The organism is Psychrobacter sp. CR212 (assembly GCF_059693765.1).
In genome coordinates this window covers 1-89,022 of the sequence record NZ_JCATIF010000008.1, presented here as the reverse complement: position 1 = coordinate 89,022, position 89,022 = coordinate 1, and the positions used below count along the sequence as shown (strand labels likewise).

Sequence of the window (89,022 nt, the reverse complement as noted above, 5' to 3'; positions counted from 1 at the left end):
GACAGAAAATATTTCGATATCACCTTTAACCTTGATTCAGTTAGGTTACGTGGTACTTATCAAAAGTCACACAAACAGACTCATATCTAACCCCCTTTGCTGACGACAATAGCACGATGGCCCCACCTGATCCCTTCCCGAACTCAGAAGTGAAACATCGTCGCGCCAATGGTAGTGTGGTTCGCCCATGTGAGAGTAGGTCATCGTCAGCTCCTTATACTTAAAAAGAGTCATCCTTAATTGGGTGGCTCTTTTTTTTACCTATAATTTAGTCATCACTATGTGACCTACGCAGCTATTCCTATTTAAAGGAATAGCTCTTTCGAACCTAAAATTGGCATGCAATTTTTTAACGGTTCTCAGGTCATCGTCAGCTCTCTATTTTGATTAGCCCCTTGATACTGACGTATCAAGGGGCTTTTTTATGAAGTATTTCTTTTTTTACAACTATATTTGGTATCATGTTTCTAACTCCGGATTATAATTATTTTAGGTATATTTAATGGCTTCTCTATTGTCTGATCTTGATGAGCTCGTTCTAAAATGTAGAGATCAAAAAGCAACAAGCTATGTAAAAGAGGCAGTTTCTTGCTATAAAGCTGGTGCTTTTAGATCTTCTATTGTTTCTACATGGATTGCAGTATCTTTTGATATTATCGATAAATTAAAAGAGTTAACACTTGCTGGAGACAGAGAGGCGGAAAGACAAATTGATGCTTTTGAAAAAGCTCGAAGAGTTGGAGACATAGCAGCGTCATTAAAGTTTGAAAGAGATATATTGACTATTTGTAGAGATAAGCTTGAAATAATATCTCCCGTTGAGTTTATTGATTTAAATAGGTTGCAAGAGGATCGTAATAGATGTGCGCATCCTTCGATGACAGTAGATAGTGAAGTTTTTAACCCGTCAGCTGAACTAGCGAGAATGCATTTAAGATATGCTGTTGAACATTTGCTTCAACATCCACCAGCTCAAGGAAAATATGCGTTAGAAACTTTAACAGCAGAAGTAAGTTCTGAGTATTTCCCTACTGATATCCAGAAAGCTATAGTAGCTTTCGAAAATAGTCCTTTAAAAAAAGCGAGAGATAGTTTAATCAGAAATTTTACGATAGTACTCTTAAAGAAACTAATAACTGATACTAAGGACTATAAAGAAGTTCGTAGGATATCAACAGCTTTAAATGCTGTAGGAACTATTCATAGGGAAATATACATATCCACTTTATCAGAAAAGCTTTCAAGCATTATTAGAGGATTGGAGAGTAAAAAGCTCGATAAAATAATTCCAGTCATAGCTCATGTTGAAGATAGCTGGTTACATTTTGAAACTGATATCAAGCAAAAAATTGAAACATATGTTGAAGGCTTGCCAAAGGATAAACTTGACGACATAGATATATTTTTATCAATTTCGGATTTAAAGACGGCTGCTGAGAGTAGGTTGCGTAGAGCAACTAGAGATGAATTGAATGGATCCGTCTTTTTTGCAATCCCAATACAAGTTAGTGATCGCATAATTGACCTATATTCAAAGTCAGAGACGTTTGAGCAAGCAAATAATTTTGCTTCAACAGTTATTAGGTATGCGGTTGATTATAACAAAGATCAAATACAGAAATTAATTAAAGCATGTGGAGAAAATGATCAAATTGAATATAGCTTTGAAATTAGATCAGTAATTAATGCTCTAAGGAAAAATAAAAGAATTAATGATGATGAAGTCGATAAACTATTGCTAGATTCAGAATTAAACAAATTTATTAAGCCAAATAATAATGAGGATAAGTAGAGTCTGAAATATTTTTTATTATACTGACATATGAAAATTAATAGTATTTAGAGAGAATGGAAATATTTGATCTTCAATAATCAAAGATTTAATCACTTTTCATCATAAAAAAGCCCATATTAGCGAACGAATACGGGCTTCTACATCTAGTAAAATATTCAAACAAACTAAGCTAACCACTAAGCCCCTTCACCAAACTTACCACTTTGGAAGTCAGTGACCGCTTGCATAATTTCTTGCTGACTGTTCATGACAAAGGGACCGTACTGCACAATCGGCTCGCGTAGTGGGCGACCCGTGATTAAAATCACTTTGGTATCCTCACCACTATCGGCTGCAATAGTCACGCCATCGGCATTGTTATCATTTTTCAAGATAGCCATGTTCTTAGTCGGTACGGTTTCGCCTTCGATTTCTACTTTACCACGATAGACAAAGGCAAACGCATTGTGATCGGCTGGAATCGCTTGGCTAAAGCTAGTCCCTGCGGGTAGATGGATATCCAAATACGTCGGCTCAGTAATGTCGCGGGTGACTGCACCTTCTACGCCATGCGATCTACCTGCGATTACCGTAACGTCTACGCCATCTTCAGTTGTGTATTTAGGCAAGTCCTCACTTTGGAAGTCTTTATACCAAGGGTCATTCATTTTATCTTTGGCAGGTAGATTAAGCCACAGCTGAAAGCCTTCCATCGCGCCGTCTTCTTGTTCCGGTAGCTCTGAATGGATCACACCGCTCGCCGCTGTCATCCACTGCACGCCGCCGTTTTGTAATAACCCTTCATTACCCGCGCTATCACGATGACGCATACGGCCTGTAATCATATAAGTAATGGTTTCAAAGCCGCGATGCGGGTGATTGGGGAACCCTGCGACATAATCATCTGGATTGTCACTTTTGAAGTTATCTAGCATCAAGTACGGATCGAGGCGCTGTTGCAGCTGCTGCGTCAGTACGCGAGTGAGTTTAACACCAGCGCCGTCTTGGGTATCGACTCCAGCAAAAAGCTGCTCGATTTGACGCGATTGGGTCACAATATCTTTTTTACTATTCGCTACAGTATTATTCATTATTCTTTCCTGATTCTTTAATATCTGTTGGTGAGCATTGATTTATTACTCTTAGCTATTTATTTGAGGCCAAGGGGATATATTCCAATAGTATTATATAGTTTAAATTAATAAGTGATAATGATAATTAAGTATTTTTTAATAAATTATCAATACAAAAGTGATTACTATTAAAGAGTTGCCAATAATAAAATCTTACTTACCTACTGAGGTTTAATTGCTAAACTGATGAGCATTAACCAATACCATGCTTAGAATAGAGAACGGATAATATGGCAGTCGATTTAACCAATACTTTAATAGTGGCTATATCAGCGACAGCATTGTTTGACTTAACGGAGTCTGAGAACCACCTTTTACAGCTACTACAGCAGCGCCCTGACGAGGCAGTAAAGGAGTTTCGCGATTATATGGCGAAGCGTGAAGATCAGCCATTAGATAGTGGTGCAGGATATCCATTAATCAAAGCGCTGCTCAATCTAAATAATTACTGTAACGACTGTCTATCAGCGGATTTAACGACCGAGTCGCCACTTGTGGAAGTCGTCATCGTCTCAAAGAGCAGTCCTGATACTGGCATTCAAGTGCTCAATGCCATTCGTGACAACGGTTTGAATATTTCACGTTCCGCCTTTGTATCCGGAAGTCCTGTGGCGCCCTATATCAAAGATTTTAATGTGGATTTGTTTTTGACGACCAACCGTGAGGACGCTCAGCAAGTCGCCGATGCCAACATTTGCGCTTGTGCGATATTGGACGCCACTCCTGTTAACACTTATGAGCTTGATACCGATCAGCTACGCATTGCCTTTGATGGGGATGCAGTATTGTTTGATGACTCAGGTGAGTTACTTTATAAGCAAAAGGGGCTACGAGCTTTTCACGATCGTGAAGTAAAAATGCGTGATTTACCGATTGAAAAAGGCCCTTACGCTGAGCTATTGATCAAACTGTCAAATTTACAGGAACGTTTACCGGCTGGTTTACAGTATTCCCCAATCAAAATTGCGCTTGTGACCGCCCGTAATGCACCTGCTGATTTGCGCGCTATTAAAACGCTGCGAGAATGGGGCGTGAATGTCGATATGGCATTTTTTTTAGGAGGGCTGGAAAAAACAGCAGTGCTTAGGACATTTGCACCGCATATATTCTTTGATGATTCAATCAAGCATATCGATGCAGCACGTCGATTTATACCTACAGCCTTGGTTCCTTATCGTTCGACGTCGTTACTGCACGGTGATAGCTATCTAACTAATGATAAAGATGCAACATTATTGTCATTCAAGCCTGCTGTGCGCCCACTATTTGTAGTAAATCATTGAGCATGTACAGATAAGCGAAATTTAAACAATAGGATGGTATATGAATTGGCAGCAATTGCTCAACTTGATTGTGGCGCGAATAAAGCAGGTTGTTGGTTTATACGCTTTTGTACTCATACCGATGTGGGGTATGTTTTTTTTAAATGAAGTGGCGCTATTTGGACTGTGGAATATCTTTGGGATTGTACCGCGCGCGTTAGATATGGGTAGCATGATAGGGGTATTTGCATCATGGACGATGCATGGCAACTTGTCACACCTAATTGGCAACACAGTAACACTACTACAAATTTTATTTTTATTTGGACTGTTTGAGAAAAACGCTTACCGTACCATTATCAAACTGGTTGTGGCTTCAGGGCTGGTGACATGGGTAATCGGGTCACCATCTTCTATTCATATCGGTGCATCAGGGTTGTGTTTTGCGATGTTTGGTTACATGATAGGCGGTGCATTATTTGCGCGGCGTTGGGGATATTTATTGGCCTGTATTATCATGGGAACAGGTTACTGGCTGACCATCAAGCAAGGACTGATGCCGCAGCCGGGAGTCTCTTTTGCCGCACATTTTGGGGGATTGTGCGCAGGGTTACTGCTGGGGGCAACTTCCAAGCATCACTATACCAGTGTCAGTCGCCATCAATAAGTGCTCAAGGCTGCTGATTTAACCATCTTGTAATGGTGTGGTTTTACTGGTTTGACTGACAAACACTCAAAAACAAAGGATCGTCAGTAGTTAGCGGCCGCCATTGGGTGGTATTTGCCACATATTCTCTCAAGCCAAGCTCACGGTCTTTGGCTACAGGTATCCTATAGTCGGCACGTGCAGGCGCACGGCAATCAATCACTTGTGGCATCTGCTGTACACTCATACGCCGCTCAAACAAATATAAATTGACCAAATATAGACCCTGATCGGCACTGCGCGCACGTTCGTTGTCAACAGCCATAAAGCGCACGGTCTGAGGCTTTAGGTAAGACCAAGGTCGAAACCAAGCGGTATCCTCGATTTTTTTGATGACGGTGACACCCTCTGGCAGCTGAATCACTTGCTGATCGTACCAGTTGTATTCTTGATGAATCTGAAACGCAAAAATACCGATGGCAGCAAACAATGGAATCAGCCACTTGGGCGTACGCTTTCCTGCCAGTTTGCTCAAATGTGTGATAATCAGTGCCAACCCAGCCATACCAAACCCAGCAGCGATGGTCGCAATAAACTCATAAATCATAAAATAAATCCTCAAAGCGGTGGGTCAATGTGTCAGTTGGTTAATTCATCAATCAAGCAGTGATACCATAAAAAATCACCCACAAGCAGCTATGGCTCATGAGTGATGGTCATCTTAACAGATAAAAAAGAAAGTCGGCTTAATGATCAACCGCACCACCTGCACCGCGTGGGTAACGGACACTTTCGACCAACTCTTGAATCTCTCTTGGAGGCGCTTTGGTACCGTAAGAGACTGCAAAGGCAACTGCAAAGTTCAATAGCGCTCCAATCGCGCCGAATGACAGTGGCGAGACACCAAGAATCCAGTATTCAGCCGTATCAGGTAGGTTGGCCGTACCAGCGATAAAGAACCAGCCTTTGTACATAAAGATATAGACCAAGGTGGTAATTAGGCCTGTGAGCATACCGGCAATCGCGCCGACATTATTGATGCGTTTTGAGAAAATACCCATCATCAAGGCAGGGAAGAGCGACGCCCCTGCGATACCAAAGGCCAGTGCCACCACCTGAGCAGCAAAGCCTGGTGGGTTCATACCCAACCATGTGGCGACCACAATCGCGACACCCATCGAGACACGCGCCGCCATCAGCTCGCCTTTATCCGTGATATTGGGGTTAAAGTGACCTTTGATCAAATCATGACTGATGGCTGATGAGATGGCGAGCAGTAGACCTGCGGCGGTTGATAGTGCCGCGGCCAGACCACCTGCTGCGATCAGACCAACCACCCATGGTGGTAGCTGCGCAATCTCTGGGTTTGCCAATACTAAGATATCGTTATTGACATCTAGCTCGTTACCTGCCCAGCCTGCATCAGCAAAACGGCCTTCAGCTTCAAGATCGTGTAAGACGCGAGCGGCGTCAACCGCCGTAGTAGCCGCGCCAACATCACCACCTTCGGTTTCGGCATTGGTTAAAGCCAGCTCCGCTGCGCCAAGGCCACTATCGTTATACATCTGAATGCGACCATCGCCGTTTAGATCGTTATATTTGATTAGACCTGTTTGCTCCCATGTACGCATCCAATCTGGACGTTGGTCATACTCGAGTGCAGGCTCATTCACGCCTTGTGGGTAGATGGTATCAAGTAAGTTCAAACGTGCCATAGAGCCTACCGCAGGCGCAGTGAAGTAGAGCAGGGCAATAAAGACCAATGCCCAACCCGCTGACCAGCGCGCATCGGCCACTTTGGGTACGGTAAAAAAGCGAATGATGACGTGCGGCAAGCCTGCTGTACCAATCATCAATGACAACGTAAACAGCACCATATTTAGCTTATTGGGCACATCAGCGGTATACGAGGCAAAGCCTAAATCTGTCACCACTTGATCAAGTTTGGTCAATAGCGGTAAGCCTGATTCTGTATGAGTTGAGAACATACCAAACCCAGGGATCGGGTTGCCCGTCAATTCAAGCGAGATAAAGACCGCAGGAATGGTATAGGCGATAATTAACACCACATACTGCGCCACCTGCGTATAGGTAATCCCTTTCATACCGCCAAGTACCGCGTAAAAGAACACCACAAATGCTGCAATAATCAAACCTGTGTTGTTCTCGACTTCCAAAAAGCGCGAAAATGCCACGCCAGCACCCGTCATCTGACCGATAACATAGGTGGTTGACGCAATAATCAAACAAGCAACTGCGACCATGGCTGCGGTCTTAGAATAAAAACGGTCCCCAATAAAATCAGGAACCGTAAATTTACCAAACTTGCGCAAGTAAGGTGCCAGTAGCATGGCCAGTAGCACATAGCCACCTGTCCAGCCCATCAAATAAGAAGACGCACCGTAGCCGCCTGCCGCGAGTAGACCTGCCATAGAAATAAATGACGCTGCACTCATCCAGTCTGCGCCTGTTGCCATACCATTGAGTACGGGGTGTACACCGCCACCTGCCACATAAAAATCGCTGGTCGACCCTGCACGCGCCCAAATCGCAATCCCAAAATATAGCGCGAAAGACAGCCCCACAAAGATAATATTAATTACAAATTGACTCATAAGGCTATTCCTCGTCTAGGCCATATTGTTTATCCAACTTATTCATACGCCACGCGTAAAAAAAGATGATGATAATAAAGATCGCAATAGAGCCTTGCTGCGCAAACCAGAAGCCCAGATCAGTACCGCCAATGGCGATGCCCGCCAATAAAGGCCTTAGCAAAATAGCAAAGCCATAGGAACACAGCGCCCAAACGACTAGGCAACCTAAAATCAGCCGCACATTGGCACGCCAATATCCAGAGGGATCATCATGGTTTTTCATAGGACAACTCCTTTTGTCTTACATAAAACAGGGTGAGTGGTTGGCGATAGCCATTCAATGATGATGTGTACCAATACTTTGTTAATAACACCCAATCTGATTGTAGAAGCTATTAACGGTATATAGATTAGATACAAACCAAGCGATCAAATGGCCGATCAAACCAACAGGTGGATAACGCTTGTTATATTTTTAGCACACTTGTGGTGACTAAAAACAGTAGATAGACAAACGATTACAGGTCGTACATGGTCATTATTACGCGTAAGCATGCGGCGATTGGCCAGTCAGTGCTTAACGCTATTGCCATCATCATGAAAAAAAGAGGGAGTGGTGCCGAAGAGAGACAATCCGCTGTCTTTTTTAACTCTTGTCTTCTTGACAAAAGAGAGTATGGCTCGTTCACATGGTGGTTATATCACCATGATGGTTATGGTGGAACGTCATTGGGTAATGATCCAAACGTGTACGCCATAATAGGGTTATATCGATACTATAAGCATCAATCATCTAAACCCTATTGGGAATATATACAAAATCTCAGTAATTCACAATAAGTATATTTCACAAGCTTTTTGTAACAAAATATATATGAATGCAACTACTTAGTATCAAACAGGTAATGTTTTACCCACAGTAAATAAATATCCGATATATGGACAGTTATACGTCAATTTTGTTAAATCCACAACCTTCATGGTGATTTAAAATGCTAAAAAATATGGCTGATTGCTAATATTTTTTATCTCAATAATGATTTTGTCCTCATATGGATTCGAGTATAACGGTAATCGGATATTGTAGGCAAATTATTACTAATATCGTATTTTTAATTGAAATAAAGGTGATATCTACTATTTAATAAAACAAAAGTTAACTATTGCGTATGGATACAAATGAATACGGTTATAAAATGGCAGCAATAAATTGAATGTATAGGTTTTATGGTTCATAGAATAGGTAAAAAAGAGATAAGCTGAACGAAATAGCCGCGCTTTAGTCAAAATACCGCCACTTATCGCTAGACTGTACTTCAGCGATGGCCTTCGTCTTTGTGCAGCGAACAATAACCATCAAGCAGTCATCATGATGTTTTTAAGACAAGGCTCACTGTAGCCAACTCTCAGCAGCGATTGTGCTGATTGTAAAATCAGCTTATAGAACGGAAAACCATCTTTAATCCTGACAGCTGTGTGAAGCCGAAAGACGAGGCCAATCATCATGCTTGGATGGATTAAATTCTATTCTCAGAGAGTTTAGAGTTATAAGTAGTAGGTCAACATAATCTGCTTAAACGAAAAAACCGCTCTTCTCTTTATACAGAGAAGAGCGGTTTTTATTGATCTTTATGATGTTACATCATCTTTTACATGTTTGGATAGTTAGGGCCACCGCCACCTTCTGGGGTTACCCACGTGATGTTCTGTGATGGGTCCTTGATGTCACATGTTTTACAATGCACGCAGTTCTGCGCATTGATGACGAATTTGGCGCCTTCAGCATCTTTGACCACTTCATATACACCCGCTGGACAATACAAGCGTGCAGGCTCCGCATAGAGCGGTAAGTTGATAGAGATAGGCACGGTTGGATCAGTCAGCTTCAGATGCGTTGGTTGATCCTCTGCGTGGTTGGTATTTGAGATGAATACCGATGACAATTTATCAAACACCAGCTTGCCATCAGGCTTGAGATAAGTCGGCTGATAAGCATGGTTGGCGCGCTCTAACTGATCGTAATCTGGTACATTATCATGCAAGGTCAGTGGCATTTTGCCTTTTAATAAGTTGTGCTCGATAAAGGTGAAAGCACCGCCCATAAACAGACCCATGCGGTGGATTGCAGGAGAGAAGTTGCGTGCCTCATAGTTGTCTTGATAGAGCCATGATTCTTTGTACATGGTGCTATAAGCCACTACTTCGTCATGCTGACGCTCTGCCTGTAGCGCCTCAAAGATCGCTTCGGCGGCGAGCATGCCTGACTTCATCGAGGTATGGGTGCCTTTGATTTTTGCGGGGTTCAAGAAACCAGCATCATCACCCACCAACACACCGCCTGGGAATGTGAATTTTGGTAATGAGTTAAGCCCGCCTTTAGTCAACGCTCGGGCACCATAAGAAATACGCTTACCGCCTTCTAGAACACGCTTGATGACAGGATGGGTCTTCAAGCGCTGCATCTCATCAAATGGCGACATGTAAGGGTTGTGATAAGACAGATCCGCCACTAAGCCAAAGCTCACTTGGTTGTTTTCATCGAAGTACAACCACCATCCGCCAGTTGAGCCAGTTTCGGTCAACGGCCAGCCAAGACCGTGCATGACCACGCCTTGCTCATGCTTATCAGGCTCGACTTCCCACAGCTCTTTTAGACCGATACCATAATGCTGAGGATCAGAGTCTTTATCTAGATCAAAACGACTGATTAAGCGTTTGCCCAAGTGACCACGGCTACCTTCGGCAAAAATAGTGTATTTGGCCAGCAGCTCATAGCCAGGCTCAAAGCTTGGCTTGGCTTCGCCGTTGGCAGCCACACCCATATCACCCGTCAACACACCTCTGACCGAACCATCGTCATTGTATAAGATGTCATCGGCAGGGAATCCTGGGAACATCATCACTTCAAGCTCTTCTGCCTGTACAGCCAACCAACGAACCACATTGCCTAATGAGACAATGTAGTTACCGTCATTATGCATTGGGCCTGGAATCAATGAGTGCGGTACTTGAGTTGAACGTGTGGCAGAGTTTAGATAATAAAACCGATCTTCCGTCGCTGGTACGTTAAGCGGTGCGCCTTTGTCTTTCCAGTCTGGAATCAGCTCATTCAAGGCACGTGGTTCGATGACTGCACCTGATAAGGTATGGGCACCAAACTCGGAGCCTTTTTCGACCACACACACCATAAATTCATCGTTACCGGCTTCAATAGCGAGCTGACGTAAACGAATAGCCGCAGAGAGACCTGCAGGTCCACCACCAACAATGATGACATCGAACTCCATGGACTCACGCTCGATCTCAGGTTCCGGCTCTACGACTGGCGCTGCCGTCTCTGTTACTACTGGTGCGTCAGCGTCTACAGTAGTGCTGTCTACAACTGGCGCTTGATTGTCTTGCTCTTGCATACCTACTCCTAAACTTTAGTGGCTTATCTCAGGGCATCATTAGCGTAACAACCGAATAATAGATTTGCGGCGCTAACGTCACTCAGACATATGGCTGCCCGATAAAAATGTGTCATCAATACAAAATCCACTTGACCATTTCAATAAAAAATCGTTACTCATTATAAAAGAAAAGTCCTACAAACACGATACGCATTTATGAGCAACGGTGTTAAGGTTATATTGAAACAATAAGGGTGTTTAGATGATAAAGCTTCATCATACCCGAAACAAAAATTTATAGTAATAATAGATTTGCCAAACTTTGAATACTATATAAAGGATTGTGCGATGAATAATGATAACAATTATACTGATGGGAATAACGGAAATAATTTGGAAGCCCCAGTCAATAAGACCTCTAGTATAAATAATATGAATGCCCTCAGCCAATATCTCAAATCAACCGCTGCCACTCGTGAAGGGCGAGAAATACCGCCGCTTGATAAATGGCATCCAGAAAATATTGCCGATATGGATCTGGTGATAAAAGCAAATGGCGAGTGGTGGCATGAGGGTGGGAAAATGACCAGACAGTCACTCGTCAATCTCTTTGCAACCATCTTGTGGAAAGAAGAGAACGACGGTGTAACCGAATATTTTTTGAAAACTCCTGTGCAAAAAATTCGTATTCAAGTAGAAGATGTGCCATTGCTGATCAATGATGTCGGTATCGTAAAAGAAAATTATATGAGCTGGTTGGAGTTTGTGACCACCACCGGTGACGTGGTGCGCTTGGACGATGAGCATCCCATTAGCTTACAAGCATATCAGCCTGATAATGCCGCAGACCGTATAGATGAGTCGCAAGTACGCCCTTATATGCCAGTAAGAAATGGTCTGAACGCGCTGATTGGACGAAATAGCTTTTATCATTTGACGGAGATTGGTGAACTAACAGAGCATGATGGTAAGACGATGTTGACCTTACAAAGCGGTGGGAAGTCTTATTCTATGACTATGCCAGACCGTTAAACGTTAATACATCAACAGCAGCATTTATAGATTATGACAATAAAATCCATTTCATCAGTGGAGATGTCATAATACAAGAAACGCAGATATCTCTGATTGAGTAGAAATCAGAGATAATATAGAGATGATGATATGTATCTAAAAGTGGCGGTGAAGTAACGATGGCGAGTGCTGCAAATCAGATGACAACAAGTCAAGCAAATATAGAACAAACAAATATTTTGGATAGTCATGTGCTGTCAAAGACTTCTATTAACAATGCTGGCATGAATGCAATGGTTATCGATGCAATCAGCATTGATGATGCCCAACGTGCTCCGATAGGACTATTCGATTCGGGGATTGGCGGCTTATCAGTTTATTTGCATTTGGCTCAGCAGTTACCTGCAGAGCGTTATATATATTATGCAGACACTTTAAATGTCCCTTATGGCAACCGCGAGAGCGATGATATCGAGTCGCTCACGCTAAAAGCCGTTGAATGGCTGCATAAGCAAGGCTGTAAGCTAATTGTGATCGCTTGTAATAGCGCATCAGCTTATGCTCTAGATACAGCGAGACGCTCTTATCCGAATATGCCTATTGTAGGTCTAGTACCAGCGTTAAAGCCTGCGATATTGGCAAGCAACAGCGGTCATGTCGCGGTATTGGCCACTAAGGCGACGCTCAATGGCCGGCTGCTTAATGACGTTATTACCAATTTTGCCAATCCAAATGGTACGGTGGTGACAAAATATTTTGATCCACAACTGGTGCCTTGGGTAGAGGCTGGCATGCCAGTTGAGGATGAGACGGCTCAGCGTCTACGCCAACAGCTACGGGCATTTGCAAATGAAGGAATTGATCATCTCGTGCTCGGCTGTACACATTATCCATTTTTTAAATCTTTTTTATTAGACGAAATTGCGCAGCAGCAGTTGACCATACAGGTGGTTGACTCTGGGCAAGCCATCGCTGAACGAGTCAAGCAACTTTTGAGCGAAAGTAAACTCGCCACGGCTTTTTTGGACAAGACAAGTATTCATAATCTGAATACAATCGATATGACAAATGTCGATATTAGACAGCCATTAACTTTCCATGCGACTAAATATAGTGATAGACTAAGCGCTTTGATTGAACGCTTACTTGGTCAAGAGACTATACTGCAATACTATTCTGAGTAATGGTTAGCAAAGATATTTATGCAAAAACCTTTATTGCAGCATGGATGTGGTTAAAATACGTCGAATGTATTTTCTCAAGACTGTGCGAGTTGATACAAAACAAGATATTTTTGCTCTATTTCGTTTTATTCCCTTTTATGCCGCAATCTAAGCTCAGAGGTAATCGTGCCACATCGCCGCTATCACATTCATGTTATATGTGCTGATAATGATCAATTATTGGTCTTGGACAGCGTAGCGATATTTTTTCAAGTACGGGCGTTTTTGACTTATGACGTGTCTAGCAAGTTGCCAAAAGCTTCGCTATATGGTCGACAATGTATTGATTCTTGTGATTATGCATTGATGATCATTGGAGACAGTTACGGAGCCGTACAAAAGACAGGCGTGAGCCAAATGCATTTGAGTTACCTGAATGCCAAAGCTAAAGCCAAGCCCCTACTGATTTTCATCAAAAATCAATACCAAGAGACGGGTGTCAGTCGCCAATTACAAGAACTGATTAAACTCGTCTCTAGGCAAGACAATCAGATTTATTACTATGATACAGAAGACGATATCGAAGCGTTACTCGTACAAGCCTACTACAGTGCAGTAGCCAGTCATAAAGTGAGAGGTGGCTGGGTGAGAGCGACTGAGGAGATGATTAAATTTAGTCGACAAACGGTCGCCGAAAGACTTGCTGATCTCTTATCTAAGAATACTAATACTAATACCAATACCAATACCAATACCAATACCAATACCAAGAAAGAACGTTCTGTTGATGAGGGTTTTGCGGCTGACAATGTTAGCAAACCAATTGTATTGTCACAAACGTTTGATGTGCAATATAGTGCTCAAGCTTATGAAGGTGGTAACTTGAAGGATGTTACCAGAGAAGTAATATTATCTTGGCAAGAAGTATTAATCACCTTAATGAAAATACCGTCTACATTTTCGAGCTACGGGCTACAAAATGCTATTAATCGTCTGATCTCCCCAAAAGCTGAGATAGATATCAAAAACGATATGCCAAACGTTCACGCTGTCTCACGCTGCCAAATCTCTCAAGATGATCTCAATAACCTACAACGTCAGCTAGTAAGCGCCAACTGGATACAATTGACGACCTACGGTACACGTTTGTCACAAGAGCTTTGGAAGCTTACTTTTCATGCCAGAAGCCTACTAGAAGCTGAAAACGCTCAAACAGATGAGTGACATTAGGTTTTGGCATACGTTCACCTTTTAGCTTTTCATAAAATATGGGCAAAAATACATCTTATGCTCCTGACTACGTTCTGTAATACAAAGCATACGCGGCAATGGTTGTGAATTGACTCAAGACTCGTGATAATAATAGCCATCAGATACAAGAATTTGTGTCAGAATTAAAAATACATAAGACGTACTACACTATACTATTGATCGATTAAGGAGAGTGCATAATGAGCAACGCTAAAAATGACGAGTTATTAAGAGAGCTTGATGGTCTAGAGAAAAACATGCATGACGCTGATCAATTTCATACACTAGAAGAACAAGTGGCAGATATGAAACGTCGCGGCATCGATCCAAGCCAAGCCTACAAAGATTTGGATAGAAAAGCAGAAGACGAAGACTGGGGTGATGCGACTTGGAAAGAAAATGGCAAGTGGGAGCCAAAAACGGCTGCTGATCTAGATGATAACGCTCGTGAAAACTGGGACGGTGACAACGGTAAGCCAAACCCGCCACCCATTGTCTAAATCTTTCTTTAAATATCGATGTGATAGGTGAAGGTCTTCACTAGGCATCAAACCTAAAAAAGCCACGCTAATTATAGCGTGGCTTTTTTAATGATTTACGGTAGGACTATTCGTTACATTATTATGACTCTTCGTCAATGCGAACTAGCTTGATCGTCCCATCGGCACTAGCAACACGGCGATAGCGCGTATTAGTAGAAGTTGAAGGACTTATCGATGGTTGAGAAGAATAGCTATTAGGCGTAGTGGTCTGCTGCTCAATTAGCTGCCCCATACGATCGGCAGGCGCAGGGTTCAAAGGTCGGCTATTTGCTGGCTGAACGTACTGCCCTGGACTTGGTGCTGCATTACCAACGATAGCACGATAGAACTTTTGGCCTGCGCGTCCATCTGCTGGGAAAATGCCACGACTGGTCTGATATTGCTGGATAGCCGTGCGCGTGTTGTCCCCAATGATGCCATCAACACTACCAATATCATAGCCTGCATTTAACAAGGCTTGCTGAATATCTTTTGCTTGTTGACGACTGATACCAGGATCATCTGTTGGCCAAGCAGTGATAAAGTCTGTTTTGCTACTGTCTTCGCGAGTAATCAAATCTGATAAATGGGCGATAGCCAAGGCATAGTTTTCTGAAGCATTATACGAGTAGAACGTATCAAAGTTTTTACCAACCAAAAACGCAGGACCATCGACACCAGCTGGTAGCAATAAACCCGCACTACTCAAGTCATAAGGCAGCGGACTACCGTTAGCCAGCGTTAGACCTTGATTGCGCCAATGGCTGATAGATTTTTTGTCTTTACGGCTAGAAGCCGCCCAAAATCCATCAGGTAGTTTGACTTCATAACCCCAAGGCTCACCCGTGCGATAACCACGTTTGTCCAAGAAGTTTGCAGTAGAGGCAAGTGCATCAGGCACACTATTAACAAGGTCACGACGACCATCGCCGTCACCGTCTACGGCTAGCTCTAAGAAGGTACTAGGCATAAACTGCGTTTGCCCAAACGCACCTGCCCACGATCCCGTCATGTCATTGGGTGCGATATCGCCATTTTGCACAATTTTTAGCGCATTGGCATACTCACCTTGGAAATAGCTTTGACGACGATCAAAACAAGACAACGTCGCCAAAGATTCAAACAAGGGTTTTTTACCTAAGGTTTGACCAAAGTTAGATTCTACGCCCCATACGCCAAGCACATGCTCTGCTTTTACGCCATAGCGCGATTCGATTTGGCGCAGCGTGTCACGCCACTGGCGCTTGGCACGGATACCATCTTCGACACGCTCTTTGTCTACTAGCGCGGATAGATAATCCCAAACGTCTTTTTGAAACTCTGGCTGATAGTTGAGTGACTGAATGACACTAGGATCAGGCTGGCTTGGACGATAGTTGTTAAAGGTATAGCTATTGACACCGCGAAACTTGCTCGAATTTTTTAGCCCATCCAAGCATTGCTGAAATTCACTATTGGACAGATTTGGAGCGGGCGGCTGAGCTGCTTGGGCAGTGCTCGCAAGGCTAATGCCAACTGCAACACTAAGCAATGACAAGGTAGAAAAAGGAGTCAAACGCATGAAAATATCCTATAAACATCAAAGTGATTATTGAGAGAAAAAAGCAAAAGGTAAAAAACGATATTAACGTAGAGTAACCAATCTAAACAGTAAAGAAAAGCTGTCGAAGTACTAAGATTATGAATGGTTACGATAAATTGACGATGGCGTGAGGTTGGGAGAGTATTTTGTTGAGCTAAAAGTTCAAAGTGTCAGACAGCATTTAAATTTCAGAGATTTTTTAGCAAATAGAACCTATCTACTTAGCTAGCAAATTATCCAACTCTTTAATAAAGCCATGAATCCGCGCCGCATTTTTACCCAAATCGCTACCACCAATCCGCGACTTACTACGTATATCGACTAAACGTTCATTCTCGCTATCCGTGACAAGTACGACGATATCGTCTTTAAAACCGAAACAAGCAGTGGTGTCCGTCGCTTCTATAATGCCTTTATCTGCATCAATATTGACCAGCTCCCAGCCCAAGCTTTCAATGGCTTGTGTGCTTGCCGCAATCAATTCAGGTTGCGTTTGGTCATAACGTAATATCTGTAATTCAGGATAACCGATACGCTGTTGCTCTGCGGTCTCGATACCATCGTAAGCGACTGGATTGGGTGCATCAGCGCGTAGTGGGGCAATGGCGACAAATGCAGGTGGGTTCATCAAGTCGGTCGAAATATCATGGATGGGCGGTACGTTTTTGGCGGTATTCATCATGCTTAAAGGGATAGCAATGGCAGTGATAGCAAGCACTGCTGAGATTAACGCGCTACCAATACTCGCCGTGTTTCGTTTAAACAATAGCTGTATGGCTAATAGTATTGATGCCGCAATACCAGCAAATAAAATACCTCAAATTTAAACCCTGTAAACGCATTCGCTAAACCGATCATGCCAAATTGATAAAGTGGCCCTGCAAGCGCGACCAGTAAGACAGCAATCAAACTTATCAGACCAACGAATATTTTCATTGCGCTTCTTCCTTGTGATTGAGTACTAACTCATTGCTGCGCAAACCAATTCTTTGTTGCTTATTTCAATAGCCAAATATGCTCTGTGACTTTTAGATTAGGCATGGAGCCAATAGAGCTAGGCTCGCTTGCTAGCTTACAGATCTGATAGTGACTGCCATAATACTGCTGCACTTGCTCATGATTGATAGAGAACGGCGGCCCATCTTTTTTACTTTGATCGTAATTAAGCGTTATTAGCAATTGTGGCGCATTGTCGCTAACTTTACGTATCTGTTCGCTATAGTCGGGACGCATATCAGCTGGCAGAGCAATCAAAGCTGCTTTATCATATATCGCATCGATAGTACCTAGATCTGTAGAGGTCAAGGCAAAGATATCAGCGGCCCAGAGTGTAATAGTTCGCTGCTCATCACCATCTACCAGCTGACCTTGGTAGCATTTAATATCTGGATTTTCTACATGCTGAGAGACAATAGGTTGGATATTTTGTTCAGCAAAGAATGCTTGTACGGCCGTCTCAACCAACTCAACGCCCACCACATCATACCCTTGTGCCGCGAGCCAAACCATATCGATAGATTTGCCGCAAAGAGGCACAAAGATACGGCTGCCGACTGCTAAATCTAAGTGATCAATATACTCAGTTAATAATGGATTAACAGCTGACTGATTAAATCCGATACGCTTTTCTTGCCAGCGTTTGTGCCAAAATTCGGGATTCATAATTTACGCCTATCTATAGGTATTTGTTGATATCTTTATAATAACGTCTTATTTGAAAATGCTGAACACAATAAAAAGCCAAACACCTATTTTATAAGCATTTGGCTGTTAGCAAGCAGGATTTGTTAATCAATCGTTTAGCTCGTCATATATTGACTAAATTCTTTACGCAATTTAGCAAGCTTTGGTGGTATGGCAAAGTTGCAATAAGCCTGTCCTGGGTTTCTGTTAAAGAAGTCTTGATGCGCCTCTTCTGCGCGGTAAAACTCAACGGCAGGATGTACTTCTGTGACGACATTGACGCCCATGTCACGCAGCTTATTAATGGTGCGATCAACCGTTGGTTTCTGATCTTCCTCGGTATAAAAGACCACGCTGCGATACTGACTGCCAACGTCATTGCCTTGACGATCCATCGTTGTGGGATCATGCGTGGCAAAAAATACGTCGAGGATGACTTCCAACGGGACGGTCGTCTCATCAAATTCGACTTTGATGACTTCGACGTGTCCAGTGTCACCACCGCATACGGCTTCATAATTGGCTGATACTGCATCGCCGCCCATATAGCCTGAAACGACAGACTGTACGCCTTTTACGGATAAAAAGACAGACTCGGTGCACCAAAAGCAGCCACCGCCTAATACGATTGTTTGCATAATTTTTTCCTATTTTTATAAATATAAAATCATCGTTGTTTGCCTAGGTGTTATCTATCAAACAATGTCGTTTAGCTTAGCAGGGCATCTGGTGGCGATAAGTAACAAATAGTAATGTTATAATGGGCTTTTGCTACGTGTGGTATGACCGCAGCGCTAATAAAAACGGTGCGGTTTGCCAATCATTTTATTTGAATAATGAGTGTGACCATGAGCCAGCCAACGCCCGATACTGCCCCAGCCATCCAGCATGATACGCTATTTACCACACCGCTGGACAAAGCGGCGCGTTTTTCTTTTGATGAGCAAGTGGTGGCGTGTTTCCCCGATATGATTCGCCGTAGCGTACCCGGTTATGGTCAGGTATTGGCCATGCTGCCCATATTTGCCCGTCGTCATTGCAAGTATCGTCAGCAGAGCGATAGTGGTCAGCGCGTTAGCCGTGTTTATGACTTGGGCTGCTCGCTTGGTGCCGCCAGTATGACGCTGGCTGGTGAGTTTGATCGGCAAGATTTGCAGATTAAGGCGATTGATATCTCCCCCGCGATGACGTCCGAAGCCACGACGTTATTGAGTGACAATTATCCTGAGCACGATATCGAAGTCATTACTGCAGACATTCGCGACGTTGAGCTTGAGCCATGCGACATGGTGATTTTAAACCTAACGCTACAGTTTTTACCAGCAGCCGATAGAGTCGCAGTATTAGAAAAAATTTATGCGGCCTTGAGCGAAGGCGGCATACTGGTATTAACCGAAAAAACCCATGCCTTTGATGAGCAGTATGATGCGTGGTTGGTTGAGCGTTATTATGATTTTAAACGTGCCAATGGCTATACCGAAATGGAAATCAGTGGCAAACGTAATGCATTAGAAAACGTGCTGATTACGGATACGTTAGATGAGCATCATGCACGGTTAGATCAGGTTGGCTTTAAGCGTCACTTGACGTGGTTTCAGTTTTTAAATTTTGTTTCTATTGTGGCGTTTAGATAATCCTTACTTTTAACACAGTTATTTCTTAATCAATACGGTAATCTGCTTCTATGCTAAACGACACCATCACGCACGCCGAACGCGAACTATATTTAACCCTATTAGAGCTGGCTCAGCAGCAGCCGAGCGCTTATGAATGGCTGACGCGACTGCCAACATGGTTAAATGACATCAAGGACAAAGCTAACTACGCACATGCGCCTGCTTATCAAGCGTCAGTCGCTCGTTTGCCAAATTTGACGGTCAATCACGTCGATCTAAACAGCGATACATTGACGATTGAGGCAAGTCTAAATGAGTCTCAGCATAAACAAACGACAGCGCTATTAAGGCAGCTGATGCCGTGGCGTAAAGGCCCATTTCAGATTGGCGATGATGAATCAGGTATTAAGATTGATACCGAGTGGCATAGTGATTGGAAATGGCAACGTGTTGCGCCGCATTTGAGTAGGCTAGATGGTCGCCGCGTATTAGATGTCGGCGGCGGCTCTGGCTATCACGGTTGGCGTATGGCTGGCGCGGGAGCAGATACCGTCATTATCATTGATCCATCGTGCTTGTTTTACCATCAGTTTATGGCGATTCGTCATTTTGTCGGTAGCGCGGATGCTCATGAGACAGGCCGCTATCGCACGCATTATATCCCTGTCCCACTTGAGGCATTGCCCGAGCATAGCCAGTTGTTTGACACCATATTTAGCATGGGTGTGCTCTATCATCGCCAGTCACCGTTCGAGCATTTACAACAGTTGAAAGGGCAGTTGGTTAAAGGTGGTGAGCTAGTGCTTGAGACGTTAGTTATTGAAGGCGATGCCAATACAGTCCTAGTACCGCACGACCGCTACGCGCAGATGAATAATGTGCATTTTTTACCATCGGTGGCGGCATTAATTGGCTGGCTAGAAAAAGCAGGTTTCTCAGACGTGCGTTGTGTCGATGTCGCCGTCACCTCAACAGAGGAACAACGAAAAACCGAATGGATGACCTACCACTCGTTAGCAGACTTCTTAGATCCTAATGACTCAACTAAGACCATCGAAGGATATCCTGCTCCCATGCGTGCGACTTTGATTGCAAAAAAATAGCGTTGAGTAGAATAACAATACAAGGAAGTAATAATGAAAATGTCAGCTGCTTTAATGATGGCTACGATCGGTTCGCTATCGCTACCTGCTATGGCAGGATACGGCACACCGTCTGAAGGCTGGGGCTTTGTACAAGACGACTGGCAAGTGGTTTGTGATAATACGCGTACTTGCCGAGTAGCAGGCTACTCAAGTGACGCCTCAATAGATAAGCCTGCTTCAGTGCTATTCACCGTATCGCCAAAAGTAGCGCTGCCAAAGGCACAAATTCAGTTGGCATCAAAAGTATCCAAAGATAAGGCTGAGCTGTGGTTAAATAATAAAAACTATGGGACATTGCAGCCCGCTGGAAGTGACGCTGCATTATATGATCTATCTGCTAAGCAAACACAAGCAATTATCGATAAGGCTCGATAAGAAATATTTGGGATTTAATGACGAAAAATGACTGATTATATCAGCCATTTTTTGAAAGCGACTTCCATGACTATTTTAAGGATGAAACCAACAGAGCCTGCGCCAAGAGCCAAAAAGATCCAAAAGGTACCTGCGCGCCCAGCATCAGAGGTTTTAGAGATATCCCACATGATAAAGAATAAGAAAGCGATGAATATCGGCAGTAAGACGTACAAGCCCCAACTGGTGACCGTACTGGCAGCAATAGCAAACATAGCATAATCCTATAGGGTAATAACGCGTCTTCTATGGCGTAAAAGCGTCATAGAAGCGCAATATAAACCATCATTATAACGTGTAAGCGGTTGCGTATAAACGACTGCTCAGTATCGGGCAACAGGAACGCTACAATTGACAAAGTCATTCGCTCATTGATTTTATATTATTTATACCAGATTTATTTTACTAAGCATCAGCAAACGAGCGAACAAAATTTATATTAATGCCAATTATCAATATTAGTTGTCATAACGGTAAGATTTTAGGGCTAATTTTGGCGCAAATGGTGCAATAAAGCGCAAAGATTGTTATATTTACAGATTACTTATCTTTTTGCATTATTTTATCTTTGCAATGTCGGTCGGCACTATAATAAGCAGTTATCGACTGCTCGCATTCGCACCGTTTTTGTTGTTTATTTAATTGAGTTCAAATCCCTATGTCACAAGCCCAAATTGATACGCTTGCATCCCTATTCAATGATGCCATTCAAACCCTACAAGCAGATGGTACGCTACCAAGCGACTGGCAGAATAACAGTCAAATCACGCGTACGAAAGATTTAAGCCACGGTGATTTTGCCAGCAATATCGCACTGACGGCGGCCAAAGCGGCCAAGGCCAATCCGCGTCAACTCGCTGAAAAAATCGTCAGCGCGCTGCCTGAGAATCAAGACATTCGCCAAGTAGAAATCGCCGGTCCTGGGTTTATTAACGTATTTTTAAACTCAGAGGCTAAGTTTTCGGTATTAGACGATATCTTTACCTTACAAGATCGTTTTGGTCTGAGTAATCAGTTTGATGGGCAAAAAGTACAAGTCGAGTTTGTCTCTGCCAATCCGACCTCAAGTCTGCATGTCGGTCACGGACGCGGTGCAGCGTTTGGTATGAGCGTGTCAAACTTGCTAGAAGCCATCGGTTACGACGTCACTCGCGAGTATTATGTCAATGATGCGGGTCGCCAAATGGACATCTTAGCAACCAGTACCTATTTGCGTTATTTAGAATTGAATGGCGAAACGGTCACTTTCCCAGTCAATGCCTATCAAGGCGACTACGTTCGCGATATCGCACAGACATTAAAAACGCAACATGGCGATAGCTACGTACACGAGTTTGCACAAGTTGCCAAGGATGCGCCAGAAGACGCAAAGTTTGAGATCAATGCTGACGGTGAGAAAACCTTAGTGTCTGGTGATAAAGAAGCGCATATTGATGGTTTGATTGCGGGTAGCAAAGCCTTGCTTGGTAACAGCTATGCGCTGTTTTTAAATGCCGCCTTGAGCAGTATTTTGGCCGATATCAAAGACGATTTAAACGACTTTGGTGTGAGCTACGAGTGCTGGTTCAGTGAAAGATCGATTGATAGCGAGATTGAGCCTGTACTGCAAATACTCGATGACAAAGGCTACTTGTACGAAAAAGACGGCAACATCTGGTTCAAATCGACCGATTTTGGTGATGAAAAAGACCGCGTGGTTCGCCGTGCTAATGGTCAGTCGACGTATTTTGCCTCGGATATTGCTTATCATAAAAACAAGTTTGATCGCGGTTTTGACAAAGTGATTAACGTTTGGGGCGCAGATCACCACGGTTATGTCCCACGCGTAAAAGCGGCGCTGCTCGCGTTGGGGATTGATGCTGAACGTCTTGATGTCGTGCTCGTACAGTTTGTGGCGTTGTGGCGCGGCAGTGAAAAAGTACAAATGTCTTCACGCTCAGGTCAGTTCGTTACTTTGCGTGATTTACGTGCAGAAGTCGGCAATGATGCGGCGCGTTTTTACTATGTCGCGCGTAAGCCTGAAGTGCATATTGACTTTGATTTAGAGCTTGCCAAATCACAAAGCAAAGACAATCAAGTGTATTATATTCAGTATGCGCATGCGCGTGTTTGCCGTGTATTAGAAAAACTGGCAACCTACGATTTGGCAGTAGATGATGCTATTGGTTTGGCACATCAAGATTTGCTTAATGCGCCCAATGAAGACGAGTTGATTAAACTGTTAGCTGGTTATCCAGCGACACTATTACGTGCAGCGACTGGCTACGAACCGCATGTCTTGACCAACTATTTAAAAGAGCTTGCTGCGTTGTTCCACGGTTGGTATGACACCAATCGCATTTTGCCTGTGAGTCTCACGTCAGGTGAAACACCAAGCTCAGATGAGATGGCATTGATGCAAGCACGTTTGCGTTTGTCCAAAGCAGTACGGCAGGTCTTGGCGAACGGCCTTGGTCTGCTTGGCTTGTCAGCACCTTCTGCTATGTAGTCATTTTCTAACATGTGACATGAGTATAGACAGCCAATAGCATTAATTCGATGATGACCGTTAAATTCAGTAGGGAGAACGAGATCCATGCTAGCCAAAAAACCGAAAGGCGCAACAGAAAAGCGCAAATCAAGTAGCGTATCGGGCTTATTGTGGATGTTTGTTGGGGCAGTATTGACCCTTATGATCGGGGTATTTATCTACCTTTCACCATTATTCAACTTTAGTCCCGCTGATGGTAGCGCCGAGAACGATCCTGACAGGCAGGTGCAGCCGCGCGTAGATACTGATACCGATAATGGCGATTATGAATTCTACGATATTTTGCCCAATCAAGAGATGGCAACCATTCCTGATGAAGATATCGCTGAGATTGATAACGATCAGATAGGAGATATTGGCGCGTTTGAGCCGGATGTCGTCGTGACCCAGCCGGATAGTACGGCAGCTAATGGTATAGATAATGCTGGTAGCTTTGGTAATGCGGAAAGTCCTACAGGCGAGACCAGTGGCGGTAGTAATACTGCTGCGGGCGACGATATTGTTGTTGTTGAAGAGGACGCAACTTATGATGGCACGCCACCTGCTAACACCAGTAACTCTGCGACCCGTAGCAACAATGCAGGAGCAGGTACGGCAAGTATTCAAGCGGCTAAACCTGCTGCGACCTATATTTTGCAGATCAATAGCTTTAGTGATGCAGATGAAGCAGATCGTCGCCGCGCCCAAGTATTGATGGCAGGCGTGGATGCCAGAGTAGTCAAAAATACGACAGGCAATGGCTTACCTATCTATCAGGTAATCTCGCGTCCGTTAAGTAACCGTCAGGCAGTGACAACAGCACAGCAGCGCCTACAAAATAACGGTATTGACTCTATTATCGTTGAACAGCGTCGTTAGTCCAAGCGCTATATATAATAATCGGTATATATAAGAAGTATTTGTGATCATAAAAAAGCGTCGTCATGACGCTTTTTTTATCTCTTTAATTTATTAAGCACTCTATTATCTTTTCTCCTTAATCAAAATATTCATAAAGAGTATGGTTATGACAGCATCTCCCTCAGCAGTACCGCAAGCAGGTACTATCAAAGCGTTCTTTCAAAAGTATTTTATCGATGCCTTCACGGGCATGGCGTTAGGGCTTTTTGTCACCTTGATTGCAGGTCTGATTATCTCGCAAATCGGTGGTTGGTTGAATTTGCCCGCATTAATCGCCGTGGGTAAGCTTGCGTCAATATTGATGGGGGCGGGCATTGGGGTAGGTATCGCTTATTATCTCAAAGCGCCAACACTCGTGATGCTTAGCTGCCTTGTAGCAGGTATGTTGGGTGCGCATTCTGAAGCACTAATGGCAGGAACGCTATTCATACCGCAAGAGGGTGGCCCTGCGACCTTTGTAGCACTGCCAGGCAACCCAATCGGCGCTTATCTGACGTCTGTATTCGCTTATCGCGCTGGTACGTGGATCGCAGGCAAGACCAAGCTCGATATTTTATTAGTGCCCTTAGTAGTGTGTGGTATCGCGCTATTGGTCTGTGCGCTGCTCAATCCGCCTGTTGTTGCGGCAGTTAATGCGATTGGGCAAGGGATTCACGCGGCAACTGAGCTACAGCCATTGCTGATGGGTATCGTGATTGCAGTCGTCGTTGGTATCTTATTGACGCTACCAACGTCGAGCGCTGCCATTTGTATTGCGATTGGCCTTGGTGGTTTGGCGGGCGGTGCCGCAGTTGTTGGCTGTGCCGCGCATATGATTGGTTTTGCCGTGGCCAGTTTTAAGGATAATGGATTCAGTGGCGTGATATCTCAAGGATTGGGAACCAGCATGCTGCAAATCCCTAATGTGCTAAAAAAACCTATCGTTTTGCTGCCTGCCGTTATTGCGAGCGCGATCGTTGGCCCTATCGCGACTGTCGGATTTGGTTTGGCTTGTACAGCGACAGGGGCGGGCATGGGAACCGCTGGTCTGGTTGGTGTGTTCGGCGTTATTGAAGCATCACAAGAAATCATGAGTACGACCCAATTATGGACAGCGATTGTCCTTCTGATGTTTGTATTGCCTGCAGTGATTGCAGGTTTGGTCGCTTACATCATGCGCCGTATGGGCTGGCTAGTCGCCGGTGATATGAAGCTGCCCTAAAAACGGATAAAAATTTGTATTCGTGACCATACAACAAAAAAGCCCTGCTGTTCAAAAACAGTAGGGCTTTTTTATTTAAGGAGCGTCAGTTAGTTATGGTGCGGTACTTGTTTTATCACTACGCTTGTTATTGCGTCTTGGTTTTAGTTTACGCGATAACTGAGTGATGTCGTTTATAACTTCACTATAATGTGATGGGAATACCCGCTGAATGGCATCAACCATTTTGGCATCATTCCCAATTAAGCAGCGCTGCTGATTGGTTGCAGCGGCATATAAAATAATCCAAGCTGCTTCGCTGGCATCAAATTTCAACAGTTTATTGAAGCTTCTAATGGCTTTATCACCAGTAGGCATACCGACTGTACTGGTACTATCATTGCCACGTGCGCTATTGGCAATATTGGTTTTGATGCCGCCTGGATGGATACAGGTCGCTGATACACCGCATTTCTGAATGTTAAGCTCTTGACGCAAGCTCTCTGTGAAGCCGCGCACCGCAAACTTACTGGCATTATAAGCTGAATATGAGGGCTGAGCGGTCAAACCAAATAGGCTGGATATATTAATAACATGACCATGTTCTTTAAACTGGCGGAGTTGATCGTCCTGATTATCACTCGCCACTTCGCTTTGTTTAACGCTATTTTTGATCAATGGCAAAAACGCTTTGGTGCCATAAACCACGCCCCAAAAATTGATATCCATTACCCATTCAAGCTCTTCAATACTAGCGCCCTCTATCGTCGAAGAGAATGCCACGCCTGCATTGTTAAAGATGAAATTGACTTTACCATGATCGCTCATCACGCTATCCGCCCATGCTTGCATAGCGTCATTGTCTGAGACATCAAGTACAGTCAAGGTGACCTTAACATCATAACCAACCAGCATCTCTTTGGTTCGTGCCAGTTGTTCTGCATTGATGTCTGATAGCGCCACATGACAGCCCATTTTTGCTAAATGAAGCGCAAGCTCGCGTCCCATACCAGATCCTGCGCCAGTGATAGCGGCGACATGGTTTTGGTAATAAGGTGCAATATCATTATCTTGTTCGCTGGGTGTATAAAAGGGCAGGTGCTGGCGTAATGAGGACGCCATCGTGGTTATATTGTTAAGCATAATAAACAGTCCTTTGTATTATTCATGATGGGTATACATCGTTGCTATTTACATTAGCATGATTTGTCATAGGCTTACATGCGATTGATAAACGCTGCTGTCATTTCATTATGCGGTTACTTCTAGAGTGCTAAGGCGCTAAGAATCTGACGGTATCAAGGTTAGTTGCATCATTGAGAAGAGGTTTAGGGGATGAGTAGCCACAAAAAAAGCGTCTGACTCATAGAGCCAGACGCTTTTTTGAATACCTCATTACTAATAATGAGCCATCTAAGTCTCATTATGCATTAAGCAATTTTAGGTATTTTACCTTCATTGATGACTTCTGCATCAACCATCACGGTCTTGGCATTTTCCATAGAAGGTAGCTCATACATGGTCTCAAGCAGGGCGTTTTCTACGATAGAACGTAGACCGCGCGCGCCAGTTTTACGCTCCATAGCTTTTTTGGCGATGGCATCAAGTGCTTCTTGCGTAAAGCTAATCTCAGCACCTTCCATATCGAACAAGTACTTGTACTGTTTGACCAGTGCGTTCTTCGGTTCGGTGAGGATTTGGACTAAGGCTTCTTCATCAAGCTCTTTTAGCGCTGCAAGCACAGGCAGACGACCGATGAGCTCAGGAATCAAACCAAACTTGATCAAATCTTCTGGCTCAACTTCTTGTAGCAAGTCTGAGCTACGACGGCTGTCGTCTTTTGAGCTAACATCCGCGTTAAAGCCGATACCGCCTTTTTCGGTACGTTGCTGAATGACTTTATCCAGTCCAGCAAACGCGCCGCCGACGATGATTAGGATGTTACTGGTATCGACTTGGATCAGCTCTTGCTGTGGATGCTTACGACCACCGTGCGGCGGAATCGCAGCAACGGTGCCTTCGATAAGCTTTAGCAGCGCTTGCTGTACGCCTTCGCCCGATACATCACGGGTAATCGATGGGTTATCACCTTTTTTGCTAATTTTGTCGATTTCATCAATATAGATGATCCCTTGCTCAGCTTTGGCCACATCATAATCAGACGCTTGTAGTAGCTTTTGCACGATGTTCTCAACGTCTTCACCGACATACCCTGCTTCGGTCAAGGTGGTGGCATCGGCCATTGCAAACGGCACATCAAGCAGACGAGCCAAGGTTTGTGCTAGCAAGGTCTTACCAGAACCCGTTGGGCCAATCAGCAAAATGTTACTTTTTGCCAATTCTACCATCGCATCATCAGCGCCGATTTTGGCTTTTTTGCTGTCATTGGCGAGTGTTTGGCTAACTTTTAGACGTTTGTAATGATTGTAGACAGCGACAGACAGTGCTTTTTTGGCAGCATCCTGACCGATGACATATTCGTCAAGCTTGGCACGTAGTTCTTTTGGGGTAGGGAGTTTTTTATTGACCCAAGAGGTATCTACGTCGCTGTCGTCATCGCTGTATTCCGCGCTATCTGCGATTAGATCAGTACATAACTCGATACATTCATTACAGATATTGGCATCGTCAGCGGCAATCAGCTGCTGGACATCGCTTTTGGCTTTACCACAAAACGAACAATGCGGGGTGTTATCTTCTGCCATAAAAGGCGCTCCTAAAGTTTAAAACTGGTTAGTCTATTTGCGACATATCGATGGTTGTATTGGTTGAACGCTCATACCTGCTTACGATCTATCAGGTATGAGCGGCATATTGATTTACCATACAAACAGACTATAACTATTCTTATGATGGCGCACTCTCAATTGAGAGGCATAGCGCTTATGCTTTGATTATAAAGAATCAGGGCGGCGCTCTAATACTTCGTCAACCAAACCGTATTCTTTGGCTTCCTCAGCATCTAACCAAAAATCGCGCTCGACGTCTTTTTCGATTTTTTCGAGTGGCTGACCAGTACGCTCAGATAGGATCTGGTTCAAGCGTGCACGAGTTTTAAGGATTTCACGAGCATTAATCTCGATATCAGTCGCTTGACCTTGCGCGCCGCCTGATGGCTGGTGAATCATCACGCGAGCATTGGCGAGTGAGTAGCGTTTGCCTTTTTGACCCGCGGCCAACAAGAATGAGCCCATGCTATAAGCACCGCCCATACAGATGGTGGATACTTCTGGCTTGATGAAATTCATGGTATCAAAGATCGCCAAGCCTGCACTTACTGAACCGCCTGGTGAATTGATATACAAATGAATGTCTTTGTCAGGGTTTTCAGCTTCTAGAAATAGCAGCTGTGCGACGATTAGATTGGCCATATGGTCTTCGACTTGGCCTGTCAAAAAGATCACACGCTCACGCAATAGGCGTGAAAAAATATCAAACGAGCGTTCACCGCGTGAAGACTGCTCAACCACCATTGGTACTAGCGCCGCTTGGGTGGTTTGTACTTCTTTGTGCGCACTCATCAGCATATCAAAATGTGGGTTAGCAGTGATGCGTTCATAATCTGTCATAGAAAAGTCCTATCGATAAAGGGATAAAATAAAAAACAGTTAAAATGGTTTTATTGTCTGGTATGTTTTGTGCTAATGGGTAGTTTATAGGGGGACTACGTCCACTATTCAAGCCTATAAAACCCGTTTGTGCATAAAATAGGTGAAAAAGTGTGCTTACTCTGTTTTTGTATTTTTTGCATGAATTTAGACGATATTAAAAAGCCGACAGTGAAAAAAGCAAGTGTCTGCTCAAGTACAGTCCGATCAGATGAATACCATAAAGGCGTTGTCTCACACAGATATCATAAAACACAGAGATCGCAAATCGTGTTCTACCTTAGTTTTTAACATAGAATACCTGATTAACCGCCTTGCAATCTACCTATCTTGCGACTCAATTGTGCAAATGTGGGTTGTCAAAAGAATCCTTAAGCGCATTTACTCATAGTTATTCTTATAAGTAGAAAGGGCGGCCTGACATAGTGTGTTAATAGTCCAAGTTTGAATGCTAAAAAATGGTGCATATTAACGAAAAACGCCACAATTTGGTGCAAACCGTTATTTATCTAATGGTTGTCAGCGGTAAAAGGCTGATTAAAAAATAACTAAACCAGCTTTGTCATGTTAGTAAGAAAAAATATACAGTCAAAACCAAAGTAAAATCATTATGTTGGGTCTGGGGGTGGAGTGTATGTAAGAGTGTTTGCATATGAGTTGGCATAATGCTTGTATAGACAGTGAAATTAACTGACTTTTTGGTCAGGAGCCAGATTACTAGATTGTATTTAATGAGTAAAATGAGCAAATGAGTATATAAAATGAGTTGGGCTTCTTCTTTAACATTGAGTTTTGACATTGTTAAGCGCACAGATACTGCCAAAATTGCGGCTGCTACCGCTAAGACGCGGCTATCTCATCGTAAGCACACGGGCGCGCTTATGGTACAGCGTGCCCTATATCCTGAGCCACGTGTGCAGCAAGGCATTTGCCATATATTGATGTTATATCCGCCAGCAGGTATCGCAGGCGGTGATACGCTGACGATAGAGTTGCATTTAGACAATGGCAGCCATGCTGTTATCACCACACCAGGGGCGGGCAAGTGGTATGGTAATGACAGTATCAGCCAAAAACATAAAGCTCGGTCGGACGATAACGACACGCACCAAAGTATGAGCCAAGACAAGATAGCTGCCTATGCAAGCCAACATCTGCAAGCCAATGCAAGCCAACATCTGCAAGCCAAACTCGCCGCACATGTTCGCTTAGAATGGCTACCACAAGAGAGTATTATTTATAACGAAGCCAATATGCATGCAGTGAGCCGTTTTGATTTAGCTGACTCATCTAGCTTGCTGACTTGGGAGATTAGCGTATTTGGGCGGCAAGCATATGATGAACAGTTCTTGCAAGGGCGCTACCATACTGGATTGAATATCTATCGAGACGGCAAAATTATCGTTACTGATCGGGTCAAACAGGCTGCCCAAAGTCGCTGGTTTACATCGAGTCTAGGACTGGCAGATCGGCATATTTATGGGTCGTTTTGGGCAGTGCCAAGTTTGAGCGATGTACATGACAACGCTGCACTGCCTGCCTCTCCCGCACAATCAGACGAGACAGCCTTAGCAACGATGAAGCAGGCCCTAGCTCGCTATTTAGACAATACCATCGTTGCATTACGCCATATGATTGCTGAGGCTAGATTACCGGTTTATTGTACTCATAACGGTCAAGCCATTAATATTCGGTATATCGGTTCAGATGTGCGCGGCTGTTTTGAAGCTTTTTATCAAATCAGAGAAGTCTTGCGACATCATTGGTGGCAGCTTGAGCCTTGCCGTCCGCGTATTTGGGACACCTAAGTCTACGGTTTTTCATAGCTAAGCCACACGACCTGATAATCTGCTATAACTTTTATAATAAATAAAATAAGGATTTGCCATGCATCTGACGCCAACAGAAAAAGACAAGCTCATGCTATTTACCGCTGGCATGGTGGCTGAGCGCCGCAAAAACCGTGGCGTTAAGCTCAATTACCCCGAAGCCATCGCTTATATCAGTATGCTGCTGATGGAAGGGGCTAGAGATGGCAAAAGAGTGGCTGAATTAATGAGTGAAGGGGCTACTTACCTGTCTGCCGATGATGTCATGGAAGGAGTGGCAGAGATGGTTGATGAAGTGCAAATCGAGGCGACCTTCCCTGATGGTACCAAATTGGTCACGGTACACAATCCCATCGTATAGTTCTGTCTATCACTAAATGATCATTCCAAAATAAGGCGGCTCCCATGCAACCAGGCGAATATAACATCCAAGATGGTGACATTATCCTAAACCAAGGGCGACAAGTACAGACCATCAGTGTGAGTAATACTGGCGATAGACCGATCCAAATCGGCTCGCATTATCACTTTTATGAAGTCAATGATGCGCTGAGCTTTGATAGAGAGCAGACCCGTGGGTATCGCCTAAATATCATCTCTGGAACGGCAGTCCGTTTTGAGCCGGGGCAGTCGCGAGAAGTGGAGCTGGTGGCTTATGCGGGTAAGCAGGAAGTATATGGCTTTGCAGGTCGTGTCATGGGCGCGGTTCAACCAGATAAGACCGATGAAAAGCAACTGGCTACTTCGCAAAAGCGGGTGAGTCGGCAGATTTATGCAGAGCATTTTGGTCCGACTACCGGCGATAAAGTGCGTCTTGCTGATACTGAGCTTTGGCTACAAGTTGAGGCAGATTTAACCAGTCACACAGTGACGGATCAAGCGCAAGGTTCATACAGTGATGAGAGCATTGTCCAGACCACCGAGATCAAGGGTGAAGAAGTCAAATTTGGCGGTGGCAAAGTCATCCGTGATGGTATGGGTCAAGGGCAACTGCTGGGGGCTGAGGTTGCGGATACGGTGATTACTAATGCTTTGATCGTAGACTATACAGGTATCTATAAAGCCGATATCGGTATCAAAAATGGTCGTATCAGCGCGATTGGTAAAGCGGGTAATCCTGATATCCAGCCTGCCATCGATATTCCGATTGGCGGCGCAACCGAAATCATCGCTGGTGAAGGCAAAATCCTCACCGCAGGCGGCGTCGATAGTCATATTCACTTTATCGCGCCTCAGCAGTGTGAGACGGCGCTGATGTCGGGGGTGACCACGATGCTAGGCGGTGGCACAGGCCCTGCCCAAGGTACGCTCGCGACTACTTGTACGCCGGGGGCATATCATATTGCCTCAATGCTACAATCTACCGATAGTATCCCTATGAATATTGGGCTATTGGGTAAAGGCAATGTGAGTGTGCCCACCCCAATTGCTGAGCAAATCGAAGCGGGTGCCGTCGGACTCAAGCTACATGAAGATTGGGGTACGACGCCGCAAGCCATCGATAATTGTCTGAGCGTTGCTGACGATTATGATGTGCAAGTTGCGATTCATACTGACACGTTAAATGAAAGTGGCTATCTTGAGAGTACACTAGGCGCATTTAAAAACCGCTGTATTCATACTTTTCATACCGAAGGCGCAGGCGGTGGCCATGCGCCTGATATTCTAAAGGCCATTGGCGAGTCGCATGTGCTGCCATCCTCAACCAATCCTACTAGGCCTTATACCGTCAATACTATTGACGAGCATCTCGATATGCTCATGGTTTGTCATCATTTAAGCCCTGCTATCGCAGAAGATGTGGCCTTTGCCGAAAGCCGTATTCGTCAAGAAACCATCGCGGCTGAAGACATCTTGCACGATTTGGGTGCTATCTCGATGATGAGTAGCGATTCACAAGCGATGGGGCGCGTGGGTGAAGTGGTCATTCGCACATGGCAGACGGCGCACAAAATGAAAGTTCAGCGTGGTCACCTGGCTCCAGATGCGACAGCACAAACAGAGCATCAAGCGCAGCATATTACTCTGACCGACTACGATCAAAGCGCGGACAATGATAACTTTCGCATCAAACGCTATATTGCAAAATATACGATAAATCCTGCGATTACGCATGGTATTAGCGATATGGTCGGCTCCATTGAAGTGGGTAAATGGGCGGATATGGTGCTGTGGTCGCCCAAGTTTTTTGGGGTAAAACCTGAATGCATCATCAAAGGCGGCCTGATCGCTGCGGTACCGATGGGCGATATTAACGCCTCTATTCCCACCCCTCAGCCTGTGCATTATCGTCCTATGTTTGCATCGTATCCCAAATCGGTTGCTCAAACCAGCATCACTTTTATGTCGCAAGCCGCCATCGATAAACAAGTCGATAAGCAGCTTGGACTGACAAAAGTGATTCAGCCTGTCCACGGGATACGTGAGATTCGCAAAAGCGATATGCGCCTCAACAGCTACTGCCCAGATATGGATATCAATCCTGAAACCTACGAAGTACGTGCCGATGGCAAAACGCTTACCTGTGAGCCTGCTGAGGTACTGCCCATGGCACAGCGTTATTTCTTATTCTGATTTTTATTTTAAGATTTAAAGACACACGGCTAAAGACTGTCTTAAAAAGCGTGTCACAGGCTTATAGAGAGCTGGTTTTGGCGTGATCTTCTCATTGATTGCTGACAGCCATTTTGGGCACTTTTATTATCAATACTATTATTCAATCATTTGAGCCACAGTAAACAGAGCATTATATTTATGAAAATATTTAATACCCGTCTCCCTACCTTAAGTGATATCCAACAAGCGCAATTGACTGCCCAGCGCCAAGCGGATGACTATCTGCTTTTGGACTTTGATACTCGTCAGCATTCGCGATTTCGAGCTGTGACAGTTTCAGGGGAGGCGGTCGGTATCGATCTGCCGCGTACTGGTGTCTTAAAAGGAGATGACGTCCTCACCAATGCAGCAGGGGAGTTGATGCAAGTCATCGCCAATCCCCAAGCGGTGACCAAAGTGATGGCAGCCGATGATTTTTTATTAATGAAAGGCGCGTATCATTTGGGCAATCGCCATGTGCCGTTGATGTTTGAGCACAGTGCAGCAGGGTACGCGCTGTATTTTGAAAACGATCATGTGCTCGCACAAATGCTAGAAAATCTTGGGCTACATACTGAGTCTGCATCAGTGCCGTTTGAGCCTGAAACAGGCGCTTATCAGACAGGACACGGGCATTCGCATAGCCATTCTCACGCTCATACGCATTCGCATAATGACGCGCATAGCCATGATGATGACCATGACAACAAACACAATCACAGTCATAACCATGATGACAGCCACAGCCATCATAATGCGTCTATAGGTCGCTCAAATGAGGGTTGATGGCAGTACTCAGTCCCATCAGTCTGTCCAACTTGGGCAGATGTTGATGCTGGCCTCTAGTAACTTGCCGATTGGTAGCTATACCTACTCACAAGGCGTAGAGTCAGCGATTGAGTCAGGCATTATCTGTGATGAAGCCAGTACGCTTACCTTTATGCAAGACTATCTTGCGCTGGCTGTCATTGGCTACGAGCTACCTATATTGGCACTGATCATGTGTGCGCTTGATCAAGGTAATGAGGTGCTAGCGGCAAATCTGGCACATGATTATCATGCAGGCCTTGAGAGTAAAGAGTTTATACTAGAGTCGCAGCAGCTAGCGCAGGCGATGGTGTCTTGGCTCAACGAGGTACTGAATCTTGGTATACCTGCTGAGATACCTGATGATGGCTATCTACCACTTTTTGCTCACATTGCCCAGCATTGGCAGCTGCCACTCATGCAGTCGATGACCACCTATGGATTTGCTCAATTAGAAAATATGGTGCTCGCCGCTGTCAAGACTGTACCACTCGGGCAAATGGCGGGTCAGCGTATCTTGTGGCAGCTGCAAAGTGATCTTGGCTCTGAAGTTGAAGCGCTGAGCGATAGCATACAGCAAGCCTTTGAGGATGTAATCACGTCATCAAATGCGACCGACACGCTCAATATGAGTGAACATCAGGGTTGTCAAAAGCTGTGCGAAGACCTCTATGACAGGCTCAATATTTCTAATAGCTTGCCCAATTTGGCGATTCTCTCAAGTATGCATGAGGAGCAATACAGCCGGTTGTTCCGCTCATAACTGTACCTTTATCTCTATTCCTATATGAAACATTTAAGGAGCTTACCATGTCTCTAACCCCGATCAAAACAAAAAGCATCCAATCTACACCTGACTCACATATTGATAATGACCAGTCAAATCCGCCTGCTTCTTTATCCTGCTTACGCCTCGGCATCGGCGGGCCAGTCGGTAGTGGTAAGACCGCTTTGACCCTAAAATTGTGTCAAAACTTGCGTGATACGATCAATATGGCAGTTGTCACCAATGATATTTATACCAAAGAAGATTCGCAGTTTTTGACACGCAATAATGCGATGCCCGCTGAACGTATTCGCGGCGTAGAAACGGGCGGCTGTCCGCATACCGCGATTCGTGAAGATGCGTCGATCAACCTGACGACCATTGCCGAGTTGCAAGAAACCTTTGAGGGCCTAGAATTGATTATCATTGAGTCGGGTGGTGACAATCTTGCCGCGACCTTTAGCCCAGAGCTGTCTGATCTGACCTTATATGTTATTGACGTCTCAGCGGGTGACAAAATACCTCGTAAAGGGGGCCCTGGTATCACCAAGTCAGATTTATTAATCATCAATAAAACCGATCTTGCCCCAATGGTTGGCGCATCGCTTGAGGTGATGGAGCGCGATGCCAAAAAAATGCGTGGCGATAAGCCTTTTGTCTTTAGCAATATGAAAACCGGTGATGGTCTGGATGAAATTATTGCCTTTATCAAAGAGCACGGTATGCTCGCTTAACCAATAGCCCCTCATCAATCATTAAAATATTCATCATAAGGAGTCAACCCCATGACACAACATACAAAAGAGCATCACAGTCATAAAGCCCGTTTTTCACAGGCTTTATCGTCTCGAAAAATAGCAGCGGCTTCAATGACGCTTGCAACCTTTACGATGGTACCGTCGTTGGCACAGGCACATTCGGGTCATCTTCACTCGGCTACTATACAAGCGCCTTCGTTTTTGGGCACATTGCAAGCAGGATTGCTGCATCCAGTGACGGGTCTTGATCATCTGTTTTTGGCAGTAGGGATGGGCATGTTGTTTTATGGACTACAAAAGCAGCGCCTAGGTATGATGTCACTGACAGCTGGATTATCGTTAGGTGCAGTATTGGGCACTATTGGTGTGCTGATTGGCGGTGTTGGGTTTGCGGCATCATCTGGATTGATTGAGATTGCTATATCGCTATCAGTGGTCGTATTGGCTCTGATTTTGATGAGTGATAAGAGTCGACAAGAAGCTTTTTCAGCGCGTACGCAGCCAGCGCATACGCTAAGCATCCAGCAACTATCGTTGTTTGGTTTTGGTGGTTTGGCGGTCTTTCACGGATTGGCACATGCCCTTGAAGTACCAGCGAATGCTGGCGTAAGTGGTCAGTTGGGTTTTTATGCAGGGATGCTAGTGACGATGCTGGCGCTATATGCAGTTGGTACGTTGGTCAGCCAGCAGCTACAGCAGCGCCTAGGTGATAACTTATGGTTACAGCGTGGTCTGGTCGTACTTGGACTGGGTGCGGTGTTTGTACCTGCTCTAGTATAGGGTGTATTATTGCAAGACTTTGAGCGTAGTCTTAGCTGATACGTCTTGCGTAACGACCATGCTAGCGATTGGTTAATCAAAAAAGCCATTGAGCTTGCACAAAAAAAAACGGCCCCGATCGATGATCGGGGCCGTTTTTTTTGATATGTAGAACAAGAGTGCTGTGTGGTGTTATGGTTTAACACCATACAGCGCTCAGTCTAGATTACATACCTTGCTGCTGTTGTTGCTGAGCCGCTAGCAAATCTTGGTAGCTGACTTCTTTGTCAGTCACTTTGCCTTGGCTGATCAAGTAATCTACTACTTGGTCTTCTAGTACCACAGACTCAATGTTAGCGCGTTGCTGCTTGTCATTGGTGTAGTACTCGATTACTTCCGCTGGATCTTCGTAGTTTTCAGCCGCTTCTTTGATGAAGGTTTCAACACGCTCTTGATCTACTTCTAGACCTTTGGTGTCGATAACACGGGCAACGATGATACCAAGACGGGCTGCACGTAGTGCTTGCTCTTCAAAGAGCTCATTTGGCAGCATGTCTTTATCGAAGCTATCAGCGCTCGCACCAAACTGCTGAGAAAAACGTTGCATCATCATGTTGCGTTGACGCTCGATTTCTTGCTCTAGCATGGCGCTTGGTACGTCAAACTCGTTCTTTTCTAGCAATGCATCAAAAGTCGCTTGCTTCACTTGGCTACGCGCAGCGTTTTTGATTTCGCGTTCCATGTTTTTGCGTACGTCTTCTTTTAGTTTCTCAATGCCGCCCTCAGTCACGCCAAATAGCTCCAGGAACTCTTCATTGATTTCAGGTAACTTAGATTTTTCAACCAATTTTACATTGATTTTGAACTGAGCTTCTTTACCAGCTAGGTTCTCAGCTTGGTAATCTTCTGGGAAAGTCACGTCGATAATCTTTTCTTCGCCAGCTTTCATGCCTTTGATACCCGCTTCAAAGCCAGGAATCATCTGGTTGCTACCGATCACTAGTTTGAAGTCTTCAGCAGAGCCGCCTTCGAATTTTTCACCGTCGATAGAGCCTTCAAAGTCAAAAGTCACTTGGTTGTCTTTTGCCGCCATGCCTTTTTTCTCAACGAATTCTTCACGTTGTTTTCTTAGGTTTTCGATCATGGTGTCGACATCTTCTTCACTGACTTCTGCCGTGTGACGCTCAACTTCGATCTCATCGATACCTTGTACGTCGATTTCTGGGAAGATCTCAACAGTGGCTTGATACACCAAGAAATCGTCTTCAAGTTTTACGTCGTCGATGTTTGGCATGCCAACGGCGCGGATGTCTTCAGCTTTGATCGCTTCAAAGACCGTATCACGGATCACATCGTTGATCACTTCTTGCTGGATGCCCGCACCGTACTGTGAGCGGATGTGCGACATTGGCACTTTGCCTTTACGGAAACCGTCGATTTTGGCGGTTTTCGCCACTTGGCTGATGCGGCCTTCTACTTTGTTTTGGATTTTTTCTACGGGGACTTTAACCGTCAGCTGAGTCTCTTTATTAGATAGCTTGTTGGTTGTGACTTGCAAATCTGTAGCCATGTTCATTACACCTTTAGGATTAAGTAGTACGTTTGATTAATGAGATAGTACTTAGGGTTAAATGGTAATAGACAAACCGTGCCTCAAATTACGGGCGTGTACGACGGTTGCCGCTGGAATAAATAGGGGATAGTGATAAGCCCGCCACTTCAAAATCAGCACCAGTAGCAATCGCCGCTGATACTAAAGGGTGACACTGTCGAAGTTGTCAGGGTTACCAAATATCAGTTATAAACCGTTAATGCACCGCATAATAACGCTTTTTGGTGAATTATACAGGCAAATAACGGCCTTCAACAAAATTTTAAAAGTAGAACAGTATAATCTATCTGCTTATTAAAGTAAAAATTATCTCTTTGACGGCAGGGTTTCTAAGGTTTTTTGCGATTACAAGCGCACTTATTTTACAAGAGAACCTATAAAATTTTTATAAGAGAACCTATAAAGGCAGTTGTGCCAATAATTGCTGAATAGCCTGCCCCCGATGACTGAGACGATTTTTATCAGCCGCGCTTAGGCTTGCCGCACTAGCTTGCAACTCAGGTAACCAAAACAATGGATCATAGCCAAAACCGCCGTCACCGTGCAGCGTATCCAAGATTTCGCCGTGCCATAAGCCTTGAGCGATAATCGGTAATGGATCATCTGCATGACGCACCATAGCCAGCACGCAAACGAACATACCCTCAATCGGTGTGTCAGGCTGGGTCGTGCGTAATGGTTGCAAGTCAGCAATGAGCTTGGCGTTGTTTTTACTATCATTGCCATGCTCACCAGCATAACGCGCCGAGTAGATGCCTGGTGCATTACCCAGCACAGGCACGCACAAACCAGAATCATCAGCAATCGCAGGCAGTCCGCTGATACGGCTGGCATGTCGTGCTTTGATAATGGCGTTTTCGACAAAGCTGAGCCCATCTTCTATCGCATCGTCGATATCGAGCTGACCTTGCGGGACAATCGTCACGTCCAAGTTCGCTTCGGCAAATAGCCGTTTAAACTCAGCCAATTTGCCTTTGTTATTGCTGGCCAGCACCCACTGGTTATCAGAGGTTGATTGGGGAGCGAGTTGTACGGTATCGGTAGTGCTCATAGGGTCGTTCCGTTATATAAAAAATATGAATGAATTAGCCGAGTTTTAACTTTTGGTATTTTTATAGATGCTATAGTTGATCCAATTTAAGAGTGGTACAAGGCAACCGAGTGCAGATGTATACGTCATACTTCAAGCGAGGTTAACGCTGTAACGCTTTTTTAGTGGATTGACTATATATAGATCGACCTGGATAACGATGTTAGTACTGATGGCATAGGGTTTGACGAGGTAAAAGGTCATCGTTGAATAAATAACCAGTGACGATGCAGAATATACGAGCTATAACATTTGGTAACTGATATTATTAGGGGCTGTTGTTATAATAGTGACCAAGCTACAGTGAAATATATCTTATAGCTTGTGAATATTAAGTTAATAAAAGTCTATAGAGTCAAACACTTGGCTTTTGGACGAACAATAACAGCTAGGTTAATTTTGGATTCATAATAATACGTGATACAGTGTTAAGCAATCACGTGTATTAATCGATAACATTCACTTCAAACAATAAACTCAGCCAATTTAGCTCGATACCAAGTGTTTCTATTCTTAAGGCGTATCTATTTTAGGTATGTCTGTATTTAGAGAGACAGTAGTATGAGTGGCCAAATAAGCAAGGATAAAATAATTATGTCAAATATTACTTTACCAGATCTCCCATATGCAAAAGACGCGCTAGAGCCACATATCAGTGCCGAGACGCTAGAATATCATCATGACAAGCATCATGCTGCTTACGTAAACAAGTTAAATGAGCTACTACCAGGTTCTGGTTTAGAAGACAAAACCTTACCAGAAATCATCAAAGCGACTGCTAAAGATGACAGCAAGCAAGGTATGTTCAACCAAGCAGCCCAAGTATGGAACCACACGTTCTACTGGAACTGCATGACGCCAACCAACGGCGGCGGCGAACCTACTGGTGATCTAAAAGCAAAAATCGAAGAAGATTTTGGTAGCTATGACAAGTTCCGTGAAGAGTTCAAAAACGCAGCATTGACTCAGTTTGGTTCAGGTTGGGCATGGCTAGTCGCTGATAAAGTGGGTGGCAAACTATCAATCGCCAAAACTGCTAACGCTGATACCCCATTGGCACACGACCAAGTCGCTGTATTGACTTGTGATGTATGGGAACACGCGTACTATGTAGATTACCGTAACCGTCGTCCTGACTATGTTGATACGTTCCTAGACAAGCTCGTGAACTGGGACTACGCAAACGCAAAATATAAAGGTCAAGATGCTGGTGTTGAAGAGTAATCTTTAATCACTAAAGTTTCGATTAATAAAAAAGGACGCTGAGAGGCGTCCTTTTTTTTGGTTTGATTCATTCTGATAATATTACTTCTGCCAACTTATCTGCAATTTCTTCAATACTACTCATTGAGGTATTCAGTGCAACCTTATCTGCTAAAGCTGGGCTAAAACTCATCACTTCATTCTTTGTTACTTTATGCCAGATAGGAAGAATCATTTTGTGGCCATCCATTTCTCTAGCTACCATTGAATCTAACTCATATTGAGTCCAATTTTTCGAACAAAAAGATGAAGATAAGATGACTGTGCCAAATCTAGAGTTTATGAGACCATGGTCTATATTTTTTCTTAAGCTATCACCAACTCTTAAAGTAAACTCATCATACCAAACCTTCACACCTAAATTTTCTAATGTTTCGGCTAATGGTCGTACAAATTCTTCCTTATCCTCAGAAGCATGTGAAATAAATAAATCGTATTCGACTACTTGTAATGATTTATCCATTATGTATTCGCCTACTACTATATGTTGCGTTCGAGAAGTTCTTTGAATTTCATCTTGCAACTTAGTTTGAAAAGCTATTTGTTCTTTTCGTTGTTGTTTTTCTAATGCTAATAATTTCTTACGCTCTTTTTCTTCTTCTTTTGCTAAGTCTTGTTTGAGTTTTAGTATCTTGGCATTTTTTGCTGCTTCTACCTTAACTAAGGCGGCTTTTTTAGTTTGAATTTTCGATATTTCATTTAATTTCCGCTGAATTTCTCCATGTTTTGTTTTAAGCGCACTTTCAGCGGTATTCTTGGTTATAGATTTCTGTATAGAGTTGATTCTATTTGAACAAGCTGTTTCTTTCTTAGTTTCTAAACTAATTTTATGGGTAGCATCAGCTAGCTCTTTTTGGGTTCTTATAAGATTGCTACTAATTGTAGAAATTGACATTTCCCCTCCGATTTCAAATTTGTAATGGTGGTTTTAGACGCTAACTTTCATAGTAAATAGTGTACTGAATTAAAACTGTATATTTAATTTAATTTCACCCATGCTACACCTATTTTATATATCAGTGTATTACGCTGCTCAAAAACTACAAAACCTCAAACCCAAACTTACCCAACGCTTCCCTCAACATCGCAATATTATAATAAGCATGCGCATTGACTTTACTCTAAAACCCCAGCCCCTGTCATTACTAATGACCAACTTTAATCAACCATTATCCAGCCACCATCACCATCTACCATCGACTCATCAAACACCCGTTTAAAGCCTTGCTGAATCAGCTCAAAGCGTGATGGTGTAGGTTCATTATCTACCGTGATAACAGGGGCGTCTATCGGGGTGTTGGCTTGCCATTGCGCATTGTCATTGGCTTTATCCGCCAACACAAAACTAAAGAACGCCGTGTCACCTGCCATCATACGCAAATCATCGACGACCAGCTGTTCGGCTGTATCACCAGTAGTAGAAGTGGCGGGTAGCATTTGGACGCGATATCCTGTCCAATGATCAGAGAACCAGTCAAGACGCTGGGCGTAGGGTTGACTTTGCGCTGGCAGGTTTGCGCGTAGCGTCTGCGCGTTGTCATACTGCGTCAGGTAGCGATATTCAGGCAAGCGGCTATCTAAGGCACTGCCGCATATCTCAATCAGTCTATGTTGATCGTCTTCGGCAACGGTACGCCACATGAGTATCGTCGGCAAGACGGGCATAGTTTTGATGCGCGAAGTATGGATATTAGCCGCTGCCAAAGTTTGTTCCGCTTGCGACTGTGCGTGGTATTTTAGTCCTAAGCCCAATAATAAATAGCTGCTACTGAGCAGCAGTATCCAAACCGCAAGGCGTTGAAAGTTGATCAGCATTACTGCTTTAAATACCGCAAGTTTGCACCCTTTTATAACGCCCACGATTACCGCTATCAGTAGCGGTAAGGTATAGAGCGGGTCAATGATAAAGACGGAGGCAATACTGATTGGGGTCATCTGCAAAGGTTCTTGCAGTGGCCAAAATAGCTGCGTGCCGTAGACGGTAAAGCTGTCCAAGATAGGATGGGTGGTCAACACCAACGTCATGGCGAGTGCTAAACGCCGCGTTGAATAAGGTAGCGGCATATTGCGCCAGTGATGATAGCGACTGATTAGCCAAGCGCCTGCGATACCTACTGTGCTCAGGACAAATAAGGAATGACTAAAGCTGCGATGGTAGGTCATGTCGCTGATGGGATCGGGGTAGCTGATAAGCACATCCAAGTCAGGTAGCGTGCCCAGTATCGCCCCGTATAGGTAGGCTTTGCGACCCTGATATTTGCCAAGTACTGCCCCTTGGACGGTCGCGCCCAAGACGATTTGACTGAGTGAATCCATAGCGCTCTTATTAAATTAGGGTTTAGGTTAACTACAGTACGTCAAAGTTGTGCGCTATTAGCGCTTCTCGCAGCATCGCAATATTATAATAAGCGTGCGCTTTCACGGTATTTTGAAAAAAGATATAGAGCGTGTCAAAGTGCTGGCGCTGATTGGCAATCGCTTGCGCCCAGTCCTGCATCTCCGCCTCACTATAGCGGTAGTCATGACGATCGGCGGCGCTCATCGCATCCCACCAGTTCAGATTATTGCCATGCATTCGCAGATAGCCCGTACGTTCGGTAAATATCAGGCGCGAGGGCGGCAGTCCGCTGACTTTAGGATAATCGACACTGCACCAAATCAGGCCCTGCTGTTTAAAGCTATCGACCACTTGCGGCGTGTGCCATGCGTTATGACGAAACTCGATGGCAAGCGGATAGTCCTTAAACCAGCTGACAAGTTCTGCCAAGTACAGACGATGCTCGCGAGTACGATCAAAGCCATGTGGGAACTGGAGCAGTAACGGCGCTAACGCATCCGCTTCAATAAGTGGGGATAATGCATTTAAAAATGCCTCGGCGTGCTCAGCAGTGCCTTTACGTGCATGAGTAAAATCTTGATGCAGCTTGACGGCGAATTTGAGCGCGCTGTCTGCTTGCACGTAGGCTTTATCCACCATGCCCGAAAATGCCTTTTGTCCAATCGGCGCATAGAAGGTGCTGTTTATTTCGACTGCACCGTATTGTTTGGCGTATTCACGTAAAAAGTCGGTCTTTTTAGTACCTTGTGGGTACAGCGTACCGAGCAAATCCGTGTCGCTATAGCCACCAGTGCCGAGGTAAATGCGCGGGGTAGGGTTACTGTCCATGTTGACCACTCGCTATTTTTTAGAATAATGACGCTTATTAAGTTATTTCTTACGTGACCACAGCCATTCAATCAGTGCCAGTAGTGCGTCATTATTTTTGCCAATGTTATCTTCATTGTCGCTAAGCTCACGACTATTTAGTTCATGAGAAATAGCCGCGCGTCCATCGTTAAATAGCGCTTGCGCATAGCTGGTCGCCTGCTCAACCCCCATCAGCTTTACATAGGTGGATTTATCTAATTTTTCATCGCTACCCGCAGGTTTACCAAGGGTATCAGTCGTCATGGTGACATCTAGCACGTCGTCTTGAACTTGAAAGGCAAGACCGATATATTGGGCGCACTCTTGCAATGCCATACGCTGCGGGGCAGTTGCGCCAGCACAGACGCCGCCCATAAGCATGGCCGCTTCAATCAGTGCACCTGTCTTGTCACGATGGATGGCTTCTAAATCGTTTTGCACAATATCAGTACTGGCTTCGGCATTGAGATCCAGCATCTGACCTGACACCATGCGTCTAGCGCGCGGCGCAAATATCGCGAGCAGCTGACTTGCGATATTGGCATCGAATGGCGCAAAGGTTGGCATCTCTGCGGTCAATACTTCAAACGCGAGCGTCTGCAATACATCGCCTGCCAGCAGTGCCGTCGCTTCATCAAAGGCAATATGAGCAGTCGGTTGCCCACGGCGCAGCTCGTCATCATCCATACATGGCAAATCATCATGCACCAACGAATAGGTATGTAGTAGCTCTACGGCCAATGCAGCACGGCGCGACATATCATAGTCTGAGTCGTTTTCTAGCAATGAGTCTAGATCAGCATTGAGCATGTCGATGTCGTCATTGCGCTCGTCTGTACGTTCACTATTACCGCTATTAATACTGGCAAAAGCACTGGCAACCATCAATGGGCGCACCAATTTACCTTGGCCCGTTATGACATAACGACAGGCATCTACCAGTGGACTAGGCAGCTTGGCATAAGCAAACAAGACCTCAATATCTTGCGCCAGTTGCGCGCGCACAGCACCATGAAATTGCTCAGTGCTTTGAAAAGAGACAGCGTTAAAAGGGGCAAAGCCAGAAGAGGTAGCGCTAGAAGTAAGGGAAACCGTCATAATCCAACCATTTATCAGGGATACAATGAAAATTTATTAAGGACAAGGTAAAAACGGTATTAGTGTAGCATGATAGGCCATATTGCTCGTGTGAGACACGGTATCAATCGTTTGTTTTTTGCATTTTATAGCTCTGATTTATCCAAAAACGAGGCAATACAAACGTAATCTTACAACAAGTCTTGGTTACGTATCGCTGATGTCACTTGCTGGTTGAATATGTTTTGATAAAAGCGCAAGCTAAGTAAGTTATATTAATTGGGCTACACCAACGGTTTATCACCCTTAAGGTGGTAGACCGTAAAGACGAGCAAGACCGAATACATTCAAAATAGCAACTCAGTATACAAGTATTCACTAAAACACTTTGCGCATAAGGTAAATGCCTACAGGTGATTTAAGAGTGACTTGCGAGTATGGCATTAGCTTGTGACAGCTAGGGGCATAATCCCCTACACTAATTGACGTGAAAATGGTCTGATGTCAACTGTAATGGGTTTTTACTGAGCGTATTACTTCAGCAATTGTCAGTGTTAAACCATGTCTCAGTCAGTATTTTAATAGCGGTATTTGCAACATATAAATGAAGCGCCGTGTGATGGGGTACAAGAGACGTCAAAATAAGTATCAAATCATGAGCACTGGATAATAAAGATATCTTCACTGTGCGCCCGCTAGTGGTTTGTCGTCATGACGATGTTTGTCTTGAAGGCGGCGCACAGTGCTATTACCCATTTTACTAACAGTAACTGGCTATTTATTTTAATTCAAAACGTAGCTTTCGTTATATAGAAAGGAGTTTCAAATGGTATACCAAGGAAATCGCATCACGGTGACAATGCTAGAAGATGGCATCGCCAACATGCACTACAACGCCGAAAATGAGAGCGTGAACAAATTTGATGCCGAAACCAACAAGCAGTTTGGTGAAGCCGTGACTGCTTTAGAAAAAGCGGACGACGTCAAAGGTCTTATCGTCACTTCAGGCAAAGGCGTGTTTATCGCTGGGGCTGATATCACAGAGTTTGTGGCTTCTTTCAAAAAATCAGAAAGCGAGATCAAAGATTGGGTCGTTCATATCAATGACGCTTTCAATCGTTTTGAAGATTTGCCATTCCCGAAAGTGGCTGCCATCAATGGCGCGGCAATGGGCGGCGGCTGTGAGATGACCTTGGTTTGTGAATACCGCGTCATGAGTGACAAAGCGATTATCGGTCTACCAGAAACTCAGCTAGGTATCTTCCCAGGCTTCGGTGGTACGGTTCGTAGTACGCGTATCATTGGTATCGATAACGCGCTTGAGCTTATCGCCACTGGCACACCAAAAAAACCACTTGATGCGCTAAAACTCGGCTTGGTTGATGCAACCGTACCAGCTGACGACTTGCAAGATGCAGCCATTGATTTGGTCAAAAAATGTATCTCAGGTGAGCTTGATTGGCAAGCAAAACGTGAAGAAAAACTGGCTCCTGTTAAGCTAAACCAGCTTGAGCAAGCTATGGCATTTAATAGTGCCAAAGGTGCTATTTTTGCTAAAGCCAATCCTAAGCAGTACCCAGCACCAGCTCTTGCTATTGAAGCGATTGAAAAGCACGTCAACCTACCACGTGACAAAGCGATTGAAGTTGAAGCTGCTGGCTTTGCCAAAGCTGCTAAAACCCCGCAAGCAGAGAGCTTGGTTGGTCTATTCTTAAACGATCAGCTAGTCAAAAAACTGGCCAAAAAACACAGCAAGCTTGCACATGATATCAATGAGGCCGCTGTACTAGGCGCTGGTATCATGGGTGGCGGTATCGCGTATCAAGCGGCCAGCAAAGGATTGCCAATTATCATGAAAGATATCAAGTCTGAGCAATTAGATCTTGGTATGGGCGAAGCCAGCAAACTGCTTGGTAAAATGGTTGAACGTAAGAAGATGACCCCAACGAAAATGGGTGAAACCTTAAGCCGCATCCGTCCTACTTTGAACTATGGTGACTTTAGCGAGACTGATATCGTTATCGAAGCGGTCGTAGAAAATCCAAATGTGAAGCGTGCAGTTCTAAAAGAAGTAGAAGGGCTAGTAAAAGACGACTGCATCCTAGCGTCAAACACCTCGACTATCTCAATTACGTTCCTAGCAGAAGCGCTTGAGCGTCCAGAAAACTTCGTCGGTATGCATTTCTTTAACCCCGTCCATCGCATGCCACTCGTTGAAGTTATCCGCGGTGAAAAATCTTCTGAAGAAGCCATCGCGACTACCGTAGCACTCGCCTCAAAAATGGGTAAAGTGCCAGTTGTGGTTAATGACTGCCCAGGTTTCTTGGTCAACCGTGTCTTGTTCCCATATTTTGGCGCGTTTGATTTATTGCTCAAGCAAGGTGCTGACTTTACCCATGTTGATAAAGTCATGGAAAAATTCGGCTGGCCAATGGGCCCTGCATACCTAATCGACGTCGTCGGTCTAGATACAGGTGTACATGGCGCAGAAGTGATGGCGGATGGTTTCCCAGATCGCATGAAACCAGACTATAAAGGCGCCATCCAGCATCTATATGAGAATGAGCGTCTCGGTCAGAAAAACGGCGTAGGTTTCTATAAGTATGAAACTGACAAGCGCGGTAAGCCAAAGAAAGTTGCCGATGAAGCCACTTACGAGTTACTAAAAGCCACGACTGACAGTGAGAAGCAAGAATTCGACGATCAAGCGATCATCGACCGCACTATGCTGGCTTTCTGCAACGAAACGGTTCGCTGCCTAGAAGACAACATCGTGAGCACGCCTGCCGAGGCTGACATGGCAATGATTATGGGTGTCGGTTTCCCGCCATTCCGCGGTGGTCCTTGTCGTTATATCGACCAAATGGGTCTCGATAACTACTTGGCACTATGCGAAAAATACGCACACCTTGGCAAAGCTTATGAAGCGCCGCAAAAGATTCGCGACATGGCAGCCGCTGGCGAGACTTTTTACGCCACAGCGTAACGAGCATACCGTATTAGGATAAGTGGGGTGCGTTTGCTGACGTCGCTATCGGTGATAAAAAAATAGCAGACACACCGTTTTGGTCGGTTTTATCAGGTCTGGCCTGCCGCGATAATATCCAGCGCGAAAACATCTAGATAGTTATCGTACTGATGTACGGATCGCGTGATAGATGGCTATAGAGCCCGATTAAATCGACAACACTGACAATAAAAATTGAAAAGGAAGATAGTATGACAACTTTAAGTCCAAAAGATGTGGTCATCGTAGATGGCGTACGCTCGGCGATGGGAAGATCTAAAAACGGTATGTTCCGCCATGTACGTGCGGATACCATATCCGCTGAACTGGTACGCGCGTTGGTCGAACGTAATGACTTTGACACCAATGACATCGAAGATATTATTTGGGGCTGTGTCAACCAGACACTAGAGCAGGGCATGAACATCGGTCGTAACATTGGCCTATTGGCAGGTATTCCAAAGACTGCTGGTGGACAAACGGTTAACCGTCTGTGCGGCTCATCTATGCAGGCACTACATACCGCAGCTGCACAAATCATGACCAACCAAGGTGATGTGTTTATCATTGGCGGTGTTGAGCACATGGGTCACGTCGGCATGATGCATGGTATTGATCTAAACCCTGCCGCTTCTAAGCACTATGCAAAAGCCTCAAATATGATGGGCTTGACCGCTGAGATGCTAGGCCGTATGAATAACATTACGCGTGAAGAGCAAGATGCGTTTGGTCTTGAATCGCATCGCCGTGCATGGGCTGCGACCACTGAAGGCCGTTTTGATAATGAAATCATCGGCATCGAAGGTCATGATGCAGATGGCCGCCTGCAGCTATGTACCGTCGATGAAGTGATTCGCCCAGATGCGACGATGGAGCAAATGCAAAAACTGCGCCCAGCCTTTGACCCTAAAGGCGGTACAGTGACTGCTGCGACGTCATCTGCACTATCTGACGGTGCGTCAGCGATGCTAGTCATGAGCGCGCAAAAAGCCAAAGATCTTGGTCTAAAGCCGCGCGCTCGTATTCGTAGCATGGCTGTCGCTGGTTGTGACGCAGCGATTATGGGTTATGGTCCTGTACCAGCCACCAACAAAGCCTTGAAGCGTGCTGGCATGAGCATCGATGACATGCAAACCATCGAGTTAAACGAAGCCTTTGCCGCACAAGGCCTATCAGTCTTAAAAGCGTTGAACTTGACGGACAAGCAAGATATCGTCAACATCAACGGTGGCGCGATTGCTCTAGGTCATCCACTAGGATGTTCAGGTGCTCGTATCACAGTGACATTGCTCAATGCAATGGAGCAGTCAGATACCGAAATCGGTCTAGCGACGATGTGTATCGGTCTGGGTCAAGGTATCGCGACTATTATCGAGCGTGTTTAATTTTAAAATCGGCAACCAGTTTGTAACATTTGTTGATTAAAAATATTCTAATAATGACCCCTAGCCGTGATGGCTGGGGGTTTTTTGTGAATATAATGAGCGAGTTAATGCTTGGCGTAGTAAAGAGCACACAGGTACGTATGAAAATTATCTCCATTGACGCATTCAAGAAACTGTGACTAAATAAGGGTGAGCTGAGCTAAGACTATTATTGATGAAAATTCTAATGATGGTCATTTTAAAATAGCTTTTTATAATAAATATCAGCCGTACAAGGAGTGTACTATGTCTACCATGATTACCGACCGCACTTACCGAATCGTTCGTGAAAATACCCAAGCGATGATTATCGATGTACAAGAGCGCTTAACGCCGCATATCTATGATCACGAAAATATCGTCAAAAAAACAGTGACCATAATCAAAGGACTGCAAGCGCTTGGTATCCCCATCATGCTCAACGAGCAGTATAAAAAAGGATTGGGCGATAGCTTGCCAGAGCTTCGTGATGTGCTAGAGGGCGACAATGCAAAGAGCTTTGAAAAAGTCACATTTAGTGCCTGCGATAACAATGACACATGGCATCATTTAGCGCAGCAAAACCGTAGTACCGTATTGCTTATCGGAGTTGAGGCACACGTCTGTGTGCTACAGACCGCGCTTGATTTGCTAGACAATGGGATGCAACCGGTCATTATTGGCGATGCTGTTGGCTCGCGTTTTCCATACGACAAAAAACAAGCCATTCGCCGTATTCGCCGTGCAGGTGGGATAATCTCGACAGTAGAAACCATTTTGTTTGAGTTGTGCCGTAGCAGTGAAGACCCTGCCTTCAAAACCATTCTGAATTTGATTAAGTAGATGGTTATATAATAGGGTGCTCAGTCATTTGACCCAATGACTTATAAGAGATAGCGCTTGATAACATCAGCGCTATTTTGTTGTTAGCCACACCGTAATGTGTAAAATTATCAAAAAATCAGAGAGAAATATGTCTTCAAACACACTGACGTCATTGACCGATCAAAAATCTGCTACAACTATCGATATAGAGGACGTCACTCATTTCTTACTAGAGCTAGATGCGCTCAAACGCGTGAATCGCCGTAGTTACGTGACTGAGACCGATCGCAGAGAAAACTCTGCCGAACATTCTTGGCACTTAGCAATGGCATGCTGGTCGATCGCTGAGTTGTTTGAGCTGGATGTCAATCATGAACAATTGCTAAAGATGGCACTGGTACATGATTTGGGCGAGATTGATGCGGGCGATACGTTACGTTTTTGTACGCCGACTCGCGTCATGATGCACATGTTGAGGAGCGAGCGGGTATCGCCAGATTGCAAGGCGAACGCGGCAATGGGATTGGCAATTTGAGTGAGATTTGGGAGGCGCAAGAGACAGGCAGTAGTAAAGAGACTGCGCTACTCAAAGTGGTCGATCGCTTACTGCCATTTTTGCTCAACTTAAATACTGAAGGCAAAACGTGGCGTGAGCTTGGAGTGACACGTAGTCAAGTCGCAGGTGCACATGCGTTCATTCAAGACAGCTTTGCTCCTATTCATAAATGGCTATCACACAATATTGACTATGCGACCCAGCAAGGATGGTTGATCGACGCGTAAATCTATAAAAACGCTAGGTATAAAAAAGCCCAGTTGAGCATTGTGATATACGCTTCACTGGGCTTTTATTTTTTATTATATTAGAAATAAATTACGGTTTCGTGACACCCAGTAATTGACCCATTTTTACAAAACTATTGGCTTTCATGGTCTCTTGCCAGTCGGCTTTTGCTGCTTTTGGCAACACTACGATAGCCGTTGATCCTAAATAAAAACGACCAAGCTCTTCGCCTGCCGCAAACTGCATATCGTGATCCGCTTCTTGTATATCATCCGTGCGGGTAATTTTGCCAGTGGCGACGGTTTCGATACCAGCGACAATCATAGCGCCTACCATGACAACGGCCGCTTTGCCATACTTGGTATCAAACATGCAGACCAAACGCTCATTACGTGCAAACAAGTCCGGCACATTAGCTGCCGTGGTATTGTTGACCGAAAACAGCGTACCAGGGACATAGCGAGTCTTGGTCAGCGTACCGGCAAATGGCATATGAACACGGTGGTAATTGCTAGGTGCTAGGTAGATTGTCGCAAAACTACCATCGGCAAAATAACGGCCATCTTCGCTATCAGCAAGCAATTGGCCAACGTCATAGTGACGCCCTTTGGCTTGTAGCATTTTATGATCTTTAATTTGCCCAAGCTGAGAGATGATACCGTCAGCAGGACTAACGATGCCGTTTGCGGTGGTATCGATGGTGCGAGCATCTTCTTTTAGTTCACGGGTAAAAAAGTCATTAAAACTCTCATAAGCATTAAGGCTCTGGCGCTCATACTCATCTAGGCTGATATTATAAGCTTTGGCAAAACCACGGATAAAGGTGCGTTTGACATAAGGATGACGACTGGCGGCCAAACGTCCAGCGACTTTACTGAGCTTTTGCTGCGGTACCAGCTGTTGTAAGGTGGTAAATACATTCATAATAAGGCTACCAAAATAGGATGTGATGTCATTATTGCATAGGCAAGTTAATGGCCATATTTTATCATGGACAGCGTATTATTGTCTGACCATAAACTGTAAGCCATTTATAAATAAAGAAGGTCGTAAATGAAAGCACTGATACAACGAGTGAGCCGTGCCAGCGTCACTATCGATGAGCATTGTGTTGGCAAAATTGATCATGGGATATTGGCCTATATTGGGTTGGGTCATGATGATGATTTCGCCGCCGCCAAGCGAATGATTGACAAAATATTGACCTATCGTATTTTTGAAAATGATGACGATCCTGCCAAATTTGGTAAACTGGATAAAAACGTCCAGCAAGTCGGCGGCGGATTGTTATTAGTGTCACAATTTACGCTGATGGCAAAAACGGATAAAGGTCGCCGCCCTGACTTTGGTGGCGCGATGGCACCTGATGCGGCCCAAGCGCTGTTCGAGCAACTCATCGACTATGCCAAAACCCAGTATCCGAATGTAGCCACTGGTCAGTTTGGCGCTGATATGCAAGTTGAAAGCATCAATGATGGACCACTTAATTTTCTATTGGAGATCTGACATCAGAGTGTCATCAGGCTGTCATAATTAATCCGTTTAATAGATAGAGACTGGTGAGTATTTATCGCCTTTTTATATGCCAGATTTTGTCCGCTAACACCGAGAATGTCCTATGTATAATGAGAAAATTTTGATTGTTGAAGATGAACCTGCGATTCGTGAAATGGTTGTGATGACGCTAGAAATGGCTGGGTTTGATAGCCTACAAGCGGCTGACGTATCAGAAGCGCATCAGCAAGTGGTCGATCATAGACCGTCATTAATATTATTAGATTGGATGTTGCCCGGAGACAAGAGCGGTGTTGATTTTTGTCGTATGCTCAAAAGCGATGAGATGCTCTCTGAGATACCCGTCATTATGCTAACGGCCAAAAGCGAAGAAGACAGCAAGGTTCACGGCCTCGATGCAGGTGCAGATGATTACATGACTAAGCCTTTTTCGACGCGCGAGCTGATTTCCAGAATCAAAGCGGTCTTGCGCCGTAGTAGCGCGATGAGTAGCGACAAGCCTATCGAAATTGGTCAGCTGAGTCTCGATACCAAAAGCCAGCGCGTGACAGCCGCAGGAAAAGTCATCGAGGTCGGCCCAACAGAATATCGCTTATTAGCATTTTTTATGAGTCACCCAGAGCGCGCTTACACAAGAACGCAGCTGCTCGATCAGGTTTGGGGCGGTAACGTTTATATCGAAGATCGAACCATTGATGTACATATCAAGCGTCTACGTAAACTATTGCGCCCTTATGATTGTGATACATTGATACAAACGGTGCGCGGTACAGGCTATCGGTTCTCTAGTCTTATTGAGCCAAGCTAATCTTATATAAGTTGATTTTTGATAACTTGATCTTGTATGAACAATGCCACCATAACAATAAATAAAATAGCGGATAGTGGTAAGGATAAGAAATGAACAAGATAGCGCCAGCAAAAAAGAAAAAAGACCATAACTATAATAATGACCAGCAAGATGCGCCAGTACAAATCGCTAGCCAAAATGCGGCGGAGCAATTAGAGAAAATCAGAAGTGCGCTGCGAGCATTGCGAGATGCGGTCATCTTACTGAATGAAGATGATGGGTTAGAGTGGTGGAATCAGGCGGCGCAGGATCTCTTGTCACTGCAGCCAGCTGACAAAGGCCAAAGTGTGTTTGACTTTATCATTGTGCCCGAGTTTCGCCAGTACTATCAAAACACCACCTTGCCCAATGATGGTATTCATATAGAATCGTGGCGCGATCCCAGTCGTTATCTAAAGTGTGAGCTCACGCCTTTTGGTGATGAGAAGCTATTATTTATTTATGATGTGACCCGCGTGCAGCATTTAGAGCAAATGCGCCAAGACTTCGTGGCGAATGTCTCGCACGAGCTACGCACACCGCTGACAGTAATGATGGGCTATTTGGAGAACTTCTCTCACCAACCAGACATGCCGCCGCAGTGGCGTCGCGGTTTTGAGCTGATGACCCAGCAAACAGCCCGTATGAATCGAATCGTAAATGACTTATTACTGCTCTCCAAGATTGAAATCGAAGAGACGCATGAGTTTAATGATGTCGATATGACCAAACTCCTCACCAATATCTATGATGATGCACAGGCATATAACCAAGCGTACAAGCACACCATTCATTTGCACATAGATACTTATGATGGGTTATATGGGTCAGAGGTGTACTTGATCAGCGCCTTGTCCAACTTAGTCATCAATGCGATTAAATATACGCCAAAAGGCGGTAATATTACCATCAGTTGGACGCAGACATCGGATGGGTGCCGATTTGCCGTTGAGGACGATGGACTTGGTATCGCACCAGAACATATTGCGCGTTTGACGGAGCGCTTTTATCGTATTGATAAAGGGCGTAGTCGTGCCACAGGCGGTACAGGATTAGGGCTGGCTATCGTGAAGCACGTTTTGCATCAGCACGAAGCGCAGTTGCAGATTGACTCAATAGAGGGAGAGGGGTCGACATTTAGCGTGGTATTTCCAGCCGCGTATGTAAGGTCGGCTGCGACAAATTAGTACAGGCATTGCCCCATATTGTTTAGACTCGTCATGCGGATTTATTTAGCATGACTAATTTAGTATACCTAGTCTTTTTGCAAAAGCGGGTAAGGGTTGACGGCACTGCCATTGATATAAATACCGTAATGTACATGTGGCGGTGTCCCTTTTGCATTACCGCTATCACCCACATAGCCGATAATATCGCCTTGATTGACCCAATCATTGGGCGCAATATCGGCATAGTCTTCTAGATGCGCATAATAATGACCAGCACCGCCAGGCCCTACCACGACGACCACGCGCCCACCCAAGTTATTCTCACCAACCTTACTCACAATTCCCTGCGTGGTTGACTGTATCGGCGTGCCACGTTCTGCAAAGATATCGATGCCTTCATGTGAGCGCCCTTGACTGCGTGCCGCACCCCAAGTGTCCGTCAGGTTTTTCTCTGGCAGTGGACTGGGGAGACTGTTTTCTGTTGGCAGTTCTTGTTGTAATAGGCTCATCTGCTGCCACTTGGCGACCACAAATGATTGGGTCTGCTCGCTAATACTGGGTAGCAGCTTATCAAAGACAAATAAGAATCCTATCAATACAACTGCCTTAATCAGTACGCCGAGTACACGACTGACAAAAGAAGGCTTCGGTGGTTGGCTTTTTCCATCTGCTAGCATTGATGTCTCTTATCTGTTTTATATTATATGAGCTAATATTATAAAAGCCCTAGCCGCTAAGGTATGTATCGCATTGTTATCTATGGTTTTTATCCCCATAAATACAGGTGTGGTTAAATACAAGCACAGCAAATATAACTTTATCTACTTAACGCTTCGGTTGAGCGATGATGGTGCTATGGATGGTTAATTTTTTATGAATGATGCTTTGAACACCGCTGACATGACAGATACGGCTACTATGGCTGAAACAGCGCTTGTCATCGATACTGAAACCGATCAAGGCCGTAATCCGAGACCCATTCAAGTGGCGACGATCAACGTGGCAACTGGATTTGAATGGATGAAGTACTTCAATAGCGGCCGCTCTATATCCCCTGCCGTCATCAAGGTGCATGGTATTACTGATGCTGATGTGGCTGGTCTTGAGCGTTTTGAGTTGGATCAGTTTGAGCTGCCAGAGTATTTGATTGGCCATAATGTACGCTTTGATTGGCGAGTGATTGGCAGTCCTTCTGCTAAGCTGATTTGTACTGTGAGACTCGCGCGTGCTGCCTTTCCAGAGTGGCGCGCTTATGGTCAGTCTAAGTGTATCGAGCAATTATTGGGTAAGGGCGAGGCGAGCACGATGACGATTGCCGCTCATGACGCGCTAGGGGATGCACGGATGTGTTATCTACTTTATCAAGCCTGCTGCGAGCGTTTAGAGATTGCGCCGACCGATTTTGCAGCGGCACATGCTATCTCAAATAAAGCGACGCCTGTGAGCAAGATGCCATTTGGCAAACACAAAGGCAAGCCAATCAAAGAGGTGCCTATCAGCTATGTTAAATGGATGATAGGCAATATTCATAGTATGCAGCCGTCACTGTATTCTGCCCTAAAGAAGCGGATAGAAGCAGAAAAAACAAACAATGCTAAGTAATAAAAGCGCATTTACCGACTTTGTGTATTGATACAAATAAATGATATCAGTCGCGACGGCCTCTTATAGTAAAGCCCAAATAAAACTGATGTAGCATCACAAACACACTCGATTAAATGCTATTTTCCTTGCTTGCTGTGACTTCGTCTCCAGAGGCTGCGAAAAATAGCCTTTAATCTCGTTGTGTCATTTTTAATTTGACTTGACTATATATTGATGGATGAACAACGCTATTCACCTTTACTAAACCAATCTACTGCCATTTGCCACAGCTCTGGCGCTTTAGCATTGGTTTTACTGCTAAAGTAGCGCATGTGACCGATATGATTTAATCCGAAATCTTCAGGATTTAAAAACCGCTTTTCGACGGGCATGTTCGTAAATACGCGTATCATGTCATCCATGTTTTCGCTATTGGCAATATCATCATCGCTAAAACCGAGCCACAATGCTGGCATGCTGAGTGCATCGTAAAAATGGGTGTGTATACTTTTACCAAAAGCAGTCTTGATATAGCCTGCGCCATTACACCATTCACGCCATTGACGAGCCACGCCGCGCGGTAGTGGCTCGCCCATGCCAATCTTGTCTGAAGGCGTATAGCCTAGTGTTAAATTGGTGAATGGGATAAAAGCATCCATAAATCCCATGGCTTTGAGCTTATAAGGCATGCTCATGTTTTTGATGCGGCCTGAAGAGCACGCGACATTGAATACGGACGTAATCGCCTGATAATTTGGCATCAAACCGATAAGCTGCCCGCCTGCGCTATGACCAATAAGGTGATAAGACGCCTCGGGAAACTCATCTTGCAGCGCATCAAGTACGGCAGGCATATCGTGTCGCCCCCAACTTATGAGCGAAGCATCACACTTTGCCAGATTGGTCGAAAGCGACTCACCAATCCCGTCATTATCAAAAGTCAGTACGCCAAAGCCGCTCTCTGCTAAATATAGGGCAAAACTATGATAAAAATGACGTCTGATTCCTGTGGCGGGCGCGATCATAATCGCTTTTGTCGTTCCCTCTTTAGGGCGATAGACAGTGGCTGCCAATGCCTGATTGCGATCGGTCATGATGCTCAACGAGTACGTGTCGATATTGGTTGCTCCATCAGCAATATTAGGACTAATCAAAGGATTGTTAATAATACTTTCTGCATACTCTGCGGCAGAAACAGCGTTGTGATTATCCATCGTGATACCTTCATGTTTTTTATGAGTAGATAGTGATTATTAAACTGCGATGAGTCATCAATTCCCATCTTTAAAATGTAGTTGTTGCGTAGTGATAAATCGTTGTGACTATGTGGTAGCATTGCTTATGTTAAGATAAATACTAGCGAGACAGGTACTCAAATATGACTTTCAAGTTTTGTATGACTTGGTTGAACTCATTCTATAAATGGCGTGCATAACACTATAAATGAAACGTGTGGTATTTGACCTTTACTAATAACAAACACTTAATAAAAAATGATCGATAAATTAAGGAAACTATATGCAAATGAAAATCAACGATGATACTTATGATGTAATCACGAGCAAAGACATCACCAATATAGAAAAAGCCGTGGATAAATCAATACTAACGATGCCGCTAGTGGCCGTATATTGCGGTTCACGCTTGGGCAACAATGATGTGTATGAGCAGGCAGCACGCGAGCTTGGCAGTGCGTTGGCAGATAATGGTATGGGACTGGTATATGGCGGTGCTAGCATTGGTCTCATGGGCGCGGTCGCAGATGAGGTCATCAAAGGCGGTGCTGAGGCGGTAGGCGTCATTCCAACCTTTATGCTCAAGCACGAAATCGCTCATGAGCAGCTGACTCGCTTGCATTTGACCGATACCATGCACACGCGTAAGACCGTTATGGCAGAGTATGCTGATGCCTTTATTACCTTGCCGGGCGGACTGGGCACACTAGAAGAAATTATGGAAATCGCCACATGGCGTCAGCTGTATCAACATGAAAAGCCAATGATTATTCTCAATATCAATGGTTTTTATGACCGTATGATTGAGCATCTAAAATATACCACCGAGCAAGGGTTTATGAAGCAGCAAGATTTAGATCGTTTGGTGGTGTGCAATACCATCAACGAGGCAATCGAGATGCTACAGACCGTCGTGACCATCAATGATCATGTAGATACAGAAAAAATGGCTGGTAGCAACAGCTAAGCTTTATAAAATCGAGCAATCAAAAGCAATCACGTAAAAAAGGAGCAGATAACCGATTATTGGTTGTCCGCTCCTTTTTTATAGTCAGTTTTATATTCATAAAGCTAACCGTAAACGCTAGAAATGACTAATATCGGCTATACACCAGCGGGTGAGAGATCATCCAGTGCTGCTTCACGAATACTATGATTGACATCTGCCATTGCTATTGGAAATCCACGCTGCTCAGCGAGTACACGTGCAACCTTATCAACAGCCAGACCATCGTTATGTGTCAAGTACGACCATTCGTGTGCGTAGCGGCTACGATTCATTGGCGTATCGTTCTGTATCAATCCGAGCGTCGTCAGCTCATTCACTATCTGATCAGCAGCGATCAAGGTTGAAGATGCTTTGACATTTTCTGCACGAGCGTAACGTATATTAGAATACAAGCTTACGTCAGCCACTCGCAACGTATCATCTTCTCCAGGAATTTGCTGCCCACCATATAGCGCATTGCCAACAGTGCGTGCACTATTGAATGTCGGTACAAACTCAGCCACATATTCAATCGCCTGCTGGCTACGCGCTTGTAGCGGCGCTTTGTCCCAGCCATCCTCGATATAGTGTACGTATTGCTGTGGTAGTTTAGGCTGAGCGCTGTCTGAGCTAGATGCGACCAGACCGTCATCAAATAAGGTAATGGCTTTACTCATGCCATGTATCTGAAAATACCCACCCGGATAGGGGGTTAACTGCGCCATGCCTTCGGGCGTACCTCGTTGACCATACACAATAATCTCAGGTATCTGTCCACCTGCATCGCCCCAATGGGTGACATAAGAGGATTTAAACTCGACCATGCGCGTGACTTCAACACCGACCATGTCATCGATGACACCAGTGCGAAAACCGCAAGCATTGACCAAATAATCGACTTCGATAGATTCAGCTTGAGAGTCGTTTGCTTGCTGATAGTCAATGCGCCATTTGGTAACATGGTGATCGGCATTGGTGCAGTTTTCACAATCCACAGGGACTACTTTTTGTACTGTGGTGTCAGTAAAGACATGGGCATGATCATATTCTTCAAGCGCCAACTGCGCAGAAGCCGCCAAGCGAAATATATTCCAGCCATATTCTTGTACGACAATCAGCGGAAATTTGACCTTGTTCAAATCTAAATATTTGGCAACGGGTATCATCCACTCATCAACCGTACTTGGTACTTCAACTTGCTCACGCTCAGACAACTCAAGCAACTGCTCATAGCTATAGAGCTGATAGTAATCCTCAGGTTCGCCAAGTACTTTATTGTTGACATCCTGCTCGATAAGATCTTGATACGCCGCTGTCAAAATATCCAAACGCGGTAGCAAATCTTCAGGCAATCCCTCATCGCGTGTCGGCACCGCAAATACAGTAGGACGAACGTCGATGGTATAAGGATAGAGACGTAATATGTCAATACATTGCTTGAGGAGCGCCACACAATCTTCATCAGGTATCTCGCGGTACAAGTTGCCGCCAGCATGCAAATGACACATTGGTGGACCATCAATGAGTGATTTTTTCTTCTCAAACAAATAAGTCTCAAGCCCTAGTGCGGCAAAGCGAATAGCAATCGTTGAGCCTGCAGTACCGCCGCCCAAAATACCGATGCGTTTAGTAGGACGTTTGGTGGGCGAGTTTTGATAATCTCCATAAGACAGCACCTTAGAAGAATCATCTTGTTTGACAGAATGAGCGTGATTTTTATTAGAAGACTGAGTCATTGTCGTCATTATATCCTTAGTAGCATTTGCATCAGGCCATGCTCGGTGTAATCGTTAAATGTCTTGTAACTATTGATATGCGTGCGAAGGTCGCTAAGTTCAATATTTATTTATAAGCCACAACAGAGGGATTTTCCATTGTGTAGTAATACTTCATTTCTATAAGTTCATTTTACGAAGAACTACAGACAATATGATGACAAATACGTAAGTAGATGCATGAGTTTTGTCAACGAGGTGAGGTGGCCTTGGGCAGTTTCTAATAGGCGAGGTCGAGTGCAACATCTGGAGAATGGGATTAAGGTCAGCTTTCTGTAGCCAAAAAGGCTTGTGTTTAAGCATTTTGTAAGATTCAGCCACTTTTGTAAGTTTGTATATTGATGGCCATCACCGCCAAAAACTGTATGCTATATTCATTTTGCTCAAGTGAAGTTAAAGCTTTGTTTTTATTGCTTTCACATCAAAAAATAAAAACGGTTCATAAAATTTACTATTACAATTATCAAAATGACAAGGAAGTTGCTATGAAAAATATCATGATGTTATCTGCACTAACAGGGGTATTGGCATTGACAGGCTGTACGACCCTAAAAAGTGTTGTTGGAAATGACATGTCAGGCACGCACGAAGTCCAAGCGACCAATAACAACACTGCCCCTGTCGCTAGCAAAAATGGCGTGTTGGTTGATGCAACCAATCACATGACGCTTTATACCTATGACAAAGATTCAATGAATAAGTCAGATTGCGGCACAGCGTGTCAAGTTGTGTGGCCAATCTTCCAAGCACCAAGCAATGCTAAAGCTTCTGGCCAGTTTGCAGCGTTCAAGCGTGAAGATGGTAAGTATCAATGGGCTATGAATGGTAAACCATTATACTTCTATGCTAATGATACAAAGGTGGGTGACAAAGACGGCGATAACAAATTTGACGTTTGGCATGTTATTCCAACCAAATAAGGTGTCACGATATTATCTTAAGGTAAAAGTAGCTTAAGACAAAAAAGCAGCCCTATCATAGAGGCTGCTTTTTTATGGCTAGTAGTAAATGCTAGAAGCTAACAAGACTTATTTTGACTTCTTTTCTACCAACTCACCATCTATCTGAATAGGCACATTGGTGGTGATGCCTTGTGAGTAAGCGTCCATGCCATACGCTGTACGATCGATGTTACCTGTTGCACGGAAGCCAACCACAGGTTCTTTGGTCAAAGGACTGTTATCGATTTTCTTTAGCGTTAGGTTAAGTGTTAATGGTTTGGTTTGACCAAGTAAAGTAAAGTCGCCAGTGACTTTTGCTTGTTGTGGATTGATAAAGTTAACCTGAGTGGATTTAAAGCTCATGGTAGGGTACTTCTCAACATTGAAAAACTCGTCGGTTTTCAGATGCTTGTCACGGGCTTCCCAACCAGTATCAATACTGTCTGTATCTACAACAAAGTTAAATTGAGTTTGATTTGGGTTTTTTAGATCGAACTGTACAGTGCCGTCGACATCACTAAAGTGCCCCATAACCGTAGAAAATCCCATATGCTCAACAGAGAAACCGACACGAGTATGTGAATTATCTAGTTGCCACTGAGTTGGTAGAGCAGCGCTTGCCATAGTCGTGATAGCAAGTGCTGAGCTGATTAATAGTGCCTTAGTAGTGGTTTTGATGGTAGTGTTTATCATTGAATGGTCCTTATTTAGTGTTAGGGAAGTTGTGCTTACCGATGAACAAAGAGTGCGATATTTTTTGTAGAAAACTGACTAGCCATATCGCATAAATGTTCGATAGATAAATGGCAAAGAAAAGCTAAATCTCGTTAGCTTAACTACAGATATCTATATAATTGATTAATTTAACTAACCAAAGTATTGTACTGGGTTAACTCGTACATCTCAACACTATTTGTGTATTGGTGACAACTTATCACATATCTCTATCACAACTGCGGCTTGCGTTGGGTGACAAAAACCGTTAAAATCGCGGTTTAATTTTCCCGCTGGGGAAAGGCTAAGTGAGCAGAAGAGTGGTGCTTTGTGCTGGAATAAGCCAGTGACGCAGTTGCCATACTTATAATGTCCTTAGTGCCTCAGTTACGTATGTTTTCGTTTGCTTGAGACATCGCTCATGATGTTGACGCAAATTGCCATACATACATCGGACCTAGAGAGTTTATTATGCGTAAAGATATCCATCCTGATTACCAAGAAGTTTTATTCCATGATACAAACGCTGACGTGTTCTTTTTGACTCGTTCAACGGCTAAGACTAAAGCGACTCGCGAATACGAAGGTAAAGAATACCCATACTACCCACTTGATATCTCAAGTGCGTCGCATCCATTCTATACTGGTGAGCAACGTAAAACCTCTACTGAAGGCCGTGTTGCAAGCTTCAACAAACGCTTTGGTGCATTTGGTGGCCGTAGCAAGAAAGCTGCTGACGCTGCTGAATAATTTATACCTATGGTGTAAATGTGTTTTGCTAAGTAATAAAAAACCGCTGATGATTCAGCGGTTTTTTTGTGTCGATAGATCAATACTTGCGTGTTTTTAGCAATCCGTCTGAGCGGTGGGTGAGTCTAACAGTTGGGTCATGTTCTCTACGATCTGCTGTGCCCAATAACCGTACATTAGGCTGCTAGGATGAAAGCCATCACTGGCGAACATCACGGCAATATCAATAGGCTGACCATTGCCATGCTCTTTTATCATACGTGCAAAGTCAGTTGCCATATAGTTGACACCGTCATGAGCAGCGCAGATTTTTTGCAATATCTCATCAAGTATTGAGGCCTTTGCCCCAACAAAATTATTGAGTGGGGAGGAAATCGCAGGCATCTGCGCCATCGGTGGTAAGCTCAAAAAAATCAACTCGCGTACGCCAAATTTACGCTGCGCAATATCAATGGTATCTTCAATTTGCTGCTGCCATTGATGCACAGAGACATTGGACGTCGTATCGTTGACCCCAACGCTCAGCAACATCACATCGATAGGTTGGTCAGGAGTAGGGAGGACATATAATCTGCGCAAAATATCAAAGCTAGTATGACCAGTCGTCGCTTGTAATGACCAATTGAGCTGTGCAAAGTTCGATCGAATAACGGCATTCTGTTCCAATATCGGAATCAGCTTACCAACCAGCGCTTCTTGCTGAGTTTGGCTACCGACACCTGCTGCCGCTGAGTCGCCCACGACCATCAAATTGAGCGTCTCTTGGCTTTTAGATGACAGTCCATCATCTGCTTTTGATAGCTCAACCATACCATGTCTTTCGCCGTTTGGCTCCGGCAAACGAACGGTTTCACGCTTGATTTTACGACCCTGATAAAGATAAACAGGCGCAAATAATACATCTTTTGCGATAGATGTTAGTTTATTAGTATCTACCATCCTGCACGTTCCCTAATAATCGTGAGGCTGTCCTCAATCAATAATTGACCATTAACATAGACATCGCGTAATAGGTTGTCTGATGGTCTACCCAATGCTTGCTCTTTTATGGTTTTGATCTGGCCATTGCCATCTTGTACCAGTGCCAATCGCCCTTTTTTCGATCGTTTTGAGCGGCTGGTGATAGGGTCTTTATAAATATCTTTCCATGTGCCATCGATACAGATAGCGCTCGATTTCATCGCCCAGCTCATGGTGTCACGGTTGACTTGCTGCAATAGACCACCGCCCATACCAAATGTCACGTTTTCTATGCTAAAGCCTGCTTTGATTATCACGTCAATAATTTTGCTTAAGCTTTGTGAGCTGATGCCATCGCCTTGTATGATGCGCACGTAATCCGGTAGAACTTTATAGCCTTTGCTGTTTACCGTCGTGCCAAACTTCACCGCCAAGCGCTCTAGCGCTTCACGGACGACTTTAGTCGGCTCGCCACTGTCTGGTCGAATGACCAAGGTACCGCCCATGTTTTTGATGTCGTCTTTTAAGGCGTCGCCCCAGATATTGTCGATCGCATTCCATAAGTCGTAGCTGTCAGACACAACTGAAAAAGCCTTATCTTCGCCGCCGAACTGCTCAATCATATTGTGAAAAGCAGCGGTTTCTCCATCACGTCCCCAAGCCGTCATTGTGCTGTGTTCGGCCGCTGGGATAGAGAACGCAGGCATGTCATCACCCATCTGATACCAGCGACTGGCCGCAATAAGTGCTGTCATTGAATCGGTACCAGCAAAGTTGACCAAATGCGCCAAGCTGCCAAGGGCAACCGTCTCCTGACTCGACGCACCGCGCGCGCCAAAGTCATGTAAGCGAAAAGGTAGCGACTCTGTATTGTCCGCTGACTTTTCTAGCGCTTGACGGATAATCTCTTTGCAATAGCGAGAGACACTAGCGACCGTTGACGGATACCAAATCGCGCGTAATAGCGCTGTTTCGATATAACTTGGTAGCCAATAAAACTCAGGATCAGTGTTGATAACTTGGCAGACTACATTTGATGCCGGAGCGATGCTGCCCTCAGGAACGGCTTGAATACGCAGTGGCAAATAGCCGTTGTGTTTTTCAATCAAGTGCTCCCAGCCCGCACGATTAAAGGTTAAGCCATGCGCTTTAATCACTTTTTCGGCTTCGTCGATATCTTGATGCGTGATAGGAGTGCTTAGGTACTCTTTGATAAAGGCCTGCAGACCAAAGAACACCACATCATAGTCGCCTTTGCGCGCTTCAATGTAGCTGGACAGATACTCACTACCACTTGGATATTGCACCCAATGTGAGGTTTTATAGCTGTCACTATTTAAGATTAAATTGTTTAGATTACTGGTGTACATCACAGAACTCCTCTGCTTTGAGCTGCCGCAGCTGCTTTGAAAGAACAGTGGCGGCGGTTGAGTGCCGTCTATCGGCACTGGTATAAAAAGTTAAAAAATACATTGTGTAGATATCAGTGAGGGTTGATTTGACCATGACCTGATCATCCGTTTAATAACGAAAAACTACAACCCAACCATTTTGGTAATAATCGCATAATGATCTTCAAACATCATTTTGGCATCAAGCTCTGCCAATGGTAGCCAAAATGCTTTGGTCGCATCATCACCGCCTTTTACTTTTGGCAACCCTTTTGGGTCGTTTTTTAGCTGGAAGTAAAAGGCTTGGGTAATGGTGCGTCCGCGTGCTGAACGATACGGGTCATCAAAGGTATGCTGACTGTGGCAAGAACCGCGCAATACGGGCTCAGGCACTTTCAGGCGTGTCTCTTCACGCAGCTCGCGAATACAAGCGTCAAATAGCGTCTCTTTTGGGTTTAAAAAACCACCCGGTAATGCCCACAATCCGCGTCCTGGCATACTACGTCGCTCGACTAGTAAGATGTGCCCCGACTGTACAATCAACGCATCAGCCGTCATGAAGGTTGGTGGATAGGGGGCAGATTGCCACTGTCTTTTGTATTTATCAATAAAGTCCGCTTCTTCATGCAGTTGATGATAGTCGTCCGTTTTTTTGAATGCATCGAGGACGCTGCGTGTGGACTCAGGTGTGCGCTCAGGCGTTGGCGTAGCGCCCATCAGATAGCTGTCGCGAATAGGCGTGGCTGATAGATTATGATAATTGGGTACTGACACCGATGCCCAGTTAGGGAACAGTGATAAGTAATATGATGAGCTGTCTTTTGAGTGACCAATCAGACCAATATCCGTCTGCAAATCACCCGTGACTGATTTTACACCTGCTTGGACGTATTGTAGCCAGCGCGTATCGTTGTATAGTGCATCGTCTAGACCGACGCAATGGATACGAGCGGCGTCTTCTGCTGAGTAAGCGCCCTTGATCATCGCAGCGCGTTCAGCGACGCTAAACGGATTACGTAAGCTGCGTGGTAGATTGGCCGAACCAATCAGCATAATCACTTCATCAGAGCGTTTGAGCGCTTCGTCAATGACTGCCTTGTGCCCACAATGAAACGGCTGGAAACGCCCGATAAAAACCAAATAACGGTAATGTGTGCTGTTTTTTCGCTCGGGGTTTTGCTTATCTGAAGCTTGCTCTGATAATTCACTCATAGACGCCAATTTCCTACAATTTATTTTTACTGATAAAAAATTAATGACGCTAATACTGACACAGCCTGTGACTTTCTGACAAGTGGAAACATGTTTAGGGGTGTATCCTTAGTAGGCATTATTTGTATTTAGTCTGCTTGATAAATAATGCAGCTGTCTTTATATAGAGGGTAGCTTATCAGTCATTATATAAACAATGCCTAATCTACTGACTTGTAGTGCCATTGAAAAAACCAATGACAACCATTTGCAGCGGTCACGGTTCAATTCACAGTAGCGCGGTCGGAATTACTCCTTGATTCAGGTATAATGGCCATTATAGACGGATTAAATTTTATGACTATTGCTGCCAGTGCATTACAATAATAAACCTCAAGCACTGATGGCTTGCAAACTGATATAAGCCATAAAAATTTTGAAAAATTCAAATTCACGACACAGTAGCCATAATAGATATTGCGCTTGTGTCACAATGCATAGGAAACATTATGAGTGAGCAAAATCAAGCCGCTGACTATGAGTCAGCATTAGATACTGAGCAAGTTGAAGCAAAAAGCAATATCACTATCACTGAGTCTGCTCAAGGCTATTTGGCAGACTTGTTAGCCAAGCAAGACACTGATGGTATCGGTGTGCGTATCTTCGTTGAGCATCCAGGCACGCCGCGCGCAGAGTGCTGCATGGCTTACAACCAACCAGGCGAAGAAGACAGCGCTGATTTGTGTTTGACCTATGATGATTTTTCAGCCTTTATCGAAGCGGCCTCGGTGCCTTATTTGGAAGATGCGGTCATCGATTACAATAAAGATCGTTTTGGTGGTCAGCTGACCTTCCGCGCGCCAAACTCTAAAGTACCCAAAGTAGGTGCTGATGCGAGCGTCGAAGAGCGTATTAACTATGTCTTGCAGTCGGAGATTAACCCTGGCTTGGCAGCACATGGCGGTGACGTACAGTTGCTTGAATTGATTGAAGAAGAAGGTATTGGCCTGACCGCGGTCTTGAAATTTGGCGGTGGTTGCCAAGGCTGTTCAGCTGTTGATATGACACTGCGTCAAGGCGTTGAAGTACAGCTTAAGCAGCAAATACCAGAACTGACGCAAGTGGTTGATGATACCGACCATACGCGCACAGAAAATGCTTATTATAAATAAATGCAAAAAACCAATAAAAGCAGCATAGCGGTTATAAAAACGCTTATGCATGTTTGTCGTTAAACAATTAGTATTTTGCTATTCTTTTAATAAAGAAGCTGAGTTATGATGAACTCAGCTTTTTTTATTGCTATGATTTAGCAGACAGCTTTTTGAGATAGTTTTTAAACGCGAACTCTTGAATCAGTAAATCTTGATCAATACATTTGATCCATACAAAGGAATGTACGATGAGTGATGAACAAGCAGCCCAAGAATTAAAGAACAACCAGCGTCTTGAGACCTTGGCGATTCATGCTGGCTATAGCGTGGAGCCGACCACCAAATCCGTCGCCGTACCTATCTACCATACCAGCTCCTATGCGTTTGATAACACTCAGCATGGTGCTGATCTGTTTGATCTAAAGGTCGCGGGCAATATCTATACGCGTATTATGAACCCGACCAATGCGGTGCTAGAAGAGCGCGTTGCTGCGCTTGAAGGTGGTATCGGTGCGCTTGCGGTCGCCTCTGGTATGGCTGCTATCACTTATGCGATCCAGACCATTTGTGAAGCAGGTGACAATATCGTCGCCGTATCGACGCTATATGGCGGTACTTACAATTTGTTTGCGCATGCATTGCCGCGTCAAGGTATCGAGGTGCGCTTTTTTGACCACAAAAACCCAGAAGCCATTCGTGATTTAATCGATGATAAGACTAAAATGGTCTTTGCCGAGAGTATCGGTAACCCACTAGGTAATATCGTAGATATTCAGGCGCTCAGTGATATTGCTCACGAGTACGGTGTGCCTGTCGTGATTGACAATACCGTTGCCACGCCTGCGCTATGCCGTCCGTTTGAGTTTGGTGCGGACATTGTGGTGCATTCATTGACTAAGTATATGAGCGGTACGGGGACGTCGATTGGTGGTGCGATTATCGATAGTGGTACGTTTGCGTGGGGCGATTATCCTGAGCGTTTCCCATTACTGAACACGCCAGATGCCAGTTATCATGGGGTGAATTTTGTCAAAGACGTGGGCGCGCCTGCCTTTATCGCGCGCGCTCGTGTCGCACCGCTACGCAATACGGGCGCGGCGCTTAGTCCGCTTAATGCGTTTAGTATCTTGCAAGGGATGCAGACGCTGAGCCTACGGATGGAGCGTCATGTACAGAACGCACAAGCGGTTGCAGAATACTTACGTGACCATGACAAGGTCGCTTGGGTAAAATATGCTGGCCTGTCTGACCATCCTGAGCATGAGCTTGCCCAAAAATATATGAAAGGCACGCCTTCTGCTATTTTGACCTTTGGCGTAAAAGGCGGTTTGGAGGCAGGGTCGCGCTTTATCGATGCGCTACAGCTGATTACGCGCTTGGTGAATATCGGTGATGCCAAGTCATTGGCCTGTCATCCTGCTTCGACGACGCATCGTCAGTTAAATGGGCAGGAGCTTGAGCAAGCTGGCGTTAGTGAAGATATGGTACGTTTGTCTATTGGTATCGAGCATATTGAAGACATCAAAGCCGATCTTGCGCAAGCATTAGCTACTGCTTAATATAAAAGCGTGCTCATTTAGGAAAATTATTTGAGTGATTATAGGGCGTGTTGAACATTCGACCATGGCACTGACAGCGACTATTTTTTAGGCGATTCGATGTTAAAAATAATAAGTTTAGTCATTCTAAGCGCTTATTTTTAACGATGAAGCGGCAAAAAAGAGTCCCGTCCCTGCGGGCTGATGCTAAAATTGCTCCATACTGCGTTACAAATCTCGCTAAGGCATCTGCATTATCGTCGCTTTGTGCCTTGTCTGGAACAATTTTAGCGATCAGCAGTGCCTATTTGCGAATGTTCAACACGCCCTAATCTATAAACAAAAAAGCCCATATCGACTTGATATGGGCTTTTTATTTGCGTTAAATATACATATTCAGCATTTAAGCAGATAGGACACGCTGAGCGATATCTCGGTAATCCTGCGAGGCAAGACGTGGTCCAAACTGCTGGATGACTTGTGACGATATTTCGCTGGCAAGACGTCCACACTCTGGCAAGCTATAATGCTGTGATAGCGCATACAAGAAGGCACCCGCGTAGTTATCACCTGCGCCGTTGGTATCGATGACACTCGTTACTGCTGGCGTTGCCACGTCGTAAACTTCAATCTCCGATTCGTCATCAGGTTTGTGGGCAATGACCGCACCGTTGGCACCATCAGTGACGACCGCTGTTTGGCAATGCTCAAGCAGGGCACGGGCAGCGGCTTTGACTTGTTTTTTATCGGTGAATAGCTTGGCTTCTTCGCTATTACAGAATATCACGGCGACTTTATTGCCGAGCATGTTAAGCAGGCCGTCTTTGGCAAATTTCACTACAGCAGGATCCGCAAAACTCACGGCAATTTTTGCATTATGAATACCGGCTTGTTGGCGCAGTTGCGTCATCGCGGGTTGGATGCTTTCAGACATGGCCAAATAGCCTTCTAAATATAGCCAGTCTGCTTGCGTCAACGCATCAAAATCAACATTGTCAGCCATGATCTCGCTTGAGGTGCCAAGATAGGTCTGCATGGTACGCTCGCCATCTTCGGTGACAGCGACCACGCAGGAGCCGGTCACGCCGCCTTCATGGATAGATTTGTCTGAGGTTGCGACGCCTGCTTCGTGCAAGTCTCTGAGGTAAAACGCCCCTTGATCGTCATCACCGACGCGGCAAGCATAAAACGGCTTACCGCCGAGGCTAGCAAAGGTAAACATTGTATTGGCTGCTGAGCCACCGCCGGCTTGTTTTGATGGCTCAATCTCAGCCAACTTAAAGTAAGCCAGTAGTTGCTGCTGCTCCTCAAACTCTGCTAGTGTCATATTACCTTTGGTCAGCTCGGTCTCTTCTAGTGCCGCATCTGACAGCACATACTCGTGATCAACCAACGCATTACCTATCGCCATTACATCGTACATTGCTTACCTCTCTTCAATTAATTTATAAACAGTTATCTTTCTTATTGTTAAAAACTAGTCAGCTTGCAGCTCTAGTAGACGCTGATAAAGTGCATTCTTTTTTACACCAGTGATATCAGAGGCCAGCGCGGCTGCTTTTTTGACCGATAGATCCTCTAGCAAACGCTGTAGCAATTTATCATGAGTACTGATGTCGTCAGTATCCTTTGCCACACCGACGCCAGCGACGACCACGACGATCTCACCGCGTTGCTGATTGTCATCTGCTTTGACAAACTCGACCAACTCGCCAAGGGTGCTTTTATGTACGGTTTCAAACGTCTTGGTCAATTCACGACAAAAAGTCACTGCACGGTCTGCACCAAATATCGTCGCCATGTCTTCTAGACTAGATACGATGCGATGCGGCGCTTCATAAAATATCAGCGTTTCGGTACGTGCGATCAAGTCGTTCAGTTGTTTTTGACGACCGTGAGTTTTGGCTGGTAAAAACCCAATAAAGCTAAATCGATCTGATGGCAACCCTGCCACTGACAATGCGCCAATGGCAGCAGAAGCCCCAACGATAGGAGATACGGTCACGCCAGCTTCATGTGCAGCCTGTACCAATTGATAACCTGGGTCACTGACCAGTGGCGTACCAGCGTCACTAATCAAGGCAACCGAATGACCTTGCTCAATCATTTCAATGATTTTAGGCGTTTGAATAGCGCTATTGTGTTCGTGATAAGCCCATAGCTTATTATGGCCTTTTTGCTTCGTTGTGGTCTCATCATCTTCGTTACTACTTGTGGCATGATGGGTCTCTGAGCTTCTTGCCTCATCCGTTTTGCTTCCTTTGGTATCAATACCAAAGTGCGACAACAGCTTACCTGAAGTGCGAGTATCTTCACAGGCAATGATCGCGACCTGCTTTAAAACATCAATCGCGTGTGGCGTCATGTCGGTCAAGTTGCCAATCGGCGTGGCAACGATATAGAGACAAGCTGGCATCGCAGTAGGGGTAGACATGAAAACCTCGGGTTATTAATAATAGTGCGCTATTATATCCAGTCGTTATCTATGATTTTTCAGTCAAATAGTTAGTGAACAAATCGATAGATTTTGAGAGCATAACGCGCAGAAGTGGCTAGTTTAGCATGTTGTGCTATGATAATTCTCAAATGTTAAGCAGACGAATTAACCTTATGGCGAATCACAAACCCTTGAGCTTAACCTCACCCAAACAACGCCAAGGTAGTCAGTTTGAACAGCAGGCGTGTGAGTATTTACAAGCACAGGGGTTACGGTTGGTGGCGCAAAACTGGCAACAGCCAAAAATAGGCGAGCTAGATCTGGTCATGATTGAAGCAGGACCTGCATGGTCAACGCTAGTATTTATCGAAGTTCGTCAACGCAAGCGGTCAGTCTATGGCGATGCAGAACTCAGCGTGACGACAAGCAAGCAGCGTAAAGTGATTAAAGCGGCGCAATGTTTTTTGCAGCAGCATCCTGAGTACGCTCATTATGACTGCCGCTTTGATGTCATTGCTTATAATACGGCGGGTAAGCTCAGCTCAAAAGAGAATCCGTTGAGTGATGAGCCGGAATGGCTTAAAGGTGCCTTTGTAGCCAGTGCATGGTAGTAAATATATAACGCAAATACGGGATGACTCGCGCGCCTGACTGAATCTAGCGCGCAATACTGGTTACCAAAAACCTAACCGCTGCTGGCCAAAATTAAGTAAAGTAGCTGTTAACGAAATTTGTCTTATCACTGCTAGATAAAAATTGACTCAATTCATTGAATTTATAACACCGTCACCACCATGCTCTAAGAGGTAAACAATGACACGGATGCATTTGCGCACTGCTATTTTTGGTTCATCACGCTGTATTACGACGGGCATTATGCTTGCTGCTTGTGTGGTCAGTACAGGCTGTGCCACCAACTATCTGACCAACAGTACAGAAGGAACTTACGGTGTGCCAATGACTGAGCGCACCATTCCGCAGCGTCTACTAGATCGTAGTATCGAGCATACTGCCAAAATTAACGTGTATGGGCTAAAAGAAGACTTGCAGCAGACCAGCCGTATGGGTATCGATAGCTTCAATAGCGAAGTGCTGCTCACAGGGGAAGTACCGTCTGAAGCGCTCAAAGCAGAAGTAGAAAAGGTCGTTAGCTCCATGCCAGATGTACGCCGTGTCTACAACGAGATGGAAGTAAGTGCTTCAAAAGGCTATAGCTCAACGGTTCATGATGGTTATATCACTTCAAAACTACTGGCAAAAATAGCCGCCAGCGATGGCGTCAAAACCTCACAAATCAAAGCAGTCACCAACAATGGCGTGGTCTATATTATGGGCCGCATGACACCCACCCAACAAAGTAACCTGATTGATGTTGCGAACAGCACTGTTGGGGTGACCGAGCTGGTACTGCTGACGACAGTTGTCGATGATAGAGGTGTAAAGATAAACGATGATGATATTATGTACGAGAATAACCTAGCCAATCCGGCGGTCGCACCAGCTGTCCAAGATGCCGCTGTCAGTACCGCAACGCCGATAGTAATAACGGAAGAAGAGGCTACTACGGCGCAACCATCATCAAGCCCATATATCGATCTTTATCAAAATCAGTAAAACTACTGAGTTTGCCAAGCTGAGTCTACCAAGCAATGATTGACGATAAATAAGAGCTTGTATAATAGCTACTTAGCTAGATGTGATACCAGTCACATCATAGGATGCTAGTAGCTTTTTTTGATATTAATCACAATAAGCCTAAATAGGTATAACAGTAAAAGCACGAGAAATCCTCAGCCAGTGAGTACTATATCAATAGTGAAACGTCACAGAATCAGAGGTTCTAATGAGACCATAGAGCGCTCACGATGTTAGGCATGATTCATAACTATAAGATGCATATCTTAAGATCCATAACTATAACAAGGTATTGGCAATGAAGGATTCGGTAAATCACATAAAACAAAAGACAGGTGCGAACAACTGCAAGAACTTTGATCATAATTTTTTTGGTAAACACCCGCGCAGACTAAGGGTTGTAGGAGCGGCAGCATTGGCGCTAGGCAGCATCGCGCTTGCCACCCAAAGTGCACAGGCATTATCACCGCTAGGCTTTGTCAATGGCATTACTTCTAGTGGCGGTGTAGGGGTAAGTAAAGATATCTTATACGGTGATGAGCCTTTGCAAGATTTAGATATTTACTATCCAAAGCCCTTGGCACAGGCAATGAAAGCCCAAAGCGCTATCAATAATGACTACCCTATGGTGGTATTCGTGCATGGCGGTTCTTGGGAGAGTGGTAATAAAGATCAATATGCCTTTGTCGGTCAAAGCTTAGCGCAGGCAGGTTATGTCACCGCAGTGATTAATTATCGTAAGGTGCCCGAGCATGTCTATCCCGATTATGTCGAAGATGCCGCGCAAGCGATTGCTTGGAGTATCGAGAATGCGACCAGCTTGCATGCTGATCCATTGCGTGTTGCTGTCATGGGACACTCTGCTGGCGCGTTCAACGCCGTTGCCGCAGTATCAAATGAAGAATTTTTGGCGCCTTATGGTATTAAGCCAACAGACATTGCAACCGTGATTGGTATTGCAGGACCTTATAGCTACGACTTTCGTAAATTCGATAGTGCGACAGCCTTTGCTTCAGATGCGACGCCTGATCAAGTCATGCCTGACCGTCAGATCAAAGGGGCACAGCCACCATATTTGTTATTAACCGCAGAAAAAGATAAAGTGGTGCATCCAACCAATGCACTCAAAATGACGCAAGCATTGAAAGAGGCAGGGGTAACGGTGCAGACGGGTGAAATCGAAGGCGCGAGTCACGCAACTATCATTGGAGCAATGGCACCGCCGCTACGCTGGGTCAATGATGTGCGTGCGCAATTAGTGACGTATCTAGACACAATGCTCAAATAGCTTGTTGTTATTCATATCATGGGCTTTTGACTGCTTATTTTTCGATACGGTTTCAGTCCTCAAATACACTTGAGCAAGACAGTACTGTAAGATGGGCAAACTCTTGTTATAATGTCATCACTTTAAATCTATACCCTATTCTAAACGTTAAGGCAGACTATTTTATGAGCATGAACGCTGACGATTTGATCGCATTTTTACAGACTCACTTCCCAGACGCTTTTATCCAAGCTGCCAATCAAGGCAATAAATTTGACGTGCGCGTGGTTGATGCAAGCTTTGAAGGCAAACGCGCCGTTCAACGTCAGCAAGCCATTTATGCGCTGGTTAATGATAAGATTGCGAGTGGCGATATTCACGCCCTCAATATTCAAGCGCTAACTCCTGCTGAGTGGGACTCTCAATCAAAAGGCTAATTATATAGCTATCTATCTAACTGGCAATCGAAGAGTTCGTTTAACAGACATAAGGATTCTTTACTGCTCGTTTTCACCATTTTCTATACTCATCGCTAGGTTGTCACCTTTATGGATCAATTTTTAATCACTGGTAGTAGTCGTATCGCAGGGGAAGTTACTATTTCAGGCGCCAAAAATGCCGCCTTGCCATTGCTTGCCGCGATGATATTGGCTGAGACGCCAACGACATTGCACAATGTACCGTCATTAAAAGACGTACGAACATTGATTGAATTGATCAGTGGCATGGGGATTGATATCCAAAAGCAGGGCGATACGGTCACTTGTGATACCAAAACTATTGATAACTTTTATGCGCCGTATGATTTGGTAAAAACCATGCGCGCGTCAATTTTGGTATTAGGGCCGTTACTGGCCCGTTTTGGCGAAGCTGAAGTGTCGTTGCCAGGTGGCTGTGCGATTGGTTCACGTCCTGTTGATCAGCATCTAAAAGCGTTTGAAGCGATGGGTGCGGTAATCAGCGTAGAGAACGGTTACGTGAAAGCGCAAGCGCCTAAAGGTGGTAAGCTGATTGGTTGCCACTTTTCATTTGATATGGTGACAGTTGGCGGTACGGAAAACGTCATCATGGCAGCGGCATTGGCTAAAGGCACGACCGTTTTGGCTAACTGTGCATTAGAGCCAGAAGTAGTCGATTTAGCCAATATGCTGGTTGCGATGGGCGCCAAAATCAGCGGTATCGGCACCTCAACCATGACCATTGAAGGGGTCGAACGTCTACACGGTTGTGAGTATTCAGTGGTACCGGATCGTATTGAGACAGGCTCATATCTTGCTGGTGCCTTGATGACTCAAGGGGATGTGTTGACCAAAAAAACTACAGCCTCTTTATTGTACCCAGTGCTTGAGAAGTTTGAAGCGATGGGTGCAGTGATCACCACAGGTGATGATTGGATTCGCGCGCAGATGAAAGGTCGTCCAAAGCCAGTAAATATTCGGACTCAGCCACATCCAGGTTTTCCAACAGACATGCAAGCGCAGTTGATGGCGATTTGCTGTCTGGCTGATGGGACCAGTACCATTATCGAAAACATCTTTGAAAACCGCTATATGCACGTACCTGAACTTAATCGTTTAGGGGCATCTATCCAAGTGGATGGCCATACTGCGGTGATCAGAGGTGTCGAGAACTTTACGGCGGCACCAGTTATGGCAACAGATTTACGTGCTTCTATGTCACTGGTGATGGCGGCTGCAACAGCAGAAGGCGAGAGCTTGATTGACCGCATTTATCATATTGACCGTGGTTATGAGCATGTCGAAGACAAGCTGCGTAGCCTTGGTGTTAATATCCAGCGTGTCAATACTAACGGCTAATACTGATAGGTCAACCGTAGTTTATACATGAATTACGTTATACATTAAAACTTCCCTTGAATGGGGAAACTAACTGCACATGGACACGATGTCATTATGACTGAGACAAGCAAACCTGCACCAGCCGACGGTCTACTAAACGAAGTAAACGATGAATTTTCAGGTCTAACGTTGGCGTTATCAAAAGGCCGTATTCTAGAGGAGACGATGCCGCTGTTACGGGCTGCTGGCGTTGATTTGCTAGAAGATCCTGAAGCGTCGCGTAAGCTTATTTTTCCAACCTCAAACCCAAATGTACGGGTATTAATCTTGCGTGCGAGCGACGTACCGACCTACGTCGAACACGGCGCGGCTGATTTTGGTGTAGCGGGTAAAGATGTGCTGCTTGAGCATGGCGCGAACCACGTGTATGAATTGCTTGATTTAAAAATTGCTCAATGCAAATTGATGACCGCTGGCGTAAAAGATGCACCACTGCCCAATCGTCGTCTGCGTATCGCGACCAAATATGTCAATGTAGCGCGCGCTTATTTTGCGAGCCAAGGTCAGCAAGTTGATGTTATCAAGCTTTACGGTTCAATGGAGCTTGCGCCATTGGTGGGCTTGGGCGATTTGATTGTCGATGTGGTTGATACGGGTAATACCCTACGCGCGAATGGACTTGAAGCGCGCGATCATATTTGTGATGTGTCATCACGTCTTATCGTCAATCAAGTCAGCTATAAGCGCAAATTTGCGTTACTAGAACCCATTTTAGATAGCTTTAAAAACAGTATTGCCAATGCCTAGTAAACCGGTGTCAATCATTGGTAATATAAAGCATGATGATGCGAATTTTTAAACCAGTTTAGCAGGCTATGAGTGATATAGCGTGCTAAACTGGTTTTATTGTCTTAGCTTGCGAAAAAATAAAATCGCCGTAAAATTTAGACAAGAAGACAGCCAGTAAGTCGCCATATTTGTGAATAATAAGCATACTTTAGTTATATTCACGCCGTTTATTTTCAGCAGTATTTTATGCTCAGATATAGGATTAGGTCATGCGCCAGTTAAGTACCCAAGATGCCGATTTTGACAATCAATTGACACAACTGCTTGCCTTTGAAACCGTCAATGATGCTGAATTATTGCATACCGTTGACGATATCATCGCACAAGTACGTGCGGATGGTGATAGCGTCGTATTGGCATTAACTCAGCAATTCGATCAGCATCCAGCGACAACGATGCAAGAGTTAGAGCTGTCTAAAGAAGCACTTGCCGATGCATTTGCCAATCTGGATGAGAATGTAAAAACGGCATTGACCACAGCAGCTACTCGGGTACAGACCTTCCATGAGCGTCAAGTACAAGAAACGTGGCAATATGAAGATGAGCTAGGCAATCGCTTAGGTCAAAAAGTCACGCCACTTGATCGTGTTGGCATTTATGTGCCGGGTGGTTTGGCATCTTATCCATCATCAGTATTGATGAATGCTATTCCTGCCAAAGTAGCTGGGGTTACTGAAGTTATCATGGTCGTGCCAGCACCTAAAGGCGTGCTTAATCCATTGGTATTAGCAGCCGCTCATTTGGCCAAAGTTGACCGTGTCTTTACCATTGGCGGCGCACAGGCGGTAGCAGCTTTAGCCTACGGTACCGAAACCATTCCAGCGGTGGATAAAATCACAGGGCCGGGGAATAAGTATGTCGCGGCAGCCAAACGCGCAGTATTTGGACAAGTCGGCATTGATATGATTGCAGGCCCCTCAGAAGTGTTAGTATATGCAGAGGGTGAAGCGCAAGATCGAGCTGATTGGCTCGCGATGGATTTGTTGTCGCAAGCAGAGCACGACCGTATCGCTCAAGCTATCTTTGTGACGACCAGTGAAGAGCAGTTAAAAGAAGTCGAGTTAGAGATAGAAAGAGCACTCGCTGAGCTGCCAAAAGCAGATATCGCGCGTGACTCGCTGCAAAATCGTGGTGCACTTATCTTAGTGAAAGATCGTAGCGAGGGTATGGCGCTGATTAATCGCATTGCCCCTGAGCATTTGGAGTTATCCGTTGATAACCCTGATGCATTGCTAGAGGATATTCGTCATGCGGGTGCTATCTTTATGGGTCGTCACACGCCTGAGGCCATCGGAGATTATTGCGCGGGGCCAAACCATGTGCTGCCAACCTCTGGTACTGCGCGCTTTTCTTCACCTTTAGGTGTCTATGACTTTCAGAAGAAATCATCAATTATTTATTGCAGTGAATCCGGCAGCAAGCCATTAGCTGAGACGGCTGATATTCTAGCGCAACGTGAGGACCTAGAAGCCCATGCGCGCTCAGCCCGTTATCGTTATCAGTAAGATATTTTGAGCGTCTTCATTTTTACTTTTGATAGATATTTTTAATAGTCTGTATGGCTAATTAGTAGGATAATTTATGAGTGAGTCAAAGATAGATACCAGACTTTGGTCATCTAAAGCCCGCAACTTATCACCCTATGTACCGGGTGAGCAGCCGCAGCATAATAACTTGTGCAAATTGAACACCAATGAAAACCCCTTTCCACCTTCACCAAAGGTAGGGGAGGCGATTGCTAAGGTACTTATGCAGCAGGCTGATGAGCTGCGCTTGTATCCAGCTCCAGAGTCCAATGACCTGCGTGCTGCATTGGCACAAGCATATGACCTTGATGTCAGCCAAGTGTTTGTCGGTAATGGCTCAGATGAAGTATTGGCGCTTATATTTGCCAGTTTCTTCCTAAAAGAGCGTCCGCTTTTATCACCTGATATTGGCTACAGCTTTTATCCTGTCTATGCACAGACTTTTGGTGTGCATCTCGTCAAAATCCCATTAGAAGACGATTTTAGTATTGATCCTGATGCTTATCGCCAGCCTTGTAGCGGCATTATTATTGCCAATCCCAATGCCCCGACTGGTTTACTCCTATCGCTTGCTGATATCCGTAAGCTAGCCAGCGAGCATTCTAATGCCGTGATTGTAATTGACGAGGCATACATTGATTTTGCGCAGGCTGATGCAGACAGTATAGGCTCGCAAGTCTCAGCGGTCAGTTTAATCAATGAGTGTGACAACGTTATCGTGACGCAGACCTTTTCAAAATCACGGTCACTTGCTGGTTTACGTGTTGGGATGGCCTTTGGTAGTGCTTCGTTGATTGAAGCATTGACGCGTATGAAAAATAGCTTTAATAGCTATCCACTGGATAAGCTAGCGCAAGCTGGTGCGACGGCAAGTGTGCTAGATGTGGATTATTTTGAGCAAACGCGCCAACAGGTTATCGATTTGCGTACGTCATTGACCGAAGAGTTGACGGCGCTAGGCTATAAAGTATTGCCCTCGCATGCCAACTTTATCTTTGCCCGTCCAAAAGAGGGTAATGCAAGTGCTGTGGCGAGTATATTGCGCGATCAAGGGATTATCGTTCGCCATTTTGATAAGCCGCGCATTAGTGAGTATTTGCGTATTACTGTGGGTACCGCCGAGCAGCATGAGCGCTTGATTGATACGCTAAAAGAGCTGCATACAGAGACTAGCATGACGGCTGATTAATGGTTTACCTGCTTGTGTAGTAAATGCTATCGATAAGTACTAAAAAAGCCTGCTAGCGCAATGTTAAGCAGGCTTTTTTCTTTAGAGGCCAGCGCAAAATAGTATTTCAGTCGTTTATACTTTTTTCGCCAACACCGCCAGTAGATTGCCTACCTTATCTAAGCACTCTTGATATTCAGCATTACAATCAGACGCGACCGTAATACCGCCACCCGCCCATAGATTTATGTGTTTTTCTTTATTAAATTCATCAGTTAATGAAGCACCAGCTTGCAAGGTACGAATGAGTACATTCCATTGACCACTGCCATCAAAATTCATATAACCCATGGTGCCGCAATAAGCACCGCGTGGTGTAGACTCTAGCTCAGAGATAATTTCGACGGCTCGTTTTTTTGGTGTGCCAGTGATAGAGCCAGCAGGCAGACTACCAAACAGTACAGCCAACGGGTGAGTATCAGTTTTTAGCTCAGCAGTAATAGTACTGACCATATGATGCACGTTACTAAAACTCTCAATCGCAAACAGTTGCGGTACTTTTACGCTACCGATCTTGGCATATTTACCCAAATCATTACGCAGTAGATCCACAATCATGACATTTTCGGCACGGTCTTTTTCGCTATCGACCAGTTGTTGCTTATACGATTCATCTTGCTCGTCAGTGGAGCCACGAGGCATAGTGCCTTTGATTGGCTTGGTCAGAATATGGTGCTTATCAGTCACTTTATTTTTGGTAAATGTAAAGAACAGCTCAGGCGAGCAGCTTAATAACTCAAAACTGTGGTTAAAGGTATCAACGTGCTCAACGCTTGTACCATCAACGCTCAAATAGCCTGCAAAAGGTGCTTTGGTATTATGATGTAGCGCAGGCAGATAATCGATAAGCGCTAAAGGCTGTTGATTGGCATCATCCTTACGCGGCAAGTAGCCCGACCACGTTTGCGTTAGGTTGATTTGATAGCAATCGCCTTGCTGTAGATAGTCTTGAGTACGATCAAATGCTTGCTGATAATCACGCTTACTCCATCGTGCCGTTAGGACGACAGGTATAGTATGTGAGGTGTGCTTAGATTGTGCTTGATTAAGATGTTTGTCGGATAGCTTTTTATCCAGTTCATCTAGGTAGGATGTCAGAGTAACTATGAACTCATCTTTTGACTTGTTGCCGACAGCTTCATCAGAGCTGCTATTGGTTTGAATACTTTTTAGCTCCCAACCGGTATCAGTATCTGCAGCAGGTGTTAGATAGATATCATAATGCCCTAATGAGGCACAAGGCTGATTTGCCAATTCGATCCTATCTTTAGGACTCAGCTCATAAGCAGCGATATCGTAACCGATAAAACCAATCAGACCATGATAATAACAGGGTTTTGTGCTTTTCGGGTTTACGTTATTTGAGCTATTATTATCGGTATCATAAGCTTTGCTGTAAGCAATAAGCTCATTTTGCCATTCTAGATAACTCATATAGGCTGTCATGGTATTTTCGCTATGAGTAGAGCAGTTATCACGGCAGTTTTTAACCACTCTATAAGTATTGACTGAATCTTTAGAAGGTTTTTGATCAGTTGGATAAACCGACCAGCTGACTTTAGGCAGCAAGCCAATTACTGGTCGTCCATCATTATTTAACCAAGCCAATTGCCAATTTGCTGCATCATCTTGGTTAAGTAAATGGCGTCTTAGCTGTGGCATTAATTCAGCCGCTGACAAATCACCAAAACGCCAGCTAGATTTACTAGCTGGCGATGGGGCAGAATCTGTCTGCTTAGTTATCGTTTGATTTGGTGCGAGCATGGTTTAAGCGTCGAATTTTTTGATGATGAGCGTGGCGTTAGTACCACCAAAGCCGAAGCTATTGCTCATCAAGGTTTCAAGGTTTGATTCGCGCATTTGAGTGACGATATCGAAACCTTCAGCTGCAGGATCTAGGTTGTCAACGTTGATACTTGGGGCAATAAAGCCGTCTTGTAGCATAAGTAGGCAGTAAATCAGCTCTTGCGCACCAACAGCGCCTAAGCTATGACCAGTCATGGATTTGGTTGAGCTGATCGCAGGTACTTTGCTGATATCATTATCAAACACCTGCGCGATGGCTTTGAGCTCGGTGATATCGCCCAGCGGTGTGCTGGTACCATGGCTATTGATATAATCAACGCTTTCTAGGCCAGCTTCAGCTAAGGCTTGTTGCATACAGCGTACAGCGCCTTCGCCACTTGGCGCAACCATCTCGGCACCATCAGAGGTAGCACCGTAACCCACGATTTCAGCCAAGATATTGGCGCCACGTGCTTGAGCATGCTCTAAACTTTCTACCACAACCATCGCGCCACCAGCAGCAATCACAAAACCATCGCGATCTTTGTCATAAGCTCTTGAGGCGAGTGTTGGTGTGTCATTATATTGAGTACTCACTGCACCCATCGCATCAAACATACAAGACTGTGTCCAATGCTCAGCTTCACTACCACCAGCCAATATTACATCAGCTTTACCCAGTTGGATAAGCTCAGCGGCATGACCGATACAATGAGTCGAGGTCGCGCAAGCAGAGGCAAGCGAGTAAGAGACACCTTGGATTTTTAGACCAGTGGCTAGGGCTGCTGATACTGAGCTGCCCATGGTTTTAGGTACAGCCATCGCACCGACACCGCGTAGACCTTTTTCACGCATGGCATCCACAGCGTTCACGATGTTTTCTGTTGACGCACCGCCTGAGCTTGCGACCACACCCACGCGTGGATTGTTATTGATGGTGTCAAGTGACAGTCCTGAATGTTCAATGGCGTTTAGTGCACTGACATAAGCGTACAGACTGGCATCACTAAAAAAGCGTTTGAGTTTACGATCGATACCACTAGTATCTAATTCTGATTGATTAATACTACCGCTCACGTGTGATTTAAACTCGTGCTCAACATAAGAATCATTAAACGTAATACCAGACTTTCCTTCTTTAAGAGCAGTAGTGACCGTGGCTAAATCATGTCCGATACAAGAGACAATCCCTGCTCCAGTGATAACGACGCGACGCATATTCTATTCCTTGTAAGTAACGATTTGCCGCTATTGACAGGCAATAATCGTTGTAAGTCTATATATGAGGTTTAACGATGAATGAATTTGAGCATTATAGTGAAAAAACAGTCTATGTAGATAACGATAGCATGAATTAAGATAATTACAGCCTATTAAAGACAATATCATTTCAGTGTACAATTATGCTCTAATTTACGGCACATGATAACGTATCAAGCAGTGAAAATCTTTGGGCAAGTGTAAAATAATGGCGAAATAGCCTCTATCGCTACAAGGTAATGAGAAATTGAGTGGCTATGAAACCTTGTTGTTTGAGCAATCGCTTTATTGTTTATGAAAAACAATGTGGGCAAGCTAAAGGCTATGGTTAAGTCGGACAAAAATTAAGTTGTACTTTTAGATACAAAATTTGTGATTGCGATAACATTGTTCGCACTGACAGGAACGACCTTGACTTATTACACTGACAGCTTGAAGATTAAACACATTCATATCACTATTACTAAAAAAATTATTCATCACATTATTATTCATCATATTAAGGACATCACGATGGCAAAGCCTAGCACTCTTTCAAAAAGTATCAATACTATTGGCTCTTTCACACGCAACAACCTAGAGCGCTTGGGCTCCATGATTGATAGCATGAATGCCAAAACAGGCAAACCGCGCCAATACAAAGCGGTAGATTTAGGCGATGAGGATTATCAACAAGACTTATTTCGTGAGCAAACCTTAAAGGCTACGCAGCAATTATTAGGTCCACGTTTTGCTACTTATGGCAAATATGCCAAAAAAGTCGTACCAAATAGCTTTTTTCAATCGACAGTAGATAGCGCGTTTGCTCAAGTTGCTAAACTTGCATCAAACTGGAGTCAATTAGACTTACCGAACGAGCATCGCTTTGCCAATATTGCTACTTTAGATGATGAAGAGCGTTATGCACTTGCAACTGACATCGCTAATCAAAACCGTGCACTTGCAGCAATGGGCGGCCTTACGGGTCTAGCAGGGCTGCCAGGTCTACTTGCTGATACCTTATGGCTATTATTGGTATCTCTACGTACTGTCTACCAAATTGCAGCTATATACAATAAGCCGCTCACAGGTAAACAAGGTGTGAAAATGGCATACGAATTGCTCTCAAGTGCCGATCTAAGCAAAATGCAAGAAAAACAAGCATTGCTAGCAGGTATGGGTATCGGTAAAGGTTTGCTGGATAATGCTCAGAGCCACGGGTTGCATAGCGAGCTGAAGAACTTAGGTCTAAAAAATCAAAACGTAAACTACTATGCTGAGCAAATAGACAGTATTGCTAGCCAAGTAGGAATTGATTTGGACAAAATAAACCTATTATGGGTTCGCCGTTTCATTCCCGTTACAGCAGTAGCCATCGGCGTACATTATAACAGTCAGTTGATTGATGAAGTGATTGGCGTTGCTAAAGCGACTTTTGCGCCAGAGGCAAAACTTGCCAATCGTGCCATTACTGATGACAGTAGTAGCGAGGCTGAAGTAAAAAAAGCCAGTAATAACGATGCGCAGAAAGACACAGAAAAGACAGAAGAAAATAGCGATACAGAAGAAACCAGTAGCAAAAAAGACTCAGACAAGCAAACGTCTGATAAAAAAGCCAAGTAATAGACATATTATTTGCTAGTTAGGTTGTATATTAATAAGCACAATGGTATTTATCTTGGTTCGGTTGAGTAGAGTGACTTGAAATCAGGATAAATACCACCACTTAGTTACTATCAAGTAGCATTTATATTCGAATATCTTTTCTTAATGATGCTTGAGCTTGCCTTGTTTACTTTATTTATGACGCTGTTTTTCGGCAAAAAAACGATAAAGTGATATAATGCGAGGCTGAATGCATATCTATCAAATGTTGTAAAGCGAAACCATTCATAAGTGGTTGAAATAGCAGCAACAACTCTTTATAATACACTGTCCTAAAAATGGGTGCCCAAAAATCTGCAATTATTGTCAGATAGATGGTGCATTGGCCCATTTTTTTGTTTTATACCAAACGGGAGAAGGATGCCTTATGGCAACAACTAACCAATTGATTCGTAAAGGTCGCAAAACCATCAAGGAAAAGTCAAAAGTTCCTGCGTTGGAAGCGTGCCCACAGCGTCGCGGTGTATGTACTCGTGTATATACTACCACGCCAAAAAAACCTAACTCTGCCATGCGTAAAGTATGTCGTGTACGTTTGACTTCAGGCTATGAAGTATCAAGCTACATCGGCGGCGAAGGTCATAACCTACAAGAGCACAGTGTTGTTCTAATCCGTGGTGGTCGTGTAAAAGATCTACCAGGTGTACGTTATCACACTGTTCGCGGTGCATTAGATTGCGCAGGCGTTAAAGACCGTAAGCAAGGTCGTTCTAAGTACGGTGCTAAGAAGCCTAAAGTTTAATAACTAAACGTTATTAACAAAGCTTTTTGTACTACCCAATAACTGTGCATGGGTTTGGTGTCAGTAGTCATATTACTTTTATATAAGTGATTTGCTCTTAAAACATACCACCATGCAGTAAGGCTAACTGATAACTCACTGCTATACCCTAATGATGAGTAGTCGATGTTGTGAATGTTAGACACTCCTGAAGATAAGGAAATTTATTATGCCAAGACGTCGCGTCGTTGCTGCCCGTGAGATCCTACCGGATCCTAAATTTGGTAGCCAAACTGTTGCAAAATTCATCAACCATGTAATGAGTGATGGTAAAAAATCTACTGCTGAGCGTATCGTTTACGGTGCACTTGAGACAGTAAGTGAGAAGCGTAAAGTTGAAGATCCAGTATCTTTCTTCGAAGAAGTGCTTGAAAATGTACGCCCAATGGTAGAAGTAAAAGCTCGCCGCGTTGGCGGTGCAACCTATCAAGTACCAATGGAAGTACGCCCCTCCCGTCGTACTGCCTTGGCTATGCGTTGGTTAGCTGAAGCTGCTGCTAAGCGTTCTGAAAAATCAATGGCTTTGCGTTTAGCTGGCGAATTGAATGATGCTGCTGATGGCAAAGGCGCTGCTATGAAAAAGCGTGACGAAGTTCACCGCATGGCAGATGCTAACAAAGCATTCTCTCATTACCGTTTCTAAGCTACTTTTTAACAGTAGCTTGAGATTAATAGCTCATACTCATTAATCTTACATTATTGTTTATTCTATTGATTGCCGCCATCATCATTCGGTCATATATAAATGTTATTTATTAATGACTGGGGTGGCGGACTTCTATCAAGATGTTTCTCTTAACAAGTATGACTTTCATCCTTTCATTAGAGAACATCCCAAATTTGATGCCACACTATTCTTAGTATTTGCTCTTTTTTTGTCCGTATTAGGCTCAATAATCAGTAAGTAATATTACGAAGCTGAACGCTTTGTCATAGAGTATGAGGTAGAGACACAATACATTATTATATACACGACTTTTCCTAGGAAAACACTATGGCTCGTAAAACTCCCCTAAAACGCTATCGCAATATTGGTATTTCAGCGCACATCGATGCTGGTAAAACGACCACTACTGAGCGTGTTTTATTCTATACCGGTGTTAGCCACAAAATTGGCGAAGTACATGATGGCGCAGCCACTATGGACTGGATGGAGCAAGAACAAGAGCGTGGTATTACTATTACCTCAGCAGCAACAACTTGTTTTTGGTCAGGTATGGCTAAACAGTTTGACGAACACCGTATCAACATCATCGATACCCCAGGTCACGTTGACTTCACGATCGAAGTTGAACGTTCTATGCGCGTACTTGATGGCGCTTGCATGGTTTACTGTGCAGTAGGCGGCGTTCAGCCACAGTCTGAGACCGTATGGCGTCAGGCGAACAAATACAAAGTACCACGTCTTGCATTTGTAAACAAAATGGACCGTGTTGGTGCTGATTTCTATCGTGTTATCGAACAGATCAAAACCCGTCTTGGCGGCAAGCCAGTACCATTGGTTATTCCAATTGGGAAAGAAGATGACTTCGAAGGCGTTGTTGATCTAGTGACTATGAAAGCTATCTATTGGGACGAAGCGTCTCAAGGTATGCAGTATGATGAGCGTGATATCCCAACTGAACTACAAGACAAAGCGGACGAGTATCGCGAGTACCTTGTAGAAAGCGCTGCTGAAGCCAATGAAGAGTTGATGAACGAATATCTAGAAAACGGTGAATTGACTGAAGAGCAGATCCACAGTGCTATTCGTCAGTTGACTATTGATAACGAAATCATCCCACTTCTTTGTGGTACTGCCTTTAAAAACAAAGGCGTACAAAAGATGCTAGATGCGGTTATCCAGTATCTACCAGCACCAATTGACGTACCTGCTATTAAAGGTATTCTTGATGACAAAGACGAAAGCGAAGGCAGCCGTGAAGCATCAGATGAAGCACCTTTCTCAGCACTAGCGTTCAAAATCATGAACGACAAGTTCGTTGGTAACTTAACCTTCGTACGTGTTTATTCTGGTGTCATGAAGCAGGGTAGCAGTGTTTATAACCCAGTTAAAATGAAGCGTGAGCGTGTTGGCCGTATTGTACAGATGATGGCAAACTCTCAAGAAGAGCTTGCAGAGATTCGTACAGGTGATATCGCAGCCCTAGTCGGCATGAAAGATGTAACGACTGGTGATACGCTATGTGACGAAGACAATGTGATCACGCTTGAGCGTATGGAATTCCCAGATCCAGTTATCTCTCTAGCGGTTGAGCCTAAGACCAAAGCTGACCAAGAAAAAATGTCAATCGCGCTTGGCCGTTTGGCAAAAGAAGATCCATCGTTCCGTGTACACACTGACGAAGAATCTGGTCAGACGATTATCAGTGGTATGGGTGAGCTGCATCTAGAGATTCTTGTTGACCGTATGAAGCGTGAATTCAACGTTGAAGCAAACATCGGTGCACCTCAGGTTGCTTATCGTGAGACGATTCGTAACACTGTTGAACAAGAAGGCAAATTCGTACGTCAAACAGGTGGTCGTGGTAAGTTTGGTCACGTATGGTTACGTCTTGAACCACTTGATCCAGCTGGCGATACTGAATATGAATTCGCTGAAGAAGTTGTTGGCGGTGTGGTACCAAAAGAATTCCACGGTGCTGTTGATAAAGGTATCCAAGAACGCATGAAAAACGGCGTACTTGCAGGCTACCCAGTTGTTGGCGTAAAAGCGACTTTGTATGATGGTTCTTATCATGACGTTGACTCTGATGAATTGTCATTTAAGATGGCAGGTTCTATGGCCTTCAGAAAAGGTTTCTTAGCAGCTGATCCAGCGCTACTTGAGCCAGTGATGAAAGTAGAAGTTGAAACACCTGAAGACTACATGGGCGACATCATGGGCGATCTTAACCGTCGTCGTGGTTTGGTACAGGGTATGGAAGACCTACCTGGTGGCACTAAACAGATTCGTGCTGAAGTACCATTAGCGGAAATGTTTGGTTATGCCACTCAAATGCGCTCTATGTCACAAGGCCGTGCAACTTACTCAATGGAATTCCAAAAGTACGTTGAAATTCCAAAATCAGTTGCTGCTGAAATCATCTCTAAGTACAACTCTAAAGATGATGACGAGTAAATAAAGCTTACTAAAGGTGACAATATAGAGTATCTCTGTGTATTGTCACTAAAGAATCGGCCAATAACTTGTTAAAAGACTTGTTATTGGTCGCAATTTTCTTATAATATCTGCACATTAGTATGTGTAACCTTTTAACAATTATCTTAAGGTGACCAAGATTTTCTTAATTGTCATATTTATATGAATTAAGCCTTGGAACCAAAAAAAAGAGGAAATACCCATGGCAAAGNACCAAAAAAAAGAGGAAATACCCATGGCAAAGGCCAAGTTTGAACGTAGCAAGCCACACGTCAACGTCGGTACCATCGGACACGTTGACCATGGTAAAACCACCCTTACCGCTGCAATCGCAACCGTAGCTGCAATCACCTCTGGTGGCGAAGCAAAAGACTACGCGTCTATTGACTCAGCACCAGAAGAAAAAGCACGTGGTATCACCATCAACACCTCACACGTAGAATATGACACAGACACACGTCACTACGCACACGTAGATTGCCCAGGTCACGCCGATTATGTTAAAAACATGATCACCGGTGCCGCCCAGATGGACGGCGCAATCTTAGTTGTATCAGCAACTGACGGCCCAATGCCACAGACTCGTGAACACATCTTGTTGTCACGTCAGGTTGGCGTACCATACATCATCGTATTCATGAACAAATGCGACATGGTAGATGACGAAGAACTACTAGAACTAGTAGAAATGGAAGTTCGTGAACTATTGAACGACTATGACTTCCCAGGTGATGACACCCCAATCATCCACGGTTCTGCTAC

At 44.5% G+C, this 89,022-nt stretch carries 80 protein-coding genes and 1 rRNA gene; 49 read left to right on the top strand and 32 right to left on the bottom strand.

Features of this window, described 5'->3' with window-relative positions:
• Positions 1-98: 98 nt before the first annotated feature.
• Positions 99-212 (top strand): 5S ribosomal RNA (gene rrf, locus AC58CZ_RS13005).
• 290 nt (positions 213-502) lie between these two features.
• Positions 503-1,792, top strand: a complete 1,290-nt coding sequence (locus tag AC58CZ_RS13000) for a hypothetical protein (RefSeq protein ID WP_494224873.1) — start codon at positions 503-505, stop codon at positions 1,790-1,792.
• A 179-nt stretch (positions 1,793-1,971) separates the two neighbouring features.
• On the opposite strand, the gene AC58CZ_RS12995 is transcribed toward AC58CZ_RS13000, so the two are convergent.
• Positions 1,972-2,865: a pirin family protein gene (locus AC58CZ_RS12995; RefSeq protein WP_494224872.1), complete on the bottom strand. Its 894-nt coding sequence runs from the start codon at positions 2,863-2,865 to the stop codon at positions 1,972-1,974.
• Between the two features lie 272 nt (positions 2,866-3,137).
• On the opposite strand from AC58CZ_RS12995, the gene AC58CZ_RS12990 reads away from it, so the two are divergent.
• Together AC58CZ_RS12990 and AC58CZ_RS12985 are read left to right on the top strand one after the other, a co-directional pair.
• On the top strand, positions 3,138-4,190 hold the full coding sequence (locus tag AC58CZ_RS12990) for a 5'-nucleotidase (protein WP_075107294.1): 1,053 nt from the start codon (positions 3,138-3,140) through the stop codon (positions 4,188-4,190).
• A gap of 40 nt (positions 4,191-4,230) precedes the next feature.
• The gene (locus AC58CZ_RS12985) at positions 4,231-4,836 is read left to right on the top strand and encodes a rhomboid family intramembrane serine protease (protein ID WP_494224871.1); all 606 of its coding nucleotides are present in this window, start codon (positions 4,231-4,233) and stop codon (positions 4,834-4,836) included.
• Between the two features lie 43 nt (positions 4,837-4,879).
• Here the strand turns inward: AC58CZ_RS12985 and AC58CZ_RS12980 are convergent, their stop codons facing one another.
• The 4 genes from AC58CZ_RS12980 to AC58CZ_RS12965 all read right to left on the bottom strand — a co-directional run bounded on the left by AC58CZ_RS12980 (position 4,880) and on the right by AC58CZ_RS12965 (position 10,699).
• On the bottom strand, positions 4,880-5,422 hold the full coding sequence (locus AC58CZ_RS12980; protein ID WP_494224870.1) for a hypothetical protein: 543 nt from the start codon (positions 5,420-5,422) through the stop codon (positions 4,880-4,882).
• Positions 5,423-5,561: 139 nt separating this feature from the next.
• Entirely contained in the window at positions 5,562-7,430 is a 1,869-nt protein-coding gene (locus AC58CZ_RS12975) for a VC_2705 family sodium/solute symporter (protein ID WP_494224869.1), read from the bottom strand.
• 4 nt (positions 7,431-7,434) lie between these two features.
• Positions 7,435-7,695 carry a DUF4212 domain-containing protein gene (locus AC58CZ_RS12970; protein ID WP_071002865.1) on the bottom strand — a complete coding sequence of 87 codons (261 nt, stop codon included), beginning with the start codon at positions 7,693-7,695 and terminating at the stop codon, positions 7,435-7,437.
• Between the two features lie 1,366 nt (positions 7,696-9,061).
• Positions 9,062-10,699, bottom strand: a complete 1,638-nt coding sequence (locus tag AC58CZ_RS12965) for a 4Fe-4S dicluster domain-containing protein (RefSeq protein WP_494224875.1) — start codon at positions 10,697-10,699, stop codon at positions 9,062-9,064.
• A gap of 453 nt (positions 10,700-11,152) precedes the next feature.
• On the opposite strand from AC58CZ_RS12965, the gene AC58CZ_RS12960 reads away from it, so the two are divergent.
• The 4 genes from AC58CZ_RS12960 (at position 11,153) to AC58CZ_RS12945 (ending at position 14,732) form a co-directional block, all read left to right on the top strand.
• Entirely contained in the window at positions 11,153-11,836 is a 684-nt protein-coding gene (locus AC58CZ_RS12960; RefSeq protein ID WP_494224868.1) for a DUF1285 domain-containing protein, read from the top strand.
• A gap of 266 nt (positions 11,837-12,102) precedes the next feature.
• Positions 12,103-13,002, top strand: a complete 900-nt coding sequence (gene murI, locus AC58CZ_RS12955) for a glutamate racemase (protein WP_494224874.1) — start codon at positions 12,103-12,105, stop codon at positions 13,000-13,002.
• Between the two features lie 165 nt (positions 13,003-13,167).
• Positions 13,168-14,205, top strand: a complete 1,038-nt coding sequence (locus tag AC58CZ_RS12950; RefSeq protein WP_494224867.1) for a DUF4062 domain-containing protein — start codon at positions 13,168-13,170, stop codon at positions 14,203-14,205.
• Between the two features lie 227 nt (positions 14,206-14,432).
• Positions 14,433-14,732 carry a hypothetical protein gene (locus tag AC58CZ_RS12945; RefSeq protein ID WP_058024783.1) on the top strand — a complete coding sequence of 100 codons (300 nt, stop codon included), beginning with the start codon at positions 14,433-14,435 and terminating at the stop codon, positions 14,730-14,732.
• 121 nt (positions 14,733-14,853) lie between these two features.
• Here AC58CZ_RS12945 and AC58CZ_RS12940 read toward each other — a convergent pair whose 3' ends face one another.
• From AC58CZ_RS12940 to msrA, 5 genes are all read right to left on the bottom strand, one after another.
• Positions 14,854-16,314 carry a lytic murein transglycosylase gene (locus tag AC58CZ_RS12940; protein WP_494224866.1) on the bottom strand — a complete coding sequence of 487 codons (1,461 nt, stop codon included), beginning with the start codon at positions 16,312-16,314 and terminating at the stop codon, positions 14,854-14,856.
• A 238-nt stretch (positions 16,315-16,552) separates the two neighbouring features.
• Positions 16,553-17,101, bottom strand: coding sequence for a DUF1499 domain-containing protein (locus tag AC58CZ_RS12935; RefSeq protein ID WP_494224865.1), 549 nt, complete (start codon positions 17,099-17,101; stop codon positions 16,553-16,555).
• Positions 17,102-17,112: 11 nt separating this feature from the next.
• Positions 17,113-17,271 (bottom strand): hypothetical protein, encoded by a 159-nt coding sequence (locus AC58CZ_RS12930; RefSeq protein WP_494224864.1) that lies wholly within the window; start codon positions 17,269-17,271, stop codon positions 17,113-17,115.
• A gap of 60 nt (positions 17,272-17,331) precedes the next feature.
• Positions 17,332-17,997, bottom strand: coding sequence for a thiopurine S-methyltransferase (gene tmpT / locus AC58CZ_RS12925; RefSeq protein ID WP_494224863.1), 666 nt, complete (start codon positions 17,995-17,997; stop codon positions 17,332-17,334).
• A 137-nt stretch (positions 17,998-18,134) separates the two neighbouring features.
• Positions 18,135-18,656, bottom strand: a complete 522-nt coding sequence (gene msrA, locus AC58CZ_RS12920; protein ID WP_494224862.1) for a peptide-methionine (S)-S-oxide reductase MsrA — start codon at positions 18,654-18,656, stop codon at positions 18,135-18,137.
• 210 nt (positions 18,657-18,866) lie between these two features.
• On the opposite strand from msrA, the gene cmoA reads away from it, so the two are divergent.
• The 3 genes from cmoA to AC58CZ_RS12905 are packed head-to-tail and all read left to right on the top strand — an operon-like array spanning position 18,867 to position 21,154.
• Positions 18,867-19,652 (top strand): carboxy-S-adenosyl-L-methionine synthase CmoA, encoded by a 786-nt coding sequence (cmoA, locus tag AC58CZ_RS12915; RefSeq protein WP_494224861.1) that lies wholly within the window; start codon positions 18,867-18,869, stop codon positions 19,650-19,652.
• 50 nt (positions 19,653-19,702) lie between these two features.
• Positions 19,703-20,737, top strand: coding sequence for a tRNA 5-methoxyuridine(34)/uridine 5-oxyacetic acid(34) synthase CmoB (gene cmoB / locus AC58CZ_RS12910; protein WP_494224860.1), 1,035 nt, complete (start codon positions 19,703-19,705; stop codon positions 20,735-20,737).
• A gap of 33 nt (positions 20,738-20,770) precedes the next feature.
• Positions 20,771-21,154 carry a DUF1176 domain-containing protein gene (locus AC58CZ_RS12905; RefSeq protein ID WP_494224859.1) on the top strand — a complete coding sequence of 128 codons (384 nt, stop codon included), beginning with the start codon at positions 20,771-20,773 and terminating at the stop codon, positions 21,152-21,154.
• Positions 21,155-21,189: 35 nt separating this feature from the next.
• On the opposite strand, the gene AC58CZ_RS12900 is transcribed toward AC58CZ_RS12905, so the two are convergent.
• Positions 21,190-21,408 carry a DUF2788 domain-containing protein gene (locus tag AC58CZ_RS12900; RefSeq protein ID WP_071002875.1) on the bottom strand — a complete coding sequence of 73 codons (219 nt, stop codon included), beginning with the start codon at positions 21,406-21,408 and terminating at the stop codon, positions 21,190-21,192.
• Between the two features lie 443 nt (positions 21,409-21,851).
• Between AC58CZ_RS12900 and argS the strand changes: the two genes are divergently transcribed.
• The 3 genes from argS (at position 21,852) to AC58CZ_RS12885 (ending at position 25,824) form a co-directional block, all read left to right on the top strand.
• Positions 21,852-23,681 carry an arginine--tRNA ligase gene (gene argS / locus AC58CZ_RS12895; protein WP_494224858.1) on the top strand — a complete coding sequence of 610 codons (1,830 nt, stop codon included), beginning with the start codon at positions 21,852-21,854 and terminating at the stop codon, positions 23,679-23,681.
• An 87-nt stretch (positions 23,682-23,768) separates the two neighbouring features.
• A complete protein-coding gene (locus AC58CZ_RS12890; RefSeq protein ID WP_494224857.1) occupies positions 23,769-24,581 on the top strand; it encodes an SPOR domain-containing protein in 813 nt (270 codons plus the stop codon).
• A 148-nt stretch (positions 24,582-24,729) separates the two neighbouring features.
• Entirely contained in the window at positions 24,730-25,824 is a 1,095-nt protein-coding gene (locus AC58CZ_RS12885) for a PTS sugar transporter subunit IIC (RefSeq protein WP_494224856.1), read from the top strand.
• Positions 25,825-25,917: 93 nt separating this feature from the next.
• On the opposite strand, the gene AC58CZ_RS12880 is transcribed toward AC58CZ_RS12885, so the two are convergent.
• The 3 genes from AC58CZ_RS12880 to clpP all read right to left on the bottom strand — a co-directional run bounded on the left by AC58CZ_RS12880 (position 25,918) and on the right by clpP (position 29,324).
• Complete coding sequence (locus AC58CZ_RS12880; RefSeq protein ID WP_494224855.1) at positions 25,918-26,946, bottom strand: SDR family NAD(P)-dependent oxidoreductase; 1,029 nt, start codon at positions 26,944-26,946, stop codon at positions 25,918-25,920.
• 287 nt (positions 26,947-27,233) lie between these two features.
• Positions 27,234-28,508 carry an ATP-dependent protease ATP-binding subunit ClpX gene (clpX, locus tag AC58CZ_RS12875; protein ID WP_494224854.1) on the bottom strand — a complete coding sequence of 425 codons (1,275 nt, stop codon included), beginning with the start codon at positions 28,506-28,508 and terminating at the stop codon, positions 27,234-27,236.
• A gap of 189 nt (positions 28,509-28,697) precedes the next feature.
• Complete coding sequence (gene clpP / locus AC58CZ_RS12870; protein ID WP_218609020.1) at positions 28,698-29,324, bottom strand: ATP-dependent Clp endopeptidase proteolytic subunit ClpP; 627 nt, start codon at positions 29,322-29,324, stop codon at positions 28,698-28,700.
• Between the two features lie 848 nt (positions 29,325-30,172).
• Between clpP and AC58CZ_RS12865 the strand changes: the two genes are divergently transcribed.
• The 7 genes from AC58CZ_RS12865 (at position 30,173) to AC58CZ_RS12835 (ending at position 36,946) form a co-directional block, all read left to right on the top strand.
• Positions 30,173-31,219, top strand: a complete 1,047-nt coding sequence (locus AC58CZ_RS12865; RefSeq protein ID WP_494224853.1) for an urease accessory protein UreD — start codon at positions 30,173-30,175, stop codon at positions 31,217-31,219.
• A gap of 79 nt (positions 31,220-31,298) precedes the next feature.
• Positions 31,299-31,601 (top strand): urease subunit gamma, encoded by a 303-nt coding sequence (gene ureA, locus AC58CZ_RS12860; protein ID WP_057761815.1) that lies wholly within the window; start codon positions 31,299-31,301, stop codon positions 31,599-31,601.
• Between the two features lie 44 nt (positions 31,602-31,645).
• Positions 31,646-33,814: an urease subunit alpha gene (gene ureC / locus AC58CZ_RS12855; RefSeq protein WP_494224852.1), complete on the top strand. Its 2,169-nt coding sequence runs from the start codon at positions 31,646-31,648 to the stop codon at positions 33,812-33,814.
• 180 nt (positions 33,815-33,994) lie between these two features.
• Positions 33,995-34,621 (top strand): urease accessory protein UreE, encoded by a 627-nt coding sequence (gene ureE, locus AC58CZ_RS12850; protein ID WP_494224851.1) that lies wholly within the window; start codon positions 33,995-33,997, stop codon positions 34,619-34,621.
• Entirely contained in the window at positions 34,611-35,405 is a 795-nt protein-coding gene (locus AC58CZ_RS12845; RefSeq protein ID WP_494224850.1) for an urease accessory UreF family protein, read from the top strand. Before ureE ends, AC58CZ_RS12845 begins: the two co-directional genes overlap by 11 nt.
• A 47-nt stretch (positions 35,406-35,452) precedes the next feature.
• The gene (ureG, locus tag AC58CZ_RS12840; protein WP_083328925.1) at positions 35,453-36,142 is read left to right on the top strand and encodes an urease accessory protein UreG; all 690 of its coding nucleotides are present in this window, start codon (positions 35,453-35,455) and stop codon (positions 36,140-36,142) included.
• Between the two features lie 51 nt (positions 36,143-36,193).
• Positions 36,194-36,946 carry a HupE/UreJ family protein gene (locus tag AC58CZ_RS12835; RefSeq protein WP_494224849.1) on the top strand — a complete coding sequence of 251 codons (753 nt, stop codon included), beginning with the start codon at positions 36,194-36,196 and terminating at the stop codon, positions 36,944-36,946.
• 205 nt (positions 36,947-37,151) lie between these two features.
• Here AC58CZ_RS12835 and tig read toward each other — a convergent pair whose 3' ends face one another.
• Entirely contained in the window at positions 37,152-38,495 is a 1,344-nt protein-coding gene (tig, locus tag AC58CZ_RS12830) for a trigger factor (protein WP_494224848.1), read from the bottom strand.
• A 439-nt stretch (positions 38,496-38,934) separates the two neighbouring features.
• Entirely contained in the window at positions 38,935-39,588 is a 654-nt protein-coding gene (gene rdgB / locus AC58CZ_RS12825; RefSeq protein ID WP_494224847.1) for an RdgB/HAM1 family non-canonical purine NTP pyrophosphatase, read from the bottom strand.
• A gap of 633 nt (positions 39,589-40,221) precedes the next feature.
• On the opposite strand from rdgB, the gene sodB reads away from it, so the two are divergent.
• On the top strand, positions 40,222-40,851 hold the full coding sequence (sodB, locus tag AC58CZ_RS12820) for a superoxide dismutase SodB (RefSeq protein ID WP_075107319.1): 630 nt from the start codon (positions 40,222-40,224) through the stop codon (positions 40,849-40,851).
• Positions 40,852-40,918: 67 nt separating this feature from the next.
• Here the strand turns inward: sodB and AC58CZ_RS12815 are convergent, their stop codons facing one another.
• The 4 genes from AC58CZ_RS12815 to AC58CZ_RS12800 all read right to left on the bottom strand — a co-directional run bounded on the left by AC58CZ_RS12815 (position 40,919) and on the right by AC58CZ_RS12800 (position 45,175).
• Positions 40,919-41,785 (bottom strand): TIR domain-containing protein, encoded by an 867-nt coding sequence (locus tag AC58CZ_RS12815; protein ID WP_372815497.1) that lies wholly within the window; start codon positions 41,783-41,785, stop codon positions 40,919-40,921.
• 263 nt (positions 41,786-42,048) lie between these two features.
• On the bottom strand, positions 42,049-43,206 hold the full coding sequence (locus AC58CZ_RS12810) for a metal-dependent hydrolase (RefSeq protein ID WP_494224846.1): 1,158 nt from the start codon (positions 43,204-43,206) through the stop codon (positions 42,049-42,051).
• 31 nt (positions 43,207-43,237) lie between these two features.
• Entirely contained in the window at positions 43,238-44,056 is an 819-nt protein-coding gene (locus tag AC58CZ_RS12805) for a DUF72 domain-containing protein (RefSeq protein ID WP_494224845.1), read from the bottom strand.
• Between the two features lie 42 nt (positions 44,057-44,098).
• Entirely contained in the window at positions 44,099-45,175 is a 1,077-nt protein-coding gene (locus AC58CZ_RS12800) for a polyprenyl synthetase family protein (RefSeq protein ID WP_286708179.1), read from the bottom strand.
• 805 nt (positions 45,176-45,980) lie between these two features.
• On the opposite strand from AC58CZ_RS12800, the gene fadB reads away from it, so the two are divergent.
• The 5 genes from fadB (at position 45,981) to AC58CZ_RS12775 (ending at position 51,172) form a co-directional block, all read left to right on the top strand.
• Positions 45,981-48,140: a fatty acid oxidation complex subunit alpha FadB gene (gene fadB / locus AC58CZ_RS12795; protein ID WP_286708180.1), complete on the top strand. Its 2,160-nt coding sequence runs from the start codon at positions 45,981-45,983 to the stop codon at positions 48,138-48,140.
• Between the two features lie 233 nt (positions 48,141-48,373).
• Positions 48,374-49,546 carry an acetyl-CoA C-acyltransferase FadA gene (fadA, locus tag AC58CZ_RS12790; protein ID WP_286708181.1) on the top strand — a complete coding sequence of 391 codons (1,173 nt, stop codon included), beginning with the start codon at positions 48,374-48,376 and terminating at the stop codon, positions 49,544-49,546.
• A 285-nt stretch (positions 49,547-49,831) separates the two neighbouring features.
• Positions 49,832-50,407, top strand: a complete 576-nt coding sequence (locus AC58CZ_RS12785) for an isochorismatase family protein (RefSeq protein WP_186473536.1) — start codon at positions 49,832-49,834, stop codon at positions 50,405-50,407.
• 130 nt (positions 50,408-50,537) lie between these two features.
• The gene (locus AC58CZ_RS12780; protein WP_494224844.1) at positions 50,538-50,924 is read left to right on the top strand and encodes an HD domain-containing protein; all 387 of its coding nucleotides are present in this window, start codon (positions 50,538-50,540) and stop codon (positions 50,922-50,924) included.
• The gene (locus AC58CZ_RS12775) at positions 50,831-51,172 is read left to right on the top strand and encodes an HD domain-containing protein (protein ID WP_494224843.1); all 342 of its coding nucleotides are present in this window, start codon (positions 50,831-50,833) and stop codon (positions 51,170-51,172) included. The genes AC58CZ_RS12780 and AC58CZ_RS12775 overlap by 94 nt, the downstream gene beginning before the upstream one ends.
• 91 nt (positions 51,173-51,263) lie before the next feature.
• On the opposite strand, the gene asd is transcribed toward AC58CZ_RS12775, so the two are convergent.
• Entirely contained in the window at positions 51,264-52,097 is an 834-nt protein-coding gene (gene asd / locus AC58CZ_RS12770) for an archaetidylserine decarboxylase (RefSeq protein ID WP_075107328.1), read from the bottom strand.
• 129 nt (positions 52,098-52,226) lie between these two features.
• On the opposite strand from asd, the gene dtd reads away from it, so the two are divergent.
• From dtd to phoR, 3 genes are all read left to right on the top strand, one after another.
• Positions 52,227-52,679 (top strand): D-aminoacyl-tRNA deacylase, encoded by a 453-nt coding sequence (gene dtd / locus AC58CZ_RS12765; RefSeq protein WP_071002895.1) that lies wholly within the window; start codon positions 52,227-52,229, stop codon positions 52,677-52,679.
• Between the two features lie 112 nt (positions 52,680-52,791).
• Positions 52,792-53,496, top strand: coding sequence for a phosphate regulon transcriptional regulator PhoB (phoB, locus tag AC58CZ_RS12760; protein ID WP_058025125.1), 705 nt, complete (start codon positions 52,792-52,794; stop codon positions 53,494-53,496).
• A gap of 92 nt (positions 53,497-53,588) precedes the next feature.
• Positions 53,589-54,704, top strand: coding sequence for a phosphate regulon sensor histidine kinase PhoR (gene phoR, locus AC58CZ_RS12755; RefSeq protein WP_071002896.1), 1,116 nt, complete (start codon positions 53,589-53,591; stop codon positions 54,702-54,704).
• Between the two features lie 68 nt (positions 54,705-54,772).
• Here the strand turns inward: phoR and AC58CZ_RS12750 are convergent, their stop codons facing one another.
• Positions 54,773-55,363 (bottom strand): M23 family metallopeptidase, encoded by a 591-nt coding sequence (locus AC58CZ_RS12750; protein WP_071002897.1) that lies wholly within the window; start codon positions 55,361-55,363, stop codon positions 54,773-54,775.
• A 196-nt stretch (positions 55,364-55,559) separates the two neighbouring features.
• Here AC58CZ_RS12750 and AC58CZ_RS12745 point away from each other — a divergent pair, with 196 nt between their 5' ends.
• Positions 55,560-56,288, top strand: a complete 729-nt coding sequence (locus AC58CZ_RS12745) for a putative quorum-sensing-regulated virulence factor (protein WP_227517138.1) — start codon at positions 55,560-55,562, stop codon at positions 56,286-56,288.
• 230 nt (positions 56,289-56,518) lie between these two features.
• Here the strand turns inward: AC58CZ_RS12745 and AC58CZ_RS12740 are convergent, their stop codons facing one another.
• A complete protein-coding gene (locus AC58CZ_RS12740) occupies positions 56,519-57,484 on the bottom strand; it encodes an alpha/beta fold hydrolase (RefSeq protein WP_494224842.1) in 966 nt (321 codons plus the stop codon).
• A 304-nt stretch (positions 57,485-57,788) separates the two neighbouring features.
• Between AC58CZ_RS12740 and AC58CZ_RS12735 the strand changes: the two genes are divergently transcribed.
• On the top strand, positions 57,789-58,472 hold the full coding sequence (locus tag AC58CZ_RS12735; RefSeq protein ID WP_494224841.1) for a TIGR00730 family Rossman fold protein: 684 nt from the start codon (positions 57,789-57,791) through the stop codon (positions 58,470-58,472).
• A 137-nt stretch (positions 58,473-58,609) separates the two neighbouring features.
• On the opposite strand, the gene AC58CZ_RS12730 is transcribed toward AC58CZ_RS12735, so the two are convergent.
• Positions 58,610-60,238: an FAD-dependent oxidoreductase gene (locus AC58CZ_RS12730; protein ID WP_494224840.1), complete on the bottom strand. Its 1,629-nt coding sequence runs from the start codon at positions 60,236-60,238 to the stop codon at positions 58,610-58,612.
• Positions 60,239-60,753: 515 nt separating this feature from the next.
• Here AC58CZ_RS12730 and AC58CZ_RS12725 point away from each other — a divergent pair.
• Positions 60,754-61,188, top strand: coding sequence for a COG4315 family predicted lipoprotein (locus AC58CZ_RS12725; protein ID WP_494224839.1), 435 nt, complete (start codon positions 60,754-60,756; stop codon positions 61,186-61,188).
• Between the two features lie 108 nt (positions 61,189-61,296).
• On the opposite strand, the gene AC58CZ_RS12720 is transcribed toward AC58CZ_RS12725, so the two are convergent.
• The gene (locus tag AC58CZ_RS12720) at positions 61,297-61,902 is read right to left on the bottom strand and encodes a YceI family protein (protein ID WP_071002900.1); all 606 of its coding nucleotides are present in this window, start codon (positions 61,900-61,902) and stop codon (positions 61,297-61,299) included.
• Between the two features lie 492 nt (positions 61,903-62,394).
• Between AC58CZ_RS12720 and AC58CZ_RS12715 the strand changes: the two genes are divergently transcribed.
• Complete coding sequence (locus AC58CZ_RS12715; protein WP_075107333.1) at positions 62,395-62,673, top strand: type B 50S ribosomal protein L31; 279 nt, start codon at positions 62,395-62,397, stop codon at positions 62,671-62,673.
• A 96-nt stretch (positions 62,674-62,769) separates the two neighbouring features.
• Here the strand turns inward: AC58CZ_RS12715 and AC58CZ_RS12710 are convergent, their stop codons facing one another.
• From AC58CZ_RS12710 to AC58CZ_RS12700, 3 genes are all read right to left on the bottom strand, one after another.
• Complete coding sequence (locus AC58CZ_RS12710) at positions 62,770-63,612, bottom strand: GDSL-type esterase/lipase family protein (protein WP_494224838.1); 843 nt, start codon at positions 63,610-63,612, stop codon at positions 62,770-62,772.
• Complete coding sequence (locus tag AC58CZ_RS12705) at positions 63,606-65,003, bottom strand: nicotinate phosphoribosyltransferase (protein WP_494224837.1); 1,398 nt, start codon at positions 65,001-65,003, stop codon at positions 63,606-63,608. The genes AC58CZ_RS12710 and AC58CZ_RS12705 overlap by 7 nt, the downstream gene beginning before the upstream one ends.
• A gap of 165 nt (positions 65,004-65,168) precedes the next feature.
• Positions 65,169-66,236: a bifunctional nicotinamide-nucleotide adenylyltransferase/Nudix hydroxylase gene (locus AC58CZ_RS12700; protein WP_284719735.1), complete on the bottom strand. Its 1,068-nt coding sequence runs from the start codon at positions 66,234-66,236 to the stop codon at positions 65,169-65,171.
• 488 nt (positions 66,237-66,724) lie between these two features.
• Here AC58CZ_RS12700 and nfuA point away from each other — a divergent pair, with 488 nt between their 5' ends.
• Positions 66,725-67,387, top strand: coding sequence for a Fe-S biogenesis protein NfuA (gene nfuA / locus AC58CZ_RS12695; protein WP_058025134.1), 663 nt, complete (start codon positions 66,725-66,727; stop codon positions 67,385-67,387).
• 230 nt (positions 67,388-67,617) lie between these two features.
• Positions 67,618-68,928 carry an aminotransferase class I/II-fold pyridoxal phosphate-dependent enzyme gene (locus tag AC58CZ_RS12690; RefSeq protein WP_494224836.1) on the top strand — a complete coding sequence of 437 codons (1,311 nt, stop codon included), beginning with the start codon at positions 67,618-67,620 and terminating at the stop codon, positions 68,926-68,928.
• A 382-nt stretch (positions 68,929-69,310) separates the two neighbouring features.
• On the opposite strand, the gene AC58CZ_RS12685 is transcribed toward AC58CZ_RS12690, so the two are convergent.
• On the bottom strand, positions 69,311-70,330 hold the full coding sequence (locus tag AC58CZ_RS12685; protein WP_494224835.1) for a PfkB family carbohydrate kinase: 1,020 nt from the start codon (positions 70,328-70,330) through the stop codon (positions 69,311-69,313).
• 54 nt (positions 70,331-70,384) lie between these two features.
• Entirely contained in the window at positions 70,385-71,341 is a 957-nt protein-coding gene (gene rsmI / locus AC58CZ_RS12680) for a 16S rRNA (cytidine(1402)-2'-O)-methyltransferase (RefSeq protein WP_494224834.1), read from the bottom strand.
• 128 nt (positions 71,342-71,469) lie between these two features.
• On the opposite strand from rsmI, the gene AC58CZ_RS12675 reads away from it, so the two are divergent.
• The 8 genes from AC58CZ_RS12675 to hisC all read left to right on the top strand — a co-directional run bounded on the left by AC58CZ_RS12675 (position 71,470) and on the right by hisC (position 79,609).
• Positions 71,470-71,955 carry a YraN family protein gene (locus AC58CZ_RS12675; protein ID WP_494224833.1) on the top strand — a complete coding sequence of 162 codons (486 nt, stop codon included), beginning with the start codon at positions 71,470-71,472 and terminating at the stop codon, positions 71,953-71,955.
• 202 nt (positions 71,956-72,157) lie between these two features.
• Positions 72,158-72,958, top strand: a complete 801-nt coding sequence (locus AC58CZ_RS12670; RefSeq protein ID WP_313907270.1) for a BON domain-containing protein — start codon at positions 72,158-72,160, stop codon at positions 72,956-72,958.
• 319 nt (positions 72,959-73,277) lie between these two features.
• Positions 73,278-74,267 carry an alpha/beta fold hydrolase gene (locus tag AC58CZ_RS12665; protein WP_494224832.1) on the top strand — a complete coding sequence of 330 codons (990 nt, stop codon included), beginning with the start codon at positions 73,278-73,280 and terminating at the stop codon, positions 74,265-74,267.
• Positions 74,268-74,431: 164 nt separating this feature from the next.
• Positions 74,432-74,683 (top strand): BolA/IbaG family iron-sulfur metabolism protein, encoded by a 252-nt coding sequence (locus AC58CZ_RS12660; RefSeq protein ID WP_494224831.1) that lies wholly within the window; start codon positions 74,432-74,434, stop codon positions 74,681-74,683.
• A gap of 111 nt (positions 74,684-74,794) precedes the next feature.
• The gene (murA, locus tag AC58CZ_RS12655; protein ID WP_494224830.1) at positions 74,795-76,063 is read left to right on the top strand and encodes a UDP-N-acetylglucosamine 1-carboxyvinyltransferase; all 1,269 of its coding nucleotides are present in this window, start codon (positions 74,795-74,797) and stop codon (positions 76,061-76,063) included.
• Positions 76,064-76,159: 96 nt separating this feature from the next.
• Entirely contained in the window at positions 76,160-76,852 is a 693-nt protein-coding gene (hisG, locus tag AC58CZ_RS12650) for an ATP phosphoribosyltransferase (RefSeq protein ID WP_058025507.1), read from the top strand.
• A 251-nt stretch (positions 76,853-77,103) separates the two neighbouring features.
• Positions 77,104-78,399 carry a histidinol dehydrogenase gene (hisD, locus tag AC58CZ_RS12645; protein WP_494224829.1) on the top strand — a complete coding sequence of 432 codons (1,296 nt, stop codon included), beginning with the start codon at positions 77,104-77,106 and terminating at the stop codon, positions 78,397-78,399.
• Positions 78,400-78,475: 76 nt separating this feature from the next.
• Positions 78,476-79,609 (top strand): histidinol-phosphate transaminase, encoded by a 1,134-nt coding sequence (hisC, locus tag AC58CZ_RS12640; RefSeq protein WP_494224828.1) that lies wholly within the window; start codon positions 78,476-78,478, stop codon positions 79,607-79,609.
• A 114-nt stretch (positions 79,610-79,723) separates the two neighbouring features.
• Here the strand turns inward: hisC and AC58CZ_RS12635 are convergent, their stop codons facing one another.
• Together AC58CZ_RS12635 and AC58CZ_RS12630 are read right to left on the bottom strand one after the other, a co-directional pair.
• Positions 79,724-81,412: a chorismate-binding protein gene (locus AC58CZ_RS12635; protein ID WP_494224827.1), complete on the bottom strand. Its 1,689-nt coding sequence runs from the start codon at positions 81,410-81,412 to the stop codon at positions 79,724-79,726.
• Between the two features lie 3 nt (positions 81,413-81,415).
• A complete protein-coding gene (locus AC58CZ_RS12630) occupies positions 81,416-82,651 on the bottom strand; it encodes a beta-ketoacyl-ACP synthase II (protein ID WP_494224826.1) in 1,236 nt (411 codons plus the stop codon).
• 555 nt (positions 82,652-83,206) lie between these two features.
• On the opposite strand from AC58CZ_RS12630, the gene AC58CZ_RS12625 reads away from it, so the two are divergent.
• From AC58CZ_RS12625 to AC58CZ_RS12605, 5 genes are all read left to right on the top strand, one after another.
• Positions 83,207-84,295, top strand: a complete 1,089-nt coding sequence (locus tag AC58CZ_RS12625) for an EcsC family protein (protein WP_494224825.1) — start codon at positions 83,207-83,209, stop codon at positions 84,293-84,295.
• Positions 84,296-84,704: 409 nt separating this feature from the next.
• On the top strand, positions 84,705-85,079 hold the full coding sequence (rpsL, locus tag AC58CZ_RS12620) for a 30S ribosomal protein S12 (RefSeq protein ID WP_011281154.1): 375 nt from the start codon (positions 84,705-84,707) through the stop codon (positions 85,077-85,079).
• 208 nt (positions 85,080-85,287) lie between these two features.
• The gene (gene rpsG, locus AC58CZ_RS12615) at positions 85,288-85,761 is read left to right on the top strand and encodes a 30S ribosomal protein S7 (protein ID WP_057761735.1); all 474 of its coding nucleotides are present in this window, start codon (positions 85,288-85,290) and stop codon (positions 85,759-85,761) included.
• 351 nt (positions 85,762-86,112) lie between these two features.
• On the top strand, positions 86,113-88,239 hold the full coding sequence (fusA, locus tag AC58CZ_RS12610; protein ID WP_494224824.1) for an elongation factor G: 2,127 nt from the start codon (positions 86,113-86,115) through the stop codon (positions 88,237-88,239).
• A gap of 256 nt (positions 88,240-88,495) precedes the next feature.
• Positions 88,496-89,022, top strand: a 527-nt coding sequence (locus tag AC58CZ_RS12605; RefSeq protein ID WP_497413145.1) for a GTP-binding protein, incomplete at its 3' end; no start/stop codon positions are given.

Excerpts from the sequence above, each read along its gene's own strand:
- AC58CZ_RS13000 (WP_494224873.1), top strand. The coding sequence starts at position 503 with ATGGCTTCTCTATTGTCTGATCTTGATGAGCTCGTTCTAAAATGTAGA.
- AC58CZ_RS12995 (WP_494224872.1), bottom strand. The coding sequence starts at position 2,865 with ATGAATAATACTGTAGCGAATAGTAAAAAAGATATTGTGACCCAATCG.
- AC58CZ_RS12990 (WP_075107294.1), top strand. The coding sequence starts at position 3,138 with ATGGCAGTCGATTTAACCAATACTTTAATAGTGGCTATATCAGCGACA.
- AC58CZ_RS12985 (WP_494224871.1), top strand. The coding sequence starts at position 4,231 with ATGAATTGGCAGCAATTGCTCAACTTGATTGTGGCGCGAATAAAGCAG.
- AC58CZ_RS12980 (WP_494224870.1), bottom strand. The coding sequence starts at position 5,422 with ATGATTTATGAGTTTATTGCGACCATCGCTGCTGGGTTTGGTATGGCT.
- AC58CZ_RS12975 (WP_494224869.1), bottom strand. The coding sequence starts at position 7,430 with ATGAGTCAATTTGTAATTAATATTATCTTTGTGGGGCTGTCTTTCGCG.
- AC58CZ_RS12970 (WP_071002865.1), bottom strand. The coding sequence starts at position 7,695 with ATGAAAAACCATGATGATCCCTCTGGATATTGGCGTGCCAATGTGCGG.
- AC58CZ_RS12965 (WP_494224875.1), bottom strand. The coding sequence starts at position 10,699 with ATGGAGTTCGATGTCATCATTGTTGGTGGTGGACCTGCAGGTCTCTCT.
- AC58CZ_RS12960 (WP_494224868.1), top strand. The coding sequence starts at position 11,153 with ATGAATAATGATAACAATTATACTGATGGGAATAACGGAAATAATTTG.
- murI (WP_494224874.1), top strand. The coding sequence starts at position 12,103 with ATGAATGCAATGGTTATCGATGCAATCAGCATTGATGATGCCCAACGT.
- AC58CZ_RS12945 (WP_058024783.1), top strand. The coding sequence starts at position 14,433 with ATGAGCAACGCTAAAAATGACGAGTTATTAAGAGAGCTTGATGGTCTA.
- AC58CZ_RS12940 (WP_494224866.1), bottom strand. The coding sequence starts at position 16,314 with ATGCGTTTGACTCCTTTTTCTACCTTGTCATTGCTTAGTGTTGCAGTT.
- AC58CZ_RS12930 (WP_494224864.1), bottom strand. The coding sequence starts at position 17,271 with ATGAAAATATTCGTTGGTCTGATAAGTTTGATTGCTGTCTTACTGGTC.
- tmpT (WP_494224863.1), bottom strand. The coding sequence starts at position 17,997 with ATGAATCCCGAATTTTGGCACAAACGCTGGCAAGAAAAGCGTATCGGA.
- msrA (WP_494224862.1), bottom strand. The coding sequence starts at position 18,656 with ATGCAAACAATCGTATTAGGCGGTGGCTGCTTTTGGTGCACCGAGTCT.
- cmoA (WP_494224861.1), top strand. The coding sequence starts at position 18,867 with ATGAGCCAGCCAACGCCCGATACTGCCCCAGCCATCCAGCATGATACG.
- cmoB (WP_494224860.1), top strand. The coding sequence starts at position 19,703 with ATGCTAAACGACACCATCACGCACGCCGAACGCGAACTATATTTAACC.
- AC58CZ_RS12905 (WP_494224859.1), top strand. The coding sequence starts at position 20,771 with ATGAAAATGTCAGCTGCTTTAATGATGGCTACGATCGGTTCGCTATCG.
- AC58CZ_RS12900 (WP_071002875.1), bottom strand. The coding sequence starts at position 21,408 with ATGTTTGCTATTGCTGCCAGTACGGTCACCAGTTGGGGCTTGTACGTC.
- argS (WP_494224858.1), top strand. The coding sequence starts at position 21,852 with ATGTCACAAGCCCAAATTGATACGCTTGCATCCCTATTCAATGATGCC.
- AC58CZ_RS12890 (WP_494224857.1), top strand. The coding sequence starts at position 23,769 with ATGCTAGCCAAAAAACCGAAAGGCGCAACAGAAAAGCGCAAATCAAGT.
- AC58CZ_RS12885 (WP_494224856.1), top strand. The coding sequence starts at position 24,730 with ATGACAGCATCTCCCTCAGCAGTACCGCAAGCAGGTACTATCAAAGCG.
- AC58CZ_RS12880 (WP_494224855.1), bottom strand. The coding sequence starts at position 26,946 with ATGCTTAACAATATAACCACGATGGCGTCCTCATTACGCCAGCACCTG.
- clpX (WP_494224854.1), bottom strand. The coding sequence starts at position 28,508 with ATGGCAGAAGATAACACCCCGCATTGTTCGTTTTGTGGTAAAGCCAAA.
- clpP (WP_218609020.1), bottom strand. The coding sequence starts at position 29,324 with ATGAGTGCGCACAAAGAAGTACAAACCACCCAAGCGGCGCTAGTACCA.
- AC58CZ_RS12865 (WP_494224853.1), top strand. The coding sequence starts at position 30,173 with ATGAGTTGGGCTTCTTCTTTAACATTGAGTTTTGACATTGTTAAGCGC.
- ureA (WP_057761815.1), top strand. The coding sequence starts at position 31,299 with ATGCATCTGACGCCAACAGAAAAAGACAAGCTCATGCTATTTACCGCT.
- ureC (WP_494224852.1), top strand. The coding sequence starts at position 31,646 with ATGCAACCAGGCGAATATAACATCCAAGATGGTGACATTATCCTAAAC.
- ureE (WP_494224851.1), top strand. The coding sequence starts at position 33,995 with ATGAAAATATTTAATACCCGTCTCCCTACCTTAAGTGATATCCAACAA.
- AC58CZ_RS12845 (WP_494224850.1), top strand. The coding sequence starts at position 34,611 with ATGAGGGTTGATGGCAGTACTCAGTCCCATCAGTCTGTCCAACTTGGG.
- ureG (WP_083328925.1), top strand. The coding sequence starts at position 35,453 with ATGTCTCTAACCCCGATCAAAACAAAAAGCATCCAATCTACACCTGAC.
- AC58CZ_RS12835 (WP_494224849.1), top strand. The coding sequence starts at position 36,194 with ATGACACAACATACAAAAGAGCATCACAGTCATAAAGCCCGTTTTTCA.
- tig (WP_494224848.1), bottom strand. The coding sequence starts at position 38,495 with ATGGCTACAGATTTGCAAGTCACAACCAACAAGCTATCTAATAAAGAG.
- rdgB (WP_494224847.1), bottom strand. The coding sequence starts at position 39,588 with ATGAGCACTACCGATACCGTACAACTCGCTCCCCAATCAACCTCTGAT.
- sodB (WP_075107319.1), top strand. The coding sequence starts at position 40,222 with ATGTCAAATATTACTTTACCAGATCTCCCATATGCAAAAGACGCGCTA.
- AC58CZ_RS12815 (WP_372815497.1), bottom strand. The coding sequence starts at position 41,785 with ATGTCAATTTCTACAATTAGTAGCAATCTTATAAGAACCCAAAAAGAG.
- AC58CZ_RS12810 (WP_494224846.1), bottom strand. The coding sequence starts at position 43,206 with ATGGATTCACTCAGTCAAATCGTCTTGGGCGCGACCGTCCAAGGGGCA.
- AC58CZ_RS12805 (WP_494224845.1), bottom strand. The coding sequence starts at position 44,056 with ATGGACAGTAACCCTACCCCGCGCATTTACCTCGGCACTGGTGGCTAT.
- AC58CZ_RS12800 (WP_286708179.1), bottom strand. The coding sequence starts at position 45,175 with ATGACGGTTTCCCTTACTTCTAGCGCTACCTCTTCTGGCTTTGCCCCT.
- fadB (WP_286708180.1), top strand. The coding sequence starts at position 45,981 with ATGGTATACCAAGGAAATCGCATCACGGTGACAATGCTAGAAGATGGC.
- fadA (WP_286708181.1), top strand. The coding sequence starts at position 48,374 with ATGACAACTTTAAGTCCAAAAGATGTGGTCATCGTAGATGGCGTACGC.
- AC58CZ_RS12785 (WP_186473536.1), top strand. The coding sequence starts at position 49,832 with ATGTCTACCATGATTACCGACCGCACTTACCGAATCGTTCGTGAAAAT.
- AC58CZ_RS12780 (WP_494224844.1), top strand. The coding sequence starts at position 50,538 with ATGTCTTCAAACACACTGACGTCATTGACCGATCAAAAATCTGCTACA.
- asd (WP_075107328.1), bottom strand. The coding sequence starts at position 52,097 with ATGAATGTATTTACCACCTTACAACAGCTGGTACCGCAGCAAAAGCTC.
- dtd (WP_071002895.1), top strand. The coding sequence starts at position 52,227 with ATGAAAGCACTGATACAACGAGTGAGCCGTGCCAGCGTCACTATCGAT.
- phoB (WP_058025125.1), top strand. The coding sequence starts at position 52,792 with ATGTATAATGAGAAAATTTTGATTGTTGAAGATGAACCTGCGATTCGT.
- phoR (WP_071002896.1), top strand. The coding sequence starts at position 53,589 with ATGAACAAGATAGCGCCAGCAAAAAAGAAAAAAGACCATAACTATAAT.
- AC58CZ_RS12750 (WP_071002897.1), bottom strand. The coding sequence starts at position 55,363 with ATGCTAGCAGATGGAAAAAGCCAACCACCGAAGCCTTCTTTTGTCAGT.
- AC58CZ_RS12745 (WP_227517138.1), top strand. The coding sequence starts at position 55,560 with ATGAATGATGCTTTGAACACCGCTGACATGACAGATACGGCTACTATG.
- AC58CZ_RS12740 (WP_494224842.1), bottom strand. The coding sequence starts at position 57,484 with ATGGATAATCACAACGCTGTTTCTGCCGCAGAGTATGCAGAAAGTATT.
- AC58CZ_RS12735 (WP_494224841.1), top strand. The coding sequence starts at position 57,789 with ATGCAAATGAAAATCAACGATGATACTTATGATGTAATCACGAGCAAA.
- AC58CZ_RS12730 (WP_494224840.1), bottom strand. The coding sequence starts at position 60,238 with ATGACGACAATGACTCAGTCTTCTAATAAAAATCACGCTCATTCTGTC.
- AC58CZ_RS12725 (WP_494224839.1), top strand. The coding sequence starts at position 60,754 with ATGAAAAATATCATGATGTTATCTGCACTAACAGGGGTATTGGCATTG.
- AC58CZ_RS12720 (WP_071002900.1), bottom strand. The coding sequence starts at position 61,902 with ATGATAAACACTACCATCAAAACCACTACTAAGGCACTATTAATCAGC.
- AC58CZ_RS12715 (WP_075107333.1), top strand. The coding sequence starts at position 62,395 with ATGCGTAAAGATATCCATCCTGATTACCAAGAAGTTTTATTCCATGAT.
- AC58CZ_RS12710 (WP_494224838.1), bottom strand. The coding sequence starts at position 63,612 with ATGGTAGATACTAATAAACTAACATCTATCGCAAAAGATGTATTATTT.
- AC58CZ_RS12705 (WP_494224837.1), bottom strand. The coding sequence starts at position 65,003 with ATGTACACCAGTAATCTAAACAATTTAATCTTAAATAGTGACAGCTAT.
- AC58CZ_RS12700 (WP_284719735.1), bottom strand. The coding sequence starts at position 66,236 with ATGAGTGAATTATCAGAGCAAGCTTCAGATAAGCAAAACCCCGAGCGA.
- nfuA (WP_058025134.1), top strand. The coding sequence starts at position 66,725 with ATGAGTGAGCAAAATCAAGCCGCTGACTATGAGTCAGCATTAGATACT.
- AC58CZ_RS12690 (WP_494224836.1), top strand. The coding sequence starts at position 67,618 with ATGAGTGATGAACAAGCAGCCCAAGAATTAAAGAACAACCAGCGTCTT.
- AC58CZ_RS12685 (WP_494224835.1), bottom strand. The coding sequence starts at position 70,330 with ATGTACGATGTAATGGCGATAGGTAATGCGTTGGTTGATCACGAGTAT.
- rsmI (WP_494224834.1), bottom strand. The coding sequence starts at position 71,341 with ATGTCTACCCCTACTGCGATGCCAGCTTGTCTCTATATCGTTGCCACG.
- AC58CZ_RS12675 (WP_494224833.1), top strand. The coding sequence starts at position 71,470 with ATGTTGTGCTATGATAATTCTCAAATGTTAAGCAGACGAATTAACCTT.
- AC58CZ_RS12670 (WP_313907270.1), top strand. The coding sequence starts at position 72,158 with ATGACACGGATGCATTTGCGCACTGCTATTTTTGGTTCATCACGCTGT.
- AC58CZ_RS12665 (WP_494224832.1), top strand. The coding sequence starts at position 73,278 with ATGAAGGATTCGGTAAATCACATAAAACAAAAGACAGGTGCGAACAAC.
- AC58CZ_RS12660 (WP_494224831.1), top strand. The coding sequence starts at position 74,432 with ATGAGCATGAACGCTGACGATTTGATCGCATTTTTACAGACTCACTTC.
- murA (WP_494224830.1), top strand. The coding sequence starts at position 74,795 with ATGGATCAATTTTTAATCACTGGTAGTAGTCGTATCGCAGGGGAAGTT.
- hisG (WP_058025507.1), top strand. The coding sequence starts at position 76,160 with ATGACTGAGACAAGCAAACCTGCACCAGCCGACGGTCTACTAAACGAA.
- hisD (WP_494224829.1), top strand. The coding sequence starts at position 77,104 with ATGCGCCAGTTAAGTACCCAAGATGCCGATTTTGACAATCAATTGACA.
- hisC (WP_494224828.1), top strand. The coding sequence starts at position 78,476 with ATGAGTGAGTCAAAGATAGATACCAGACTTTGGTCATCTAAAGCCCGC.
- AC58CZ_RS12635 (WP_494224827.1), bottom strand. The coding sequence starts at position 81,412 with ATGCTCGCACCAAATCAAACGATAACTAAGCAGACAGATTCTGCCCCA.
- AC58CZ_RS12630 (WP_494224826.1), bottom strand. The coding sequence starts at position 82,651 with ATGCGTCGCGTCGTTATCACTGGAGCAGGGATTGTCTCTTGTATCGGA.
- AC58CZ_RS12625 (WP_494224825.1), top strand. The coding sequence starts at position 83,207 with ATGGCAAAGCCTAGCACTCTTTCAAAAAGTATCAATACTATTGGCTCT.
- rpsL (WP_011281154.1), top strand. The coding sequence starts at position 84,705 with ATGGCAACAACTAACCAATTGATTCGTAAAGGTCGCAAAACCATCAAG.
- rpsG (WP_057761735.1), top strand. The coding sequence starts at position 85,288 with ATGCCAAGACGTCGCGTCGTTGCTGCCCGTGAGATCCTACCGGATCCT.
- fusA (WP_494224824.1), top strand. The coding sequence starts at position 86,113 with ATGGCTCGTAAAACTCCCCTAAAACGCTATCGCAATATTGGTATTTCA.